Genomic DNA, 113768 nt, shown 5'->3' with positions numbered 1-113768 from the left:
AGGATCGACTGCCTCGCGGAGGGCGGGCTGCCGCGCAACACGGTCAGCGGCAAGGTCAAGAACGTCATCGACCGCCGGCTGGAAGGGGTGCGGTGATGCTCAGGAACGACCGGGTCGCGCGCACCATGCTGGGCGTGATCACCCTCTCCAGCGTCGGTGTCGGCATCCACACGCTCGCCATGGGGCAGCTGCTGTACAGCCGTACCGGCAGCCCGGCCGCCTTCGCGTTCGTGCTGACCCTCCAGGGCGTGGCGGCCCTGTGCGTCCTGCCGGTGTGCGGTCCGCTGGTCGACGCCCTCGACTCCAAGCGGGTGTACGCGCTCTGCGGGCTGGGCCGGGCGGGCACCGTCGCGCTGATCGTCGGCGTCGCGGCCCTGATGCCGGGCACCGGCGCGGTGCCCTGGATCGTGGCGGCGTCGGCGCTGCTGGCCGTCTTCGACAACGTCGAGCGGTCGGCGCTGTTCAAGCTGACCGCGCACCACGTGGATCCGGACCACGCCACCCGCTTCAACAGCATGATCGGTGTGGCCTTCCAGGCCGGGGCGCTGAGCGGGATGGCCCTCCTCGGCCTGATCCTGACCTGGGGCACCGCCGAGCAGGCCCTGACGATCGACGTGCTGATGTCGCTGTGCTGCGCCCTCGCGGTCAGCCGGATGCGTCTGACGGCGGACGAGGGCAATCCGCCCGTCTCCGCGCGCCGGCTGGGCCGGGCCGTGGCGGGCACCGTGGGCGAGTGGCGACGGATGCTGGTCCGCCACCGGGACGACCGGACCGTCTTCCTCATGATCGTGCTGTGCGGCGGGGACTTCGTCTTCGCCCAGGGCCTGAGCACCCTGGTCATCCCCCTGACTGCCGAGTTCCACGGGGGCCGGGGATGGTACGTGGCGGCGCTGGAGGCCACCTTCGCCGCCGGAATGATCGGCGCCTCGTTCCTGACCCGGTACCTCGTCTCGCAGCGCCTGCTGCCCGTGTGGCTGCTCGGCCAGGGCGCGGCGGCCGCCATGCTGGCGCTGAGCGGGTCGGGCGCGGTCCACTTCGCCGCCTTCTTCCTGGCGGGATTCGCCAACCTCAACAGCCTCACCTGGCTGTTGACATCGCTCCAGCAGTACGCGGCCGAGGGTGACAAGGCCAAGATGGCGTCACTGCGGCTGCTCGCCATCGGCCTGGGGACGGCGGCTCTCATGCCGGTCGTGGGCCACTTCGCCGCTGGCTCGCTCGGCGCCGGGTTCTGGAGCGTGGCGGCGACCATGGCGCTCTTCGCGCTGGGCGGCCTGGTGGTGGCGCGCCGCCACCGGCCCCGGAAGACTGCCGCAACGGGGGCGGGACCCGTACGGGGGGAGGCCCGGCCCCCGACTGCGGTCGCGGTGGGCTGACCCGTCCGCCGCGCCGGCAGGCCCAGGTCACCGACCTGGGCCTGCCGCGTTCGTCGCCCCGCGTGGTGGGGGCCGGAACGGCCCCGGCCTCTGCCATGGTTGACGTGCGCTGACGCAGGACCGCGACGACCGGGAGACAGGCATGACGATCAAGGACATCGGGCCGGAACCTCAGAGCTTCGACCTGGAGGGGGCGACGGTCGAGAACACGGACTACCGCGCGGTCGCCTGGTCCGGGAAGTACCTGCAGCTCACCCTGATGTCGATCCCGGTGGGTGAGGACATCGGCCTGGAGGCGCACCCGGAGACCGACCAGTTCCTACGCCTCGACGCGGGCCGGGGCCGGGTCCAGATGGGCAGCGCGAAGGACCGACTCGACTTCGACCGGGAGGTCGAGGACGGCTGGGCGGTCCTCGTACCCGCCGGCACCTGGCACAACGTCACCAACATCGGTGACGTGCCCCTGCAGTTGTACGCCGTGTACGCGCCGGTCCACCACGCGTCGGGCAAGATCCACCAGGCGGCCGCAGACGCGGCGCGCGACGAGGACTCCGGCAACGACGAGCCGCCGAGCTGGTCGGTCCAGCCCACCCGGCAGCCGTCGGACGAGCACGCCTGACCGCCGACTCCGCGTCAGGAGGCCCGCATCCCCCTCGGCGATACTGCCAGGGACAACGCAGCAGGCCACACCTGCGAGACACGGGGGACACACCACTTGAGCACGGCCATGCCCGGACCCGTACCGGCCCCATCGTCCGCTCCCGGCGGCCCGCCCCACCCGGGCCCGCCCCACCCGGGCCCGCCCCACCCGGGCCGGCGCCGCACGGTCCGTGCGGCCGACGCACTCGTCACCGCCGCGGCCGCCCTGGAACTGCTCACCCTCCACGACCAGCTCGACACCACCTCCGCGCTGGTGTGCCCGCCGGCGCTGCTCGCCCTCCTGCTGCGGCGCAGGTTCCCCGTGACGGTTCTGCTGGCCACCCTTCCGTCCATGGCCACCGGCCATCTCTGGCTGGCCCCCATGATCGCCATGTTCACGGTGGCATCCGCCGTCCCCCGCCGCCGCGTGGTCCTGGGCGCCGGGCTGGCCCTCTTCGGGTCGACCATGTGGTCCGGCAACACCGGCGACGCCTCGCCGATGGCGTGGGCCGACCACCTGTTCGTCCTCCAGGTGTCCCTCATGTTCAGTGTCGGCCCCACCGGCCTGGGCCTTTTGGCCCGTACCCGGTCCGAGCTGCGCGCCCGCCTCGCCGACCTTTCCGCGTCACAGGCGCACGGCCGCCGCCTGGAGGCCGAGCGGGCCGTCGCCCAAGAGCGCACGCGCATGGCCCGCGAGATGCACGACACCGTCTCGTACCAGCTCGGGATCATCGCCGCCCAGGCCGGAGCCCTGTGGAGCACCGCGCCCGACGACACGGTCCGCGAGGACGCCGAGACGATACGCCGCCACAGCGCCGACGCCCTGACGGAACTCCGCGACATCGTCGGAGTCCTGCGCCACGCCGCGGGCCGGGCCGACGACGGCGACCCCGCCCGCCTGGCCAACCTGCGCACGCTGGTCCGGGACGCCCGCCTGGGCGCGGTCCTCCACCTCGACCTCGGCCTCCCCGACGGCCGCAGCTGCCTCCCGGCCGTCGAGCGGGCCGCCTACCGCACCGTCCAGGAGGCGCTCACCAACGTCCGCAAGTACGCCCCCGGCGCCCCCATCGACGTCACCGTGGGCCCGTCCGCCACGGGCGCCACCCTCGTCGTCGAGATCCGCAACGGCCCCGGGCCGGAGGCCATGCCCGCCGGCCCCGCCACCGGTACGCCCACCGGCGGCTTCGGCCTGACCGGCCTGAGCGAGCGCATCGCCCTGGTCGACGGCACCTTCCGGGCGGGCGCCACCCCGGAGGGCGGCTTCGTCGTCCGTGCCGAACTGCCGCTGGCTCAGTGCACCTGGGCCCAGGGGGAGTCGGGGTCCAGCTCGTACACCGACACGTGCCGCAGGCTGGACGAGGTGTACGGGGTCCCCGCCCAGTCCTCCGCGCGCTCCACCAGCCGCAGCCCGGACAGCTCGGCCAGCAGGTCGATCTCGAAGGGGAAGGCATAGCGCAGCAGGTGCTCGCGGGTTTCCGGTGCGCCGCCGTCGATGATCGTGTGGGTCGACAGCATGAGCTGCTGGGAGCGGTCCACGGACAGCGTGTCCAGCATGACCGACCGCTCGTCGAGGTGGCGCATCGAGTGGTCCGGTTTCTCCATGTGGTGGTAGGGCGCCGGGTCGAACGCCTCCAGCACGAACCGGCCGCCGGGCGCCAGCTGCTCCCGCACCCGGCGCAGACAGCCGAGCTGCTGCTCCTTGGTGATCGCCACGAAGAACGTGTTCAGCACCAGCGTCACGGTGTCGAAGGTGCGCCCCGTGCCCTCTTCCGTGAAATCGCCGGTCTGCGTGGTCACCAGGCCTTCCGGGTCCCGGGCGCGCAGCTCGGCGAGCATGGGTTCGGAGCCGTCGATGCCGTGCACGGTGAATCCGAGCCCGGCCAGCGGGACGGCGATCCGGCCGGTGCCGACGCCGAGTTCGAGCACGCTGCCGCCGGGCGGGGTGAGCGAAGCGACGAATGCGACGGCCTGCTCCGTGTCGTGGCCGATCGGGTACATGCGGTCGTACACGCTCGCCAGCTTCTGGTCGTACAGCGCGTTGCCGAGGGTCATGCGGGGTGTCACTCCAAACGGGGTGCCATGAGGCACGGTCGGGACAAGGGGTGTTCGGGACAGTGGAGTTAGGGCCCCGCCCCGCCGCCGTCCGGCCTCGGCCCGGTGGACCTCGGCCGTGCCTCAGCGGGTGCCGGCCAGGGTCGGCGGGCGGGGCCGGACCGGAGCGGACGCGGCGCGGTGGGCGACCACGGCGGCCTGCACGCGGTTGGCCAGGCCCAGCTTGGCCAGGATGGCGCTGACGTGCTCTTTGGTCGTGGACGCGCTCAGCAGGAGCCGGCGCCCGATGTCGGCGTTGGTCAGGCCTTCCGCCAGCAGGTCCAACACCTGGTGCTCCCGGTCGGTGAGCGAGTCCAGGCGGGTGTCCGGGCGGTCCGGCCCGTGGTGGTCCGGACCGCTGCCGAGGTAGCCGTCCACCACGATGCGGGCCGCCTGCGGGGACAGCACCGTTCCGCCGGAGTCCAGCACCCTTACGGCGTGCACGAGTTCCTGCGGTGTCGCGTCCTTGAGCAGGAAGCCCTTGGCCCCGGAGCTCAGCGCGGCCGCGATGTCCTCGTCGGCCAGGAACGTCGTCAGGATGGCCACGGCCGGCGGATGCGTCAGGGCGCCGAGGCCGGCCAGGACGGCGAACCCGTTCACCTCCGGCATGCGCAGGTCGAGCAGTACGACATCCGGCCGGTGGGCCTCGATCGCCTCCAGCGCTGCCGGTCCGTCACAGGCGACCGGCACGTCGATGTCCGGTTCGCTCTCCAGAATGCGCTGCATGCACGAGCGCAGCAGGACTTCGTCGTCGACAATCATTACGCGGATCATCACGCCCCCTTAGAGCGGCCACCCCGTTAGGCCGCACCTTGATTCAAGGTATCAACTCGGTAAAGAGAGTTGACGTCCAGGGGTGGACGTGGGGGGAATCCGGGGGACCGCTTGGGAAAGCCGACTCGACCGGTCCGCGCGGGCGTTCAGGACCCCGCGTCGATCGACTCCTTGATGATCGCGACCATCGCGGAATCCCAGGTGAGGACCAGCAGTTCGGCCTTCTCGCCCTCAACGGTGGTGCAGGTCACAGCCGTTCCACCGCGCCCGCCGCCGGTCGCGGCGTCGCACGGTCCGGCCAGCCGCAGCCCCTCCGCGCCGGGCCCGTCCAAGGTCGCTCCGGACCGGAGCAGGGTGATCTTCCCGCGCTGCATCCCGGAGGGCCGGGCGCCCGTACGGTACCGGCAGCGCAGGGTCACCGGCTCACCGCGCCGGAACGCGGCGACGCGGCGCGCGCAGCGGGCCCGGTCGAGGCCCTTGCCCCCTATCCACAGCACCAGGTCCATCAGTGAATGCAGCGCGAGTTCCAGCAGCAGCATGTGAGTGTTCGCTCCTCAACCGGGTTGAATCGTGGACGACTTGTGCGGACTCGGTCCGCCTGCTCGTACGTGCGGGCACGCACGGGGCGGTCACCGGACGCGGGCCGCCGCCCGGTCGCGTACCGCTTCGGCGATGGCCCGTACATCGGCCAGGGCTGCCTCGGGGCCCTCGGTCAGCAGGACCCCCGCACAGCTCAGCGCGATCTCCGTCGCCCCCGCGTCACCGTAACCGGTGATCCGGTCCGCCACCTCCTCAGGTGTCCCGTACGCGAACACACCCCCCTCGACCAGCGCGCCCGCCCCCGCCCAGGGGTCCGACACGTCCACGTCGAGGCCCGCCGACCGCAGCATGGCCGCGTAGTGCTCCCCGCTCAGATGCAGTCCGTGCGCCGCGAACGCCAGCTTCCTGGGGTCACGGCCGGGCCGGCGCACCGCACACGGCACGATCGACGTCACGCCGGGCACCGCCCGCCCGCGGGACGCGGCGCCCCGCGCCAGCGCGGGCACGATCTGCTCCCTCAGATGGGAAGCGGGGGTCAGCAGGGTGATCGCCACGTCGGCGACCTGCCCCGCCGTGTACGCCATGCGCGGGCGCAGCACGCCCACGCCGAGGGACACCTCCGGCCGCGGGCCGGCCGGGTGCGGCCCCGGCAGCGGTCCGCTGTCGAGCCGTGCGTACCGCCCCCGGAAGTCCTCCACCGCCTCGCCGTCCAGCAGCCGCCGCATCACGGTCAGATACTCGGAGACGGCCGTGAGCGGGCTCTCGTACGGCTCCCCGCGCAGTGCCGCCACGAAGTCCGGGTCCCCGGCGCCGATTCCGGCGACCACCGGCCGCCCGGTCAGCAGCGCCAGCGACCGCGCCTGCACGGCCGCGTCCAGGGGATGGCGCAGCGCGGTGAGGGCGACGCTGGTCCCGGGGGAGACCCGGATGCCCCGCCCGGCGAGGTGGGCGAACGCCTGGTGGGTGTCGACGATCAGCGACTGCCCCATGTACAGGCGCTCCAGATCCAGGTCCTGGACCGTCCTGCCGAAGGCGGCCAGCTCGTCGAGGTCGGATGCCATCAACGGATACATCAGGGACAGGGCCGGCGGGGTGCTCGTGGTCATGGGCGTCTTTCGTGGAAGCGGCGGGTGGGGGGCGGGGCGGGTCACACCGGGCTCTGTGCGGGCTCGGTCCCCAGGGGCGTCACATACGCGTCGGCCTGCAGCCGGAAGAGCCGGGCGTACGTTCCGCCGAGCGCCAGGAGGTCCTCGTGGGTGCCCTCCTCGATGAGCGAGCCCCCGTCCATCACGAGGATCTTGTCGGCGATCCGGACGGTCGAGAACCGGTGCGAGACCACCAGGGACGTGGCCCGGGAGCAGATGGTGCGCAGGCGGCCGAAGATGTCGGCCTCCGCCTCCGGGTCGATCGCGGCGGTCGGCTCGTCCAGGATCGCGATCGGCGCGTCCCGCAGGAACGCCCGCGCCAGGGCGATCTTCTGCCACTGCCCGCCGGAGAGCTGGTGGCCGCCCTCGAAGTGCCGGCCCAGCACGGTGTCGTAGGCGGCGTCGAGCCGTTCGACGAACGGTGCGGCACCGCTCGCGCCGGCGGCCGCGCGAATGCGGTCGGTGTCGTCGAGCTGCGCGACGCGCCCGAAGCCGATGTTGTGGCGGACCGGCATCTCGTAGCGGATGAAGTCCTGGAAGACGACGCCGATGTTCCGCTGGAGGTCGGCCGTTTCGTACTCCTCGATGGGCACACCGTCGATGAGGATGCGGCCCGCGGTGGGCTCGTAGAGCCGGGTCAGCAGCTTGACGATCGTGCTCTTGCCGGCGCCGTTCGCGCCGACGAGCGCGCAGCAGGTGCCGGCGGGTATGAAGCAGCTGAAGCGGTTCAGGGCGACGGTCTCGGTACCCGGGTAGTGGAAGGTCACGTCCTGGAACTCGATGCCGTGGGTGAGGCGGGACGGGAAGGGCCGGGTGCCGCCCGTGATGCGCTCCTCCGGCAGGGACAGGTAGTCGAAGAGGTTCCCGGTGAAGAGGGTGTTCTGGTACAGGGTGGCCACGCCGAGCAGCAGCCCGGTGGCCGCCACGTGCACGGCGCCGAGAGCCTGCAGGTACCCGGCCAGCTCGCCGAGGCGCCCCGTCGAGACGGTCGAGTGGAGCGCGAAGACCAGCGCTCCGGCCGAGCCGGCCACGCTGACCAGTCCCAGTACCGCCGACCAGCCGTGGCGCCGGCGCGCCAGCCCCCGGTCCACGCGGAAGAACTCCTGGACCAGCGCCCGGTAGCGGTCCACCAGGTAGGGGCCGAGCTGGTACAGCTTGACCTCCTTGTAGGACGAGTCCGTCGTCGTCAGGTCCTGGTAGTAGAAGGCACGGCGGCGGTCCTGGGCCCGGTGGTACTCGACGGCGTAGGCCTCCTTGCTGAACACGATGTGGGCGGCGAGCGCGGGCACCGGGGCGAGCAGGATGAGGACCGCGAGCCAGGCGTTCCAGGAGAACAGCACCGAGCTGACCATCACGAGCGACGCCAGCGAGGTGAGCGTGCGCAGCATCTCCTCGAAGACCTCGAAGGCGGTGCCGCCGCCGCTCTCGCGCAGGGCGCGCTGCAGCCGGTCGTACGCCTCGGGGTCCTCGTAGGAGCTGAGGTCCATGCGGGTGCCCTTGACCATGACCTGCTCGCCGATCTTGGCGCTGAACTCCAGCTGCAGCAGGGAGTTCAGGTACTGCGCCACCGACGACAGGACGTGCTCGGCGACCGCCACCGCGACCATCCCGGCGGCCGCCCGGGTGAGCCGGTCCCCCGCCCCGGGAACGCCCTCGACGGCGTCGGCGACGGCCTGCACCGCGTCGGCGGTGAGCCAGATTCCGGCGGCGGGAACGGCGCTGGTCAGCAGGGTGAGCACAGCCAGGGCAGTCACCCGCAGGGGGCTGAGCCCCCAGAACGAGCGCAGCACCAGCCACCAGTAGCCCAGGTCCCGGGAGAGCAGCCGGGGCGCCCGCGACGCGGCACCCCCGTCCCCGTCCCGGTCCTGGTCCTGGACCCCGGTCGTCGTGGATCCACCGTTCACTGGGGCCTCCCCCGCAGGCAGTTCAGGACGTGCGCCCACACCAGGTAGCAGCGGTTCTCGGCGGGCCGGTCGATCGGCAGCAGGCGGTTCACCTGCATGTGCGCCAGGCTGGCCAGGATCGCGTCCCGCGTGCCCCACAGCGTCCCGGCGGCCTCCGCCTCGGCGACGGCCGCGGCGGCGCGGCGTACGGCCGCGGCCTGCGCGTCGAGGACGGCGGCCAGCCGCTCGTGGTGGGCGCGGCCGAGCGGGTGCGGGCGGCGTTCCCAGGGCTGGAGCAGCTCGCACAGGTAGTCGCGGTCCTTCCGGTACCGCTCGCGGGCCTCCGCGTCCTGCGCCGGCCGGGGCATGGCGTCCAGCCGCTCGCGGATACCGAGCCCCCACTGCGCGTACAGCGCGTCCACGGCGGCGATGGCGACGGCCTCGGGCTCCAGGCCGGGCTCCTTGTCCCAGACCAGGCGCAGCAGCCGGCAGGAGACGGCCGAGTTCGCGGCGAAGAGTTCTTCGAGGTGGTCGTACACGGCCGGGCCGCCGTAGCGGCTGATCTCCGGGTGGTACGTGGCCACTTCGAAGCGCTCGGCGAGGCCGCGCCGTACGAGCCCCTCGCCCCAGGCGAACAGCGCGGGCAGCGCCGGACCGGGCGCCGTACGGGTCCGGATGCGCAGGTGGGCGTCGGGATCGGCGTACCGGATGTAGAACCACCGGTCGGGTTCGGCGTCCGCGTCACGCATCTGTTCCACCAGGGAGGGGAGTTCGGTGGCGGCGATCTCGTCGTGGAGTTCCCGGGCCGCGTACAGCTTCAGGTACGACCATGCGGAGCCGGGCAGATGGGCGGGGTGCGCCGAGGGCGCGGCCTTGCGCCGGATCTGCTCCGCGGTGCTGCGCGCACGGTCCTGCGGCGGCGCCTCTCCCGGGGATGCGATGAGCGGGACCACGACCTCGGAGAGGTGGCCGCGCCCCGAGCCGTCCCTCAGCCACGCCGCGTCGGGGCCGGGCAGGGCCTCCTGGAGGGTGACCCGGCCGGTGGCGGTGCGCAGGTCGGCGAGGAGTTCCTCGACGCAGACCGGGTGTTCGAGGTCGAGGAGCAGCCGGTTGTCGTCGTCGGCGAGGTAGACGTGGCGGGGCACCCCCCAGGAACGGCGCCAGCGGTCCACGTCGTCCGCCGAGCGCGGCGCGGGGACCGGCCCCGCCGTCGCGGGGGACGACTGCGCCGCACCGGCCGGGTACAGGTTCCACTCGGCGGGGCGCACGACGACCCGGCCGCGCACGACGCGCGGCAGGTGCGGGGCGCCCTCCACGGGGCCCCAGCCGAAGCCGGAGGGGGTGGCGTACCGGCTGCGGGAGACCTCCAGGAGGAAGCGGCAGACGTTGGGTGCGCCGTACGGGCTGAGCATGTGGTTCTGGACCACGACCAGTTCGCGCCCGAGCCGGGCCGAGTAGAGGCGCAGGCCCTCGTCGGTGGCGCCCACGTGGATGTCGGCGAGGCCGATGACGTGGTCGGGAGCGGCCGTGGGCGCGACGTTGAGGGGGATCTCGTAGGCGTGGACCGCGGGCCGGATCGCCACGTTCGCGCCGCGGCCGTTGGCGGGCAGGTACGCCAGCTCGGCGACGACGACGTCCGGCTCCAGGGCCTCGCGGGCGCGGGCGTAGGCGCGTAGGCGGTCGGTGGCGTCCGCTCCGAGGAGGTGGAAGAACCGGCCGAAGGTACGGCCGCCCTCGCCGAGGCCGTCGCTGTTGAGGACGGCCCGCCAGTCGCCCCGGTCGATGGCCTCGGGGCTGTCGGCGGCGATCTGGACGTACGCGTCGATGCCCGGGCAGGCGGGGCGGCCGGGATGGCCGGCCTCCTGGCCCTGCGGGGGCAGCAGCCTGCTGAGCACCTCGTCGGTCAGCTCGACCTCGTCGCTGCCGCGGCGCCACGCTTCGGCGGCGAGGGCGACGAGCGCCCGGCTCGTGTGCGGATCGTCCTCCGCACCGTGCTGGTTCATGACCATGGCGCGCGGCGGCGTGAGGTAGCCGTTGGGGGCGTCCAGGCCGCGTTCGGCGCCGAGCAGGTCGAGGACCGGGACGAGGGCGTCGGTGCCGTACCGCTCCATGAAGGCCAGGTGGTAGGCGGCGAGGTGGTCGTAGCCGCCGGGTGCGGCACGGCCCAGCCGGGCCAGGCAGCCGACGGCTTCGGCGACCTCGGCCGCGACCCGGCGGTTCAGGGCGCCCTCGGTGAGGTCGAGGGCGGAGTCGACCTGCAGGGGCTGGGCCTTGTGGCCGGGGACGAGGGCGCGCTGGGCGGTGCGCAGCCGCTGCAGGGCGGCGGTGTCGCCGTACGGGGCCCGGCCGGTCAGGTCGACGATCTCCCGGAGTGCGGCCACCGCGGGGTGGTCGGCGCCGGCGGCGGTGAGGCGGTCCAGAACGTATGCCTCGGGGCGCGGTTCGGTGACGGGCGGTCGCAGGTCGGTGACGAGCAGCCCCAGTCCGAGCAGTTCGCCGACGAACGCGCTGATCCGCTCGCGGCCGGCCTCGGGGAAGGCCGAGACCAGCTCCGTGACCAGGGCGGCGTAGGGGACGGGGGCGGCGGGCGGGGCGAGGCTTCGGATCCGGTCGACGGGAGCGGTGTGGCGAATGCGCACCGCCCGGCGGTCGGAGGGGTCGCCGTGCACTCCGGAGGAGGGCAGGACGAGCCGGTCGCCCACCCGGTGGGCCATGGCGTTCATGGAGACACCGAGCCGGTTCAGGACCTCCGGGTCAGCCTCCAGGTGTTGGACCAGGGCGAGCAGCCAGGCCATGTCGGTCCGCACGTGCGCGTCGCCGAGAGCGGTGGCGCCGAGGCGGGCGGTGGTGGTGTCGCCGAACGTGCCCAGGGCGACACCGGAGAAGGCGCCGAAGGGGGTGGGACGGGTGCTCATCCGGGTGAGGTAGCGCAGGGCGCGCGAGTGGACCCGCCGGGCCTCCTTGCCGCCGGTGTCCGCGCCTGCGCCGCGGCCGGACCCGTCGAGTTTCGCCAGTCCGTCGAGCAGCCCGCTTCCGGCGGCGACGAGCCCGTGCCGGACGCGGGGGTCGTCGGTGAGGGCGCTCAGCCGGCCGCGGGTGCGGTCGCGGTCGCCGCCGTCGAGGGCGTCCCGCCAGACGTCGACGGGCAGAGCCGGTGCGCGCAGGAGGTGGAAGTCGAGTGCGTGGTACTGCAGCATGGGCGGGTCGGGTCCTTGTGGGTCGCGGTCACGGCCGGTTCAACGCACGGTCGGTCACTGGGGGAGCAGCACGCTCCACCAGCCGGGCCGGTGGCCGGTGGCGAGGGCGCGGAGGGTGAGCGCGACGCCGGCGGCGCCGGTGAGGAGGCCGGGGTTGTCGACGATGTGCCCGGTGGTCTCGTGGTCGCGGTAGAGGAGCGGCAGGTCGGGGTCGGCGGAGTCCACCAGCCGGCGGGCGAGGTCCGGGAGGGCGCGGGCAGCCCCGCCGCTTCCGTGGGCGGCGAATTCGTGGGCCAGTACCGCCAGGCCGGCGAGGCCGTGGCACACGGTCGGCGACCGCGGCACGTCCCCGGCGAAGACCCGGTCGAGCAACCCGTCCAGCGCGGCGAACGCCTGTTCCTCCAGGCCCCGGTCGCCGGTCGCCCGGGACACGGCCAGCAGCCCGGCGGCGACGCCCCCGGTGCCGTGGCACCAGGCGGGTGCGGCTTCGCCGTCGTCGGTCGGTACGGTCCGGGTCCACCGCAGACCGCGTCCGCCGCCGCTGCCGGCGTCCAGCAGCCACGTGGCCAGCTCGTCCAGGGCGGCGCGCTGCCCCGGCACCCGGCGGCCTCGGCGCCAGGCGGTGGCGAGGGCGGCGGTGATCCCGGCGGCGCCGTGGGACATGCCGGTGTCGAGTCGGCCGTCCACGGCCCAGTGCCCGTCGGTGGCGACCCACACGAGGTGGCGCAGGCACCGGTCGAGGGCCTCTTCGACGACCGGCGTCACGGGTGAGGCGGAACACAGCTGGACGGCGATCCCGGCGGCTCCGTACACCAGGTCGTAGTGGTGATCGGCGACGGCGCCGGGCAGCCTGGGCCAGTCGGTGGCGATCACCTGCCGGGCGAGCTGGTCGTGCAGCCTGCCGAGACTGGGAAGAAAGCGCGGCTCGTCGCGGGCAACGTCCTGCAGGGCGAATGCGAGCCCGGCGGTCCCGTCGAACAGGCCGGGATGTTCCATCGGGATTTCCCGGGTGGCGGAAAAAGCGGCCCGCACGAATGCGGAGGCGCGATCGAATTCCTTTTTCCCCGTGCCGGATCCGTTCGCCGCCGCGCTGCGGGCGGCCTGCAGGTGCAGGAGGGCGAGCCCTGCGTGCCCCTCGCTGAGGGAGGCGTCGGCCCAGAAGGACATGTCGGTCTGCCGGGCGGCGCGCACGGCCGCGGCGGCGGCGAGCGCCGGTGTGTGCAGACGCTCCCCGATCAGGTCGGCCACGGCGCCGGCGCGCGCGGCGAGGGCGGCCGGAAGAACTGCTACGTCGGACATGTACGGCCCAGGTTTCGGGGTCGGCCCCCGTCCGACTGCGGACGGGGGACCTACCACTCGATGTGAACGGACGGTGTGGTCAGCACTTGCCGTTCGTGCGGACGGCGGCGCAGGCCGCGGTCATCTTGATCGTCTGCTTGATCGTCTGCTTGACGACCGCCTTGCTGACGATGCGCGAGGCGATGCTCGCGGCCGGGGACAGCTGCGTCTCGGCCGGGTCGGCGGAAACGGTCACGCGGGCGTCGATGTGGAACTCGTCCATGGGTACTGCACCTTTCATCTCACACAAGGAGCCACCCCCGTGACGGAACACCGGGAGGCGTTCCGGTGGCGGCCCGGAAATGAAATTACCGACGGGTAGGAGGCGGAGGAACCCGCCGAATTTCCTTTTCTTTCCCGGCCGTTCGGCGGGGAGGGGTCCGCCGGTCCGCGGGTCAGCGCGACTGGAGGGCGTCCAGCCCCACGGCCATGCACACGGCGAGGACCCGGTCGAGGGAGGGATCCTGGACGCGGATGACGTAGCGGTCCCGGATGCCCCACTTCCGTTCGACGGACAGGACGGGCCGTCCCTCCCGCACGAAGTCGAAGTGGTAGACGAACGGCACGGGCGGTACGGGGATCACCGGGACGACGAGGTCGAGGACCTCCCACCCGCGCCGGGCGAGGGCGACACCGAGACGCCGCTCCTTGCCGACCGCGGCAGCCTCGTCCCCCTGGGTCAGGTGCCAGGTGGACCGTATGAGAGAGGCTTTGAAGTCTTTGCGGAAGGCCCCGACCACCTCGCCGTCGGGCCCGGTGACGTCGTACGAGGCCCCGAGGTCGACGGCCTGCCGCGCCTTGAACCCCCCGAGCTTCCGGGTCCGGTCCTCACCGTTCCAGAGGGTCAGTTCCTCCTTGAACGCGAGCCGTTTCTGCTCGGCGAACGCGAGGACCTCCGCCCCGTCCGGCGCCGTGACCACGTATCGGTTGACCAGCGGGGTGATCTTCTGCGTCATCAGGTACTCGCTCAACTGCTCCATACGGGAACACTAGGCAGCCCTGTGATCCCCCCTCCTACACCTGAGGGGGGATTGCGAGGCCCCGCACCCCTGCCGATCGGCGGGTCCGACCCCCCACTCGGGGCATGCTCACCCGGCGCCATCGGCGGAGCCGAAGAGGTCTGGGGGCTCACAGCCGCCCGCTGCTCCTCGCAGGAAGGCAGGTCCGGTGCCCAGCCCGCCGGTCGTGCGACGGTAGCCGCGTCCTGCCGGCTGCTGAAGGCGATCATGGGGACGGCCGCGGACGACGGGCTGATCCGTCGCCACCCGTGCCGCATCCGGGGTGCGGGCAGTGAGCGGGCCGAGGAGCTGATGGTCTCCTGCTGGGCCCACGGGCCGACGCACCCGGAGGAGCCGGCGGCTCTGCGCCGGACCTCGGTCACCCTCGATCCCGCGCGGGACGGATCGACGGGACCGCCCCGGGAGCTGAACACCGGCCGCCGGGTCGAGCGCGACACCGAGTCGGCGGCGGGCGTCCGCACCGGTCACCTGCCGTCGGCACGCTCGCCTCAGGCCGGCGCCGGCGGGTCGGACGATTCGGCGGCGCGGCGGTATTCCGCGTTGATGCGCTGGGCTTCCTCGAGCTGGTCCTCGAGGATGATGATGCGGCAGGCGGCCTCGATGGGGGTGCCCTGGTCGACGAGTTCCCGGGCCCGGGCCGCGATGCGCAGCTGGTAGCGGGAGTAGCGGCGATGTCCGCCCGCCGAGCGCAGCGGCGTGATGAGGCGGGCTTCGCCGATCGCGCGGAGGAAGCCCTGGGTGGTGCCGAGCATTTCGGCGGCCCGGCCCATCGTGTAGGCGGGGTAATCGTCGTCGTCGAGACGGCCGAACGAATCGTCTGCTGTCATTGAACCTCTCTCATGGAACGCGTGGAGGGGCCCTGGTGCCTATAGCACCAGGGCCCCGAAGGAACTACTACACCATCTGCCGGCCTCAGTCCTGCGCCGGCCTTCTGTTTCCGCCGACCCGGCCACAATGCTGCCGGGAATACGGGGATCGCGGTTGCTTGACCGGAGACCACCTCGCTATCGATGTCCTGCGGTACCCGGGCTCAGGCTTCAGCCCGGGCGATCCCTGATGGTGCTGCACTCCTCCGTTCTTCCCTCGGTGATCAACTGCTTCACTGCTGTACTGCTTGCACTGCTGGTGGCCCGTGTCGGCGCCACCCTCCGGCAGCCAGCCCCGTTGCCCGTCCTGCATCTGCTCCGGCTTGGAACCCCACTGCCGAACCTCCCGGTGCGCGCGCCCGCAGCCGACGCCTTCACCGAGGTACTGCTCCCTACTCCGCTGCTGGGTACTGCTCAAGGCGGCCCCTGATCACTGCGGGCCACCCGGTCCGGTCGTCAGCCCCGTCACCGTCCTGCACAAACCTGGCTTCGAAACTCCACCACCGGACCGTCCTGCGTACTGCAACTGCGGATACCGCTGCCCGGCAGTTCGTCTCTGCCGGGCCCACTGTCTCTCTGGGCTACGAGAGAAACCATAACCACGACGCATCCCAATGTCTACTCCGGCTGGCATAGATTTTCGCGTGGCGGGCGGTGAGGTAATCGGCTCCGGGTACGCAGCAGGGCCCGACCGGCAGGTGCAGGTCGGGCCCTCGTGGCTGTGTACGGGTCGGCTCGCGCCGAGCCCGTCGATCGAACGGTCAGACGCTCAGGGGATGCCCGAGCATGTGGGATGCCTTCTGGAGCGGGCTGAGGCCGCGCGTGGGGTCCGTGGCCGTGGGCAGGCCGCGGCAGGTGAACCCGAGCTGGGTCATGGCCCGGACGACTTCACCGGCGCTGAAGTCACGGCGGTCCTGGCGGGTGATCACCTGGCCGACCTGTTTGACGGGGTAGGTGCGGCGCCCGATGATCACGGACACACCGGCGGTCTGCTCGGGCTTGATGCCCTTCATCGCTTCCAGGACACCGCTTTTGGTCAGGTCGAACGGGAAGCGGGCGATGACGCAGCGCATGATGCCTCACAGGGAGAAGGGGTGAATGGTCCGACCGCGCGGTGAGGCCGTTCAGCGGGCAAGGGCGAGGACGCCGAGAGCGGCGCCCTGGTCATCGACGACGGGCAGGGCGTCGAGCCGGCGGTAGCGCATCGCGTGCTCGGCCTCGGTCACCATGGTCAGGGGCGAGGCGAACGGCCCGCGGTCGCCGAGGACGTCACGCAGCCGGACCCGGTCCGTATACGCGTCACCGTCGCGGACGGCGGCGAGCCGGGCCTGGGTGACCAGCCCGGTGCACAGGCCGTCGTTGTCACAGACGAGCAGATGTCCGATGCGGGCACTGGCCATGACGGACAGGGCCACCTCGACCGTCATGTCATCACAGACCTGCGGCCCGGGCGCCACCATGGCGTTCTCCACGGTCGGGGCCGCAGGCCCGGCACCTGCCGAGCGGGGCTGCATCCGGACCAGCGTCACAATGTGCCTCCTGCAGAGATGGGTCAGTCTTCTGATCAAGGGGTGGTCAGGCCGCCGCACCGAGGGACGCATGCCGCCCGCTGCCGCGCCGGGCAGCCGATCCGGGGCTGCGCCGACCGCGTGAGGCCGCGCTGCGCCTGGGCTGCTCGGACACCGGCGCCGTGATGGTCACGGGGACACCGGAAGGGGCCTGGGCCCCGGTGATGCGGTGCAGTGCTGCATCGCCGGAACGGACCTGGGTGGTCTGCGGGACGATGCCGGCGGCGGCCATGAGGCGCGTCATGTCGCGGCGCTGGTTGCTGGTGACCAGGGTGACGACGCTGCCGGACTCGCCCGCGCGGGCGGTCCGCCCGCCACGGTGGAGGTAGTCCTTGTGGTCGGTCGGCGGGTCCACGTTCACGACGAGGTCGAGGTTGTCGACATGGATGCCGCGGGCGGCGACGTTGGTGGCGACCAGGACGGTGACGTGGCCGGTCTTGAACTGGGCCAGGGTGCGGGTCCGCTGCGGCTGGGACTTGCCCCCGTGGAGGGCGGCGGCGCGGACCCCGCTGTTGAGGAGGTCCTGGGTGAGGCGGTCCACGGCGTGCTTGGTGTCCAGGAACATCATCACCCGGCCCTCACGCGCCGCGATCTCCGTCGTCATCCGCTGCTTGTCGGCGCCGTGGACGTGCAGGACGTGGTGTTCCATCGAGGTCACCGCACCCGCCGACGGGTCCACCGAGTGCACGACCGGGTCGGTCAGGTAGCGGCGCACCAGCAGGTCGACGTTGCGGTCCAGGGTGGCGGAGAACAGCATCCGCTGGCCCTCGGGACGTACCTGCTCCAGGAGCGCGGTGACCTGTGGCATGAAGCCCATGTCCGTCATCTGGTCGGCTTCGTCGAGGACGGTGATGGCCACCTGGTTGAGCCGGCAGTCCCCGCGGTCGATCAGGTCCTTGAGCCGTCCCGGCGTGGCGACGACGACCTCGGCCCCGCCGCGCAGCGCGCCGGCCTGCCGCCCGATGGGCATGCCGCCGACGACCGTGGCCAGCCGCAGCTTGACCGAGCGGGCGTAGGGGGTGAGGGCGTCGGTGACCTGCTGGGCCAGCTCACGGGTCGGTACGAGGACCAGCGCGAGCGGCTGACGGGGCTCGGCACGCTGCCCGGCGGTGCGGGCCAGCAGCGCGAGACCGAAGGCGAGGGTCTTGCCGGAGCCGGTGCGTCCGCGGCCGAGGACGTCGCGACCGGCGAGGGTGTTGGGCAGGGTGGCGCCCTGGATCGGGAAGGGTACGGCCACGCCCTGCACGCCGAGGGCGGCCAGCAGTTCGGCCGGCATGTCGAGGTCGCCGAAGGTCTCGACGGAGGGCAGTGCGGGAGTGATGGTCTTCGGCAGGGCGAACTCGCCCTGTACCGCCGAGGGCCGTCGGCCGGAGCCGCCCGAGCGCCGCGAACCGCCCGAGCGGCTGGGCGCGGACGATCCGAAGCGGCTGCCCCGCTCCGTACCGCCGGCAGCGCCGAATACGGGCCCGCCGTTACGGCTGCGGGCGCGGGAGGAACGGGTGTTCGTACGTGTGCGGTTCATTCAGAACCCTCCTTGATACGGCACGTATCAAGGAATTCCCGCAGCGAATACTGGGCGCAGGGAATCGCAAGAACGAACCGAATGGAATGCGAAAGCGAATCTGCCCCGCAGGGATTTCTGTGGGGGGCGAGGTCGCGTCAGTCGGGCGCGGGCGCGGAAAACGACTGGGTGTGGACATCAAGGTCTTGGAACCCTGCATGCTGCGTCCCGCAGGTGGCATCACTGCGGGAAAGACGTGCAGCTGGGGCCCGCACCCCGAGGGATGCGGGCCCCAGCTACGAAATGCGCGTCAGTGTCAGGCGGGAACGATGTTCTCGGCCGTCGGACCCTTCTGGCCCTGCGCGATGTCGAAGGTGACCTTCTGGCCTTCCACCAGCTCGCGGAAGCCTTGGGCGGCGATGTTCGAGAAGTGGGCGAACACGTCCGCGCCGCCACCGTCCTGCTCGATGAAGCCGAATCCCTTGGCTGCGTTGAACCACTTCACGGTGCCAGATGCCATGTTGAATCTCCCTTGGGGCAGTACGCCGGAATCCGTACTGTACGGATACCGTGTCGCCGCGATGATGCCCCGCCGGAAAATAGCCCGGAAATATGAAGCGCGTGAAGGCGGCGCGGAGGCCGACTGGGCGCTTGAAGTTTTTGGGTACCAAAACTGCAACCGGGATCGACAGTAGCACGCCGCAGTGTTTTGTGCGCGTTAATGTGTCCATCGCGTGCGCTGAGGCAAAAACTCTCCCTGCGGGGGCCGTTAAATTCTCTGACCGCGGGGACAGGTATTGATTCCCCCGTGTGCCGCGTTTTTTCGGAATAGGGCGTCCCGTCAGCGGCGATGTGAGCGCCCGATGGTGCGGCCGCCGATCGTCTGCCGGCCGGGAAGGTGACTGACCGGACCCGCCGCGGACCTCGGTCGACCACGGTCGCCTCCGACGAACCGCCCCTCCGGGAAGGCGAATTCGCGCGGCAGGGGTACTGCCGGGGCGCAGGACATCGGGAACGGGACGCCCGATCCGGCATCGGCAGGGCGAGTTGGGCACGCAGAAGAAGGCCCTCGCTGACCTGGGCCTTCTTCGAAGAGCGGATGACGGGAATCGAACCCGCGCCATAAGCTGGGGAATCACCCGGCACTGGCGGTTGGGCACAGCTACTGACCTGTGGAAACAGGCGTGAGAGTGGGTGCTGGGCCGGCATCGCGGTGAGCGCCGACCTCACCGACCCTGGCGCCGTCCAGACGATGGTCGACCTCGTCCGTGCGGAGATCGGCCCCTCCGCCTCGTTCATCACTGGCCAATCCGTCCACGTCGACGGCGGCTGGCTGCACTGAGAGGCCAACAAGCAAGGAGACAGACCGAAATGAAGGAACGAGTCCGTGCCGTCCTCGTCACCGCCGACGACACGATGCTGGTCATTCGCCGCACCAAGCCCGACATCCCCGAGTACTGGGTCCTGCCCGGCGGCGGCGTCGAGCCCGGCGACGCGTCCCGGGAGGCCGCCCTCCACCGGGAGATCCACGAGGAGATCGCCGGGAAGGCCGACATCGTGCGCCTCCTCCACACCATGGAGTCCGACGACGAGCGCCAGCTCTTCTACCTCGCCCGCATCGCGACCTGGTCCTTCGAGGACCGCACCGGTCCGGAGTTCAGCGCCGAGGGCCGCGGCGAATACGCGCTGGAGCAGATCCCGTTGACCGTGGAAGGGCTTGACGGCATCGACCTCAAGCCCGACGAGATCGCCCACGTCCTGCGGGGCGCCATCAGCGCCGGAAGCCTCGGGTGCGAGGCAACGCACTGACTCTTCGGCACTCGACAATCACTGGGGCCGGCACCGAGATGCGCCGGCCCGGTTGGCTGCGCTCCGCGATCTTGGGGTACCCCGAAGGGAAGCGCAGTGAATCCACCTGCACCCCGGCGCCGTCCAGAACCGTGAAGAGCGCTTGAGGGTGGTGCTCGCGGCGTGTCCCCCCTTACGGCAGGTGTCTACGCGGCATGGCCACCGACTGTTTGCCGAGCGAAGACACAACGGCGAAGGCCCAGGTCGCTGACCTGGGCCTTCTTTAAGAGCGGATGACGGGAATCGAACCCGCGCTATAAGCTTGGGAAGCTCATGTTCTACCATTAAACTACATCCGCACAGTGGGCCAGTTGCCTGGATCCCTACCGTTGCACACTCTACCTCATGATCGACCCCCGGTGAATTTGCCGCGGGGTCGTCGTTGTTCGTGGCGTGCACGGGGGCGTGTGGGTGCGGGAGTTGGGGCGTACCGTGTGGTGCGGAGCGGCGGCTGGAGCGGGTGCCGATCATCCCCTAATGTGGCGATTCGTCGCAGTACGGCTCGTTGGGGAAAGGGACTCGATGGAGCACACCGTCGTCCGTTGTGCCGAAGGGCACGTTTTCAGTACCGCCTCCTTCCCGCTGCAGCACCTCGGTGCCGGCCGGATCGGGCCCGGGCGGCTGTTGCGGTGTCCGCGGTGCGCGCGCCTGCGGCAGGCCGTACCCGTCGGCGGTGCGCCCAAGCGCTGAGCACTGAGCGCTGAGCGCACGACGTACGGCCGGGCGCGCGGGCGGTCCCTCTCGATTGGGGGTGGCCCGCGCGCTCTGCGTATCCTCGGGACGTGCTTCTCTCTGACAAAGACATCCGGGCCGAGATCGACAGCGGACGGGTTCGCATCGACCCGTTCGACGAGGCGATGGTGCAGCCCTCCAGCATCGATGTGCGTCTCGACCGGTACTTCCGGGTGTTCGAGAATCACCGCTACGCCCACATCGATCCCGCGGTCGAGCAGCCGGACCTGACGCGGATGGTCGAGCCCGAAGGGGACGAGGCGTTCATCCTGCACCCCGGTGAGTTCGTCCTGGCGTCGACCTACGAGGTCATCTCGCTGCCCGACGACATCGCCTCCCGGCTGGAGGGCAAGTCCAGCCTGGGCCGCCTCGGCCTCGTGACGCACTCGACCGCCGGGTTCATCGACCCCGGCTTCTCGGGTCACGTGACCCTTGAGCTGTCGAACCTGGCCACGCTGCCGATCAAGCTCTGGCCGGGCATGAAGATCGGCCAGCTGTGCATGTTCCGGCTCAGCTCGCCCGCGGAGTTCCCGTACGGCAGCGAACGCTACGGCTCCCGGTACCAGGGGCAGCGCGGGCCGACCGCCTCGCGCTCCTTCCAGAACTTCCACCGCACCCAGGTGAGGCACGACGCATGAGCAACGCAGTACGCGAGAACCTGACCTACGAGGGCTTCGGCGCGGCCGTGCGCGAGCTGGCGCAGACCATCGCCGACGACGGCTACGAGCCCGACATCATCCTGAGCATCGCCCGCGGCGGCGTGTTCGTCGCCGGCGGTCTGGCGTACGCCCTGGACTGCAAGAACATCCACCTGGTGAACGTGGAGTTCTACACCGGCGTCGGCACCACGCTGGAGATGCCGGTCATGCTGGCGCCCGTACCCGAGGCGATCGACTTCACCGACAAGAAGGTCCTGATCGCCGACGACGTCGCCGACACCGGCAAGACGCTGAAGCTGGTGCACGACTTCTGCCTCGGCCACGTCGCCGAGGTGCGCTCCGCCGTCATCTACGAGAAGTCCCACTCCCTCGTGAAGTGCGAGTACGTGTGGAAGAAGACCGACGAGTGGATCAACTTCCCGTGGTCGGTCGAGCCGCCGGTGGTGAAGCGCGAGGGCCAGGTCCTCGACGCCTGACCGTCGCGTTCAGCGGATCGTGCGCGAGGGGCCCCCGGCTGCTGCCGGGGGCCCCTCGCGTTCGCGCGTGCGCTAGATGGTGCCCAGCTTGATGATCGACAGCAGGGCGATCAGCTGGATCGCGGAGGCGCCCAGCGCCTTCGGCCACGGCAGGTCGTGCGACTTGCTGACCAGCGAGGTGAAGAGCGCGCCCGCGGCGACCCAGGTGGCCCAGCCCAGCACCTGGACGATCATGTTGTCGCCGCCGAGGAACACGGCGAAGAGCAGGCGCGGGGCGTCCGTGATGGACATGACCAGCATCGACAGGCCCACGGTGGGCTGCCAGCTGCCGTCGCCGCCCATCTGGCGGGCCAGGGTGTGCGTGACCGCGCCCAGGAGCAGACCGCAGATGACGAAGGCCACGCCGGCGGACAGCACGATCGGGACGGCCTGCGACAGCGTCGCGTTGATCACGTCCTTGCGGGCGTCGTCGAGGCCGAAGACCGCGAGGAGGCCGTAGAGGAAGGTCACGACCAGCGCCGGACCCCAGACGGGGTAGTCCCGCATCTGGAGGAAGGTCTGGCCGGGCCGCGTCACGATGCCGCGGAGCAGTTCCTTCCACGGCAGCCGCGGCCCGGACGGCGCCGCCGCGGCAGCGCCCGCCTGGTAGGTCGCGCCCTGGTTGTACGGGTCCTCGCCGACGGCGAAGACCTGCGTGTGCCCGGGGTTGTCGTTCGTGTAGTTGCCGCCGCCTCCGTGGCCGTACGGAGGCTGCTGCCCGTGCGGGTGCTGCTGCCCGTACGGGTCGAAGTACTCCGGCTCGCCGTGGCCCCCGGCGTTCGGCTGCGGCCACTGCTGCTGCGGTGGCGGTCCGCCGACGGGAGGGTAGGGCGGCTGGCCGTACGGCGGCGGTTGCTGCTGACCGTACGACTGCTGCTGCTGCGGGGGTTGTTGCGGGCGGCGGTTGTCGTTACGGCCGCGCCCGATCCTGAATCCAGCCACGTGATCGAACGTACCTGGTCCGGCGGGCGTCGGTGACCGGGCAGCCGGAACAAGCACCCTTTGCGGCTGACCTGTGACATCCCTTAGGGGATCCCCGGGGGGTTTTCCCCACCCCTGGATCACCCTCGCCGTGTGTCCGGTTTACGAGGTTGCGTAGCGTTCTGCGGCTCTTCGTTACGTTCTCTACGGGATACCCACATATCGGGCCCGTAGCTTCGTGTCCGTCGCCTCCACGCAGGACGAACGAGAACGCACGAGAACGAACGAGCACGAGCACGAGCACGAGGAAGAGTCCCATCATGCGCAGCACCAGCCGCACCACCTTCCGTACCGCCGCCGTCGTCGCCGGCGCGGCCACCGTCCTGGCCCTCCCGGTCGGGTCCGCGTTCGCGGACTCCCCGGCGGTGCCCCGGCCGGAGGTGCTGCCCGGCGTCGAGCAGCCGTCGGTCAGGCCCTCCGTGGGCCCGGAGCACGGGCCGGCGCCTCAAGTCCGTGCCTTCGTCACCGCCGTGAAGCTGGCGGACGGGTGCGTCGCCAAGATCTACAAGATCGGCAAGAGCCACTTCGAGGCCGACATCCTCGCGGGCTCCACCAAGCTGGACACGCTGGTCAGCCGGGGCGGGGCCGCGTCGTACGGGCAGAGCAACGGACTGCACGTCGTGCTCCAGCCGAACGGCACCGTGACGTCGTGGCTCGACGGGGCGCCGAAGCCGAAGCCGGCGCCCAGGCCGGCGCCTGACGTGGACCAGCACGTCAAGGTGGTGAGCTCCGTGCGGGTCGCCCTGCCGGACGGGCGGATCGCCAAGTTGGTGGACGGCCCGCGCGGCAAGTACGTCGTGATCTCCACGCCGAACGGCCACGTACTCGGCACCGTCGACCTGAAGCGTCCGAGCGCGCAGAACGACGGCTGGACCTACAGGCTCGTCCGGGACGGCAAGCGCGTGAAGTTCGTCGTCATCGACGGCAAGAGCGGCGGGAACAGCTGGGTGTACGGCTTCGACGGCAGGCTGATCGAGAGGTACACGGTCGACGCGCCGCAGCCGAGGAAGGACCGCGTCCGGGTCGCTGCGGGCACCGGCGGCATGGCCGCGTCGGGTCCGGCCGGGCTCGGCTTCGCCGTGGTGCCGGCCCAGGGCTGACCGAACGCCGGAACGGCCGGCCCCCGAGCGGGGACCGGCCGTTCCTGTGTGCTGCCGGGCTGACCGGCCGACTGGCCAGCGCCTACTTGGCGTCCTCGGCCTTCGGCTCGGCCTTGGCCTCGTCCTTGGCCGGGGCTTCCTTCTCCGGCTCCGCCTCGGCTGCCGGCTCCGCGTCCGCCTTCGCCTCCGCGGCGTCGGCCTCCTCGGCCTTCGCTTCGGTCGCGTCGGCCTCGGCCTCGGCGGCGTCCGCTTCCGCGGCCTTGGCCTCGGCTTCCGCCTTGGCCTTGGCCGCCGCTTCCGCCTCCGCCGCAGCGGCTGCCGCGGCGGCCTCCGCCTCGGCCTCCGCCGCCAGCGCGGCCAGTTCCTCCTCGGTCGGCCCCGGGGCCTTGACCGACTCCAGCAGCAGCTGGGCCACGTCCACGACCTGGACGGACTCCTTCGCCTGGCCCTCGTTCTTCTTGCCGTTGACCGAGTCGGTCAGCATGACCAGGCAGAACGGGCAGGCGGTGGAGACGATGTCGGGGTTCAGGGACAGGGCCTCGTCGACGCGCTCGTTGTTGATGCGCTTGCCGATCCGCTCCTCCATCCACATCCGCGCGCCACCGGCGCCACAGCAGAAGCCCCGCTCCTTGTGGCGGTGCATCTCCTGCTGGCGCAGGCCCGGAACGGCCGACATGATCTCGCGCGGCGGCGTGTAGACCTTGTTGTGCCGGCCCAGGTAGCACGGGTCGTGGTACGTGATCAGACCGTCGACCGGCGTCACCGGCGTCAGCCGGCCCTCGTCGATCAGGTGCTGGAGCAGCTGCGTGTGGTGGATGACCTCGTACTCGCCGCCCAGCTGCGGGTACTCGTTCGCGATGGTGTTGAAGCAGTGCGGGCAGGTGGAGACGATCCGCTTCGCCGACTTCGGCTTCTTCGTCTCCGGGTCGTCGTCGTCCTCGCCGAACGCCATGTTCAGCATGGCCACGTTCTCCTGGCCCAGCTGCTGGAACAGCGGCTCGTTGCCCAGGCGGCGCGGCGAGTCACCGGTGCACTTCTCGTCGCCGCCCATGATCGCGAACTTGACGCCCGCGATGTTCAGCAGCTCCGCGAAGGCCTTCGTGGTCTTCTTGGCCCGGTCCTCCAGGGCGCCGGCGCAGCCGACCCAGTAGAGGTAGTCGAACTCGGAGAGGTCCTCCGCGTCCTTGCCGATGATCGGGACCTCGAAGTCCACCTCCTTGGTCCACTCGACGCGCTGCTTCTTCGCCAGGCCCCAGGGGTTGCCCTTCTTCTCCAGGTTCTTGAGCATCGTGCCCGCCTCGGACGGGAACGCGGACTCGATCATCACCTGGTAGCGGCGCATGTCGACGATGTGGTCGATGTGCTCGATGTCGACCGGGCACTGCTCCACGCACGCACCGCAGGTCGTGCAGGACCACAGCACGTCCGGGTCGATGACGCCGTTCTCCTCGGCCGTGCCGATCAGCGGGCGCTCGGCCTCGGCGAGCGCGCTCGCCGGCACGCCGGCCAGCTGCTCGGCCGACGCCTTCTCCTCGCCCTCCATCGTCTTGCCGCCGCCGGCCAGCAGGTACGGAGCCTTGGCGTGCGCGTGGTCGCGCAGCGACATGATCAGCAGCTTCGGGGACAGGGGCTTGCCCGTGTTCCAGGCGGGGCACTGCGACTGGCAGCGGCCGCACTCGGTGCACGTGGAGAAGTCGAGGATGCCCTTCCAGGAGAACTGCTCGACCTGCGAGACGCCGAAGACGTCGTCCTCGCCCGGGTCCTCGAAGTCGATCTCCTTGCCGCCGCTGGTCATCGGCTGGAGCGCGCCCAGCGCGGTCTCACCGTCGGCGTTCCGCTTGAACCAGATGTTCGGGAAGCCGAGGAAGCGGTGCCACGCGACACCCATGTTGGTGTTCAGGGAGACCACGATCATCCAGATCAGCGAGGTGCCGATCTTGATCATCGCGGTGAAGTAGATGGCGTTCTGCAGTGCGCTCGGCGACAGCCCCTCGAAGGCCATGACCAGCGGGTACGAGATGAAGTACGCCGGCTCCCAGCCGTCCACGTGGTGGATGGCGCCCTCGAGGCCGCGCAGGCACAGGATCGCGAGGCCGATGGTGAGGATGATGTATTCGACGAAGTACGCCTGCCAGGCCTTCGAGCCGGCGAAGCGCGACTTGCGGCCGGCCCGCGAGGGCAGGCTGAGCAGGCGGATCGCGATCAGCACCAGGATGCCGAGGACGGTCATCAGGCCGATGAACTCGATGTACAGCTCGAACGGCAGGAAGCCGCCCAGGACCGGAAGCGTCCAGTCGGCCTGGAAGAGCTGGCCATAGGCCTGCGCCAGGGTCGGCGGGAGGGTCAGGAAGCCGATCGCGACGAACCAGTGCGCGAAGCCGACGATGCCCCAGCGGTTCATCCGGCTGTGGCCGAGGAACTCCCGGACGAGGGTCAGCGTTCGGGCCTTCGGGTCGTCCGTGCGGCTGCCGGCCGGTACGGGCTGACCGATCTTCACGAAGCGGTAGATCTGCGCCACGGCTCGTGCGAGCAGCGCGACGCCGACCACCGTCAGGACCAGCGACACGATGATCGCGGCGAGTTGCATGGGAGGGCTCCTCGGGCGGCACTTACTAAGCGGTAACTTATGAAGTCAAGGCTTGAGGTTACCCATTCCCGACGCCGCAATGTAGCTGAGCGTGCGGTGATCTGTGTCGCTCAGGCGAGCCTTTGTCGGTAGGCCGCCCGCGGGGTCTGAGCAAGGATCACGAGGTCCATCCCGAGCCAGTGGTTCTCCACATAATGCCGGTCGAGCAGGGCCATCTCCTCCCAGGGGAGGTCGGAGCGCGCGCTCACCTGCCACAACCCGGTCATTCCCGGACGTACGAGCAGCCGGTCCGGGCGGTCCGTGCGGGCCTCGGGGCGCGGGCCGACCAGCGACATCTCGCCGCGGACCACGTTCAGCAGCTGGGGGAGTACGTCCAGTGCGCAGTGCTCCAGGAGCGCGCTCGTCCGCCCCGGGGCCGCCGTGTCGAAGCGCCATGTCCGGAAGGGCCGCCCGCCCAGGCCGGCCGCGGGCTGCCGTGCGAAGGGCCGCCCGCCCCGGATCGCGTACAGCAGTGCGGTGACGGCCGCGAGCGGCAGGGCGAGCGCGGTGAGCAGCATCACCGCCCCGACGAGGTCGAACACCCGCTTGGCCGGCGGGGCCGCGGGTACCCGTACCCGTGGCCGGGGGGCGGTGAGTGTGAGGGGCATGGCCAGCACGCTGCCGCACGGCCCCGTCCGCGGTGCGGTGGCGCGCGGCCGGGGTGCCCCGTTCGGCCGTCCCGCCGCAAGGTTGCGCGTAAGCGGCAGCTAAAGGTTGAGCCGACCCGACTCAGTTCTGTTGACGCATGCGCGGCGATGCGGCATGGTTGAGTCTGTTCCACTCAAGTCAGCTGGAGGAATCGAAATGGCACGTGCGGTCGGCATCGACCTGGGCACCACTAACTCCGTCGTCAGCGTTCTGGAAGGCGGCGAGCCCACCGTCATCACCAACGCCGAGGGCGCCAGGACCACGCCGTCCGTCGTCGCCTTCGCCAAGAACGGCGAGGTCCTCGTCGGCGAGGTGGCCAAGCGCCAGGCGGTCACGAACGTGGACCGGACCATCCGCTCCGTCAAGCGCCACATGGGCACTGACTGGAAGATCAACCTGGATGGCAAGGACTTCAACCCGCAGCAGATGAGCGCCTTCATCCTGCAGAAGCTGAAGCGCGACGCCGAGGCCTACCTGGGTGAGAAGGTCACGGACGCGGTCATCACCGTCCCGGCCTACTTCAACGACTCCGAGCGTCAGGCGACCAAGGAGGCCGGCGAGATCGCGGGCCTGAACGTCCTGCGCATCGTCAACGAGCCGACGGCCGCCGCCCTGGCCTATGGTCTCGACAAGGACGACCAGACCATTCTCGTCTTCGACCTCGGTGGCGGCACCTTCGACGTGTCGCTCCTGGAGATCGGCGACGGCGTCGTCGAGGTGAAGGCCACCAACGGTGACAACCACCTCGGTGGTGACGACTGGGACCAGCGCGTCGTCGACTACCTGGTGAAGCAGTTCGCCAACGGCCACGGCGTCGACCTGTCCAAGGACAAGATGGCCCTGCAGCGTCTGCGCGAGGCCGCCGAGAAGGCGAAGATCGAGCTGTCCTCCTCCACGGAGACCTCGATCAACCTGCCCTACATCACGGCTTCCGCCGAGGGCCCGCTGCACCTGGACGAGAAGCTCACGCGCTCCCAGTTCCAGCAGCTGACCGCGGACCTCCTCGACCGCTGCAAGACCCCGTTCCACAACGTCATCAAGGACGCCGGCATCCAGCTGTCCGAGATCGACCACGTGGTCCTGGTCGGCGGCTCCACCCGTATGCCGGCCGTCGCCGAGCTCGTCAAGGAGCTCACCGGCGGTCAGGACGCCAACAAGGGCGTCAACCCGGACGAGGTCGTCGCCATCGGCGCCACCCTCCAGGCCGGTGTCCTCAAGGGTGAGGTCAAGGACGTCCTGCTCCTCGACGTGACCCCGCTGTCCCTCGGCATCGAGACCAAGGGCGGCATCATGACCAAGCTCATCGAGCGCAACACCACGATCCCGACCAAGCGGTCCGAGATCTTCACGACGGCCGAGGACAACCAGCCGTCCGTGCAGATCCAGGTCTACCAGGGCGAGCGCGAGATCGCGGCGTACAACAAGAAGCTCGGCATGTTCGAGCTGACCGGCCTGCCGCCGGCCCCGCGTGGCGTCCCGCAGATCGAGGTCTCCTTCGACATCGACGCGAACGGCATCATGCACGTGACCGCGAAGGACCTCGGCACGGGCAAGGAGCAGAAGATGACCGTCACCGGCGGCTCCTCGCTCGGCAAGGACGAGGTCGACCGCATGCGCCAGGAGGCGGAGCAGTACGCGGACGAGGACCTGCGCCGCAAGGAGGCCGCCGAGTCCCGCAACCAGGGCGAGCAGCTCGTCTACCAGACGGAGAAGTTCGTCAAGGACAACGAGGACAAGGTCCCGGCCGAGGTCAAGACCGAGGTCGAGTCCGCCGTCGCCGAGCTGAAGGAGAAGCTCAAGGGCGAGGACACCGGCGAGATCCGCAGCGCGACCGAGAAGCTCGCCGCGGTCAGCCAGAAGCTCGGCCAGGCGATCTACGCCGACGCGCAGGCCGCCCAGGGCGCCGCGGGTGCCGCTGCCGGTGACGCGGGCCAGGCCAAGGCCGACGACGACGTCGTCGACGCCGAGATCGTCGACGACGAGAAGCCGAAGGGCGGCGCTGCCTGATGTCGGAGGAGACCCCGGGCTTCGACGAGAAGCCCGAAGTCCCCGCCGACGCCGCTCAGGACGACGCCGAGCCGAAGGCCGCCGACTCCGCCGACACGGCGGAGGAGGCGGCCCCGGCCGGGGACAGCGCACAGGATGTGGCCCTGCTGGCGCAGTTGGACCAGGCCCGTACCGCGCTCGGCGAGCGCACCGCGGACCTCCAGCGGCTGCAGGCGGAGTACCAGAACTACCGCCGCCGGGTGGAGCGGGACCGGATCACCGTCAAGGAGATCGCGGTCGCGTCCCTCCTGACGGAGCTCCTGCCGACGCTCGACGACATCGGCCGGGCGCGGGAGCACGGCGAGCTGGTCGGCGGCTTCAAGTCGGTGGCCGAATCGCTGGAGACGGTCGCCGCCAAGATGGGCCTGCAGCAGTTCGGCAAGGAGGGCGAGCCCTTCGACCCGACGGTCCACGAGGCCCTGATGCACTCGTACGCGCCGGACGTCACCGAGACGACCTGCGTGGCGATCCTGCAGCCGGGGTACCGGATCGGCGAGCGTACGATCCGTCCCGCACGGGTCGCGGTGGCCGAGCCCCAGCCGGGCGCAGCCCCCAAGTCCGAGTCCGCGGAGGGCGACAAGCCGTCCGGCGAGGACACGGATGCAGCCGACCAGGGCTGACGCAGTACACGTAGAGGCACGGGAGGAGGGACACCGGGGATGAGCACGAAGGACTTCGTCGAGAAGGACTACTACAAGGTCCTCGGTGTCCCGAAGGACGCCACCGAGGCCGAGATCAAGAAGGCGTACCGGAAGCTCGCCCGCGAGTTCCACCCGGACGCCAACAAGGGCGACGCCTCCGCCGAGGAGCGCTTCAAGGAGATCTCCGAGGCGAACGACATCCTCGGGGACGCCAAGAAGCGCAAGGAGTACGACGAGGCGCGCGCCCTGTTCGGCAACGGCGGCTTCCGCCCCGGGCCGGGCGGCGGCGGTTCGTTCAACTTCGACCTGGGCGACCTCTTCGGCGGCACCCAGCAGGGCGGTCAGGCCGGCGGCTTCGGCGGCGGCCTGGGCGACGTCTTCGGGGGCCTCTTCAACCGCGGCGCGGGCCCGGGTGCGGGCACCCGCACCCAGCCGCGCCGCGGCCAGGACGTCGAGTCGGAGGTCACCCTCTCCTTCACGGAGGCAGTGGACGGGGCCACGGTCCCGCTCCGGATGTCCTCGCAGGCGCCCTGCAAGGCCTGTTCGGGCACCGGCGACAAGAACGGCACCCCCCGGGTGTGCCCGACCTGCGTCGGCACCGGCCAGGTCTCGCGGGGCAGCGGCGGCGGCTTCTCGCTGACCGACCCCTGCGCGGACTGCAAGGGCCGCGGCCTGATCGCGGAGACCCCCTGCGAGGTATGCAAGGGCAGCGGCCGGGCCCGCAGCTCCCGCACCATGCAGGTCAGGATCCCGGCGGGCGTCTCCGACGGCCAGCGGATCCGGCTGCGCGGCAAGGGCGCTCCGGGCGAGCGGGGCGGTCCCGCCGGCGACCTCTACGTGGTCGTGCACGTCGGGACCCACCCGGTGTTCGGCCGCAAGGACGACAACCTCACGGTGACCGTCCCGGTGACGTTCGCGGAGGCGGCGCTGGGCGCCGACATCAAGGTTCCGACCTTGAACGGGCCGTCGGTGACGCTGAAACTGCCCCCGGGCACCCCGAACGGGCGTACGATGCGGGCCCGCGGCAAGGGGGCGGTCCGCAAGGACGGCACCCGCGGGGACCTTCTGGTCACCGTGGAAGTGGCCGTTCCGACCGAGCTGTCGGACAAGGCCCGCGAGGCGCTGGAGATGTACCGCGAGGCGACGGAGTCGCAGGACCCGCGCTCCGCGCTGTTCGAGTCCGCGAAGGGAGCATGACATGGACGGCCGCCGACGACAGTCTTCCCGTCTGGGAAGCGGTTACCAACTCACCGACGAGACCCCCGTCTACGTGATCTCGGTGGCCGCCCAGCTCTCGGGGCTGCACCCGCAGACCCTCCGCCAGTACGACCGCCTCGGCCTGGTCTCCCCGGACCGCACGGCCGGCCGCGGCCGGCGCTACTCGGCCCGCGACATCGAGCTGCTCCGCACGGTGCAGACGCTGTCCCAGGACGAGGGCATCAACCTGGCGGGCATCAAGCGGATCATCGAGCTGGAGAACCAGGTGGCCGCGCTCCAGCAGCGCGTCGCCGAGCTCTCGGCCGCGGTGGACGGCGCCGCCGCCACCCTGCGGGCCCGCGAGGCCCAGGTGCACGCCTCCTACCGGCGCGACCTGGTCCCGTACCAGCCCCCGCAGCCGGGCAGCGCCCTGGTCGTCTGGCGCCCCAGCCCCAAGCGCCCGCTGGACTGACCGGCAGGTCGTCCGGGCTCTCGGAAGCACATGCACGCCTTCAGGCCCCGCCCCCTCCAGGGCGGGGCCTGAAGGCTTTCCAGAGGCCTTCTAGAGGTCTGCCGGATCCTGGTGCGGGTCACGGCCCGGATCGACGTCCTCGCACTCCTGCGGGGCGGAGGGGCGGCCCAGGATGCCGGACTGGGCGATGAGGTAGCCGAGCTGGGCCCGGCTGCCGCTGCCGAGGGTGGTGGCGAGTTTGGCGATGTGGGCGCGGCAGGTGCGCACGTTCATCCCCAGGCGCCGGGCGATGGCCTCGTCGACGTGCCCCTCGATGAGGAGCTGGGCGATGGTGCGCTGCACGCCGGTGACGCCGCCGGGGGTGCTGCGGTACGTCACCTCCTCCGTGAGGGGCACGGCGCGGTGCCACAGCTGCTCGAACACCTTGATGAGGTAGTCGACGAGGCCGGGGTGGCGCAGCTCCAGCGCGACGCGCCGGTCGTCGCTCACGGGGATGAAGGCCACGGTGCGGTCGAAGATGATGAGGCGCTCTATCAGTTCTTCGAGCGTTCGGATCTCGACCTTGCCCATGGAGATGCGGTCCACGTAGGCGAGGGTGCCCTGGCTGTGCCGCGCGGTGTGCTGGTAGAGGGTCCGTATGCTGACCCCGCGGTCGATCAACGGCTGGTCGCGCTCCAGAGCCTGTGTGAGAGCCTCGGAGGGGCGAGCTCCGCCCGGCTGGACCGTCAGTACCTCGGTGTGGCATTCGGCCGTCGCGAGGTTCAGTGCGGCGTTGATCCTTTCGAAACCCTCCAGCACCGTGATGGCATGGGTGTCGGCCGGACTCTGTGCGCTGATGGCGAGGAAAGGCTCGAAAGTGTCGGTGAGATCTACAGCGCTGCGTCTGCGGTCCTGGATCTCGCGTTCAATCGGATGGAGCCGTTGCGCCAAAGCCACGGACGGGGGAACCGGCCGGAGCTGGTTCGCGTCATCCGGGTCGGGCTGCAGAAGGGCGAGTTCCAGCAGGCAGGGGGCGTTCTGGATCTCTCCCCGGGCGATCCGGCCGGTGCTCAGGGCAGCCGCGTAGAGCCGGGTTCCCTCGGCGCACATGGACGTGACGGGGTGGGGATGTGTCGCCAATGTCTCGTTTCGCGTCAAATCTCCACCCCCCAGGGTCCTGAACATGCAAGAACATGATGCATCGTCCCTGTGGCATTGACGTGCCTGAATGAGCCATCGTCTGACACGCGGGGGAGAGGATTCCATCAAGTGAGGACGAAGCCGACCATGTACAAGAGAATGCTTCGCTCGGTGCTTGCCATAGGTTTCTCCGCCGTTGCGGTATTTGGGGCAGTCAGCGCCGTCGAAAGTGACGCGGGGAGCGCTAGGGACGGTCAGGGAACGAGCCTGACGAGCACGGAGTTCGACACCGGCTGGACCACGGCGCCCGTGGGCAAGTACGCCGACACCGGCTGGACCGCCGCCGAGCTGGGCGGCAAGGACGACACCGGCTGGACCGAGGCTCCCGCAGGAGTGTCCGCATGACCCCCGACGACCGCGGCTTCCGCCGCGAGATGGCGTCCGCCTACCGATCGGGCTGGCAGTTCATCGACCTCGCCACGGCCATCCCCCACCCCGGCGACTCGTTGATGGTCACCCTGTTCGGCCAACCCATCGTCATCGTGCGCGAGGAGGACGAGGACGTACGTGCCTACCGGTGCCTGCGCCGCCCGCGCGGCGCGCCGCAGCCCGTCCGCTGCGAGGTGCGCTACGGAATGGTCTTCGTCAATCTCGACCAGCGGGACCACCAGCTCTTCGAACCCGACATCACCACCGCCACCCCCCGCAGTGCCTGAAGCGATTCCCCCGTCGTTGCAGATCGCTCAGGCGCTACCCCCACACAACGGCGCCATCGTGGACCTGACCACGATGGCGCCGTTGTGATGCCTCCGTCCAGTGCGCGAACCGGACAAGATGAAGCATCAACGGCTCATGCGCGACCCATGGCCCGGTCCAGGGTGATCTCCACGACCACCCGGTCGGGATTGGGCGACGGCGTCCGCCCGTACCGCTCCGCGTAGCGCGCCACCGCGTCGGCGACCGACGCCTCGTCGTTACGGACCACCGCGCGGCCCTCCAGCGTGGCCCAGCGGCGCCCTTCCATCTGGCAGACCGCCACCCGCGCCCCGCCCTCCTGCGCGCCCTGCGCCGCCAGGACGTTGCGGACCTTCTTGCTGTGCTTGTTGCTGATCACCCGGGCCAAGCCGGCCTCGGGGTCGTACGTGACGCCCACCGGCACCACGTGCGGGGTCCCGTCGGGGCGCGGGGTGGTCAGCGTGCAGACGTGCCGCTCCCGCCAGAAGGCGAGGTACTCGGGCGTCGGGTTGAGTACGTCATGGGACATGGCCCGAAGGGTACGGGCAAGCTGTCCCCTCAACTGCCTTGAGTGGAATAGACTCAACTTTGCATACGCTGACTCTGTCAGACCTTTTGCATCTCTCGGAGAGGAGAAGACGCTGTGGACGCCGAGCTGACCAACAAGAGCCGGGACGCGCTGAACGCGGCCACCGGCAGGGCCGTCAAGGAAGGCCACGCGGACCTGACCCCCGCGCACCTGCTGCTGGCCCTGCTCGCCGGCGAGGACAACGAGAACGTGGTCGACCTGCTGATCGCCACGGAGGCCGACCAGGCCGCCGTGCGCAGCGGCGCCGAAAGCCTCCTCGCCGCGCTGCCCAGCGTCACCGGCTCCACGGTCGCGCCCCCGCAGCCCACCCGCGATCTGCTCGCCGTACTCGCCGAGGCCGACAGCGAGGCGGGCAAGCTCGGCGACGAGTACCTCTCCACCGAACACCTGCTCATCGCCATCGCCGCCAAGGGCGGCGCGGCCGGTGAGGTCCTTTCCGCCCAGGGCGCGACGGCGAAGAAGCTGCTGGACGCCTTCCAGAACGCACGAGGAGCACGGCGGGTGACCACCCCCGACCCCGAGGGCCAGTACAAGGCCCTGGAGAAGTTCGGCACCGACTTCACGGCGGCCGCGCGCGACGGCAAGCTCGACCCGGTCATCGGCCGCGACCACGAGATCCGGCGCGTCGTGCAGGTGCTCTCGCGCCGCACGAAGAACAACCCGGTGCTCATCGGCGAGCCCGGCGTCGGCAAGACGGCCGTCGTCGAGGGCCTGGCCCAGCGCATCGTCAAGGGCGACGTGCCCGAGTCGCTGAAGAACAAGCGGCTCGTCTCCCTCGACCTCGGCGCCATGGTCGCCGGCGCCAAGTACCGGGGCGAGTTCGAGGAGCGGCTCAAGACCGTCCTCGCGGAGATCAAGTCCAGCGAGGGCCAGATCATCACCTTCATCGACGAGCTGCACACGGTCGTCGGCGCGGGCGCCGGAGGCGACTCCGCGATGGACGCCGGCAACATGCTCAAGCCCATGCTGGCCCGCGGCGAGCTCCGCATGGTCGGCGCGACCACCCTCGACGAGTACCGCGAGCGCATCGAGAAGGACCCGGCGCTGGAGCGGCGCTTCCAGCAGGTGCTGGTCGCCGAGCCGTCCGTCGAGGACACCATCGCGATCCTGCGCGGGCTCAAGGGCCGCTACGAGGCCCATCACAAGGTCGTCATCAACGACAGCGCGCTCGTCGCCGCCGCGACCCTGTCCGACCGGTACATCACCTCCCGCTTCCTGCCGGACAAGGCCATCGACCTCGTCGACGAGGCCGCGTCCCGGCTGCGCATGGAGATCGACTCCTCGCCCGTCGAGATCGACGAGCTCCAGCGCTCGGTGGACCGCCTGCGGATGGAGGAGCTGGCGCTGAACAACGAGTCCGACCCGGCCTCGCGCGAGCGCCTCGACAAGATCCGCAAGGACCTCGCCGACCGCGAGGAGGAGCTGCGCGGCCTGACCGCCCGCTGGGAGAAGGAGAAGCAGTCCCTCAACCGGGTCGGCGAGCTCAAGGAGCGCCTGGACGACCTGCGCGGCCAGGCCGAGCGGGCCCAGCGCGACGGTGACTTCGACGCCGCGTCCAAGCTGCTCTACGGGGAGATCCCGGCCCTGGAGCGCGAGCTGGCCGAGGCCACCGAGGAGGAGGCCGAGGCCTCCAAGGCCGGTGCGTCGAAGAACACTATGGTCAAGGACGAGGTCGGCCCCGACGACATCGCCGACGTGGTGGGCGCCTGGACGGGCATCCCCGCGGGCCGCCTGCTGGAGGGCGAGACCCAGAAGCTGCTCCGCATGGAGGACGAGCTGGGCCGCCGCCTGATCGGCCAGACCGAGGCCGTACGGGCCGTCTCCGACGCCGTGCGCCGCACCCGTGCCGGCATCGCCGACCCGGACCGGCCGACCGGCTCCTTCCTCTTCCTCGGCCCGACGGGCGTGGGCAAGACGGAGCTGGCCAAGGCGCTCGCCGACTTCCTCTTCGACGACGAGCGGGCCATGATCCGCATCGACATGTCGGAGTACGGCGAGAAGCACAGCGTGGCCCGGCTCGTCGGCGCCCCGCCCGGCTACGTCGGTTACGAGGAGGGCGGCCAGCTCACCGAGGCCGTCCGCCGCCGCCCGTACAGCGTGGTGCTCCTCGACGAGGTGGAGAAGGCCCACCCCGAGGTCTTCGACATCCTGCTCCAGGTCCTCGACGACGGCCGGCTCACGGACGGACAGGGCCGCACCGTCGACTTCCGCAACACCATCCTGATCCTGACCTCGAACCTGGGCAGCCAGTTCCTGATGGACCCGGCCACCCCGGCCGAGCAGAAGAAGCAGCAGGTCCTGGACGTGGTCCGGGCGAGCTTCAAGCCGGAGTTCCTCAACCGCCTGGACGACCTGGTGGTCTTCTCCGCGCTGGGCCGGGACGAGCTGGCGCACATCGCCGAGCTGCAGATCCGCCGCCTCGCCAAGCGCCTGGCCGACCGGCGCCTCACCCTGGACGTCACCCCCGAGGCCCTGGCCTGGGTGGCGGACAGGGGCAACGACCCCGCCTACGGCGCGCGGCCCCTGCGCCGCCTGATCCAGACGGCGATCGGCGACCGCCTGGCGAAGGAGATCCTCTCCGGCGAGGTGCGCGACGGCGACACCGTACGGGTCGACGTGGCGGGCGAGGACCTGCTGGTGGGCAAGGCGCTCTGACCGCTATGTGCCCGTGCACCCCGCGTACAGGAACGTGCGCGGGGTGCACTCCTGTCCGCCCGCAGCGGATCCGTGACCGTCGGGCTGGACATGGGGTGGGCGGGATGGGGGAGGATGCAAGTATCCGCACGAAGGGAAGTACACGGTGAGCATCGACCCGGCCTCGATTCCGAACTTCGGAGGGCAGCAGCCCGATCCGCAGGCCACAGGACCGGCGGGCCCCGTCGTCCCCGACCAGGAACTGGTCAAGCAGCTGCTGGAGCAGATGGAGCTCAAGTACGTCGTCGACGACGAGGGTGACCTCGCGGCGCCGTGGGAGGAGTTCCGTACGTACTTCATGTTCCGCGGCGAAGCGGAGCAGCAGGTCTTCTCGGTGCGGACCTTCTACGACCGTCCGCACAAGATCGACGAGAAGCCGCAGCTCCTCGAGTCGATCGACGACTGGAACCGTCGCACCCTGTGGCCGAAGGTCTACAGCCACACGCACGACGACGGCTCCGTCCGCCTGATCGGCGAGGCGCAGATGCTGATCGGCACCGGCGTCAACCTGGAGCACTTCGTGTCCTCCACGGTCAGCTGGGTCCGCGCCTCCATCGAGTTCGACAAGTGGCTCACGGAGCAGCTCGGACTGGAGAAGGACATCGACTCCGCCGACGGCGAGGACGAGGACGGCGGGGACAACTGACCCCCCGCTCTCACAGGGGCATCTTGGCGAACACCAGGAGGTAGACCCCGTAGGCGTAACCGAGCCCGGCCAGCCCCGCGGTCACCACGACCGCGGAGCGCGGCCGGGCTCGTGCCATGAGGGCGGCCAGCGGCAGCAGCAGTGGGAACGCCGGCAGCAGGAACCGCGGCTTGGACTCGAAGTAGCCGGCCCCGCCCACGGCGATCACCAGCAGGACCGCGGTGTAGACGAGCAGCGGCAGCGGCGGCCGGTCGAAGAGCAGCAGCACCGCCAGCAGCAGGGCCGTGCCCAGCAGGAGTGCCGACACGGCGGTGGCGAGCGCCACGGGTCCGCCGCCGAGCACCTCCCAGACCTTGGACAGGGTGGCCCGGCCCCCGTCGAAGCGGGAGCCCCACTGCCGCTGTACGGCGAAGTACCCGGCCACGTCGTCCCTGGCCACCCCGACGGCCACCACGTACGCCAGCCAGCCCGCCGGCGCCAGCAGCCCGGCAGCCCACACCCCGGGCGCCCGGGATCTTCGTACGAGCAGCGCGTGCAGGGCCGTGACGGACACGGCCGCGGCGACGGCGATCCCGGTGGGCCGGGTCAGCCCCGCGACCAGCGCCAGCGACGCGGCGAGCAGCCAGCGCTCGCGCAGCAGCGCGTACAGCGACCAGGAGGCGAGGGCGACCAGCAGCGGCTCGGTGTAGGCGAGGGTGAGCACCACCGCGTGCGGGCCCGCCGCCCACAGCGCGACCAGCAGCAGAGCGACGCGCCGCCCGGCAACCAGCTCACCGACCCGGTAGACGCCGACGGCGGCCACCGCGGCCGCGGTCCAGGAGACGAGCAGCCCGCCCCACTCGCCGCCGCCGGCCAGCCGGACGAGCGCCGGATAGAGCGGGAAGAAGGCGTAGTCGCTCTGCACCAGCCCGGTGACGGGCCAGATCTGGGTGCGGCCGTAGCCGTGCCGGGCGATGGCGAGGTACCAGACGGAGTCCCAGGAGTGCCCGAGCACCCGTACGGGGCTGCGCCCCGCCCACCAGGCGGCGAGGGCCAGCACGGCGGCCCCGGCCACGCGGATCGTGGCGAACACGCCGAGCGCGAGCGCGGCCGTGGGCACGCCGACGGCCCTGACGTCCCGCGGCCGCACGAAAACAGACGTACTGCCCGTCGCCGTCATCTACCCCGACTTCCTGCGCGCGCGTGAGGACGCCCATCCGGACCAGGAGGAGCCTCGGGCACACTAAGCGCCCCCGCCCCGCGCCGGGGGTGAATGGCTTCGGAAGCTCCGGTGAAATCGCGCACCCCGCGGTGCGCGGGCCCGCCGCGGGGTGGTGCGGCGGCGGGCCGTCCGGCTCAGAGCCGCCGCAGCCGGTCCGCGGCCTCCTGGAGGACCTCGGCCTTCTTGCAGAACGCCCAGCGGACCTGGGTGGCGCCGGCGGACCTGTCGTCGTAGAAGACCTGGTTCGGGATGGCGACGACCCCGCAGCGCTCGGGCAGGGCGCGGCAGAAGGCGAGGCCGTCCTTCTCGCCGAGGGGGGTGATGTCGGTGGTGATGAAGTAGGTGCCGCGCGGGCGGAAGACCTGGAAGCCGGCCGCCGCGAGGCCGTCGGCGAGGATGTCGCGCTTGGCGGCGAGGTCGGCGCGGAAGGCGTCGTAGTAGGCGTCCGGCAGCTGCAGGGCCTCCGCGATGGCGTACTGGAAGGGCCCCGAGGAGACGTAGGTGAGGAACTGCTTCGCCGAGCGGACCGCGGAGACGAGCCCCGGCGGTGCGGTGATCCAGCCGACCTTCCAGCCCGTGAACGAATACGTCTTGCCCGCGCTGCTGATGGTGACCGTGCGCTCGCGCATGCCGGGGAAGCCCGCCAGGGGGGTGTGGGAGCCCTCGAAGACCAGGTGTTCGTACACCTCGTCGGTGACGACCAGCAGGTCGCGCTCGACCGCCAGCGCGGCGATCGCCGCGAGCTCGCCGGCCGTCAGGACGGTGCCCGTCGGGTTGTGCGGGGTGTTCAGCAGGAGCAGCCGGGTGCGCGGGGTGACGGCGGCGCGCAGCTCGTCCAGGTCGAGGGCGAAGGCGTCGCCGTGCGGGCGCAGGGTGACGGGGACGCGGGTGGCGCCGGCCATCGCGATGCAGGCCGCGTAGGAGTCGTAGAAGGGTTCGAGGGCGATGACCTCGTCGCCGGGCTCCAGGAGCGCGAGGAGGGAGGCCGCGATGGCCTCGGTCGCGCCCGCGGTGACCAGGACCTCGGTGTCGGGGTCGTAGCCGAGGCCGTAGAAGCGCTGCTGGTGCGAGGCGATCGCGGTGCGCAGCTCCGGGACGCCGGGCCCGGGCGGGTACTGGTTGCCCAGGCCCGTGAGGACCGCGCGGGCGGCCGCCTCGGCGATCTCCGCCGGACCGTCGGTGTCGGGGAAGCCCTGGCCGAGGTTGATCGACCCGGTGCGTGCGGCCAGTGCCGACATCTCCGCGAAGATCGTCGTGCCGAAGGCCGCCAGCCGGCGGTTCAGGAAGGGGCGGTCGCTGCCCACGGGTGCGCTCATGGGCGCCATCCTGCGTGCAACCTCTGGACTTGCTCAAGTGTGCTTTGGGCCGTGCGGGCCGTGGGAATTCCCCCTTCACGCGGGACGCGGGGATCCCGCTCCCCGGGAGGACCGGGGCGTGAGAGAGGGGCGGACATGGAGTTCGTCTTCGTAGTGCTCGGGGTCTGTGCGTTGCTCGTGCTCTTCATGAGCCGGATCGTCCGGAAGCTGGCGGGGCACGGTTCCCGTCCGCGCCGGCCGCGCCGGGGCAGGCGCAGCTGGTGGGCCGGTGACTCCGGCTCGTCGGGTTGCGGGTCGTCGTCCTCGTGCGGTTCTTCGTCCTCCTGCGGGGGCGGGGGGTGTGGCGGCGGCAGCTGACACGGGGCAGCCGACGCCGTCCTGACGTGGGCGTCCGAGGGTTCGTTTCCCCTCGGGCGCCCCGCGCGTTGTCCATGCATCCCGACGCGCGGGACGCAACCTGTTGAACACGTGAACTGCCGAGCCCCCGGGGGGATGTAAACCCCTTCAAGTTGGGTAAAAACGCTGTGAGTGCCGTGCCTTTCATGATTCCCTCGGTTGAGTAGACCAGTCCTCGGACCTCCCTGGACTTCCTGTGGACCCGTGCCGGTGTCCCCCCACCCGTGCTTGCTACCGCTGGCGGGCCCCGGCCCATCTCCCTCGCGCGTTTGCGGAGCCGACTCATGCTCACGACCCTCCAGACCTCCTACACCGACACGCGTGCCGCCGACCTCGCCTGGGCCCTGGGTCGTGACCGGCTGCCCGCCCTGGCCGTACTGAACCTCGAACTTTCGGGTGCGAAGGTCGAGTTGCGCCTGCTCGGGGCCTCCCATCAGGTTCTGCTGGAGGAGCGGGACGTGCTCTGTTCGGAGACGGTCGCCTGCATGCCCGGGAGCAGTACGCCGCTGCCGCTCGGCGTGGCGAAGCGGGTGGGCGACTGGGAGTACGAGTTCGCCGCGCGGGTCGAGACCCTGTCCCGGGGATCCTTCGCGGGGCGTGCGCAGGAGCTGCTCGCGCTGGTGGCCGACCACCCGAACGGGCTAGCGGGGACGTTCCCGGGAAGCCCGCACGCCTTCACCGCCATGCTCGCCCAGCGGTACGAGGGCCAGGTGCGGTGGCGCACCTGGCACGCGTACCCGCAGGAAGGGCAGTTGGTGGCGACCCGCACGCGGGTCGGGGTGCGGACGGGCGCCGTGGCGCCGGCCCTGGAATCGCCGGCTCTGCTCTAGGCCGTGCGGGGGACGCGCCGTTCGGGCGGTGCGTGGCCGGACGGCGCTCCGCGGTGCGGGGCGTGTGGTGTGGTTACGCCAACTGGCCGGATCAGTGCGCCACTTGCACCCATGTGGGTGACCGGATGCGAGTGGGCGGTGACGTACGGTTCGCTTCATGATCGACCGTTCCGTCCCGCGCCGGGTCCTCCCGGCTCCGGAGCCGGGAGGCGCCGCGACCGTTTCGGCCGCCCTGCCCGTACGGCCCCGGACGGGCCGACTCCTGGTCCTGGCCACCGTGTTCGTATGCGCAGCCTGCGGGCTCGTGTACGAGCTGGAGCTCCTCGCCCTGGGCACCTACCTCATCGGCGACTCCGTCACCCAGGCGTCGGTCGTGCTGTCCGTCATGGTCTTCGCCATGGGCGTCGGCTCCCTGCTCGCCAAACGCCTGCGGCACCGGCCCGCCCTCGGCTTCGCCGCCATCGAGGCCGGGCTCGCCCTTCTGGGCGGCCTCTCCGCCATAGCGCTGTACGCGAGTTTCGCCTGGCTGGGGGAGTCCCGCCCGGCGCTCGTCGCGTTCTCCTTCGCCATCGGCATGCTCATCGGCGCGGAGATCCCGCTGCTGATGGTCCTCATCCAGCGCATCCGCAGACAGGACGCGGGCGGCGCCGTCGCCGACCTGTTCGCCGCCGACTACGTGGGCGCCCTCGTCGGAGGCCTCGCCTTCCCGTTCCTGCTGCTGCCGATGCTCGGACAGCTCACCGGCGCCATGCTCACCGGAACCGTCAACGCCGTCGTCGGAGGCGGGCTGGTCCTGTGGCTCTTCCGACACGACCTGAGCCGGCGCAGCCGCTGGCTGCTCATCGCCGCGAACCTGACCGTCCTCGTCGTGCTGGCCTCCGCGACCGTCCTCGCCGACGACTTCGAGAGGCTCGCCCGGCGCGCCGTCTACGGCTCCGAGGTGCGGGTCGCCGTCCAGACCGGGGTGCAGGAGCTGGTGCTCACCGGCCCCGCGACGGGCTCCCCGCGCTCCCTCGACCTGTACCTCGACGGACGGCTGCGGGTCAGCGGCTACGACGAGTACCGCTACCACGAGGCCCTGGTCCACCCCGCGATGACCGGCCCGCACGCCCGCGTCCTGGTCCTCGGCGGCGGCGACGGGCTCGCCGCCCGCGAGGTGCTCCGCTACCGGGACGTCGCCTCCGTCACCGTCGTCGAGCTCGACCCCGGCGTGGTCCGCCTCGCCCGCACCGACCCCATGCTCTCCGCGCTCAACGCCCAGGTGTACGCCGACCCCCGCCTGTCCGTCGTCACCCAGGACGCCTTCCGCTGGCTGCGCGGGCCCGCCGCGAACGACCGCTTCGACGTGATCGTCTCCGACCTCCCCGACCCCGGCATCACCCCCAGCACGAAGCTGTACTCGCAGGAGTTCTACGGACTGGCCGTGCGGGCCCTGGCCCCCGGCGGCCGGATGGCCGTGCACGCCGGGCCGCTGGCCACGCGCCCCCGTACGTACTGGACCGTCGACTCCACGCTCCGCGCGGCCGGCCTGCGCACCGCCCCCTACAGTGCGGGCGGCCGCCTCACGGGCTTCGCCGCCGGCCCCGACCGCACCCCGCTCGGGGGTGCCGGTGCGCCGCCGCAGGACTGGGGGTTCGTCCTGGCCGCCCGCGACCAGCAGCCCCGCCTGCACGTGGACCACGAGACGCCCGCGCTGCGCTCGCTGTCGACCGGCTCCCTCCAGGACGCGTCGCGGGACGCCGAACGCACCCGGGTGAACGGACTTCCGCCCTCGACGCTGCCGCATCCGCGGTATTCGTGACCCGGTGCGGTCCAGGCCGTAGGCTCGACCGCATGGAGCATCAGGTGTTCGTCCCGGTACCGGCAGACGACCTCCGCGCCGTGCTGCGCGACCCCGCCAGGGTGGCCCGGTGCGTACCGGGACTCCAGCAGGACGCCGACACGGGCGTCGGCCCGCTCGCCGGACGGCTCAAGGTGCGGGCCGGCGGCAGCACCGTCACCTACCGGGGGTCCGCGACCGTGGTCGAGCAGGACGCCGACCGCTTCACCTTCGAGGGTGAGGGCACGGAGGTGCGGGGCAGCGGCACCGTGAAGTTCTCCCTCGGCCTGCGCCTGACCCCGGCCCCGGGCGGGACCCGGATCGACTTCACCGCGCACGCCACCGCCGACGGGCGTGCCGCCTCCTTCGCCCCCGAGGCCGCGGCCACGGCCCTGCGCAGGCTGTTCGACCGGGCCGCCGCCCAGCTGGCCGCGGGATCCGCGATCAGCGACCCGGTCGCCGAGGCGGAGGACGCCGACGGGCCGGCCGGGCCGGAGGACGAGGTCACCGAGGTCACTGCCACGGTCTTCGAGACCGAGGTGCCGCCCCCGTCCCTGGACCCCGCCCTGGACCCGTTCCTGGCCGGCGGGTTCGAAGACCTCGACGCGGCCGGAGCCCCGCGGCCCCCGGCCGAGGCCGCCCACGCCCGCCGCACCATGATCGGCCGCAGTGCCGAGGAGGTGGACCACGCGCCCCCGCGCGGCCGGTACGCCCCGGTGCCCGCGCCGACCGCCACCGCGACCGGCGACAGCCTGCGCTGGATCGCCCCTGCCGCGGCGCTCGCGCTCGCCTCGGCCGTCGTGATCGGCCGGGCCCTGCGCCGCCGCCGCTGACCTGCGGCCTCGGCCGCGTCGACCCGCGGGGGGACACCCCCTAGGGTCGACCGCATGAGTACGCAACTGAGTGCCGGCGGCACCGAGGTGACTGTCGACCAGGAGAACGGCTGCCGGATCAGCAGTCTGCGCATTGACGGGACCGAGCTGCTGCGCCAGGGCTCCCACTACGGGTCCTTCCCGATGGTGCCGTGGTGCGGCCGCATGAAGGACGGCCGGTTCCACAACGGTGCGACCCTGCACCAGATGCCCCTCGACCATCCGCCGCACGCCCTCCACGGCTTCGGCCGTGACGCGTCGTGGCGGCAGGCCGGCGCCACCGCCACCGAGGCCGCCTTCACCTACGACCTCGTCGACCCGTGGCCGACCTCCGGCCGGGTCACCCAGGTCGTCACGCTCGCCGAGGACTCGCTGACCCTCACCATGGGCGTCGAGACGTACGGGGACTCCTTCCCGGCCCAGGCGGGCTGGCACCCCTGGTTCCTGCGCAACCTCGGCGGACAGGACGTCGAGATCGCCTTCGACCCCGCCTGGCAGGAGGAGCGCGGCGCCGACCACCTCCCCACCGGCAACCGCATCGACCGGAAGCCCGGCCCCTGGGACGACTGCTTCGGCATGCCCGACGGGGTCGACGTCACCCTCACCTGGCCCGGCGCACTGGAGCTGCGCATCACCAGCAGGTCCGAATGGGTGGTCGTCTACGACGAGCAGGCCGAGGCCGTCTGCGTCGAGCCGCAGTCCGGCCCGCCGAACGGGATCAACACCGCTCCGCGCCTGGTCACCCCCGTGGACCCGCTGGAGGTTTCCACGACCTGGACGTGGCGCCGGCTCGGCTAGCCCGCAACTAAGCTCGTCGGCATGAGTGACGTACGCGATGCGCTTCTGCAGCAGATCAAGGACAAGGCCGTCGTGCACGGCAAGGTGATCCTGTCCTCCGGCCGGGAGGCCGACTACTACATCGACCTCCGCCGGATCACCCTCGACGGCGAGGCGGCCCCGCTGGTCGGCCAGGTCATGCTCGACCTCACCGCCGAGCTCGACTTCGACTGCGTCGGCGGCCTCACCCTCGGCGCCGACCCGGTCGCCACCTCGATGCTGCACGCCTCCGCCGCGCGCGGTCAGCGCCTGGACGCCTTCGTGGTCCGCAAGGCGCAGAAGGCGCACGGCATGCAGCGCCGCATCGAGGGCACCGATGTGAAGGGCAAGCGCTGCCTGGTGGTCGAGGACACCTCGACCACCGGCGGATCCCCGCTGACCGCCGTCGAGGCCGTCCGCGAGGCCGGCGGCGAGGTCGTCGCCGTCGCCACGATCGTCGACCGCGGCGCTGCCGACGCGATCGCCGAGGCGGGCCTGCCGTACCTCACCGGCTACCGCCTCGAGGACCTCGGCCTGTCCTGACCGGCCACTGCGACAACTGGTGGCAAAGGTCCCCGGCTGCCCTTGAGGCAGTCCTGACCTGGTCTTTCCCCGCGGCCCGGGATGTTTCACGTGAAACATCCCGGGCCGTTCGCCCATCACGTGAGACCGGCGGGCTGGACCCTTGCGCGGAGTCTGGAAAGATAGGCGCGACGATGACGTCGCCCCCAGGTCAGGGCCCGCAACAAGCACACTCCCCGCACACCCAAGGAGCCGGCAGATGCCCATCGCAACCCCCGAGGTCTACAACGAGATGCTCGACCGGGCGAAGGCAGGCAAGTTCGCCTACCCGGCCATCAACGTGACCTCGTCCCAGACCCTGCACGCTGCGCTGCGGGGCTTCGCGGAGGCCGAGAGCGACGGCATCATCCAGATCTCCACCGGTGGTGCGGAGTTCCTGGGTGGCCAGCACAACAAGGACATGGTCACCGGCGCGGTCGCCCTGGCGGAGTTCGCGCACATCGTCGCCGCCAAGTACGACATCACCGTCGCGCTGCACACGGACCACTGCCCGAAGGACAAGCTGGACGGCTACGTACGTCCGCTCCTGGACATCTCCGCCGAGCGCGTCGCCCGCGGTCTGAACCCGCTCTTCCAGTCGCACATGTGGGACGGCTCCGCCGAGACCCTGGCCGACAACCTGGCCATCGGCCAGGAGCTGCTCGCCAAGGCCGTCGCGGCAAAGATCATCCTCGAGGTCGAGATCACCCCGACCGGCGGCGAGGAGGACGGCGTCAGCCACGAGATCAACGACGAGCTCTACACCACCGTCGAGGACGCGATCCGTACCGCCGAGGCCCTGGGCCTGGGCGAGAAGGGCCGCTACCTGCTGGCCGCCTCCTTCGGCAACGTCCACGGCGTCTACAAGCCGGGCAACGTCGTCCTGCGCCCCGAGCTCCTCAAGGACCTCCAGGCCGGTGTCGCCGAGAAGTTCGGCAAGGCCTCGCCGTTCGACTTCGTCTTCCACGGCGGTTCGGGCTCCTCGGCCGAGGAGATCGCCACCGCGCTGGAGAACGGCGTCGTGAAGATGAACCTGGACACCGACACCCAGTACGCCTTCACCCGCCCGGTCGTGGACCACATGTTCAGCAACTACGCCGGCGTCCTGAAGGTCGACGGCGAGGTCGGCACCAAGTCGAAGTACGACCCGCGCACCTGGGGCAAGGCCGCCGAGGCGGGCATGGCGGCGCGTGTCGTCGAGGCGTGCGCGAACCTGCGCTCCGCCGGCACCAAGATCAAGTAGTCGGCCGCCGCGGCCGCGGCAGCAGTCGCACAGGAGGGCCCGGCCCCCGTCCCAGGACGGAGGCCGGGCCCTCCGGCGTTCCCGTGCGGGGAGGCCGGTGGACGGTGACTCCTCGATGGTGTGAACTGCATGCTGCGTCGGGGGCGTGGAGGGGGACAGGGGCACATGAGGGCTGGACGACCGCAGGTGAAGCAGGACCGTGCGGTGCGGACCCGCCGGGCGATCCTGGAGGCCGCCGCGGTGGTGTTCGAGGACCGCGGGTACGACGCGGCCAAGCTGACGGACATCGTCAGCCTGGCCAAGGTCACCAAGGGCGCGCTCTACTTCCACTTCGAGTCGAAGGAGCACCTGGCGCAGGCCGTGATCGAGGCCCAGGTGAACCTGCACGCGCCGTTCGCACCGCAGGAGTTCAAGGCGCAGGAGTTCGTCGATGTCGGCATGGTGTTCTCACACCGCCTCCGGTACGACGTGCTGATGCGCGGCAGCGCGCGGCTCACCCTGGAGCACAACGGGCGGGAGCTGGACCGGGCGGCGCCGTATCTGGGGTGGATCGAGCTGCACACCGCCCTGATGGCGGAGGCGAAGGAGCGCGGCGAACTGCTCCCGCACGTGGACCCGTCGGCGGCCGCGCGGCTGGTGGTCGGGGCCTTCGCCGGGCTCAACGTCATGTCGCAGACGCTCGGCCTCGAACTGGACCGGGAGGTCTCGGCGCTCTACGCGAGCGTGATGCCGGGCCTGGTGATCCCGGCCGTCGCGGAGCGGCTCGACACCGCGCCCGGCCGCGGCGCCAGGGCACTGCACGACCCGAACGAGGCCTGCCGATGCGATCGCCCCCCGCCGCCGCGCCTCCCCGCCCCACCCCTCCCCCCAACCTGACCCCACCCCTCCCCCCAACCTGACCCCACCACCCCCTCAATCCCCGCGCCCCACCCCCCGCCCCACCCTGCGGCCCGGCCTGCGGCCCGGCCTGCGGCCCGGCCTGCGGCCCGGCCTGCGGCCCGGCCGCAGCGCCCCCGGGCCTGCTGGCCCCCCGGGCCTGGTGGGATGTCCGGGCTGGGCCCACAGCCTGGCGGTGTGGCCGGTCCGGGGCCGCGGTTGTGCCGCCGGTTTTGCGGACCACCGCACCCGGCAGACTGGGGGCATGTCCATTCACCAGAACCTGCTCGGGGGCCCCGCCCCCACCCACCTCCCCGACGAGCCCGGCCGTGCCGCCATCGCCGCCGGCACGCCGGCCGTCGAGGTGGCCGCCGCGCACCCCACCTCCTCCCTCGCCTGGGCGGTCCTCGCCGACGAGGCGTTCGCCGCCGGCAGCACGGTGGAGTCGTACGCCTACGCCCGTACGGGCTACCACCGCGGCCTCGACGCGCTGCGCCGCGCCGGGTGGAAGGGCCACGGCCCGGTCCCGTGGGAGCACGAGCCGAACCGCGGTTTCCTGCGCGCCCTGCACGCCCTGGCCCGCGCGGCCGGCGAGATCGGCGAGAAGGAGGAGTACGAGCGCTGCACGACCTTCCTGCGCGACTCGTCCCCGACCGCGGCGGACACGCTGAGCGCCTGAGGCCGTACGGCGGGGAGTGACGCGCGGACATCTCATGTGGTCTGCGTCACTCCCCGCTGGAGCGCCGGCGCGACGGCGTCCTATGATGCGGGCAGGGGACCGGGGCTCCACTCACCTCACGGAAGGAGCGGACCGCTACCCGGAAGCACGTGTCGAGGAGACAGCGATGTCGAACACCCTTGATGCCTCCGGAGTCGGCGGGGAAACCCCGAACCTCGACTTCGACGGCACGACCCCGTACGAGGACTACGTCCAGGCGGACGTCCTCACCCACCTCCAGCACCTCCGCTCGGACGACCCCGGCGAGATGGTCTTCCTGGTCACGACCCAGGTCATGGAGCTGTGGTTCACGGTCATCGTCCACGAGTGGGAAACCGCGGCGAAGGCCCTGCGCGAGGACCGCATCCCGGTCGCGATGGATGCGCTGAAACGTTCCCTCCGTGAACTGGAGGCCCTCAACGCCTCCTGGCGCCCGCTCGCCCAGCTCACCCCGGCGCAGTTCAACGCCTACCGCGGTGCCCTCGGCGAAGGTTCCGGTTTCCAGTCGGCGATGTACCGCCGGATGGAGTTCCTGCTCGGCGAGAAGTCCTCCTCCATGCTCGTCCCGCACCGGGGCGCTCCGCGCGTCCACGCGGAGCTGGAGAAGGCCCTCCAGGAGCCCAGCCTCTACGACGAGGTGCTGCGCCTCCTGGCCCGCCGCGGCCTGCCGGTCCCGGAGTCCGTCCTGCACCGCGACCTCTCGGTGCGCTACGAGGCCTCTCCCGAGGTCGAGGCCGTCTGGACCGGCCTGTACGCCGCCCCCGACGAGAACCCGGACCTCCACCGGCTCGGCGAGGTCCTCACCGATGTCGCCGAGCTCGTCTGGCGCTGGCGCAACGACCACCTGGTGGCCACCCGCCGTGCGATGGGCGCGAAGACCGGCACGGGCGGCTCGGCCGGTGTGACCTGGCTGGAGAAGCGCGCCACGAAGAACGTCTTCCCGGAGCTCTGGACGGCGCGCAGCTATGTCTGACACCCCCGAGGTCATAGAGGGCACGGAAGGCACGGAAGGCGCGGAGGACATGGCGGTGGACCTCCGCAGCCGCGCCGCCGCCCTGGACGCCGCCGACGAGCTGGCGAAGCTGCGCGAGCGCTTCACCCTCCCCGAAGGCGTCGTCTACCTGGACGGCAACTCGCTCGGCGCGCTTCCGGCCGGCGTGGCCGCGACCACGGCCGATGTCGTGGCCCGGCAGTGGGGCGAGCTCCTCATCCGCTCGTGGGACGAGAGCGGCTGGTGGACCGCGCCGGAGCGGATCGGCGACAAGATCGCCCCGCTCATCGGAGCCGCCCCCGGCCAGGTGGTCGTCGGCGACTCCACCAGCGTCAACCTCTTCAAGGCGCTGGTCGGCGGCGCCCGCCTCGCGGCTCCCGGCCGGACGAAGCTGCTCGTCGACTCCGCGACGTTCCCCACCGACGGCTACATCGCGCAGTCGGCGGCCCGGCTGGCCGGCCTGACCGTCGTCCCGGTGGACCCCTCGCAGGCGGCGGAGGCGATCGACGCGGACACCGCCGTGGTCCTCCTCAACCACGTCGACTACCGCAGCGGCCGGCTGCACGACCTGCCGGCCCTCACGGCGGCGGCCCGCGCCGCCGGGGCGGTCGTGGTCTGGGACCTGTGCCACTCCGCGGGCGCCCTGCCCGTGGGGCTCGACGCCCACGACGTCGACCTGGCGGTCGGCTGCACGTACAAGTACCTCAACGGAGGCCCCGGCGCCCCCGCGTACCTGTACATCGCCGCCCGCCACCAGGACACCTTCGACTCCCCCCTCCCCGGCTGGAACGGTCACGCGGACCCCTTCGCGATGACCCCTGCCTACGAGGCGGCGCGGGGCGCGACCCGCGGCCGCGTCGGCACCCCGGACATCCTGTCCATGCTGGCGCTGGAGGCGGCGCTCGACGCCTGGGACGGCGTCGCCGTCGAGGCGGTGCGCGCCAAGTCCCTCGCCCTGACCGACTTCTTCCTCGAATGCGTGGCGGCGTACGTCCCGCAGGGCCTGGTCGAGTCGGTCACCCCGGCCGAGCACGAGCGCCGCGGCAGCCAGGTCTCGCTGCGGACCGAGAACGCCCGTGAGGTCATGGGTGAGCTCATCGCCCGGGGGGTCATCGGCGACTTCCGCGCACCCGACGTCCTGCGCTTCGGCTTCACCCCGCTCTACGTCGGTTTCGCCGACGCGGAGCGCGCAGCGCGCACGCTGGGTCACATTTTCGGGTGACGCGGTAGCGAAACGTCACATCACTGGGCGGGCGGGGCTACGGCTCCGTCCGCCCGGTCATATTCCGGGCCCAGCACGGAACAGCCCGTTCCGGACTGATACGGTCCCGCTCTGCCGGAACACCGGAACATCTGTCCCCGCTGTCCCACGCGTTACCGAGAGGTTGAGCCGATGACGGACCCCGCCGCCGTGGAACGGGACGCCGCCGAGGCCGCCTCGGCCTTCGCCCATCCGGCGGTCGCACCGGACGTGACGGCCGCTTACGGGGAACACCCCGACCACGTCGTCGACTTCTACGCCCCGCGCGGGGAGACCACGGGCCCGGTCCCGCTGGTGGTGGTCCTGCACGGCGGGGCGTGGCGGGCCCCCTACGACAGGCAACACATCACCCCCTTCGCGGACTTCCTGGCCCGGCGCGGTTTCGCCGTCGCCAACGTCGAGTACCGGCGCGGCAGTTCCCTGCCGCGCCAGAACGCGGAGGGGCCGGTCGCCGGGCGCTGGCCGGAGACCTTCGACGACGTCGCCGCCGCGATGGACGCCCTCCCGGGCCTGGCCGCGACCGCCCTGCCGCAGGCCGATATCCGCCGTGTGGTCGTCACGGGGCACTCGGCGGGCGGCCACCTCGCGCTGTGGGCCGCGGCCCGGCACGTGCTTCCGTACGGCTCGCCGTGGCGGCTGCCCGTCCCGCCGATGCTGCGCGGGGTGGTGGCGCTGGCTCCGATCGCGGACTTCACGGTGGCGGAGGAGCTGGGCGTGTGCGGCGGGGCGAGCGCGCAGCTCCTGGGCGGTGCGGAGCACTGGGACGAGCGGCTGCCGTCGGCCGACCCGGCGTCGCTGCTGCCGACGGGCATCGCCACGGCGGTGGTCCAGGGCCGGGACGACATCGTGGTCCCGCAAGCGGTGGCCGAGGCGTACGTGGCGGAGGCGGCGAAGGCGGGGGAGATGGTGGGGCTGACCCTGCTCGACGGGGTCGGGCACTTCCCGCTGATCGACCCGGCGGCGGACGCCTGCGCGGTGGTCGCGGAGGAGATCTCCCAGCTGGCCTGGTAGCGGACTCCGGTCCTCCGCCGCACCGCCGGTGACCTGCGCGGAAACCCGTGGCGGGAGTCGCCGGCACGCTGGGTACTCTGGTCAAGCTTTGATCAGTTTGCGCCAAAGGACCAACAAAATGGGGGGGCCGGTGCGTAATCACCGACTCGTAATGACCGCTGCCCTCGTGGCGGCGGGTCTCGGGCTCAGCCCGAGCGCGGCCTCGGCCACCGAAGGGCCGACCAAGGCCGTAGCGCCGAGCCCGGCGAAGGCCGGGGAGGCCGCCGCCAAGACGTTCCGCAGCCCTGCCGACCGAACGGTCAGCACGGCGCTGCCGGGCAGCCGCAGCAAGGCCGCCGTGGACCACCCGGGGATCGCGGTGGCGATCGAGGGCCGCAGCTTCAGCGCGTACGGACTCGAGCTCGAGACCAGGATCACGGGTCCGGACGGCGTCACGCTCGACGTGGTCGTCGACTGGGGCGACGGCAAGACGGAGAAGACGACCCTCAAGGGGTCCGGCGAGCTGGCCCACGGCCACACGTACGCCGAGGTCGGCAGCTACACCGTGAAGGTCACCGCGACCGACACCGCAGGCGCCGTCCAGGGTGCCAACGAGATCGCGTTCGTGACCCCGGGCTCCAAGTTCACCCCGCACGCCCCGACCCGGCTGCTGGACACCCGTGACGGCACGGGCACGAAGGCCGGCAAGGTCGCCGCGCGGGGCGCGACCCGCGTGAAGGTGGCCGGCAACTCCGGCATTCCCGCGGGAGTCGAGGCGGTCGCCCTCAACGTCACCGTCACCAACACCACCGCCGGCGGTCACATCACGGTGTGGCCCGGGGACAAGGGCTCCGAGCGGCCCGGCACATCGAACCTCAACTACACGGCCGGCCAGTCCGTTCCGAACCTGGTCATCGTCCCGGTGGGCGCCGACGGCCACGTGGAGCTCTTCAACGGCGGCTGGGAGTCGGTCGACCTGGTCGCCGACGTCACGGGCTACTTCACCCGTACCGCGGCCAGCGGCTACACCTCGATGACCCCTGCGCGGTTCGTCGACACCCGCGAGGGTCTGGGCACGGCCAAGGGCCAGCTCGCCGGGCGGGCTGCCTTCACCACCCAGATCGGCGATCTGCGCGGCGTGCCCAAGGGCATCACGGCCGTCGCGCTGAACGTGACGGTGACCAACCCGAAGGAGGCCGGGCACCTGTCCGTCTTCCCGGGTGGCGGGCAGACTCCCACCGCGTCGAACCTGAACTTCTCCGCCGGTCAGACGGTGGCGAACTCGGTGATCGTGCCGGTCGGTCCCGACGGCAGGATCAGCGTCTTCAACGGCGGCTGGGCGGGCACCGATGTCGTCGTGGACGTCGTGGGCCACTACAGCAAGGACGGCAAGGCCGCATACCGGCCCATCGGCCCGTGGCGGACCCTGGACACCCGCGACCCGGAAAGCAGTTGGTGGGGTGGCCGTCTGCCGGCCCGCGGGTACATCCCGCAGTGGTACTCGCCCGACGACCACGAGGGTGACGAGGCCCTCGTGCTGAACACGACGGTGACCAACACCGTCGATTCCGGCTTCCTCTCCGTGGCCCCGAGCCCCTTCCCGTGGCTGATCAACGACCAGCCCGGGGCGCCTGTCCCGCCCCGTCCCGACTCCTCCAGCCTGAACTGGACGAAGGGCGCCACCGTCGCGAACCTGGTGCAGGCCGGTGACGGCGAGCACGGCATCGTCCACTTCTGGAACCAGGGCTGGAAGGACGCCGACCTGATCGTCGACCTCTTCGGCGTCTACGAGACCGACTGATCCACCGCCGAGCGCCCCGGGGACTGCCTCCCCGGGGCGTTCAGCGTTCGGGCGGTCTGCCGCCCGGCGCCAGGTGCTCCACCAGTTCGGCCAGGTCCTCGCAGACCTGCTCGATCCGCAGCCGTACGTTGTTCTGCTCGGTGACCAGCGCGGACAGCAGCAGTCCGGTCAGGGCGGCCGCTCCGTTGAGGGCCTGCAGGTTGACCATGAGTTCCAGCAGGCTGTACTCGGTGAACGGCCCGACGTGATCGTGCGCCGCCGAGATCGCCAGGATCGAGATCAGCAGGGCGCACGGCGCGCTCCCGGCGAACTGGAAGCGTACGGCCGCCCAGATCAGCAGCGGGAAGACGAGGAAGAGCACGGACAGGTGGCTGCGGGTGGCCACCAGGGTGACGATCACGGACGTGACCGCCAGCGCCGACACCTCGACCAGCCGGTAGTCGTCCCGGGGCAGCCGGGCCCGGCGCAGGACCAGCAGCAGCGGGGTCAGTACGAGCACCCCCATGGCGTCCCCGACCCACCAGGCCGCCCACACCGGCCAGAATCCGCCCCGGGGCAGATCGCCGGTGAGGACGAGGGTCCAGGTCCCGGCCGTCGCGCTGATCAGCATCGGTAACAGGCCGCCCAGGAAGACGAGCGCCAGCGCGTCCCGCAGCCGGTCCATCTCCGTGCGGAAGTCCACCCGGCGCAGCATCAGGTACGCGCACACGGGGGCGATGGTGTTCCCCGCGAGGATGCCGAGGTCGCTGAGATCGAATTCGCTGATGCGCTCGATCGCGAAGTAGGTGCCGAGGGAGATCCCCGGCCAGACCCGCAGGCCCAGCCAGAGCAGGGCGGCCAGTGCGATGCCGGTGGGCAGCCACAGCGGGGTGACCTGGGCACCGTCGACGGTCACGCTCTGGCGCAGGCCGATCCGCCCGCCGATGTAGTAGGCGACGGAGACGGCGAGGATCAGTAGGAGCAGTTCGGCCGGACGTCGCCATCCCTCGGTGCGCACCGCTTCATCAGACAACAGCCCGCGGGCCGGGCGGGGCGTGACACGCGCTACGCCGTCCCACGGGGTTCCGGGCCGCAGTCCTCGCCCGGGCCGGTTTCCGGGGCGGGTCCGGCCGCGTCGTGGCTGAGGACGAGCACCGCGGCGTCGTCCGCGTGGCCCGTCGAATCGGCCACCTTCATCACCTCTGCGGCCAGCTCGGCGGGGTCGGTGCCCGCCGCCTCCCGGACGACCTTGACCACGCGTTCGAGCCCCACTTCGAGCGGGAACCGGGGGCCCTCGACCACGCCGTCGGTGAGCAGGACGATCGATCCCGCCTCCGTCAGCCGCCGCCGGGTCACCGCGTACGCCGATCCGGGCACCAGGTTCAGCGGCAGTCCGCCGTTGTCCTCGGCTATGCCGTACTGGCCGTCGACGGTGGCCCAGACCGCGGGGACGTGACCGGCCCGGGCGCTCTCCAGTTCCCAGGTCTCCGGGTCGAAGCGGAGCAGGCTGCAGGTGGCGAAGAGGTCCCGGTTCATGGAGAGCAGCACTTCGTTGGCCCGGCTCAGCACCTCGCCGGGATCGACGACCACGGCCGCCACGGCCCGCAGGCAGATCCTGACCTGCCCCATGAAGGCGGCCGCGTCGACGTCGTGCCCCTGGACGTCACCGATGCAGAAGGCGAGGGCGCCCTCCGGCAGCCGGAAGCCGTCGTACCAGTCGCCGCCGATGTCCAGGCCGTGCCGGGCGGGCGAGTACCGGGCCGCGGTGCGCAGGCCCGGCAGGCAGGGGAGCGAGGTGGGCAGCATCTCGCGCTGCAGGGCCTCGGCCAGTTCCACGCGGGCCTGCTGGAGCTCCACGCCCTGCCGCGCCTGCGCGGTCAGCCGGCCGAGCATGCTCAGCAGGTCGGCGCTGGCCACCCTGGGGGGACGGCGCCGGCTCATCGAAGGCTCCGACGATGGTGCATCCGTCCCTGCTTCCGCCGCGGAAAAGACGTGCCCATCATATTTCCGCCCACCCGGACCGCGCCTTCCGAGATCGCCACGCCGGGGCCGCACGCGGGCCCGGTCCCCTTGTCGGCCCGGGAATCGAGGGGCTTCTCACGATCTTGCAACCGGACCGGACTCGCACTCGTGTTCAAGGGAGACCATGTTCGACCGTTGAAGATGTAAATGGGGGGATCGGTGCGCAATCGCCGACTCGTGGTTTCCGCTGTCCTGGTGGCGGCGGGTGCAGGTCTCATGCCCGGGATCGCCCAGGCGGCGCCCGGCGTGCCGGCGGGTCCCGCCGGCCAGGGGGTGGCCGCGCCCGGGACCGGTCCGGACGCGACGCGGGGGACCGGGGGCAGGACGTACAGCAGCCCCGCCGAGCGTACGGTCGTCACCTCGCGGCCCGGCGCCGAGGCCGGGGAGAAGAACGCGCGGGCCAAGGGCGCCCAAGGGGTGCAGGGGGTGCAGGATCCCTCCACGTCCATCTACCTGACCGCGCACACCGCCATGGCGCGGTCGATCGAGATGCGGGCCCACATCATCGACTACGACGCCCCCGCCCTCGACGTCGTCGTCTCCTGGGGCGACGGCACCACGGACACGTACTCCCTGCCCGCCGGCGGTTCCTCCGACGCGCGGGACCTCAAGCACACGTACACCGATCTCGGCACCTACGACGTCAAGGTGACGGCGAAGGACGCGGCCAAGGGCACCGAGGCGGTGAACGAGCTCAAGTTCACCACCAAGGGCGCCGCGTTCACCGCGCACGAGCCGACCCGGCTGCTCGACACCCGTGCGGGCGTCGGCGCCGCGAAGGCCAAGGTCGGTCCGCGCAGCTCGGTGGCCCTGAAGGTCGCGGGCACGGCCAAGGTTCCCGCGGGGGCCACCGCGGTCGCCCTCAACGTCACCGCCACCAACACCTCGGGACCGGGTCACGTCTCGGTCGCGTCCAGGAAGGACTGGGCCGAGGGCGGTGAGACGTCGAACCTGAACTTCGCCGCCGGGCAGACCGTCCCGAACCTGGTGATCGAGGCGATCGGAGAGGACGGGTACATCCACCTGTTCAACGGCGGCTGGGAGCCGGTCGACCTCATCGCCGACGTCACCGGCTACTTCGCGCCCTCGCCCGCGGACGGCTGGGGCGCGCTGAGCCCGACCCGCGTCGTGGACACCCGTGAGGGCCTCGGCACGGCGAAGGGCCAGGTCCCCGGCCAGGGCACCTTCGGCGTCGAGATCGCCGGGCGGGCGGGCGTGCCGAAGGGCGCCGGCGCGGTGGCGGTCAACCTGACCGTGACCAACCCGCGGTCGGCCGGCCACCTGACGGCCTACCCGAGCGGGAAGGCTGCCCCGGCGACCTCGAACGTGAACTTCACCGCCGGGCAGACCGTCGCCAACTCGGCGGTCGTGCCGATCGGGCCCGACGGGAAGATCAACGTGCGCAACGGCGGCTGGGACCCGGCCGACGTGGTGGTCGACGTGGTCGGCTACTACACCCCCGAGAGCCGTTCCGCCCTCGTGGCCCACGGGTTCCCGTACCGGCTCCTGGACACCCGCAAGGACAGCTGGGGCGGCTGGAAGGCCGGCCCGCTGAAGGCCCGTACGCACTTCCCGATGCGGCTCGAGGGCGACACGACCACCCCCGACGTCGACGGCTGGGTGCTGAACACCACCGTCACCAACACCCGCGGAAACGGCTTCCTGTCCGTGACGCCGGACCCGAACTTCTGGTCCGACTACGCGAACGGCACCGCGGTGACGCCGCCGCGGCCCGTCGCCTCGGCCCTGAACTGGACGAAGGGCGCGACCGTCGCGAACGTGGCGCAGACGCCCGGGGGCAAGGGCGGCATGATCGACCTGTGGAACCAGGGCTGGGAGGACACCGACCTGCTCGTCGACCTGCTCGCCTACTACCAGACGAACTGATCCGTCCGCGGGTGCGCGCCCGTACGCGCGGAAGGGGCGGTGCGCCGTACGGCGCACCGCCCCTTCGTGCCGCTGCGGGGCTGCCTAGAGGAAGGAGTTGATCTCGATCGTCTCGGTGCGGCCGGGGCCGACGCCGATCGCGGAGATCGGGGCGCCCGACATCTCCTCCAGGGCCTTCACGTAGGCCCGGGCGTTCGCCGGCAGGTCCTCGAAGGTCTTGGCCTTGGTGATGTCCTCGGACCAGCCGGGAAGGTATTCGTAGATCGGCTTCGCGTGGTGGAAGTCGGTCTGCGAGTAGGGCAGCTCCTCGACGCGCTTGCCGTCGATCTCGTACGCGACGCAGACCGGGATCTGCTCCCAGCCGGTCAGCACGTCCAGCTTGGTGAGGAAGAAGTCGGTGAGACCGTTCACGCGGGTGGCGTAACGTGCGATCGGCGCGTCGAACCAGCCGCAGCGACGGTCGCGGCCGGTGGTCACACCGCGCTCGCCGCCGATGCGGCGCAGGTCCTCGCCGTCCTGGTCGAACAGCTCGGTCGGGAACGGGCCCGCGCCGACGCGGGTGGTGTAGGCCTTGAGGATGCCGATGACACGGCTGATCTTCGTCGGGCCGACGCCGGTACCGGTGCAGGCGCCGCCTGCGGTCGGGTTCGACGAGGTGACGAAGGGGTAGGTGCCGTGGTCGACGTCGAGCAGGGTGCCCTGGCCGCCCTCGAAGAGCACGACCTTGTCCTCGTCCAGCGCGTTGTTGAGGATCAGGGTGGTGTCGGCGACGTAGCCCTTGATCTGGTCCGCGTACTGGAGCATCTCCTCCACGATCGCCCCGGCCTCGATGGCGCGGCGGTTGTAGAGCTTCGCGAGGAGCTGGTTCTTGCCCTCCAGCGCCGCTTCGACCTTCTGGGTGAGGATCGACTCGTCGTAGAGGTCCTGGACCCGGATGCCGACGCGGTTGATCTTGTCGGCGTAGGTCGGGCCGATGCCGCGACCGGTCGTACCGATCTTGCGCTTGCCGAGGAAGCGCTCGCCGACCTTGTCGAGGGTGACGTTGTACGGCGTGATCAGGTGCGCGTTGCCGCTGATGAGCAGCTTGGAGGTGTCGATGCCGCGCTCGTTGAGACCGCGCAGCTCGGAGAGCAGGACGGCCGGGTCGACGACGACGCCGTTACCGATGACCGGGGTGCATCCGGGGGAGAGGATGCCGGAAGGGAGAAGGTGCAGCGCGTACTTCTGGTCGCCGACGACGACCGTGTGGCCGGCGTTGTTGCCACCCTGGTAGCGCACTACATAGTCAACGGATCCACCGAGCAGGTCGGTGGCCTTTCCCTTGCCCTCGTCACCCCACTGAGCTCCGAGCAGCACAAGAGCGGGCACAGGCGTACACCTCTTCCGGATGGGGCATGTCCAAGGTCAGGGGGGCGTACGACGATGTACGCGGGCTGAGCCGTCGGACGGGTTGCCCCGGAATAGACGAAGGCCCTGGCGCAATAGCGCAAGGGCCTCTTGCACAAAGATGCTACCCGAGGAAGGACCGAGGTGTCGGCTCCAGAGCCCACCATGAGCCAAGCGGGCGCGCCGGTAGGCGGTCTGCTGGTGCTCGTCGACCCGGTCGCCCGCCGTCTTGACGGCGAGTCCGTGCGGATCGCGAAAGATGTGTTGTCAGCGGGAGCGGCGGCGAAAATCTGCCTCCCGGATTCGCAGGAGGAGTTTGCGCGGGCGCTCGCCCGCCGGGGTCATCGTCAGCCGGTGATCGTGGGCGACGACCGGGCACTGGTGCGGGCGGTGGGGCTGCTGCACCGGGAGCGGGGGCTCGGCGAGAGCGCTCTTGCGCTCGTTCCGGTGGGACCGGTGGGGTCCCTGGCGCTGGCGAGTTCCCTGGGGGTGCCCCAGTCCGCCGTCGCGGCGGCCCGGGCGGTGCTCGACGGGTCGGTCAAGACGTGCGACCTGCTGGTCGACGACAGCGACGGCGTGGTGCTGGGCGCGCTGCGGATCCCGCCGCTGCGGGGGCCGGAGCGGGTCCCGCGGCCGGCCGGGCCGTCGGTGTGGAGCGCGTACCGCTCCCTGGTGCGCACGCTGGTCCGGCCGGTGGCGGCTGCGGGCGGGGTGGGCGGCGGGCACCACCGGCTGCGGGTGGAGGCCGACGGGGTCCTGCTGGCCGATGTGGACCAGCCGGTGGCGGACGTCTCGGTGCGCACGCGGGGCGACGGCGAACCGGCGGAGGTCTCGGTACGCACGGGCGGCGGCTTCGCCGGTTCGACGGTGACGGCCCGGGCGAAGACGGTGACGGTGTCCGGCGCGGACTTCCGCTACCGGGCCGACGGCGCGATGGCCGGTCCCGTCCGCCGCCGTACGTGGACGCTGCGCCCCGGGGCATGGATGCTCACCCTGCCCCGGTGACGGAGCCGGCGCGGGCGGCGTCGGCGGCGCGGGAGGCGCTGGGCGACTGGCGGCGGGACGCGCTGCTGCTCTGTCTGCTGCCGGTGTTCTGCTGGCCCGCGGTGGTCGCTGCGGTGCTCACGCGCCCCGTGATGCTGGTGGTGCTGCTGGGCCCGGTGGCGCTCGGGGTGCGCGAGCTGCACGCCGTCCGCCGGGTGCGCCGGGTCCTGCGGGACCCGGCGGTGCACTGGGTCCCCTACGAGGCCGAGGTGGTGCGGCTGCGGTGGCGGGCGCCGGTGCTGGTCCTGGGGGAAGGTGCGCGGGTGCTGACCCTGGGGGTGCTGGGCCGGCGGGTCCTGCCGCCGCGTCCGTGGCCCCGCAGGGAGTCGGCACCGTCCGTGCGGGTGGTGCTGCTGGCGGGGGATCCGGCGCGGGGCGGGGTCCTGTGGGTCCCGGACGCCCGCCGGCTGGGCCTGGCCCGGCCCGCCCGAGTCCCGCGCGGCCGGTCGCGGGCCGGGGGCTGCCCGGTGGGCGCCGTCCGGCCGGGGCCGGCCGCGCGCGGAGCCCCTGTCGTGGACCCCGCTCCCGGCCCCCACCGCCGGGGCGACACCACGGCCTGAAACCCGGATGGGGCGACGACGGCAGGGCCTAGAACTCCACGAGCAGGCTCTTCAGCCCGCGGATGACGTAGCCGTCCTGCCACTGAGGCTCCTCGACGAGCCGCAGGGGCGGCACGCCGTCCGCAAGCAGCGCCCCGAACGAGGCCTCCAGCTCGCGTCGCGCCAGCGGCGCCCCCAGGCAGTAGTGGATCCCCGCCCCGAAGGTCAGGTGCGGATTGTCGGCCCGTGCGAGGTCCAGGACGTCGGGGTCCGCGAAGCGCGCGGGATCACGGTTCGCGGATCCGAAGAGCAGTGCCACCTCGGCCCCGCGCGGGATGTCGGTGTCGCCGACGCGGATGTCGTCGAGCACCCAGCGCTCGAACATCTGCAGGGGAGTGTCGTACCGCATGAGTTCATCCACAGCTGTGGACAACTTTTCGGGATCGCGGCCGGCGCGGAGCGCGGCGAGCTGGTCGGGGTTGCGCAGCAGCGCCCACCAGCCGTTGACCGTGGTGTTGACGGTGGCCTCGTGCCCGGCGTTCAGCAGGAGGACGCAAGTGGAGATCATCTCCTGCTCGCTGAGCCGCCCCTCGTCGTCGTGGGCGGCGATCAGCCCGGAGATCAGGTCCTCGCCGGGGCGCGTGCGCCGCTCGGCGATCAGCTCCCGCAGATACGCGCTGAAGTCGACGCTCGCCCGCACCGCCCGCCGTGCCGTCTCCTCGTCGGGCCGCAGCTCGAACATCCCGCAGATGTCCGCCGACCAGGGCCTCAGTAACCCCCGGTCCGACTCCGGCACGCCCAGCAGCTCCGCGATCACGGCCACCGGCAGCGGCTCGGCGACCGTGGCGAGCAGGTCCCCGCCCCCGTCCGCGAGCAGCCGTCCCACCAGTTCCCCGGCCATCCGCCGCACGGCCGGCACCAGCTGCTCCACCGTCCGCGGGGTGAACGCCTTCGCCACCAGCCTGCGCACCCGGGCGTGCGCAGGATCCTCCAGGTCCAGCAGGCCGTTGCCGTTGAGCACGTGGAAGGGCTCGTGCTCCGGCGGCGGCGCCTGGCGCCCGAACTCCTCGTGCGAGAACCGGTGGAGGTAGGTCCGGCCCAGCCGCCGGTCCCGCAGCAGCGCGCTCACATCGGCGTAGTGCGGCACCAGCCACTGCCCGGTGGCCTCCCACCAGATGGCCCGCCCCCGTTCCCGCAACTCCCGGTAGGCCGGGTACGGATCGGCGACGAACGCGGCATCCCACGGATCAAAGCCCATCCCCGCAGACTAAGCGCTCTGCCCGGCTCACCCTCCGGATCAGGCCGGTGTCACCAGCCGGGTCTCATAGGCGAACACGGCCGCCTGCGTCCGGTCCCGCAGGCCCAGCTTCACCAGGATCCGGCTCACATGGGTCTTGATCGTGGACTCCGCGACGATCAACCGGTCGGCTATCTCCGCGTTGGACAGTCCCTGCGCGATCAGGATCAGCACCTCCGTCTCCCGCTCCGTCAGCTCGCCCACCCCCGCCGGATCCGCGAGCCGGCGCGCCTCGGAGATCTTCGAGAACTCCGCTATCAGCCGCTTGGTCACCGACGGCGCCAGCAGGGCCTCGCCGGCCGCCACCACCCGCACTCCGTCCGCCAGTTGACGGGCCGAGGCGTCCTTCAGCAGGAACCCGGAGGCCCCGGCCCGCAGCGCCTGGTACACGTACTCGTCGAGGTCGAAGGTCGTCAGGACCAGTACCTTCGCGTCCGTGTCCGAGGCCACGATCTCCCGCGTCGCCTCCAGGCCGTTCATCTGGGGCATCCGGATGTCCATCAGCACCACGTCCGGCCGCAGCGCCGCCACCTGCGCGATGGCCTCCCGGCCGTCGACCGCCTCGCCCACCACCTCGATGCCGTCCATGGCGTTCAGCAGAACGGAGAACCCCTCACGGACCATCATCTGGTCGTCGACGATCAGCACCCTGATCGTCATGCCGTCCCCTCCTGCGGCTCGGGCACCGGCTCGGGACGGTTGCGCACCGGAATGAACACCGCGACCTCGTACCCGCCGGACTCCGTCCGCGCGGCCGTCATCTCCCCCTCCAGCATGGCCACCCGCTCCCGCATCCCGGTGATCCCGTGGCCGGCCCCGGGCGAGGGCCGCACATCCCCGGTCGGCGCCTCGTTGACGACCCGTATGCCCAGGCCGCCCAGCACGTACGACACCTCCACCCCGGCCGACGCGCCCGGTGCGTGCCGCAGGGTGTTGCTCAGGGCCTCCTGGATGATCCGGTACGCCGACAGCTCCACGCCCTGCGGCAGCTCCCGCACCGCACCCGTGATCGTCTTCTCCACACTCAGCCCGGCCTCGCGCACATTGGCCAGCAGCCCGTCCAGCGAGGCCAGCGTCGGCTGCGGGGCGTCCGGCGCCTCGTAGTCCGCGGAGCGCACCACACCCAGCACCCGCCGCAGCTCCGTCAGGGCCGCCACCGCGTTCTCCCGGATGGTGACGAACGCCGCCTCCAGCTCCGGCGGCGGGTTCTTCACCCGGTATGGAGCGGCCTCCGCCTGGATCGCCACCACCGACATGTGGTGCGCCACCACGTCGTGCAGCTCCCGCGCGATCGTGGTCCGCTCCTCCAGCAGCGTCCGCTTGTCCCGCTCGACGGCCGTGACCTCCTGCTGCGCGCTCACCTCCGCCTTGGCGTGCCGGCGTATCTGGATGCTCCCGGCGATCACCAGGGCGAACGCCGAGGTCACAGCCATCTCCGGTGCGTTCGACCCCCACTCGCCGGTGAACACCACGGAGATCGCGGCGCCCAGCGCGAGGGTCAGCGCCCACATCCACGCCGCCACCCGGGGCCCGGTCCGCAGCGTGACGACGACCATCACCACGATGTAGGAGAAGAACGCGCCCGGGGTCCAGGGCCAGCTGACGCCCTCGCCGAGGGCGGCCAGCACCACCGTCATCGCGACGGCCGCCCACCACGCGCCGACCGGCCGCACCAGCGTCATCAGGACGGGAACCGCGGCTATCAGCCCCATGACGAGCAGGCCCAGATCGCCCAGGTAGCTCGACTGCCCCTCCATGGTGAAGAGCACGGCGACGAAGGCCAGCGCCCCCACCGCCGCGTGCCGCCGCCACGGCGCATGCCGTCGTACCCCCTTGGGGAGCCGTCGCGAGAAGCGCCCCGGACCCTCCGCCGGAGGCAGCGGCCGGTAGGCGAAGGCATCGGCGACGAGGTCCTGGCGCAGGGTCGCGATCACCTCCGATGCCAGTCGGAATTCAGGCGTCCGGGCTGTCCCCCCGGTGGTCGTCTCGGTCATACGCACAACCGTAGGTCCGTACCGCCTTCGTCCGCGTCGCCGCTGATGGGGATTTCTCCGGGTCCCTCTCAAGTACTACACAGGTCCCTCAGTAGCCCGCCGGACGGATCAGACCGCTCTCGTACGCGAACACCGCCGCCTGCGTGCGGTCCCGCAGGCCGAGCTTCACCAGGATCCGGCCCACATGGGTCTTCACGGTCTGCTCGGCCAGGACCAGGTGCTCGGAGATCTCCGCGTTCGACAGGCCCTGGGCGATCAGCGACAGCACCTCGGTCTCCCGCTCGGTCAGCACGTCGATCCGGGCCCGCGACGGCGCGCGCAGCGCCCCCAGTCGGGAGAACTCCGTGATCAGCCGCTTCGTGATGTTCGGGGACAGCAGCGCCTCACCGGCCGCCACCACCCGCACCGCCTCCGCGAGCTGATCGGCGGAGGCGTCCTTCAGCAGGAACCCGGAGGCCCCGGCCCGCAGCGCCTCGTACACGTACTCGTCGAGGTCGAAGGTGGTGAGCACGAGCACCTTCACCAGGGTGTCGGGAACGCGGGTGATCACGGACGTGGCCTCGATGCCGCCCATGCCGGGCATGCGGATGTCCATCAGCACGACGTCCGGGGCCAGCTCGGCGACCTTCGCGACGGCGTCCGCGCCGTCCACCGCCTGCCCCACGACCTCTATGTCGGGCTGGGCGTTGAGGAGCACGGTGAAGCCCTGCCGCACCATCATCTGGTCGTCGGCGATCATCACCTTGATCGGGGTGCTCATGGTGCCTTCTTCGTCTCGTTGCCGGCGCCGGTGCCGGCGGGCGGGTTCTGCGGATCCATCGGGAGCACTGCGCTGACCTCGTACCCGCCGTCGGGGCGTGGGCCCGCGGCCAGTTCGCCACCCAGCATGCCCGCCCGCTCCCGCATCCCCAGCAGCCCGTGCCCCGCTCCCTGCGACGGCGGGGCCGGCCGGGTCGGCGCGCTGTTGGCGACACACAGGTGCAGCTCGCGCGGCCCGTAGGCGACGCCGACCTCCACCTGCGAACCGGGAGCATGGCGCAGGCAGTTGCTCAGTGCCTCCTGCACGATCCGGTACGCGGTGAGCTCCACGCCGGGGGCCAGCGGCCGCCGGACGCCCGCGACCTCGGTGGTGACGTCCAGGCCCGCCCCCCGCACGTTGTCCACGAGGCCGTCCAACTCGGCGAGGGTCGGCTGCGGGTGCTGCGGGGCCGCAGGATCACCGGGCTGCTCGGAGCGCAGCACGCCCAGCACCCGGCGCAGCTCCGTGAGGGCCTCCAGCGCGTTCTCCCGGATGCCCGCCAGATTCTCCTTGAGTTCGTCGGACGGATTGTCCACGAGGTGCGGGGCGACCTGCGCCTGGATGGAGATCACGGACATGTGGTGCGCAACGACGTCGTGCAGCTCGCGGGCGATGCGGCTGCGCTCTTCCAACAGGGTGCGCCGGGCCCGTTCCTCCGCGGTGAGGGTCTCCTGCTCGACCAGTTCGCCGCGGGCCAGCCGCAGGGCGCGCAGCGCGTACCCGAGGAGGGCGACGAAGCCGAAGAGGACAGCGGCCCAAGGGGAGGAGACCTGGCCACCGTCCGGATGGAAGGTCACCTCGGCCGCCCCGGTGAGGGCGACGGAGATGCCGACGACCCATATGGTCACCCGCGGCGGCACTCGGAGGGCGACGAGCAGCAGCACGGGGGCGAACGCGAAGGTCCCGCCGGGCGTCCAGGGCCAGGTCTGGCCCTGCCCCACGTTGTCGTGGATTATCCAGGCGATCCAGCCCGCGGAGAGCAGCCCCAGCCACCAGGCGGCGATCGGGCGGAACATCGCGAGCCAGATGGACAGCGCCGTCAGGAGCGCGACGGCCAGCGGCGGGCCGCCTTTCACGTGGTAGTGGTCCATGAGCTGCTCGGTGGTGAGGAACCCGAAGAACAGTGCCGCGTAGGCGACGAGTGCGTGCGGCAGCCGGGCGAGCCATCGCGGCCGGCCCAACGGGGGGAGGGGATCGCGCCGCAGTGTGAGCAGGTTCAGGGCCAACGCCACCCTCGGGGAGGCCCCCTTGACGGGATCGGAGGGCGCCGGCTCGGGCGGGGGTACGCGCTGCTCGTTCACGTCGGTCAGCCTAGGCATGGGTGATCTCCCTGACGGAAGTGCCGGAAACGGAGCGGGCGGCCGTGACCGTGGCCGGCCGGGAAAGCCGGGCCTGTTCGTGGGTGCGGAACGCTGCCCAGCACAGTCCCAGCGCGGCCGCGAACACCGGCAGCCACAACACCCGGGCCGCTATCCAGCCCACCGAGTCGGGCGCGGTGTGCAGCCCGGGCAGGCGGGCCGGGACCAGCAGGCCGAGGGCGGTGACGGCCATCATGGCGGTCTGGTGCCACAGGAAGACCGTCATGGCGGAGAGGTTTACCAGCGCCACCTTCGCCCAGGCCGACGGCCGGAGCATGAGCCGGGCCAGCCGGTCGCGGGCCAGCAGGGCCAGCCCGCACTGAGCCAGAGCGAACGCGACCGCGGCGAGCGTCGGCGGGTTGAGGTTCGAGACGGCCGCCCCCGGCACCCCCACCATGGACGCGGGATACCCGCCCCACAGGACCAGCCCGGCGGTGGCCGGTGCGGCGCAGCCGACCAGGAGCAGCAGCCGGCCGCGCCGGGCGAGGGCCCCGCGCGACCACGCCGCGCCCAGCGTGAAGGGGACCAGCCAGCCCGCGGCCACATTGACCCACCCGATCCACTCGGGCCCGTCCAGCCCGAAGCGCCACAGGTCGACGCCCGCCACCACGGCGGTCGGCCACACCGGGCCGAGCCGGGCCACCAGCGGAGTCGCGGCGGTCAGCGCGGCGAACACCAGCAGGAACCACAGCGGCGACAGGACCAGCTTCACCAGCGTCCGTACGGTGTCGAGCTCCGCCCCGCCGACCAGCATCCCGCCCGCCACGACCGTCCAGAGGACGAGCACAGCGGCGACCGGGCGGAACAGCCGGCCCAGCCGCTGCCCGACCCAGGCTCCGTACCCGATGCCCCGCTCGCACGCCGAGGCGTACCCGAGGGCGGCGACACGGCCGCCGACGAGGAAGAAGACGGCCAGCGTCTGGAACACCCAGGACACCGGGGCCAGCCAGGACATGTGCACCAGCGGGCTGGTGCCGTGCAGACCGCCGTCGGCGGCGGTCAGGGACGTCACCAGCCAGTGGCCGAGGACCACGCCGAGGATCGCGAGAGCCCGGAGCGCGTCCACGGCCCGGTCCCGTCCGGCCGGGGTGGCCGCGTCGATCCCCGCCGCCAGCGCGGACCAGCGGGCGCGCAGCTCACGCATGGCCGGCCTCCTGGGCGGGAGCGCTGCCGAGGACGATGGCGGCCAGGGCGTCGAGGGACCGGGTGCCCGGCTTGAGGTAGTCGCTGTGGCCGCCGGATCCGGCGGCGAAGGGCAGCGCCCCGAAGGCGGGGTCGACCGGGTCGGTGCCGAAGCCGAGCCCGCCGAGCCGGACGTGCGGCACGTCGGCTATCCAGTCGGCGCCGCCCCGGCCGGCCCAGACCCGGGCCGAGGTCGGCAGCTCCCGGGCGGATCCCGCCCCCGTGCCCGGACTGCCGAAGAGGACCACGTCGCCGACGGCGGCTCCCGTCACCGTCCGCGCGCAGACGACGGAGCCGTAGGAGTGGCAGAGCAGCGAGAGCCGCGCGCCCGGCGCGGCCATGTCCCGCAACCGGTCCAGGAACGGCCCCAGTTCGCCCGCGGCCCCCTCGGCCCGGCTGGCGGTCAGCACGGTCGTGCTGACCGTGCCCGGGGTGTCGTACCCGAGCCAGGCGACCACGGCGGTGCGCGCATGCCCGGCCCGGAGGCGCTGCTGGAGTGCGACCGCTCCGGACCGGAACCTCTCGTACGTGTCGAGGGTGGTGTCCGAGCCGGGCACCAGGACGGCGATCCGGTCGGCTGTCTCCAGCTCGCCGAACACCTCGACGGCCCGGCCCCGGCCGCGGCCGTCGAAGGCGAGGAACTGCGCGGTACCGGTCGTCGCCATGGCCCGCAGTCGGCCGGCCCGGCCGGAGCGGTCGGCGTCCTGGGCCATCCGGACCGCCTCGGCGATGTTGTCGCGGTTGGCGGCATAGCGGCTCTGGGGCGAGGCGTCCTCGGTGAACACGGCGGGCGCCGGGGCGGGGGCCTCGGCGGAGGCGGCAGCGGACACGGGGACGATCACGGCCGCGGCGACCAGCGAGGCCAGCAGCGTGCGGCGCAGCCGCCCGCCACGCGCGCCGCCCGCCCTCCCGGATCCGAACCCGGATTCGAACCCGGCCCCGCCCGAGCCGACTTGCTCCGGCGCCTCCGCCGCCTCCGTCGCATCCGTCGCTCGTGCCGTCCCCGTCGCCATGGTGTGTTCCTTCGGTCTCCCGGAAAGGGCGTCAGTGCCCTTCTCTGCTACCGAAGTTAGAAATCCGCGCCCCTGGTCGGCGTCCCGCCACGGAGCCGTGTTCGTACGTAGCTCTTAGGTATGACGGGCAATACTCCAGAGGCACGGGAGGCCCACTGGTGCACACCGGCGGGGCGCGCAACCCCCTGCCGAACCGGCCCACTTGGAGTTCTCATGACAGCGAGCGACTGGCGTCTCGACCGCATCGGCAGCGCGCACCGCGGGGTGAACCCGACCGTCGTACGCCGCCTCGACGCCGGATTCGCCGTCATCGGGGACCGGCAGTTCCTCCCCGGATACTCGGTACTGCTGACCGACGACCCGGCCGTCACCCGGCTCTCGGACCTGTCCCGGCCCCGCAGGGCGGCGTACCTCTGCGACCTGGAGCGGCTGGCCGAGGCGGTCGAGCGGGCCTGCGCCGGCCTCGACCCCGCCTTCCGCCGGGTGAACATCGAGATCCTCGGCAACACCGACCCGTACCTCCACGCCCACATCTGGCCCCGCTACGACTGGGAACCCGACGACCGCGTCAGGCTGCCCGTGTGGCTGTACGAGGAGGAGTGCTGGCGCGGCGAGCGGCACGCGCTGGCTCCGCGCCACGACGCCCTGCGGTCGGCGATCGGCCAGGAGCTGGACCGGCTCGGAGCGGACGGGGCGGCTGCCTGACCGGGTGCGGGAAGCCGGGGACAGGCGCGGCGAAGGCGAGCGCGGGACTCAGTCCGCCGCCAGGGGCTCGACGAATCCCGCCCGCCAGCGCGGGGCGGGGTCCTGGCCGGGACTGGTCCAGTACTCCCTCGCCCCCACGATCTCCCCGCCGCGTACGGTCCACAGGGAGACGGCCCGGTAGAGGACGTGGCCCTGGGGCACCTCCACCTCGGTGACGACGTGGTCCCCGTCGGCCAGGATCCGCAGCACTCGCACGGGCTTCTCGTCGGCGTCGCCGTCGTCGCTGTTCACGGCGATGAAGTTGGCGCGCCCCACGATGCGCTCGGCGCTCACGGGCCATTCGATGACGGCGTCCTCGGCGATGAGCGCGGCCACGCCTTCCCAGTCGCGTGCCTCGATCCGCTCCCACAGTCGTGCCACTACCCTCAACGGCTCCATGTGCCGCAGTGTCCGACAGTGCCGCGCGGCACAACAGGCCTTGCCTGCAGGCTTATTGACCTCGACACAAACGGGTCCGGGTCACTGCCTGCGGTAGTCGAGCGGGGGACTGTCACTGCTCGCGAGTTCTCTGCGCAGGGCGCCGTCGGGCAGGAGCCGCAGCAGGCTCCGGCCGCCCGCCGTACAGGTCGGCGGGGCGCCGGAGGTGACGGTGGAGGCGTCCAGCTCCACGGAGTCGGAGCCGGCGCCGGAGCCGACTCCGGAGCCGGGGGCGCCGCGCAGGGCCGCGGTCCAGGAACAGACGAATCCGGGGTCCCGGACGTCCAGGGACATCACCTGTTCGCCGACTCCGCCGCGCGTGAGCGTGAGGCGCCAGGTCTGGCTGCCGCGGACGGCCTGCCAGGTGCCGACGTAGGCCTCGGGCAGGAAACCGGCTCCGTGCGCGGACCCCGAAGCCGAACCCAGGGCCGAAGCGGAGGCCGAAGCCGAGGCCGATCCGGAAACCGATCCGGAATCCGGTCCGGAAACCGGTCCGGCGCCCGTCGTCACCTGGGTGCGCGGGCCCGTGACGGGCGGCCGCGGATCCTCGGCCCCGCTCATCACCGCGTACACCGTGCCGGCGGACAGGACCGCGACGACCGCGGCGATCGCGAGGAGCAGGGCCGTGGACGCCGTCCAGGGCCTTGGCGGAGGTTCCGGTTCCAGCGGCGGGTATGCGGAGTAGGAGGGCGGCAGCGGCGGCGGAGCCGGCACCGCGCGGTCCGGCCCGGCGTCCTCGCGGTCCAGCAGTTCTACGGCGTGCCGCCCGAGCCGGGCCACCAGCAGGGTCGGCAGCCACGGCTCCAGGACCCTCCCGTCGGCCACGGTGTCGTCGGCGCCGACCCGCGCGAGTACCTCGGCCGGCCCGGGCCGCGCGCCCGGATCCGTGTGCAGGCAGTCCCGGACGAGGTCGAGCAGCTCCACCGGTACGCCTGCCAGGTCGGGTTCCGCTTCGGTGCTGCGCAGCAGGAGCGCCGCCAGGCCGCCGGGCTGCTCCGCGTCGCCGAAGGGCAGGCGTCCGGTGGCCGCGTACGCCAGGACCGCGCCGAGGCAGAAGACGTCGCACGCGGCGGTCACCTGCTCGCCCCGGATCTGTTCGGGGGCCATGAACCCGGGGGAGCCGATCACTTCGCCGGCCCGGGTCGGACCGGCGTCGTACCCGGTGGGGACGCGGGCGATGCCGAAGTCGATGACGCGGGGCCCGTCGAGGGTGATCAGGACGTTCGAGGGCTTCAGGTCGCGGTGGACGATGCCGGCCCGGTGGATGTCCTGGAGGGCGTGCGCGAGGCCCGCGGCCAGGATCCTTACGGAGCGGTCCGGCAGCGGGCCGAAGTCGTGGGCGACGACCCGGCGCAGGCTCGGCCCGGCGACGTAGCCGGTGGCGAACCAGGGGGTCGCGGCCTCGGTGTCGGCGTCCAGGACCGGGGCGGTCCATTCGCCGCCGACCCGGCGGGCCGCGGCGACCTCCTGGCGGAAGCGGATGCGGAACTCCTCACGGGCGGCGAGCCCGGGATGGACCAGCTTGACCGCGACGGTGCGGCCGCGGTCGGAGCGGGCGAGGTAGACCTGGCCCATGCCGCCGGCGCCGAGCCGGGACAACAGGCGGTAGGGGCCGATGCGGTGCGGGTCGTGCGGATGCAGTTGTTCCATGGCCGGGTGGTCCTTCCCCTGCTGGCCGAACAGCTCCGCCGGGAAAGACGGTTGGCGGCTCCCGCCGGTTGCCTCCCGGTCGACCTCACCGCACTCGAACACCCGATCGGACCCGAACCCCAACCGGGCCCGGACCGGACCCGGACCGGGCCCGGACCGCGAAGGTTCGGGCCCGGCGAACTCAGGCCGATGGCTCCGATGGCTCCGACGGCTCCGACGGCTCGTACGGGCCAGACGGGCCAGACGGCTCCGATGACTCGGACGGCTCCGACGGGTCGCGCGGTGCGGGCAGCGTGTCCAGCGCCGCGGCGAGCCGCTCCAGGACGCGGACCGTCTCCGCGAAGGCGGTGTCCCCCAACTCCGCCGCGAGACGGGCGGCCATGGCCGAGTGGCCTGGACCGATCCGGTCCACCGCCGCGCGGCCCTCCTCCGTCGGGCGCAGCAGCTTGGCCCGCCGGTGCGCCGGGTTCGGCGCGTACTCCGCGAGGCCCTTGGCGACGAGCAGGTCCGCGATGCGCTGGACGCTCTGCCGGGTGATTCCCATGTTCCGGGCGATCCCCGCGACGGGCAGCGGCTCCCGCAGCACCGCCCCCAGTACCTGCCACCAGGCGGCGGTCAGCCCGGCGGGCCGCGCCAGTTCCTCGGAGAGGGAGAGGAACTGGCCGTTCAGCCGGAACACCCCGAGTGCGGTGCGGCTCAGCAGGTCCTGCCGGGTCCGGGGGGACCCGAGCGGCGGCGGCTCAAGCATCGCCCGCCGCCGATGCCGCCATCAGGACCGGGTACGCGCTCTCGTCCGAGTGGTGGAAGAGCCCGTACCAGGCGTCCAGGACGTCCGGCTTGTAGACGTCCAGGCGGGCGAAGACCTCGCGGGCGAAGGCGACGGGCTCCGTCGGGCCCGCCGTGATCAGGTCCCCGTCGGTCACCGCGTCGGCCTCGACGTAGTTCCCGGCGCCTCCGTAGCCCGGCTGTTCCGCCAGGTAGAAGGAGACCGCGCTGGTGTGGGCGCGGTCGTCCAGCAGGCCTTCACGGGCGAGGCCGGCGGTGGCTCCGCAGATCGCCGCCACCGGAACGCCGGCGGCCAGGAACTCCCGCGCCTTCGCCGCGAAGGGCGCCAGCTCGTCGCCCGTGTCCCACAGGGAGGCCCCGGTGAGGATCAGCAGCGAGGAGTCCTCCGGTCGCAGATCGGCCAGGCCCAGGTCAGGCTGGATGCGGATGCCGCCCATGGTGGTGACCGGCGCTCCGGCGGCGGGGCCGACCGTCCGCACGACGTGGCCGCGCTGGGTGAGGTGCGCGGTGGTGTGGCCGGTCTCCCAGTCGGCGTAGGTGTCGTAGACCGCGAGGTGTACGGGCTTGCGAGCGGTCTCGTTCATGGTGTTTCGCCTCCAGCGTCGGGTGGTGCCAGGTGCCTGCGGCGCTCACGTGGCCGAGGTGCCGCGGTGCAAACGATGCACGTGGTGCCTGCGATGCCGACGGTGCTCGTGGCGCGTGCCGCACAAGCCGTCCGTACCGGCTTCCGCAGTGCTTTCCACGAAAAGCGCCTATGACAAGAGACTGTCATAACGACAGGATGCTGTCAATACTTTGGACGGGTGCTCCGGGGGCGCAGACAGACTGCCGAGGTCGGCCCGCCACCCCCATACAGTCCGCCGATATCCCTCCCCACCTGCGCACTTCTAGCGTGACGTCATGACCCCTCATGCCACCCCGCACACCCTTGCCGCCGTGAAGGACGCAGATCGGAAGCATGTCTTCCACTCCTGGTCCGCCCAGGCCCTGATCGACCCGCTCGCGGTCGCGGGGGCCGAGGGCTCCTACTTCTGGGACTACGAGGGCAACCGCTACCTCGACTTCTCCTCCCAGCTGGTCAACACCAACATCGGCCACCAGCACCCCAAGGTCGTCGCCGCGATCCAGGAGCAGGCCGCCCGGCTCTGCACCCTCGCGCCCGGTTTCGCCGTGGACGTCCGCTCCGAGGCCGCACGCCTCATCGCCGAGCGGACCCCCGGCGACCTGGACAAGATCTTCTTCACCAACGGCGGCGCCGAGGCCGTCGAGAACGCCGTCCGCATGGCCCGTCTGCACACGGGCCGCGCCAAGGTGCTCTCCACCTACCGCTCGTACCACGGGGCCACCGCCGCCGCGATCAACCTGACCGGCGACCCGCGCCGCTGGCCGTCCGACACGGCCGCCGCCGGCGTCGTGCACTTCTGGGGCCCGTACCTCTACCGCTCCGCCTTCCACGCGACCACCGAGGCCGAGGAGTGCGAGCGCGCCCTCGCCCACCTCGCCGACACCATCGCCTTCGAGGGTCCGCAGTCGATCGCGGCGATCATCCTGGAGAGCGTGCCGGGCACCGCGGGCATCATGGTCCCGCCCGCCGGCTACCTCGCGGGCGTCCGCGAGCTCTGCGACCGCCACGGCATCGTCTTCATCCTCGACGAGGTCATGGCCGGCTTCGGGCGCACCGGCAAGTGGTTCGCCGCCGACCACTGGGACGTCGCCCCCGACCTGATCACCTTCGCCAAGGGCGTCAACAGCGGCTACGTGCCGCTCGGCGGCGTGGCCATCTCGGCCGCCATCGCCGAGACCTTCGCCACCCGCCCCTACCCGGGCGGACTGACGTACTCCGGCCACCCCCTGGCCTGCGCCGCCGCCGTCGCGACGATCAACGCGATGGAGGAGGAGGGTGTCGTCGAGCACGCCGCCCACCTCGGCGAGAACGTCATCGGCCCGGCGCTCGCGGAGCTCGCCGAGCGGCACCCCTCCGTCGGCGAGGTGCGCGGCCTCGGCGCCTTCTGGGCCCTGGAGCTCGTACGGGACAAGGAGACGCGCGAGCCGCTCGTCCCGTACAACGCGGCCGGTGCGGACAACGCCCCGATGGCCGAGTTCGCGGCGGCCTGCAAGGCGTCCGGCCTGTGGCCCTTCGTCAACATGAACCGCACCCACGTCGTCCCCGCCTGCACCATCACGGAGGCGGAGGCCAAGGAGGGCCTGGCCCTGCTGGACGAGGCGCTGACGGTCGCCGACCGCCACACCACCGCCTGAGCGGAACGACGGCCGGTCGGCGCCGGTGTGATTCTCGTCCTCGCAGGGATCGGATCCGCACATAACCCCCACCAACCGTCCGGTTTCGGCCTCGCTGTCTGGCCTATGGTGTCCGGAGCTCTACGACAGGAGACGGACCCCTATGCCAGGCAGCGGAGCTGTCACCCGCAACACACTTCGCCAGCAGATCGCGGACGCGCTGCGTGACGAGGTGCTCGCGGGACGCCTGCCTCCGGGGACCGAGTTCACCGTGAAGCAGATAGCCGAGCAGTACGAGGTCTCCGCGACCCCGGTCCGCGAGGCGCTCGTGGACCTCTCGGCCCAGGGGCTGCTGGAACTGGTCCAGCACCGCGGCTTCCGCGTGCGGATCTTCTCGGTCGACGACTTCCGCGGCATGATCGAGGCCCGTTCGCTCGTCGTGGACGGCATCTTCCGCCGACTCGCCGAGCGGGGCGCCACCCCCGGCTCCGGCGAGATGCTGGTGTCGGTGCGCCGCCGGGGCGAGGAGGCGCGCAGGGCGGCCCAGAGCGGCTCCCTGGAGGTGCTGATCGGCTACGACCTGCGCTTCTGGCGGGAACTGAGCGGGCTGGTCGCCAACTCCTACATCACCGAGTTCCTGCACCGCATCCGGGTGCAGTGCTGGGTCTTCGCCGTCCCCCACCTCCAGCGCGAGCCGCAGCTGCGGGAAGCCCTCTGGGACGGGCACGGCGATCTGGTGGACGCCGTGACCCTGGCGGACGCCGACGCGGTACGCCGCATCGTGCACGGCTACAACGAGCACGCGCTCGCCTGGGCCGCGCGCCTCTGAGGCCTTGCGGGCCCCCACTTCTGCGCACCCCTTCGCGGAGGGTGTCCGGCGCACTACGCTGGCCTGATCGGCGACAACGACTGATCGGAGGCCGTGTGGCCTGTGACCTGTGGCTGGTTCCTCTTGTCGATGTGCTGTGCCACAGCCCCGACAACCCCTTCGCGGAAGAGATCGCCTCGTACGACAAGGCGCTGGGTGAGGCCGGGCTCCCGTCCGTGCCCGTGTTCGCGTACATGCCGGGTCTGAGCGGGGACGTCGCCCCGGTCGCCGGTTTCGACTACGACGCCCTGCATTTCCTGAGACGGGCCTACCTGCTCCAGCTGTGCGGCCTGCCGGTGACCCCGGTGGACGAGCTGGGCGGGGACTACGAGCAGCTCCTGGAGATGTTCGAGCCCACCGCGCAGCAGTCGCACCTGGTGTGGCACTACGACCACGCGGGCGCGTACGTGCCCGTCGACTTCGCGGCGCCCCTGGCGAACGAGGAGCTGCTGGCCGGAGGCGGACCGCTGGGGTCCGCGCAGGGGCTCCTGCGGGAGCTGGTGTTCGTCGCCCCCGCCATCGGGATAGACCCGGGCAACCCGCCCGCTGCGCCCGCGCCGCCGGGGCGGCCGACGTCGCTGGAGGAGCCGGCGGGACCGATCCCGTACGACGGCAGCCCCTTCGCCCGGGAGCGGCACGTCTGGCTGGGACTGCACGCGGCGGCGACGCGCAGTCTCGGACAGGGCTCGATGATCATCTTCAGCTGAGCCGGTGAAGGCACGGGCTCGATCACAGGCCCGGGCACGGGCCCGGGCCCCCGGAGCAGCCCCGCTCCACAGGTTCAGCGGGGCTGCTCCGGGGGCCGCTGCCGCGGCATGTTCGGTCGGGTGCCCGGCGGCAGCGGGAAGCGGGCCGGCGGGATGTACGCGTCCGCGCGTCCCCCGGAGGCCCCCAGCGACTGCATCACCAGCGGCGCGGGCCCGGCCCGGAACTCCACCATCCAGTCCGCCGTCTCCGACCGCACCAGCTCCGTGATGTCCTCGGAGAAGCGGCGCAGCACGGTCAGGCACCGCTCGGCGGCCTCGCTGGCGGTGCCCTCGGTGGGCCCGAGCACCTCGCGGACGTTCTCCGAGGCCCAGTCGAACTGGAGGGTCTGGAGCCTGCGCTGCACCGCCTGGGCCGTGGCCACGTCCCGCATCCATCCCGACGTCAGCCCGAAGAACCGGTCGCAGGCCAGCGCGGCCGCGCCCAGCAGCAGCGCCAGGTACCCGTACGTCGATCCGCCCGGCGCCGAGCCCGTCAGCTCCAGCACCGGCATCGCGGCGCCCGTGACGGCGCCCAGGGCCGCGCCGACGCGCAGGACGCGCGCCCCGCGGCGCTTCCACGCCCGGTCGGACAGGTACCACTCGGCCGTGCGCAGCGCGTCCGCCTCGACCCGCCGGTAGAGCTCGTCGAGCCGCTCGGCGGGCTCCCCCCAGTCCCCGAGGGGGAAGGGCCGGCCGGTGAGATCGCCCGCCGCCATCGCCCCGCCGCCCTCCTCCCGGGGATCCCGGGGTGGCCCCTCGGGCTGCATCTCCGGCTGGCTCACCCGGCACTCCCTCTGCCTGCGCTGACGTGTGGTGGTGCGCGTGTGCGCAATGATGCGCATGCTCTTCCTACCTTCGAATGACGGGCGATGGACAACGAATCCCGGGTTTTCCGCTCGCAAGGAGGTCTCCAGCAGGTACGCGTACGCCCCGACTCTCACTCGAAAGAGTTGGTCCTCACGGCGTAGGGCGCGGCGCCCGGGGAGCACGTAGGCTCGGATTGACCAAGCGTTCCGAAGGTCTCGGGGTCGCAAAGGTCCCGACGGTACCGACGTACGGAAGTGAGTGCCCTGTGATTCCCGGTGGTGGCCAGCCCAACATGCAGCAGCTGCTCCAGCAGGCCCAGAAGATGCAGCAGGACCTCGCTGCGGCGCAGGAGGAGCTGGCGCGGACCGAGGTCGAGGGCCAGGCCGGCGGCGGCCTGGTCAAGGCGACCGTCACCGGCTCCGGTGAGCTGCGCGCGCTGGTGATCGACCCGAAGGCCGTGGACCCGGAGGACACGGAGACGCTCGCCGACCTGGTGGTCGCGGCGGTCCAGGCCGCCAACGAGAACGCCCAGGCGCTCCAGCAGCAGAAGCTGGGCCCGCTCGCGCAGGGTCTGGGCGGCGGCAGCGGGATTCCCGGGCTGCCGTTCTAAGCAGTACCCTCCCCCGGTCCTCTCCCATCCGATCCCATCCGACCCCGTCCGGTTCCATCCGACGGAAGCGAAAGAAGGCAGTCCGTTGTACGAAGGCGTGGTCCAGGACCTGATCGACGAACTGGGCAGGCTGCCCGGCGTCGGGCCCAAGAGCGCGCAGCGGATCGCCTTCCACATCCTGCAGGCCGAGCCCACCGATGTCCGCCGCCTCGCGCACGCGCTGCTGGAGGTCAAGGACAAGGTCCGGTTCTGTGCCGTGTGCGGGAATGTGGCGCAGGAGGAGCGGTGCGGCATCTGCCGCGACCCGCGCCGGGACACGACGGTCATCTGCGTCGTCGAGGAGCCGAAGGACGTGGTCGCGATCGAGCGGACCCGCGAGTTCCGGGGCAAGTACCACGTCCTCGGCGGCGCGATCAGCCCGATCGAGGGCGTCGGCCCGGACGACCTGCGCATCCGCGAGCTGCTGGCGCGCCTGGCGGACGGCGAGGTGACCGAGCTGATCCTCGCCACCGACCCGAACCTGGAGGGCGAGGCGACCGCCACCTACCTCGCCCGCATGATCAAGCCCATGGGCCTGAAGGTCACCCGCCTGGCCAGCGGGCTCCCCGTCGGGGGAGATCTGGAGTATGCGGACGAGGTCACGCTGGGGCGGGCCTTTGAAGGAAGGCGACTTCTCGATGTCTGACGCAACGCTGCACGCTCTCGGCCAGGATCCGGACGACTTCGCCGCCTCGATCGCGGACCAGATCGAGTCGTTCATCGTCGCGGTCACCGAGGTAGCCAAGGGCGAGGACCCGGACAGCGCGGTGCCGTTCCTCCTCCTGGAGGTGTCCCAGCTGCTGCTGGCGGGCGGCCGGCTGGGCGCGTACCAGGACGTGCTGCCCGACGAGCGCTACGAGCCCGACCTGGGCCCGGAGCCGGACGTCGACGACCTGCGCGAGCGGTTCGCGATCATGCTGGAGCCGGTCGACGTCTACTCCGAGGTCTTCGACCCGTACGAACCGCGCAAGGCCCCCGTCGCCCACCGGATCTCCGACGACCTGGCCGACGTCGTCGCCGACCTGCGGCACGGCCTCATCCACCACCAGGCGGGCCGCATCACGGAGGCGCTGTGGTGGTGGCAGTTCTCGTACTTCACCAACTGGGGACCGACGGCCTCGGCGACGCTGCGCGCCCTCCAGTCCCTGATCTCGCACGTGCGCCTGAACCAGCCCCTGGCGGCCCTGGACGGCCTCGACACGGACGAGGACCTGACCGAGGACGACCTCGCGGAGCAGGCCGGAGCGGTGATGGCGGAGGAGCTCGGCGGCCTGGGCCGCAAGTGATCCTCCGGAGCGGGAACCCGGAGTTTGATCTGTTCGTCTCATGATGTGGTACGAGGCGGTCGGATCCCGGTCGCTCGTTAGACTGCACCAGCAATGAGACGGACTGAGCGAGGAGCGCACGTGGGCCTTGTCGTGCAGAAGTACGGAGGCTCCTCCGTAGCCGATGCCGAGGGCATCAAGCGCGTCGCCAAGCGGATCGTGGACGCCAAGAAGAACGGCCACCAAGTGGTCGTCGTGGTGTCCGCGATGGGCGACACGACGGACGAGCTGATCGATCTCGCCGAGCAGGTTTCCCCGATGCCTGCCGGGCGCGAATTCGACATGCTGCTGACCGCCGGAGAGCGGATCTCCATGGCCCTGCTGGCCATGGCGATCAAAAACCTGGGCCACGAGGCCCAGTCGTTCACCGGTAGCCAGGCAGGCGTCATCACCGACTCGGTCCACAACAAAGCGCGCATCATCGATGTCACGCCGGGCCGTATCCGCACCGCGCTGGACGAGGGCAACATCGCCATCGTCGCCGGCTTCCAGGGCGTGTCCGCGGACTCCAAGGACATCACCACCCTGGGCCGAGGCGGTTCGGACACCACCGCCGTGGCGCTCGCCGCGGCGCTGGACGCCGAGGTCTGCGAGATCTACACCGATGTCGACGGCGTCTTCACCGCGGACCCCCGCGTCGTGAAGAAGGCCCGGAAGATCGACTGGATCTCCTCCGAGGACATGCTGGAGCTGGCGGCTTCCGGTTCCAAGGTGCTGCTGCACCGCTGTGTCGAGTACGCACGCCGATACAACATCCCGATCCACGTCCGGTCGTCCTTCTCGGGACTTCCGGGCACCTGGGTCAGCAACGAGAATCCGCAAGGGGACGAGCAGGTGGAGCACGCCATCATCTCCGGAGTCGCTCACGACGTCTCCGAAGCCAAGATCACGGTCGTCGGCGTCCCGGACAAGCCGGGCGAGGCCGCGGCGATCTTCCGCGCCATCGCGGACGCCGAGATCAACATCGACATGATCGTGCAGAACGTCTCCGCGGCCTCGACGGGCCTCACCGACATCTCCTTCACGCTCCCCAAGGCCGAGGGCCACAAGGCCATCGACGCCCTGGAGAAGGCGAAGGGCGCGATCGGCTTCGACTCCCTGCGCTACGACGACCAGATCGGCAAGATCTCCCTGGTCGGCGCCGGCATGAAGACGAACCCGGGCGTCACCGCCTCGTTCTTCCAGGCGCTGTCCGACGCGGGCGTCAACATCGAGCTGATCTCCACCTCGGAGATCCGGATCTCTGTCGTGACCCGCCAGGACGACGTCAACGAGGCCGTCCGCGCCGTGCACACGGCCTTCGGCCTCGACTCCGACAGCGACGAGGCCGTCGTCTACGGAGGCACCGGCCGATGACCGCCCCCCGGTCGACCCCGGCTCCGGCACTCGCCGTCGTCGGGGCGACCGGAGCAGTCGGTTCGGTCCTGCTCCGGATGCTGTCCCAGCGGGCGGACGTCTGGGGCGACATACGCCTGATCGCCTCCGGGCGCTCGGCCGGCCGCATGCTGTCCGTCCGCGGGCAGGAGTGCGAGGTGCTCGCCCTGACCGAGGACGCCTTCGACGGCCTCGGGCCGGGCGACGTCGCGCTCTTCCTGACCCCGGCCGAGGTCTCGGCCCGGTGGGCGCCCGTCGTCACCGCACGCGGCGCGGTCGTCGTCGACCAGTCCGCCGCCTTCCGGGACGACCCCGAGGTGCCGCTCGTGGTGCCCGAGATCAACGCCCACGCGGCGCGGATCCGCCCGCGCGGGATCGTCGCCGCCCCGGACACCGTCACCGCCGCGATGATCGCCTCCCTGGGCGCGCTGCACGCCGAGTACGGACTGACCGAGCTGGCCGTCTCCACGTACGAGGCGGCGAGCGCGGCCGGACGGGCCGGCTCCGAGACGCTGCGGCGCCAGCTGTCGCTGGTCGCCGGGACCTCCCTGGGCGAGCAGCCCGGCGACGTGCGCCGTGCCGTGGGCGAGGACACCGGCCCCTTCGCGGCCCCCCTGGCGCTCAACGTGGTCCCGTGGTGCGGCGAGCTGAACGAGGACGGCTGGTCCTCGCACGAGCTGGCCGTACGGGCACAGACGCGCCGGATCCTCCAGCTGGAGACGCTCCCGGTGTCGGTGACCTGCGTCCGGGTGCCGGTGCTGACCGGTGACTCGCTGACGGTGCGGGCCGGCTTCGAGAACGAGGTGAAGGCCGCGCACGCCCGGGAGATCCTGGAGGCCGCGCCCGGCGTGGTCCTCGTGGACGACCCCGGGGCGGGGGAGTTCCCCACCCCCGTGGACGCCGCCGGAACGGATCCGGCCTGGGTGGGGCGGGTGCGGGCCTCGCTCGACGACCCCTACGCCCTGGAGTTCTTCGTGTGCGCGGACAATCTCCGCCAGGGTGCGGCGCTGAATGCCACGCGGATCGCGGAACTGATCGCAGGTGAATTTGCGTAATTCGCTTTGTAGGATCGGTGCCGATCCCTTGATCAAGGTGATGGCCCGACTGCCGTTTCGCTGGACGGGGCAATCGGGAAGAGCGGGTACGCATGAGCGCAATACGGATTTCTCCGGTGAGGCTTCCACGCGCGTACAACCCTGACGGGGGGACGCGTGTCCTACAGGCGTGGCAGAGGCACTGCTCGAACTGGCTGTCCTACCGGCACGCACGGGGATCCTCCCGCCGCGCCGGGATCTCCGCACGCCCGGCGGCGGTCTCCCCGTGATCCGTCCCGTCCCGCCGGCGGGGACCCCCGAGGCCCCCGCACGGTCCGCCGCACCGGTCCCGGGCGGCCTCGTGCCCGCGCAGCGCGACAGCGCCGAGGCTGAGGCGAGCGGCAAGGACGAGACGGCCGAGGTGGTGGCCGGCACCACCGTCGACCACCTCACGGCGACCTACCAGGCGCACTACCGCTCGCTCCTCGGCCTCGCCGCGCTGCTCCTGGACGACACCGCCTCCTGCGAGGACGTGGTGCAGGAGGCGTTCATCCGCGTGCACTCGGCACGCAACCGGGTCCGCGACCGCGAGAAGACCCTGGCGTACCTGCGCCAGACCGTCGTGAACCTCTCGCGTTCCGCCCTGCGCCGGCGCATCCTCGGCCTCAAGCTGCTGTCGAAGCCCATGCCGGACATGGCGAGCGCCGAAGAGGGCGCGTACGACCAGCTGGAACGGGACGACCTGATCAAGGCGATGCGGGGACTCCAGCGCCGCCAGCGCGAGGTGCTGGTGCTGCGCTACTTCGCGGACATGACGGAATCCCAGGTCGCCGAGACGCTGGGGATATCGCTCGGCTCGGTCAAGGCGTACGGATCGCGGGGCATTGCCGCGCTGCGGGTGGCGATGGAGGCTGCGCAGTCATGATGGACGACCACACGTCGCCGGCCGGCTCGGACGGCGAGGACGAGCTGCGGATCCTCCTGCGCGGGGCCGTCGAGGGCCTCCAGCCCTCCCAGGACGCGCTGGACCGGATCCTGACCGGCGTCCCCGCGCGGCGCCGGTCCCGCAGGCGCCGGGCCGTCGTCGGCGCGGCCGCGGCCGCGCTGCTCGCGGGGACCGCGATCCCGGCCGCCCTGCACCTGGCGGGCGGCGAGGGAACGGCCGCGGACCGCCATGCCATGGCCGGGCACGAGGCGCACGCCGGCGACCAGCAGGGCGGCGCGTCCGACCCGCACCAGAACGGATACGGGGCCTACCCGAAGGCCGGCGGCTCCCGCAGCGGCTCCCCGGACGCGGGCGGCGCCACCGGGCAGCCGGACCCCTCGCAGGGCGGCGCCACGGCCGGCGGCTCGACGTCGGGCCCGGCGGGCACCGGCGCCTCGGGCGGACCGGCCGGTTCCGCGGCCGGTCCTGCGGCGGGCACGGGCCCGCTGCCGCCGGTGGCCGCCCCGGGCGTGCCCGGATGCGGCGCCGAGCAGCTGGGCGTCGTGGGCTTCGTGCGCAACCCGGAGGGCGACGGCCGGGTGGCCGGCGGCTTCCGGGTCACCAACGTCTCCTCGCAGGGCTGTGCCGTCACCGGCCGGGACACCGTGGCCGCGGCCTCCGCGCCCGTGGCGACGCTCGTTCCGGGCTCGGGGGTCGCCGTGGTCGGCCACACCGCGGGCGGCCCGGGCAGCGGGCTGCTGCCCGACCCGTCGTCGGAGGCATCCGTGGTGGTGCTCCCGCCGAACAAGTCCTACGAGGTCCGCTTCGCGTGGGTGCCGCCGGGCGAGCCCTGCGCGGCGAACGGCTCGGACGGGAGCGTCAAGCCGCCGCCGACCGGCTCGGCGGGCACGTCGGGCGATCCCGGCAGCGGGGCGGCGTCCGAGCCCCAGACGGGCACGCCCCAGGCGCCGAGCGTCGTCGAGGTGTCCCACACCCCCCCGACGAGCGGTGCCCAGACGACGCGGACGTCGATCCCCGACGCCTGCGGCGGCACGGTCTACCGGACGGGTGCGATCCCGATCGACGACTGATCCTGCGCGGCGGGGTCGGCGGGGTCGGCCGGGTCGACCAGGCCCGCCTCCGCGTCGCGCAGCGTCTCCACCTCGCGGCGGTAGAGCCGGAACCACATGAAGAGCACGAAGGCGACGAAGACGAACCACTCGCCCGTGTAGCCGAGGTTCTGGAAGGCCTTGAGGTCGAGCCCGGTGTTCGTCGGCGCCTGCGCGGGCACCGCAAGCATCCCGTCCACGGGGGTCTGCACGGTCAGCCAGGCGTCGTACAGCTCGTGCGGGACGATGTTGACCAGTGTGGCAGCGGCGATCACGCCGAGCTGCCCGGCGGGCAGGCCGCCCTGCGCGTGGACCCCCTTCGTGCCCGAGTTCTCCGAGGCCTGCAGGGCCCCGGTCACCTCGACCCGGCCCGTCGGCGCGGCCGGCGCCCTGGCTGCATCCGCCGCGCCCGGCAGCCAGCCCCGGACCACCGGGAGGGTCTTGCCGGAGTCGGTCTTCAGAAGCGTCAGGACGTAGAAGCCGGACGCGCCGTCGAGCCGCCGCTCGGGCACCAGCATCTGCTCGGCGTACTCACCGGACGCGGAAGCCAGCCGTCCGGAGGTCTCCGTGTCGACCGGCAGCAGCGAGTCCAGCGGGGCGGCCACCTGGTCGACGGGCCGCTCCGCGGTCGCTTCCCGGTGGCTGTCGACACGCGCCTCGAACCGGCCGAGCTGCCAGGACCCCATGAACAGGCAGAAGGGGACCGCGAGCGCGACGAAGACGTTGATCCCCCACCAGCGCGGGGTCAGGAGAAACCGGTGCACCCCACCACGGTACGGGGGGTGCACCGGCCACCGGTCCTCAGGGTCGGGCGGGCAGGTGCTTCAGCGCGAACTCCAGCTCCATCCGGACCTGCTTGATCCGTTCCTCCACGACCAGCGAACCGTGCCCCGCGTCGTACCGGTACACCTCGTGCACAGCCCCGCGCGCCGCGAGCCGGTCCACGTAGTTGTCGATCTGCCGGATCGGGCAGCGCGGGTCGTTCACGCCGGCCGCGATGTGGACCGGGGCCTTCACCTCGTCCACGTACGTCAGCGGAGAGGACACCTCGAACCGGTCCGGGACCTCCTCCGGCGTACCGCCGAAGAGGGTGCGGTCCAGGGCCTTCAGCGCCTCCATCTCGTCGTGGTAGGCGGTCACGTAGTCCGCGACCGGTACGGCGGCCAGGCCCACCGCCCAGGCCTCGGGCTGCGTGCCCAGGCCCAGCAGCACCAGGTAGCCGCCCCAGGAGCCGCCCGACAGCACGAGCCGCTCCGGGTCCGCGAGGCCCGACGAGACCGCCCACGCGCGGACCGCGCCGATGTCCTCCAGCTCGATCAGGCCGACCCGGTGCTTGAGGGCGTCGGTCCACTCCCGGCCGTAGCCCGTCGAGCCCCGGTAGTTGACCCGGACCACCGCGAAGCCGTGGTCCAGCCAGGCCGCCGGGGTCGCGGCGAAGGCGTCGCTGTCGTGCCAGGTCGGCCCGCCGTGGATCTCGAAGATCGTCGGGAAGGGGCCGTCGCCGTGGCCCGTAGGGCGCTGCACGAGCGCGTGGATCCGGCCGCCCGGACCCTCCACCCAGGCGTCCTCCACGGCCACCGAGCCCGGCGGCCGCAGGCCCGGCGGGTCCAGGACGACGCCGCCCGCGGTGGACCGCACCGCCGAGGGCTCGGCGGCCGAGGACCAGAGGTACTCCACCGTCCCGTCGGGCCGCGCGGTGGCCCCCGACACCGTCCCCGGCGGCGTGTCCACGCGTACGAGCTCCCCGGCGGCCAGGTCGTAGCGCCACAGCTCGCTGCGCGCCTCGAAGCTGTGCGCGACCAGCAGCGCGGAGCCGTCCGGGTACCACTCGGCGCTGACGTCGCCCGGCAGGTCGATCGCGAGCTCCTGCTCGGCGCCGGTGGCCACGTCCCACACCAGCGGCTCCCAGCGGCCGCGCCGCTGGTGGCCGATGAGCAGCCGCGTGTCGCCCGCGACCGGGGCGAAGCCGAGCACCTCCAGGCCGAGCTCCTCCGTCCCGCCGCGGGAGTCGTCCAGCTCGGCGACGGTGGTCCCGTCGAGGGTGAGGACGCGCAGGGCGGAGTGCATGGCGTCGCCGTGCTCGGTGTGCTCGACGGCCAGCAGGGTGCCGTCGTGCGACAGGTCGCCGACGCCGGCGGACTCCCGGTGCCGGTAGACCACCGTGGGCTCGGAGCCGTCCGGGCGGACCACGTGGACGGTCGAGCCGTCCTCGTCCGTGGAGCGCCCGACGACGGCGGTGCCGTCGCGCCCGATGGCGAGCCCCGCCGGGTACGAGGGCTCAAGGCCGGGGGTGGCCGGTTCGTCGGGGCCGCCCGCGAAGGGCTGGCGCACCCACGTGCCGAACTCGTCGCCGTCGGTGTCGGAGAACCACCAGATCCACTCGCCGTCGGGGGAGAGGGTGCCGTCGGTGGTGCCGTTGGGGCGGTCGGTGGCCTGCCGCTGCAGGCCGGTGGCGCGGTCCCAGGCGTAGATCTCGAAGGTGCCGGTCGCGTTGGAGACGAAGAGCGAACGGTCCGGGGCGTCCTCGGCCCAGTCGGGCAGCCCGACGCGCGGCGCACGGAACCTCTTCTCCCAGTCGGGCGTCTCGGGGGTGATCTCGCTGTCGCTGGTCATGCGCCCATTGTGGCCGCAGCCGCCCCCGGGATGCCGACTGCTCCGAACGGGCGCACAGTGGAACCCGTACTCCAAGGAGGAACGATCATGGCCAAGAAGGCCCGCACCGGCCACCACATGCACCAGGACTCCGAACGCGCGATGGCGAAGAACACGGCCGCCGAGGCCCGTGCGAAGGCTGCGGTCAAGGACCCGCACTCCACGGCGGCGAAGACGCGCGGCATGCAGCAGAAGGCCCAGGCCAAGCGCGGCTGAACCAGCGCGGCCGACCGCCTTCGTCCGTACGCTGGCGCCATGCGGATGATCGTCCGGGGCGCCCGGCTGCTCCACACACCAGGCCTGTCCGACGTCGAGGTCGGGGAGGACGGCCGCATCGCGCGGGTCGTCCCCTACGACGACCAGAAGGAACCGCCGGCCACCGGCCTCCTCATCGAGGCGCACGGCGGCCTGCTCACCGCACCTTTCGTCGAACCGCACATCCACCTGGACACGGCGCTGACCGCCGGCGAGCCCCGGCCCAACACCTCCGGCACCCTGTGGGAGGGCATCGCCTGCTGGAGCGAGCGCAAGCGCACCCTGACCCGCGAGGACGTGATCGGGCGGGCCACCGAGGTGCTGCGCTGGCAGGCCGCCAACGGCGTACTGCACGTCCGTACGCACTGCGACGTCACCGACCCCTCCCTCACCGCGCTCGACGCGCTGGCGGAGGTGCGCGACCGGGTGCGGGACGTCGTGAACCTGCAGATCGTCGCCTTCCCGCAGGAGGGCATCGTCTCCTTCCCCGACGGGGAGGCGCTGCTGCGCGAGGCCGTCGCGCGCGGGGCGGACGTCGTCGGCGCGATCCCGCACTTCGAGGACACCCGCGAGGACGGCGTCGCCTCGCTGCGGACCGCCTTCGCGCTGGCGGAGGAGCACGGCCTGCGGGTGGACGCCCACTGCGACGAGATCGACGACGAGCAGTCCCGCTTCGTGGAGGTGCTGGCCACCCTGGCCCTGCGCTCGGGCCTGCGCGAGCGGGCCACCGCCTCCCACACGACGGCCATGGGCTCCTACAACGGCGCTTACAGCTTCAAACTCCAGCGGCTGCTGTCCCGTTCGGGCATCAACCTGGTCGCCAACCCCTTCGCCAACCTCAACCTCCAGGGCCGCTTCGACGCCTACCCCAAGCGGCGCGGCCTCACCCAGGTCCGGGAGATGCTGGCGGCAGGGGTCAATGTGGCCTTCGGCCACGACGACGTGATGGACCCCTGGAACGCCCTCGGCACCGCCAACCCGCTCCAGACCGCGCTGGTCGGCCTGTACGCCGCCCAGCTCACCGGCGCCGACGACATCCCGGTGGCCTTCTCGATGGTGACGGACCGTGCGGCGCGCGTCCTCGGCCTCGGCGCCGACGAGTACGGCATCACGGCCGGCGCCCCCGCCTCTTTCGTCCTGCTGCCCGCGCCCTCGCCCGAAGAGGCGATCCGCCGCCAGGTGCGCCCGCGGTACGTGGTCTCGCGCGGCTCCGTCCTCGCCGAGACCCCGCCCGCCCCCACCCGGCTGTCCTGGCCCGGCGAGCCCCCGTCGGACGTCGACTTCACCCGCCGCCTACGCTGACGTGCCATGACGTGGACGCTTGACACCAACTCAGCCCGGGCCGCCCTGGAGATCGCGTCGGAGTACGCGGACACGGCGCTCCTGAACCACTCCGTGCGCTCCTACGCCTTCGGCGAGCGGTACGCGCAGGACCACGGCCTGGAGTACGACCGTGAGCTCTTCTACGTGGCGGCCCTCCTGCACGACCTGGGCCTGACCGCCCCGTTCGACAGCCACACCCTGCCCTTCGAGGAGGCGGGCGGCCACGTGGCCCGCGTCCTGACGGCGGGCCTGGGCTGGCCAGCGGACCGCCGGGCCCGCGCCGAGGAGATCATCGTCCTGCACATGCGGGACGACGTGGGCGCGGCCGAGGACACAGAGAGCCACCTCCTGCAGGTGGGCACCAGCGCCGACGTCTCCGGCCTGCGCCTCGCCGAGTTCGACCCGGCCTTCACGGCCCGCCTCCTCGCCGCCCACCCGCGCGCCGGCTTCGGCCCCGTCTTCACCGCCCTCGTCGAGGACCAGGCGGAGCGCAAGCCGGACTGCGCGGCCGCCGCCTACGTCGCGGGCGGCGCAGCCGCCCGCATCGCCGCCAACCCCCTGGACGCGTGACGCGGGCGCCCGCCGCGCAGGTCACGTGGATCGGTCACCGCTTCGGATAGCGTGCCCGCATGTCGTGGGACGAGGACGGAACACCGCACCCGCTCGCACAGCGCCGTACCGGCCGCAGCGAACTGGAGGCCGACCAGCTGCCGGAGGTGCGGGAGCTGGAAGTGCTCGGCTGGGAGCCGGCCCCCGAGGACCTGCGCTGGGTCTTCCTCCCCTACGTCTGGCCCCCGGCGGCCCGCACCTGGATCCCCGACCGCTCCACCCACTGGGCCGTGGACACCGCACTCGACGGCCACGGCCACATCACCGGCGTGGAATGCGCCCCGCTCCCCGAGCCCGACCTGCAGGGCCTCGACCGCGAGGCCGACGCGGCCCTCGCCGCCCTGGGCCTCCCGCCACGCCCCCGCGGCCGCCTCTGGCTGCTCCGCCCGGTCGGCCCCTTCACGACCGTCGCCGCGGTCCTCGACCACCTCGACGCCCTGGCCGCGGCAGCCCCCTCCCCGGACCTCCCGTCCCTGGCCCGCACGGAACTGGCCGCGCTCCACGAGAGCTCCTAGGGAGTGTTGGCTACCCTGGACGTGGGGGCGCAGCGGCGGGAGGCGGTCTCATGAGGCGGCGGCATCACTTCCACATCGACCACGCGGGCCACTCGGTCAGTGCCACGGTCCAGACCGGCCGCACCGCGGTCGTCGAGGTCCTGGTCGACGGCAAGGAGACGGGCCACGCGACGACGCATCACGACCACCCCGTGACGGTCCGCGTCGAGCTCCCGACGAACCCCCCGACGAAGGTCTCCGTCCGTGCCACCCCCGGCCCGGGCATCCCCCGCTGCGTCTTCGAGGCCCCGGCCACGGAGCCCCACATCATGTCGCCCCGTCTCTTCTGATTCTGACGAGCCCGGAAAACGACGCAAGGGCCTGATCCGATCTCTCGGATCAGGCCCTTGCCCGGTCCTGCTCTGCCGGATTTCAGCGGGCGGCCCCGGGGTCGTACGCGGACAGGGAGGCCTTGACCTCGCGCGCGTACGGGCCTTCCCACCAGGGGATCGTCTCCACCAGGACCGGTTTGCTGCCCGAGGCCAGGACGAGGGCGCGGCCCGGGGGCATCGAGCCCAGGTCGGAGACCTGCAGAACGCGTTCGCGGCGGACGGACTCGTTCACCGTCCGGTTGCCGGACCAGCCGCCGAACTTGGCCTCCTGCGTCGCGGAGTACTCGCGGAGCTCGTACTCGCCCGCCAGCTCCGAGAGGTCGCCGAGGAAGCGGGTGTCGGAGACGCCGCCGCCGTAGACCCGGATGTTCGCGGCGGACCAGAGCTTCTCCATGCCCCGGTCGCCCCACACCTCGACGCCCTGGGCCCAGGACTGGAGGATCGTCATCAGGACGATGCCGCGCGATCCGTAGTGCGAGTAGAGGTCGGGCAGGGCGCGCCAGCGGCAGACGTTCGCCGCCTCGTCGAGGACGCCGACCATCGGGAGCGAGAGCCGGCCGCCGCGCTGGGTGGTGGCGTACTCCTCGGCCGCCTCGACGACGGCCACGGTCAGCGCCGTCACCAGCGGGCCCGCGGAATCACTGCCCTCGCGGGAGAGCGAGTAGAGGGTCGAGCCGGTGCGGACGAACTCGTGCGGGTCGAACTCGGGGCGGTCGTCGGTCGGACCGATCGGGGTCACCCACTTGTTGACCTCGGGATTGATCAGGCAGGAGGCCATCTGCTGGGCGACGCCGTAGATGCCGCTGCGCTGCTTGTCGGGAGCCGTGATCACACCCGCCAGGGAGTCGGCGGGCATGACGTGCCCGGCGCTGCGCAGGATGCGCTCGGGGGTGTCGTCCTTCGGATTGGACAGCCAGGTGTAGATCTGCGTGACGGACGCCTTCGCGGTCGCCGCCGCGAGCAGCAGGTTGGCGAGCAGGTCCTGGCCCGCAGGGTCGAAGAACGCGTCGGTGGAGGCATCGGCGTCGCGCGATCCCGAGGCGAAATGGTCGGCCAGCTTGCGGGCCTTGGCCACGTCGGTGACGTACGAGAGGGGGTTCCACCACCAGGCCGGCGGCTCCTGCGCCACCTGCTGCGGGTCGAAGACCCACACCTGTCCGCGGGCCTGGCGCGGCCCGCGCGTGCCGTCGACGATGTCCCGCTTGTTGGAGGTGACGAGGACAGCCCCGGGGGCGTCCAGGATCGCCGGGATGGCGCGCCGGGTCGTCTTGCCGGTACGCGGGCCCCAGATGTCGACGTGCATGTCCTCGAAGGAGCCGAACAGCGGCTGCCTGCCCTTCACCGACCGGCCGATGAACACACCGGGGACCTGGGCCTGTACGCCGAGGCGCTCGGCGGTGGCGGCCGCTCCCTTCATGGTGAGCTTGCCGAGGTCCGTGCCGTCCACCATGTGTCGGGCGGCGCGGTCCACGTCCGGTCTGTCGCGCAGCCGCTGCCGTATCCGGTAGCCGGCGGTGACCAGCCCGGCGGCCAGCAGGGCCTCGGCGGCCGCGATGGCGTTGGCCGCGCCGCCCGGCCAGGCGTAGTCGCCCGTGGCCAGGGCCACGGCGAAGGACAAGGGGTTGCCGGGCGGATCCGGCTCGCCGGCGAACGACGCGCCGAGGCGGGCGGCTAGCCAGGCGGCGGACAGGAGGGCCAGGACGCCGACCACGAGCAGGACGATCTCGATCGTCCAGTCGTCTTCGGCGCGCGGCTTCTTCTGTGGTTCGGTGGCCATCGTCAGGGCGTTCCTTCCGCCGGTCCTGTGGCGGACACCGGCATTTCCTTCTTCTGGTGGTTTCGGGCGCGGGTCCTGCCCACCGGGTGGGGGGAACGTTCCGTCAGGGGAACGTTCCTCCGGTCGGCACCCGGTAGACGCCCGTGATCTGCCCCTGCCACTCCCAGTTGCTGAATTCGACGTTCTTGCCCGGCCTGGGGGCGTGCAGGATCGTGTGCTTGGCCGGGTCCCAGACGATGCCGACATGTTCGGAACCCGCCGAGCTGGGCTGGAAGAAGATCACGTCGCCCGGCTTGGTCTGGCTCAGGTCGACCTTGTAGGGCTTGAGGTTGGGCTGTTGGTCGTAGGTGGTGTAGCCGATGTTGATCTTTCCGTCGCTGGCTTGGTAGTAGATCCACTGCGTGAAGCTGGAGCAGTCGAAGGACGTGGGGTTGTCGCCCTGCAGACGGCCGGCCGCCCATACGTAGGGCTTGCCGATGCCCCGCTGGGCCCAGCCGAGCGCCGCCCGCACCACCTGGTCGTCGACGTCGGGGATGGGCCCGGTCGAGCCGAGGCCGTCCGGCGGGACGGCGGTGCCCTTGCCGTTCTTGGCACAGTCGCGGTAGTCGGCGTCCTTGCCCTTGCCGTCGCCGCCGCCGGGCACGCCACCGTAGTCCGGGCTCGCCGTGATCTTGCCGGCCAGCCACGCCTGGGGGTCGATCTGGCCGGGGCCGTTGTCCTGGCCGCTGCGGAAGGGGTCGTCGACACCTGGCATCAGCACCTCCCAGTGGAGGTGGGCGCCGGTGGTGTTGCCGGTGTCCCCGACCGCTCCGATCTGGTCGCCGCGCTTGACGGTGTCGCCCATTTTCACCGCGACCGTGCTCTGGTGGGCGTACAGGGTGATCATGCCGCTCGCGTGCTCCAGGCGTGTCTCGTTGCCGTACGCCCCGCCGCTGCCGAGCTTGACGACCTTGCCGTCGGCCGGGGCGTAGATCGGGGTGCCGATGGGAGACTCCAGGTCGAGCCCGGTGTGGTAGCCGAGGCGCCAGTGCGGGCCCTCCGCGTGGTACTTGGTGCCGACCTTGTACGTGCCCTCCTTGAGCGGCCACTGCCAGTTCTTGCCGTCGGCCGTCGCGGGCGGGTCGTCCGGGCGGAACGGGGCCGCGAGCGGGCGGGAGAACGCGACCGGTGCCATGGCCGTCGTCGTGCCCTGTCCGCCGCCGCCGAGGGGCGGGGTGGACCAGCTGCGGGGGCCGGAGGAGCGGATGCTCAGCGCCTCGCTCGGCTGGGCGTTGTTGTTGACCGGCTCGGGGATGTCCGCGTCCTTCCCGAGGACGGGGAAGCCGGGGTTCTGCTCGACGGTGGCCTTCAGGTGCGCGTACCAGCGGTTGATCAGGTCCTTGTCGCCGGTGAGGGTGCCGCGGTAGCGGGCGGCCTGGGTGAGGACCACGCGGGGGTAGACGGTGTTGTTCTTGTTCGAGCCGGAGTACGTGAGCAGCGCGTCCCAGGCGTTGGTCTCCACCTTCAGCGCGTGGATGAAGTTGGCCGCGCCGAAGGCCGCGTCGTCGATGTTGTAGCGGTCCTTCTGGCGGTCGCCGTTGCCGTCGTCGCCATAGTCGTGCCAGGCGTCGTCACCGAACTGGAGCAGGCCCTTGTAGCCCATGCCGTTGTCGCCGCCGGAGGCCGCGGACTTGTCCTGGCCGTACTTGGTCTCCTGGTACATCTGCCCGGCGATGATCGTCCAGTCGAGGCCGTCGTAGCGCGCGGCTGCGCGCATCGAGGCGAGGATCATCTTCGGGGGTATCTCGTCGCGGGCGGTGTCGCTCGGCAGGTACATCTTGCCGGCGGGCATGATCGGGTTCGTCGCCGCCTTGTCGCCGGTGTTGCCCGCAGCCGCGTTCTCCCCGTAGTTGCCGCAGGCGGCCTGGGCCGCGCCCCCGCCCAGGCCGCCGACGAGGGCGCTGACCAGGATGACGATGATGAGCAGGATGCCGAGGGCCGGCATCGCGCCGGCGCCGGCGAACAGCAGCAGCCACTTGCGGTTGTTCTTCTTCTTTCCGCCTCCGCCGCCTTGCCCCGAGGCGACCTGGGCCGCGCTCTTGGCGGCCTTCGCCACCTTGGCGGCCTTCGACGCGGCCGCCAGTACGGCAGGAGCCACCACGGGTGCCTCACCCTCCCTGGGGCTCGGGCGCGCCCACGTTGCCCAGGCCGTATATGTCGAAGCCGTTCACCTGCCACTTGCCGCCGCTCTTGCGCGCGCTCACCAGCCAGGTGTTGGTCTCGGTCTCGGCCTTGGTGCCGTCGTTCGATCGGGTCGCGGTCACTTCCACCACGCTCGAGATCGTCTGACCGCTGCCGCGCGTGAGTTCGTCGGCGATCAGCGCGTCCCGGCGTACGAAGGCCTGCCCCTCGGAGGAGCACTTGGACTGCTGGCACACGGCCCAGGCCTTGCCGGTCGGCAGTACGGTCAGCTTCTTCATCCGCTCGCCGCCCTCGGTGAGGGCCAGCAGGCGGGGCGCCCAAGAGGCGGTGTCGTCGCTGTACTTGAAGGTGTTCAGGCCCGCCATGTACTCGGCCATCGCACGGTGGGCCTCGCCCAGGTCGTCGGGCTGGACGATGGGGGGCACCCCGGAGGCCGCCCCGGACTGCGGCGCGGCAGCCCCGGCGCCGGAAGCTGCACCCGTCCCCGTACCCGTACCGGTACCCGCGCCTCGTGTGGCCGTCGTCGCCTCGGGCTTGGCGTCGGCCTCGGCGCCGTCCTCGCCGTCGAAGACGACGAGCACGACCAGGCTGCCGACCAGCAGGGCACCCAGTAGTGCCAGCGCCAGTACCGCACTTCGCTTGTTCTCGGCAGGTGAGTCCACCGTCCCGGCCCTCCCTCAGTCAGGTCGCCGAGACACGGTAGGCGGCGGGACGGCCTGCCGGACGTGCGCTTTCCTCGCGGGGAAAGGCGAGGAAAGCGGTGCGGAGGGGGGAGGAAAACGCCTGGTGGGCGGGGGAGATGGGGAGGGGGACGCCGTCACCGAGCTCTTACAAGGGCTGGGCCTCGGGGTCGTACTCCTCCAGCGGGAGCGCGTCGAAGGGGTACGCGGTGTGCCCGCCCTCCTTGGGCGAACAGGCCGCGAACGGGCCCAGGTCGGTGTCCATCAACACGCGCAGATGCGGATCGGCGTGGTGCAGCCACCACGTCGACAGGCCGAGGGTCGGTTCCAGGCGCAGTTGCTCCCAGGCGAGCCACAGCGCGGACAGCCGCGCGCCGGCCTCGGGGTGCTCCCACCAGCGGGGGCACCAGGTGGCGGAGGACCCGTTCAGTCGCCGGCGCACCGTCGGGGCGAGGAACTCCTTGACGAAGGCGAAGACGTCCGAGAAGTAGAGCTCGACCTCCTCGCCGGGGGGCGGTATCTCTTCGCGATCGGTCACTGTTCGACCCCGGGGGACTTGGGGGCGGCCTCGATCACCGGGTTGATCGCGCCGTGCGTGCTGGCGACGGGTTTGGGGCGCGGCGGCACGACCACACGGGTGGGAACGCCCCCGCCGTGTATGAAGGAGTGCCCCAGCGGGGGTTGCTTGGGCTCGGGCTGAGCAGGTGCAGGCGGTGTGGGCGCCGGCTGTTTGGGCTCGGGCTCTTTGGTCTCCGGCTGCGAGGGCGCGGGTTCCTGCAACTCGGGTTGCTTCGGACCGGGCTGTGGGGGCTCGGCCTTGGCCGGTTCGGCTTGAGCCGGCTCGCTCGGGGCGATCCCGGCCTCTGTGGGCTCCACCGGGGGCGCGGTCAGCTCGGAGTAGTCCTTGGCGGCACCCAGCCGGGCGACCGCTTCGGTGTGCGCCTGCTTCAGGTGCTCGGGGACCTCGATGGCGGCGAGCTTGGCGGCGAACTGCTGGGGGGTTGTTTCCTCCAGGTCGTAGTGCTCCCTGCGCAGTACGGTCCTCGTAGCGGGGTGCGCCAGCAATTCGTGCATGTCCGTCGGCAGATGCGCCTGGTGGGGGAACTCGATCGGGAACTCCAGTCCCTCCCTGCGGACGTGCTCGTTGGCCATGGCCCGCGGCAGCTCCGTCTTGCCCAGGACGGAGTTCTCCCCGACCTCGGCTGCGAAGACGAGGACTTTTCCTTCAGCAGCCTCGATGTAGCGTGCCGAGACGTCGTCCCAGATCTTGGCGACGGTGTCATCAACAGCTTTGCTTTTAATGTTGTAGGACTGCACGAGCGTGTCATGCACGATCTTTTCCCCGAGCCAGTAGCCGTCCAGCTGCTGTCCGGCCGGGGAGTCCTCCAGTACCTGGTACCCCCGCGTCTGGCCACAGGCCTGGGCCAGGTACCGGTGGGGTATCTCCCGGTCCGCGCCCTCGGGCTGGGACTTCCAGGTCCAGAGCGCCCGGACCTCTCCGCGATCCTCGTTCGTGACGTCCGCCGATTTGCTGACCTCTTTCACGTACGACAGCAGATCCTTGGCCGGCTCCTTCGCGCCTTTGCCCGCCTGCCAGTCCGCGTAGATCCCACGGATGACCTGTCGGGCCTCCTTGCTCGTCCGCGGCCTTCGTTCCTCGTGTTCCGCCTGAAGCTGTTTCGCCAGCTCGATCTCTTCCAGGGTGGGGCGTATCGCCTCGCTCACCTGTCACCCGACAGGAACTCAGTCGGTGCGAACACGTCCAGGGCGATGGCCGAACCACCGGGCTCGGCAGTCGTCCAGGCCTGGAACGACAGGGACTGGTGAAGCACGATGAACGGCTGTCCGGGAACTCGCTCGTCGGGCGCCCAGAAGGCGAACCGGTACGGGCTGCGGGTCTCCATCCGGTCTTCCCTGTCGGACCAGTAGTCGGGCCGGGGAGGCTCCGGGAAATCGGCCGAGTCCCAGTTTCCCGACCAGGAGGGTGCGCCCAGAACTTCTTCGGCGGCCTTCAGATAAGCGGGCCACACCTCGGCTGCGGCAGCGTGCACCGCACCGTTCTCGTCACCGGAACCTGCCGACACCTGCCAGGTGTAGTGGCCGAGCGCACGGAGCGGAGTCCAGGAGCCGCCCACCTCCGCGAAGAAGGTCCACTCCCCGCCGCTGCGCGTACGGAGCTGCAGGGTGCGGTCGATCGTTTTGGGTTCCCACCCGTACCGTGCGCACCAGTCGTAGAACTGCCGGGTCCCGCCCTCCGGCGGGCCCGACCACACCGAGGGCCAGTCGTCGACAGCCTTGAGGCCCGTCAGTTCGGCGGCAAGGTCCTGGGGTGTCCGGCCGGTTGTTTCCGTCAGCATGTGTGGCTCCTTCGTCCGTGGTGGGTTTGACCGTATCCCGTCAGGAAAGCAAGATCCCGAACGCGAACACGGCGAGGACGATCGCGCCCATGACGAGGCGGGCCTTCGGGTCCTCCCGCTCCCACAGCTCGTGGACCACGGCCCAGCCGGTCAAGCGCGCCGCGCGGCCGGTGTGCAGGCTCGCGGCCTCTGCCGGCCCGTCAGGCTGCGCGTCGTCCTCGGCCCCGTCGGCGTCGGGGTCGTACAGGGCGTCCGCACCCGTCACCCCCTGCTGCTCCTGCGCGACGACCACCAGGCCCTCCAGCAGGTCGGGCATGGTGTGGGGCGTCAGGGGATACGCGACCGTGCCGAGCGGGGTGCGCAGGCAGAGCTTCGCCTGCCAGGGATTGCCCGGCTCGTAGCCGTCGATCCAGGCGTGTTCGGCGTCCGCGACCGGCGCTTCGGGGGTCTCGGCGTCGGTGCCCGCGTCCTGCCACGGGTGGACCTTCAGCTCGCTCAACTCTCGTCCTTCGGGTGGTCGGGGACGGCTCCGTGCCCGCAACCCGGGCACAACCCGGCATTGTGACGGAGCCGCGGCCGGCCGCCTCGCCGTCGGCCCGCGGCTTTCCCCACAGGGATTCCTTATTTTTTCCTCACTTCTCCCCGCGAGGAAAAGCGGGAGGGGAACACCGGCTCGATTTGCCACACTGCCGACCGCACCTGGTCTCACCAGGCCCGCCGCACGCCCTACCGGCGGACGGGGATCACACGCGGGGGGAGAACCGAGTCGATGACGGACCACAGCAGTTCTGCTGACGGGGCCGGCGAGGGATGGCCTTCCCAGCAGCCCGCACCGTCCGGGGCGGCACAGCCCGGGCCCGCACAGTCCGGGGCGGCCCAGCCCGCCGGGCGGATGCCGGGTCCGTACGAGACCCCCGCCCCGCCCCAGCTCTCCGCTGAGGCGGCCCGCAGCCAAGTGGCGGCAGCCTGGGTGCGCGTGGCCCCACAGTCCAACACTCCGCCGGGCCAGATGGCGGTCCCGAGCCTTCCGCCGCGCGCGGCGCAACCTGCCGCCGAGTCGAAGAAGGACAAGCGGGAGCAGGCGAAGGCCGAGCGCAAGGCCGAGTACGAACGCAAGAGGGCGGCACGCAAGGCCGAGTACGAGAGCAAGAAGGCCGCGCGCGCGAGCCGCAAGGACGCCGGGACGGCTCCCGCCCCCGCGGCCTCCGCCGGCACCACCGCACCCACCGCCGGTGCGGACCGGTCCGCCGCCCAGGGCGTCCCCGCCCCCGCGCCCGAACGCAGCGGCGCCAAGGGGCCGGACGCCCGGTTCGATGTGCCGCGCCCCGGTGGCCGCCTCCCCTCGAACGGCCGGAGCACGCACGTCGCCCTGCGCGCCACCCTGCTGATCACCACCTGCGTCTTCGCGTTGGGGTCCTGCGGCGTGACGGGCCTGGTCATCGGCCGGTCCTCCGTCTCGGTGAAGCCCGCAGCCCTGGCCGGTGAGGACCTGGACCGCTACCGCCTCACCGACTTCCCGGTCCAGTCGGCGGCGGTCTTCGCCGAGGAGTACGCCTCCCTCTGCATGACGTACGCGCCGGAGAACACCGACAAGCGCCGCGAAGCCCTCGCCCGCTACACCTCGTTGGGAGTCGACCGCGACTGCGGCTGGAACGGCAAGGGCAAGCAGCAGGTCAAGCAGGCCAGCTGGGACGGGACCGTCGAAGAGCTCCCCGAGTACGGGAAGAACGGCCGGTACCTCAACATCCAGGTCACCTTCGCGGGCGGCCGCACCACCACCCTCTCCGTACCGGTGTACGTCAAGGACCTCGCCGGAGCGTCGGGGCTGCGGGTCGTCGGCAACGTCGGCGAGATGCCGCTGCCGATCCGCGATACCGCGCCCGCATTGGAGAAGCGGGAAGAGGTCATCGACCAGGAGCTCTCCGCCCAGCTCAGGGACCAGGTCCTGGCCGGCTACTTCAAGGCGTGGGCCGCGTCCGACACCACCGCCCTGACCCGCTTCACCACCCCCGACGCCACCACGGCGGCGGTCTCGGGCCTCGCCGGCGCTCTGACCGCCCCGGTGGTCCAAGAGGTCCAGGCGCTGGCCCCCGAGGGCACCGAGACCGGCAAGAAGGCCACGTACACCCAGGGCCAGGCGGTGCCGGCCCGGGTGACGGTCGTCTGGGGCGGTGGAGGCGGGGAGGACGCGAAGGCGGAAGTCGCGCTGAAGCGCTCGTACCGGGTCACCGTCGTGAACACGGCACAGGGCTGGTTCATCAAGGACATCCGCGGCGGTGTCATGGACCCGACGGGTGGACGGGCGGACACGCCGACCGCGGCCTCCCCGACCGCCACCCCGGCCTCCGGAGCGAGCGCCCCGTCCGCCCCGTCCGGCTCGGCCTCCCCCGGCCTCCCCGCTGCGCCCAAACCGGCCGCTTCCCAGCCGGCCCCCTGAGACGGCATCGCGTGAGGCGGCGTACCGGCCGCCCTGCACGACGCAACACCCATCCGTACCCCTCACAACGAAGGACACCGCGTGATCCTGGCAGCAACGACCCTCGACAGCATGTTCGGCAAGATCCAGGACATCCTGGGCGGCCTGGGCATCACGATCGCCTCCTGCGCCCTCCTCATCCTCGGCATCCGGATGCTGCTGTCGATGAAGCGCGGCGAAGGCATGCGTGAGGCCTTCCAGGGCTTCGGCATGATCGCGCTGGCCGCCTTCATCATCGGTGGCGCCGCCGGCCTCGCCGGAATGCTCATCAGCCTCGGCGAGCAGATCGGCGGCAAGGGCTGATCCCGGGTCCGGGCCGCGGCGAAAGGGACGTGGCCCGCGACCGTGGACGCGCCGCCCGCGACCACGACCAGCGGCACGCAACCACGCCAGAGAGGGGGACCGACTGATGACGCAGGAAGCGCCGGATGCACCGGCGCCCATGGTCGCCTACGACCACACGGACCTGCTGAACCGCCCCAAGCGCATCTGGAACTGGGGCAACATTCCGCTGCCCGGTCTGCTCCTGCCCGCCCTGGGCGCCGCTTTCGGCTTCGGCGTGCTGTGGATCGTGGTCCTGCTCTCGGTGTCGGCCTTCGTGCCCTTCCTGGGCCTGTCGCTCATCACGTCGGTCCTGTACCTCGGGCCGCCGGTCGGCGTCTACTTCGTCTGGGGCCGCCCGCTGCCCTCGGCCCTCACCCTCAGCCAGCAGGTGGTGGTCTGGGCCGACTACTGGGTGCAGCCCAAACGCCTCCAGGGCCTGGCCGCGGACCGCGAACCGGAGGAGCTGCACTGGCAGGTCATCCTGTGGCAGCCGCAGGCGCGCCGCTGGCACAAGCGCTACGACGCGGCACTCGCGACGGCGGCCCGGCACGGCTCCTCGTACGCCGCCTCCGCCCCGTACCCGAGCGCGTCCTCACCGAGCGCGTCCTCACCGAGCGCGTCCTCACCGATCCCACCCGCCGAGACCGCACACTCCGAGACCGCAGGATGACTCCTCCATGTTCATGCTGATCATTTTTGGCGGGGCGGTCGCCTTCTTCCTCATCGCCATGCTCCTCGCGTCCACTTCCGCCAAGAAGAACGCCGGCTCCAAGAACGGCGCTTCCAAGAACGGCGGCTCCAAGAGCGGCGGCTCCTCGCGAAGCCAGGCGCCGGCCAAGCGGCGCGAGGAGATGCGGCTGCCCTACCGGTACGCTGACGACACGATCTTCGTCCACGGGGACTCCGTCTGGACGGGCATCGCCCTGCCCACGGCCATCGACGAGTACCTCAACGCCGTCGAGCTCCAGGCCATGGCGGAGGCCCCGGCCCGCGCGCTGCTGAACCTCGCCCGCGGTGACCGCAACGTCGAGTGCCACTACCGCAAGGTGTACCGGCCGATCACCGCCCAGGACTGGGCCGAGCAGCTCAATGCCGTGGCCTGGGACCCCACGGAGAACTACAAGGCGTACAACTTCCGCAAGGCCGAGTACCAGGAGCGCATCGGCGCGCTGCGCGAACGCAACATCCTGCTCGTCAAGCTGGGGTCGATGAAGCGGAAGTCCGGCGGCGAGAGCGGTGTGCTCTCCGGCGGCGACGACCCGGTCGAGGAGACCGGCCTGGCCCAGTCGGTGCGCGGTGCCGCCGACACGGCGGCCGCCGGTGCCACGGGCGTGCACGACGAGTACCTGTCGCCCGAACTCCTGGGCCGGTGGACCCAGGTCGCGCGCGAGGTCCACGAGAGCCTCGACGGCCTCGGCGGCACTCCGCTGAGCCGCGAGGAACTGGTCTGGCTGATCCGCAAGCCGCTCCACGGTGACCTGCCGATTCCCGCCGAGCCGGTGCTCGGCAGCCGTTCCTGGGGGCCCGACCAGTTCGACCTGGTGGTCGACTTCTCCGGCGAGAACCACAAGACGCACATCGTGCTGCACCAGTACGACGAGATGACCGGCGAGCGGCACACCAGCTACACGACGACCCTCGTCGCCGCGAGCTGGCCCACCGAGACCCGTTTCCGGCAGTCCACCGCGTGGGCGCGCTACGCGGCGCAGCACGTCGACTTCCCCGTGGAGATCGACATGCGCTTCACCCTCATCCCGTACCTGAAGTTCCAGGACCGGGCGAAGAAGATCAGCGGCAACCTCGTCGACGAGATGAACGACATGGCCAACTCGGGACGTGCCCCCGGCACCCAGCTCGCGGCCCAGGTCACCCGTGCCCAGAACCTCCTCGACGACGTGGAGGAGCACAAGATGCCGGGCATGGAGGCGCAGATCCGCTTCACCATCTCGGCCCCCGACCTCACCGAGCTGGAGCGCCGCCGCCGCGTCCTGGAGATGCAGTTCAAGCAGGATCTGAAGGTCACGCTGCTGCGCCCGAGCCGCCAGCAGTGGCGGCTGCTGCAGTCCCAGCTGCCGGGCGACGCGCCCAAGCTGCCCATCGCGCCGTACCTGCGCCTCCAGGAGGTCGAGCAGCTCGGCGCCGGGCTGCCCACCGCGGGCACCGAGCTCGGCGACAACCCCGAGCGCCGCTCCGGCAAGCAGCTCGGCTGGGTCGGCAACCTCGTCGGCTGGGCGGGCAAGACCCCGGTCCACTACTCCCTGCACGTCGGCCCCGCGCGCAACGACGGCGGTGGCGTCGCCATCGTCGGCGCATCGGGCGGCGGCAAGTCCTCGCTGGCCCTGCAGAAGTTCTACGAGGAGTCGGAGGCGGGCGTGCGCTGCCTCGTCATCGACCCGAAGACCGACTTCGCCCAGCTCTGCTACTACCTGGCCTTCGGGTCCCAGGTGAACGACCCCGAGTTCCCGCTCGATGCCGAGGCGGGCCTCCTCGGGACCGCGCAGAGCCGCTTCCAGCCGGTCAACCCGGAGTTCTGGGCCGAGACCGAGGTCGTCGACCTCCTCAAGGGGCAGGCCGGCGTGCTCGACCCCTGGGTGGTCGCCCGTGACGTCCCCTCCGGCCGACTGCTCGCCGAGACCATGCTGAGGGGCTTCCTCGGAGACGAGGACTACCAGCGGGTGCGCCTCCCCGTCATCGAGGCGATGGCCACCGTGGTCGGCTGGTACAACTCCGCGATCAGGCAGGCCACCGAGCAGGGCCTGACCGCCCGCGACGCCGAGCGCCAGGTGCCCAGGCCGACCCTGTGGCAGGTGGTCGACGAGGTCATCCGGGCGTACGACGAAGCGGTGGCCTCCGGAGACCGCGAGGCCGTCAAGGACCTCAAGCTCGCCCAGATGCTGCTCACCGAGCTGCGCACCCTGCCGTACGCGCGCCTCGCCTTCTCCGAGAACCCGCAGACCCTGTCCGCCATGCGCAAGCGCCGCACGGTCATCACGCTGCGCGGTTTCCAGACGCCCGCCTCCTCCGACCCGCGCAGCTGGAACCCTGCCGAGCGGCTGGCCGCCACCGCCCTCATGGCGGTTGTGGAACTGGGCAGCCAGATGCTCGACGTCGGCTACGAGAAGAACCCCGTGACGGGCGAGGTCGGGCTGCGGCCCAAGGCGCTGTTCGTCGACGAGGCGTACGTCGTCACCGCGACCGAGAGCGGCCGCGACCTGATGCGGCGCGCGCTCAAGCAGGGCCGTTCGTACCTCGCAGCGATCGTCCTGATCACCCAGCAGGCCATTGACCTGGTGCAGATCGAGGACTCCGAGGCGCGCAGCGGCGGCGCCAACCAGATCCACACCGTTTTCGCGTTCAAGCAGAAGTCCGCCCAGGAGGCCTCGCTGGTGGCGCCGCTGCTCGGCCGGCCCGAGAGCGACACCAAGGTGTCCAACTCCCTTCAGGAGCTGCGAACGGGTGTCTGCCTGCAGCGGGACGTCGACAAGCGGGTCGGCACGGTCGCGGTGGACCTCGTCTTCCAGGAGATCCTCGCCGCCACGGACACCAACGGCACCACCCGTCCGGGCCGCCAGGCCACGGACCCGCCGCTCAGCGTGTGGGACTGGACCTTCATGCAGGAGGCCGCCCGCGAGGAGCGGCCGACCGAGGCCGTGGCCGCCCGATAGCGGTGCCCCCGCACCACGATGCATCCGAACGCGTTACCCAAGGAGACTCCATGCGCCTGTCCAAGACCCTCACCGCAATGACCGCGGCCGTCGCGCTGACGACCCTGACCGGTTGTGGTGGTGAGGGGGACAGCGGGCCGCTGGCCACGCTCGGCCTGCCCAGGGCGGACAACATGGCTGCGGTCGAGAAGCTGATCAACGGCCACGTCATGTGCCGCGAGCTGGAAGGTGGCACCAAGCACCTCAACGAGGCCACGACCAAGAAGGTCAACGACCCGGCCTTCGCCATCAAGGAAAGCGCGCGCTGCAAGGACGCGGACGGCAAGAGGATCTACCTGCTGCTCGTGTCCGACATGAAGAAGTTCCAGGAAGCGAACAAGAAGGCGCAGGAGACCGACGAGGACTTCGACTCGTCCTACCTGATCGGCCAGAACATCGCCATCGTCCCCGAGCGCGACGACACGGTTCGCGGTCTCATGCAGGCCAAGTTCGCCCTCATGAGCTGCGATCCCAAGCACAAGGAAGACATCCCCAGCGGCTACAAGAAGGACGAACCCTTGGTCAAGGGCTGCATCGTGACCGACTACATCCCCAGCTAGTCGGCGCGCCGGCCACTGCACCCTTGTCCGTTGCGGAACCTCCGAAGGAAGCCGATGTTCGTGCGCCCCAGCACCAGACCACGCCGAACCGCCCGTGATGCCCCGTCGCTCCTCGACCGGGTGAGGGGCGCCGGGAGGGCGGCCAGGGCCGGGGCATTCGTGATCCTCGCGCTGATCGCGCTGACCCTGGCGGCTCCCGGCACGGCGGCCGCGGACTTCTCGTGCAGCTTCACCGGGGACGATGCCTACGAACTGGACCAACCCGGCGCCAACGGCGAGTCCATCTTCCCCGCCGTCAACCAGTGGGAGAACGAGGCCCAGCGCGCCAAGAACCTCAACGACACCACCGGGATGATCACCGGGGCGGTGAACATGCCCCAGGCCGGCGCCGAGTACACCATGTACGAGCTGGCCGCCATGCGAGGCCTGAACTGGTCCGGTACGCAGCGGGACATCGGCGACGCCTCCCAGACCGACAGCTCCACGGACTTCAGTGGCGCCGACAACTGCGAGATCATGGACTATGTCAACAACGGCATCGCCAACATGGTCTTCGACGGCACGAAGATCCTGACGCGCGTCTCCATATCCATCAAGGAGTTCGCCTCCAACCCGCGTCCCCTGAGCGGGCTGTACACAGGTCGCGACAGCGTTGTGGAGACCCTGCAGACCAAGGTCTTCATCCCCGCCGTCCCTGTCATGATCACCCTCACCGGCATCTGGGTCTTCACGAAGTGGCGCAAGGGCGACATGCGCGAAGCCTGGTCCGGCGTCAGCTGGGCCGCTCTGACCACGATCGCCGTCGTGGCCCTCTTGACGGGCGGGAACTTCAAGGCGGTCATCGACGAGGCGGACTCAGGTATCGCCAGTGCCAACAGCTATCTGAGCGAAGCGGTGCTCGGCGGCATGGCGGACGAGGTGCAGGTGCCCTGCGATCTGCCCAAGGACGCACCCAACCGCGGTCTGCGCGTGTCGAGCTGTGCCATGTACGACACGCTCGCTTTCCGGCCCTGGGCGCTGGGCCAGTTCGGAGAAGGCGGCACGAGCTGCATCTTCAAGCGCAATGGCGGCGGAAAGGTGGACAAGGGCACCTGCCTTCCGGCCGACCCCTCTGAAACGTGCGACTACGGCATGGGCGCGCGCTGCGAAGACCTGCGTGTTCGGCAGTTGGTCAGCCAGTCCATGACGAACAAGGACGTCTCCAATGGCGAGGTGACCGAGAAGAGCAAGTACAAGGAGGACTGGTACGGCATCCGGCAGGACATGGCCGGCGGCAAGGGCTCCAACCAGGAGGAAGAAGACCCCAAGAAGCGGGTCTATCCCGTCGCCTTCGGCGAATGGGCCGGGCACGGCGCAGGCAACCGGATCGGGCTCGCCTTCTACTCCCTCGTGGCCGCGCTGATCGTCGGCATCATGGTGATCGTGCTCAGCGCACTGACCCTGCTCTGGCACGCGGTCACCCTCATCATGATCATCATGCTGCCGCTGATCGCCACGCTGGGCATCCATCCGTCCCAGCAGAAGCTGCTCAAGGGCTGGCTGCAGACGTTCATCCACAGCTTCGTCCTGCGGGCGGGTTTCGGCGTCATCCTGACCGTGCTCCTGATGCTCTACCAGATGATCCTGCCCGCCAAGATCTCTCTCGGTATGCAGCTGCTCATGCTGCTCCTGGTCACGGTCGCCGTCGTGATGATGCTGAAGAAGCTGCTCGCGGGGAACTTCAGCCCGCAGATCGCCGGAGCGCAGGACGCCCTGGGCGTGGGGGACATGGCGAACACCGTGGGCGGCAAGCTCGCCCAGTACGCCCCCGGTGCCGCAGCCGGCGTCGCGAAGACGACGGGCCGGGTCGCCGGAAAGACCGCGACCGGAACGGCGAAGGCCGCGGGGGGCGTGGTGAAGACAACGGGGAAGCTCACCGGAAAGGGAGCCTTGGCCGCCGCGCGGGCCTACGACAACAAGAAGAACGACAGCCGTTGGCAGAAGGAGGGCAAGCTCCCCGCCCGCAACTCCAAGCGCGACCAGCGCAGGCGTGCGTACGAGGCCAACGAGGTCCAGAAGGACGCGTACCAGACCGTGCTCGACCGGCGGGCGCAGCCGTCCGCGGCGGGCAAGGAGCCGGCGGCCGAGCCGGCGCGCCAGAGCGGCCGCGTCAGCCCGGGGACCTCGACTCCCCCGGCCCCTGTCGTCGCCCCGCAGCAGGGTCCCCGGCCCTCCGCCGGCCGGGTGAACGCCCCGGAGGCCGGCCCCGCACGGCAGCAGCCGCGACCGTCGGCGCCCGACCTCCGGAACGCGCCGGTACCGCCGAACCAGCCTTCGCCGCCCGCACCGCGGGACGGCGACGGCAGGGTGTCGGGCTAGGAAGGCCTGAACATGGCACGTGTCATCGCCGACCACCCGCCGCAGGAGCTCGCCGCCGAGCTGAGCGGGCTCCTGCGCGTGGACTGGCGCACCGTATGGCCCGGGGTGCCCGACGGTGAGGCCGAGCGCGCCGAGTGGTGCGCGGCCTTCGGCTGGCAGCCGCTGTGGCTCCAGTCGGGCCTGTGGGTGCGTACTCCGGGGGGCGGCCGCCTGCACCTGGCCTCCGCGCCGGGTCCCGGTCGGCCCGTGACCCGGGCGACCTACACCGTCTGGCAGGCCACTGCGGCCGAGGAGTCCGAGGGCGAGGCGGTCCTGGCGGTCGCTCTCGACCGCTACGCGGCCCACCTCGCACGGATGACGGCCGCGTTGGGGGCACCGGACTGGACCGGCGCCTGGAACAGTCCGGACTTCCCGGAACCGCCTGCTCCGGGCCGGTGGGGCGACGCCGCGGAGCGGCTGGAGAGCCGTGCCCCGTACCGGTTGACGCAGTGGCGGTACGCCCATCCGCTGGCCCCGGTGATCGTTCTCGATCTGGACCACCGGGCCGGCGGGTACGCGGGGGGTGCGACGATCTCTCTCGCCTTCCACGGGCCGGCCGACCCGAACCCGGACACCGGCCCGGGTTGGCTGCTGTGACGTACGCGACGCGAGAAAGAGAGACCACGACATGAGCACGTCCTTCGAACCGCCGGTGGACCGCACCCCGCAGGAACTCGTCACCGAGCTGCGCGGACTGGCCGACGTCCACTGGGAGACCGTCTGGAACGGCCCGCCGCTGCCCAGCCAGGGCCTGGACGAATGGTGCGCCCAGTTCGGCTGGACACCGACCCAGTTCGAGTACGTGCTCAACGTGCGCACGCAGACCGGGGGCGCGTTGACGCTGAACGCGATGGGCGGCAGCTGGGCACCCGTGCAGAGCCTCTCGTACTGGGTGTGGGGCGAGTCGGCATTCGGTGACCGGCGGGACAACGCGCGTGTGCTGGCCGAGGCCGATCGGGTCTGGCCCCTCTACCGGGACGCGGTGTCCTCGGTACTCGGCGCACCGGCATGGGAGGGCGCCTGGGATTCCACCGCTTTCCCGCGGGAGCTCGGCGAGTTCGCAATCCCCCAGGACGCTGACCGGATCGAGGAGAAGGACCCCTACCACATCGCTTACTGGGAGCTCTCCGCTCCAGGAGGTGCCCTCGTCAAGCTGCGCATCACGCCGGCTGTGGGCACCGCCGACGGGTCCGACGCCGGAGTGGTGAACATGGACCTCGAGGTCTATCCCCGCCCGCTGGAGGCTTGACGAGGGTGAGCCCGAAAGCGATACCGCAGGGCATAGAGAAAGGCGCTCTGCGTAGGGCGACCGCCCGGGAGAAGGCGACCCTGGACGCCAAGCGCAATCCGCTGTCCATAGCGCGGCGCATCAAGGCTGCGGCCACGGCCGCAGGGCTGGAGGACAAGCGCGCGGAGGACGGCAAGACTTGGGTGTCCAAGGCGAGGCAGTACATCGACGCCCTCGCCGAGGACAAGGCGAAGCTCACGCCGCCCGACGGGGCGAAGCCGATCAGCGCCTTCTGGACGTACGGCATCGAGCACCCGAAGGCGCCGAAGAACGACCAGGGCGTCCCGTTCCTGTCGCAGCGCTTCATAGCCGAGGAGTGGGCCGCCCGGCAGAACAAGCCCGCCCCCGGCGCCGCACAGACCCTGGAGACAACCCAGGGCGGTCGTGAGCTCGACGATATGTTTCTCTGGGAACCGGAAGTCATCAAGGCCCTCGGTGGTGCAGAGGCGGGCTTCCCGCAGGGCTACGCCAAGGCCACCTGGGCCAAGATCTCCGAAACGTACGCAGGGCTGGCCGAAGGCCGGACGCTCGTGTTCGGGCAGACCGCCGACACCCGGTCGATCCTCCATCAGCAGGAGCTGGGCGAGCTCTGCAAGAACCCGAACGTCGGACTGCACAACATCGACTTCGTTTACGAGGCGCCCCGGTCGTGGCCGGAGGTCACCCGCACGGAAGCCGGTACGAACGCCGTGCGGGCCGTCGCGCAGTTCGACAACAAGGACCTCCCCCACTACATCGACCCGCAGGGCTTCGCGTCCGACACCCCCGAGGCCCGCAAGGCGAAGATCGACAGCCTCCTGGAGAGCGCCCCGGCTCAGGCCCAGCCACAGGCCCAGGCCCAGGCTCAGGCGCAGGACCAGGCTCAGGCCCAGCCCCAGGCCCAGGCCCAGGCCCAGGATCAGGCGCAGGTCCCGCCACAGGCACAAGTACAGGCCCAGGCGCAGGCGCAGTCGCAGGCCCCGGCCGTCAAGGCCGCCGAGCAGCAGGCCACGCCGAAGAGCCCGGCAAGCCCGCTGTGGCAGATGGGTTTCCAGCAGCCGCAGACCGTTACGCGGCCGCAGCGCACCGGTCCGGCCCCCGTCGCAGCCTCCCCGGGGGCTCCGCCCCTCGCTTCCCGCCCCCTCGCAACAGGTATGGACGGTCCGGCATGACCCCTCGCCCCTCCCTCGAACCCGTCCGTCGGCTGCTCCGCCAGGAGCGCGAGGACGCGTGGGCCGTGCGGCTGCTGCGCCGGATCGTCCTCGGGATCGCCGGTGCCTACACCCTCTACACGCTCGCCTCGGTCGGCAGGGCCGCTTTCGTCATGGTGTGCGGGCTGCTGGTCCTGGCCCTGGCCGTCTGGCTGCTGCGCCGCCGTGGCCAGTTGCTGCTCGCGCTGGTCTCGACCGTCGTCACCGCCGCGATGACCGGCTACCTGGCGGCCGTGGGCGACATCGCGCGGGGGTCTGCCGGCGGACTCCTCAGCGGACAGGCGGTCTTGGGCTACTGGGCGCTCGGCGGTATGGCGCTGCTGGGTGCCTGGATGGTCAAGCAGCCCCGGGGCCGCCGCGGCGTCACCGTCGTACTGGCCGACGTACTGCTCGTCGGCGCGTCCGGGGTGGGGATGATGGCCCCCCTCTTCGGCGTCCCTCTCGGATTCCTCTGCGTCGCTGGGGTCCTGACGGCCCGTAGCGGAACTTTCCGCTCCGTGAAGAAGTGTGAACGACCGGTGAAGCGCCCGGAAGTTCGCCGGCTCGTGGCAGCCGCTGATACGGATGGCCGGTGAGGTGGGCTACCTTCGTGTAATAAATGATCGACAAGGTTCGAGACGGCTTTGCCGCTGCCAATTCGCCTGTTCTAGAGTCCCCTTCGGTCACAGAAAACTTCGGGGGACTACTTTCATGGCCAGGACGGCGACGAGAACCCGGCCGGCAGCGACACTGCCGGCCGCCACCACCACACTTCTTCCCTGCCAGCGGCGGCCCGACATCTTCAAGGAGCCGCTCCTGGAGCGTCCGCCCGCGGGTGTGCAGGAACTGCCGTTCCGGACGCGCAGGAGCCAGGCTCTCACCCACGCGGCCCGCGAGCTCTGCTTCTCCTGCCCGCTGAGGGTGCAGTGCTTGCAGGACTCCGTCGTCCGGTCCGATCCGGGCGGCTACGCCGCCGCCACCACCGAGCAGGAGCGGCGCTGGATCCGCATGTGGCTGCACATCGGCGACAGCCAGGGACGTCTGTCTCCCGCCGAGTCCGCCTCCTGCGGACGCGGTGGAGCAGTCGAAGCCGCAGCCGTGCTCGACGCGTTCAGCGCGCTCCAGACGTACCGGGCGCGCCGGGCGTCCGGCGTGGGCCCGGGGCCGATTCCCTCCCAGAGGCAGCGTCCGGCACCGCACTTCCCAGCAGACAGACGACAGCGCGCCGACACAGACGAGGTTTCGAAGATGGCGGCTCCGGCCCTGCCGGGGGAGCGGATCACCTACTCGCTCGATGATCCGGCCCTGGCCATACAGAAGACCGTGCTCGGTCCGCTGGCCCGCGCCACGCTCCTGATGCTCAATGTCGCCGAGCAGCTCGCGGGGATGCTCGCGCTCACGCCGTCCGCGGCGGTGGAGCCCGGGTTCTTCGCCGCGGTGGGACAGACCCGCCTGAGCCTGGAGTCCTGGCGTACGGCAGCCGGTGACGAAGCCGCGTACGAGGTCACGGACAGCGGCCTGACCGGTTCCGTGAGCATCGAGCTGGCCACCAGTGACCCCGTCGCCGCACTGCGGCAGGACATCTTCGAGCCCCTGCTGCGCCGCCTGGCGGACTCGCTGCACCGCGTCGAGGCCATCACGGCGGTACTCGTCCCCGCCTCCGGCGCCGCGGCCCCGGCAGCCGTCCCGCACGCCCGGAATCTGGCAGCCGTACGGGAAGCCGTGCGCGAGCTCGGCTCCCACCTGGAGCGGTACCAGGGCCCCACCCTGCGCCAGGACCACGGCGAGGGCCACCCGGGCATGCAGCGCGACGAGCATCCGCACCACTCCGCCACGAGTGCGGGCGGGTCCGGCTCCTGGAGCGTCCCCAGCCTGCGCCGGGCCGTGGAGACGGCGGTGTCCTCCTTCCCCGGTCACTTCACCGGCCGCGACGTGGTCGGGGCGCTGCCCCCGGGTGCGTACCAGGGCGCGGGGAAGTCGGTCAGCAACGCCCTGTCCGCCATGGTCAAGTCGGGCCAACTGCTACGGGTCTCGCGCGGCACCTACACCGCGAACACGCCGTCCACCGGCGAAGCCGTCCCGAACTCCTGAAAGGCAGCCGCTGTGCAGCCCACCCCTCCGGCCGCGGAAGTCCGCGTCTTCTCCTACCACGCGGGCCTGATCGACGGGGTACCCGTGACGGCCCCGCCCTTCGGCACCATCCAGGACGTCGTCATCGGCATCCTCCAGCAGCGCGCCCAGCAGCTCGGCTGCCCGACCCCGGCCGTGATCACCGATGACCGCTACGGCGGCGCGGTCCGCCTCCTGATCCACCCGGACGGCAGCACCGAAACCCTGCCGGACACCGACCGCTGATCGCCGGCCCGGGGCACTCGGCGAACACCCGGATCACGTCACCCGTGATCCGGGCCACCGAGAGGAGCGGCGCAGTCAGTCACCCAGACGCAGAAAGAGCCGGTACAGATTTCTCTGTACCGGCTCTCACCTGGTCTTACGAAGTCGGGGTGGCGGGATTTGAACCCACGACCTCTTCGTCCCGAATGAGGTCCACCCAAGATCCCCACCAGCCCGAACGACATTTCCCCTGGTCAGCGCCTTGGCTTCGAACGGTTTGGGGCAGTCTCAAGGGGTCTCGGGGAGCAGACCGGCTCCCAGCTGGCTCCCAGTGCCGACGTCCTCACGCCCGCGATCGCTCGTAATCCACCCGGACCCCGAGACGTAGACGACGCGCCGACGACTACTTCCTCCCTTCAGGGGGAAGGAGCACCATTTCCTGGCAGGCCGATCTCAAGGGCCCTACCGTCGGCCGCAGTGGCTCACACGGCCGGAGGACCTGAACATGGCAGATCGCGCCGCCGGTATGCACCTACCCGCTACAGCACGCCGACTGCCCGGCCGGGCAAGGCGGCGAACGGACGTCCTGAGCGAGTATGAGGAGTTCAACGCCGATCGTCGCAGGAGGATCCCTTCGGCGCTGTGGCCGTTCTTCGCACCAGACGCGGACCAGTATTACCGCTGGCGGGTGCAGCTCGATTGCGCTTGCATCAAGGAGCTCATGACACCAGGCGACCGGACCCCGCCGAGCGAGAGGCGGTGGCGTGCTCCCGGTGATGGCGAAGCGTTGCCGCCGGGACAGCTGTACTGCCGCCACGAGGACTCCGGTCATGCTCCCTACCGCGACATCGTCGAGTGGGGAGACCGACGAGAGGTGAGCTTCCCCGCCGACCCGGCGGAGCCACCTGAATGGGCAGATGCCGAAGTGTGGGCCCTGCTGCGCCACGACGAACCCCATACCTCGGCGTTCTGGAAGGTCACGCTGGATTGCGGACACGTCGAAGAGGTCGTAGCGCCAACCCTCGACTGGAAGCCGGACCACGGGCCTCGCTTGGCCGATCCATCCAGGGTGAAGCAGATGACCGTGGAATTCGAGCAGCTCTTGACCTCCAACCCGACGCTTGAACCCGAGTACCAACGTGAGCACACCCGCCGCATGTTGGCGTCAGGGTGGCCGGTTCCGAGTCCGGAGCGGCAGTGCTATACCTGCCCTCACGCTCGCGTGATCGTGGCGTACCAGCACGTGGGGTGGTTCACTCCGCGCAACGAGGCACTGAAGCCCGCATGCCCGGCACCGCCGGCCCGCGATGTCTTGGAGCGCCGACTACGCAGGGCTGAGGCCGAGGCTGACCGGCTACGAACGCAGCTGACCAGGTATGACGAGGGCCAAGACGCATAACAGATTCAAACAGCACCTACCATCACGAGGCCCCACAAGATCATCCCGCCTGGTGCCGGGAGATGCTGCGGAATACCGTTTCCGCTGGTCAGAGGCTTGCGACTCCGCTCGGCGTGATGTTTGATCCGCCCTCGTGTTCCCCAGTCCGCTCACGCAGTGCCAGCCTGGTGAGGGCCTACCCGAGCTCACCAAGAAGGTCACCTTGCGACTCCGCGGCCTCTTTCTTGAGCTTTAGATTTCGGGCCCCGAGGAGAAGATCCGTCTCACACGCCTGACTTGGACGCCGATCCGCGAGATCCGGTCTCAGCGTGTCCTCGATCACGCTCGTTCGGAGCGTGGGTGCAGGTCATCGTCTGAAGGTAGCTACTGCCTGCTGTCTCGGACTCCCGAGATGTCAGTGCCCTCCTCCATAATCTAGGTACCGTCTTCAACGAAGGACCTCACCTCTGTGACGATCACCCAGCACGAGCTCGAATCCCGGCTGTGGGACGCCGCAAACGCGCTCCGCGGTCCCGTCGACCCCGCTGACTTCAAGACCTACGTCTTCCCGATGCTGTTCTGGAAGTGGATCAGTGACACCTGGGTCCACGAGCACGACGCGGCGTTCGATGAGTACGGCGACGACCTCGACGACGAGATTGAGGCCGACTTTCACCGGTTCGAGCTGCCCGAGGGCACGCTGTGGAGCGAGGTCACCGAGAAGGTCACCAACCTCGGTGCGGAGATCGCGAAGACTTTCCAGCGAATCGAAATGGCCAACCCCCGCTCGCTCGCCGGCGTCTTCGGCGACGCCTCGTGGGGCAACCAGGAGCGTATCCCGCAGTCGGCCCTGCTGGGGCTCATCCGAGCGTTCAACAAGATCACGCTCGACCCGTCGACGGTCTCGCACGACCTGCTCGGCGCGGGCTATGAGTACTTGCTGAAGAATTTCGCCGACGAGTCGGGCAAGAAGGCAGGCGAGTTCTTCACCCCCCGTGAGGTCGTGAACCTGCTCGTCGGGATCCTCCAGCCTGAGCCGGGCGAGTCCGTCTACGACCCGGCCTGCGGCTCCGGCGGGATGCTTGTCGCAACGATCAACCAGCTGCGCGAGTCCGGCAAGGATCATCGCACGCTCAGGGCGTACGGCCAGGAAATCAACCTGACGACGGCCTCGATCGCCCGGATGAACTTGTTCTTGCACGAGATCGAGGACTTCGACATCAAGCGCGGAGACACCCTTCGTGCTCCAGCCTTCAAGGCCACTAGCGGTGCTGTCCGCCAGTTCGACACCGTGATCGCCAACCCGCCATTTTCTCTGACGAATTGGGGAGCAGACCGTTGGGCTTCGGACCCGCGGGCCATCTGCGGCGTTCCCCCGGCGAAGAACGGCGACTACGCCTTCGTCCAGCACATGGTCTCGTCGATGAAGCCTGGATCCGGCCGCGTCGGCGTGGTGATGCCCCACGGCGTGCTGTTCCGCGGAGGCGCGGAGGCGAATATCCGCCAGGGCCTCATCAAGAAGGACTTTCTGGAAGCCGTCGTCGGGCTGCCATCTAACCTCTTCTACTCGACCCCGATCCCGGCGTGCCTGCTGATCTTCCGTGATCAGAAGCCTGTCGAGCGCAAGGAGCACGTCCTCTTCATCGACGGCTCGGCCCGGTTCGTCAAGGGTAAGAAGCAGAACCGAATGTCCGAGGAGGACGTCAGGGCTCTCATCGAGGCGTACCAGACAGGCGACGACCCAGACGGTGATGGTGGTGCGAACGTCCGGCTAGTGCCGTTCGAGGAGATCGAGCAGAACGGCTTCGACCTGAACATTGGCCGCTACATCAAGGTCGCTGCCGAGGAGACTGCCGATCTGGGTGCAGCGCTCGTCGCGTATGCCGATGCTCGCCAACACCGGATGGATGCCGAGGCTGTCATGTTCGAGCGGCTCGCAGCGGCAGGCGTCGACGTGAGCGTGTTTGGGGTGCCCAGTGAGTGAGTGGGAGCAGGTCCGGCTCGACGAGGTCATCGCGCTGGACGTCGACGCGGTCCCGGTTATGGCGACGACCTCCTATGACATCGTCGGTGTCTTGAACCGCGGTCGGGGCCTGTTGTTCCGGGAACCGATCGCTGGCTATGAGACCTCGTACAAGACGCTGAATCGCATCCGTCCAAACCAGATCGTCTACAGCCGCTTGAAGGCGTTCGAAGGAGCGATCACCGTTGCTCCGAACGACCTGGGCGAAGTTTACGCGTCGCAAGAGTTTCCGACGTTCACTTGCGGTGAGCGGATGCTTCCCGAATACTTCCGACTCCTTACCACCACAAAACGACTGTGGGAGCAACTGCAGGCGTTGTCAACCGGCATGGGCGGCAGGCGCGAACGGGTCAAGCCTGCTGACTTCTTGACGATGGAAGTTGCTCTCCCCTCCTTGGCGGAGCAGTGCCGCATCGTTGACGTCATGGTCGCGATTGATGCGCTGGTCGAGAGGCTGGCGACTGAGTCAGTGGCCGCGGAGATGGCCCTCAACGCAACTCGTGATTCGCTACTCACGGCAATGAATGGCGTTGAAGTCCCGTTGAAGATGTTGACGACCAAGATTGGCAGCGGAGCTACCCCACGTGGAGGCGAAGCCGCGTACGTGATGGAGGGCGTTTCACTGATCCGCTCCCAGAACGTGTACGACGGTCGGTTCGAGTGGAATGGCTTGGCGAAGATCCTTGACGACCAAGCTCGCTTGCTCGACAACGTAGCCGTGGAACCGAGCGATGTCCTCATCAACATCACAGGGGCCTCAGTTAACCGGGTCGCAATGGTGCCGGACGAAGCACTGCCTGCACGGGTGAACCAGCATGTCGCAATCTTGCGATGCAACCGAGATGTCCTCGAGCCGTCGTACCTTGCCCACGTGCTCAGGCGTTCGGATCTGAAGGCTGCCCTCGATGTGATGTCCGGTTCCGGCAGCACTCGGCAGGCTCTTACGAAGGCTCAGTTGGAGACGTTCAGTATCCCTTCCCCGCCGGTCGACGAGCAGCGGACGGTAGCGGCAGTCTTGGACGGCTTCCTTTCCGAGACCGCCGCCGCCCAGTCGGAACTCGCTCGACTGAGAGCATTCCGCTCGACCCTCGCGACCTCCCTCATGAGCCAGGAGATCGAGATTCCGGAGTCTTATGACGCTTTGCTCGAGGGGGTGTCCTGACATGGGTTGGACAGAAGCGAGCACGATCCAGCGTTCACTGCTCGAGTGGGCGGAGGAGGCTGGCTGGGAACGTCTCCAAGGGGACGAGTTGCCGCGCGATGAGCATGACGTCGTTGTCGAGGACTGGGCACGCGAGGCGTTACTTGCCCTGAACCCGGAGCTGGTCC

The 113768-nt window shown here is 71.3% G+C and carries 108 protein-coding genes, 1 tRNA gene and 1 pseudogene (2 of these 110 cut by a window edge); 64 read left to right on the top strand and 46 right to left on the bottom strand.

Annotation, left to right across the window (positions count from 1 at the left end):
- From E6U81_RS17465 to E6U81_RS41925, 4 genes and pseudogenes are all read left to right on the top strand, one after another.
- Window positions 1-96 carry the 3' end of a phenylacetate--CoA ligase family protein gene (locus tag E6U81_RS17465; protein WP_240803864.1) on the top strand. Its footprint begins 1773 nt before the window's first position, so the window shows 96 of its 1869 coding nt (coding positions 1774-1869); its start codon lies beyond the left edge, outside the window; its stop codon occupies window positions 94-96.
- Window positions 96-1373, top strand: coding sequence for an MFS transporter (locus E6U81_RS17460; protein ID WP_136230991.1), 1278 nt, complete (start codon window positions 96-98; stop codon window positions 1371-1373). The genes E6U81_RS17465 and E6U81_RS17460 overlap by 1 nt, the downstream gene beginning before the upstream one ends.
- A gap of 142 nt (window positions 1374-1515) precedes the next feature.
- On the top strand, window positions 1516-1992 hold the full coding sequence (locus tag E6U81_RS17455) for a cupin domain-containing protein (protein ID WP_136230990.1): 477 nt from the start codon (window positions 1516-1518) through the stop codon (window positions 1990-1992).
- Between the two features lie 108 nt (window positions 1993-2100).
- Window positions 2101-3291: pseudogene (locus E6U81_RS41925) on the top strand (histidine kinase); the annotation flags it as partial.
- Window positions 3292-3302: 11 nt separating this feature from the next.
- On the opposite strand, the gene E6U81_RS17445 reads toward E6U81_RS41925, so the two are convergent.
- From E6U81_RS17445 to E6U81_RS17375, 14 genes are all read right to left on the bottom strand, one after another.
- Window positions 3303-4064, bottom strand: a complete 762-nt coding sequence (locus E6U81_RS17445) for a class I SAM-dependent methyltransferase (RefSeq protein ID WP_136230988.1) — start codon at window positions 4062-4064, stop codon at window positions 3303-3305.
- Between the two features lie 123 nt (window positions 4065-4187).
- A complete protein-coding gene (locus tag E6U81_RS17440; RefSeq protein ID WP_346766155.1) occupies window positions 4188-4865 on the bottom strand; it encodes a response regulator transcription factor in 678 nt (225 codons plus the stop codon).
- 158 nt (window positions 4866-5023) lie between these two features.
- Window positions 5024-5416, bottom strand: a complete 393-nt coding sequence (locus E6U81_RS17435; RefSeq protein ID WP_136230986.1) for a hypothetical protein — start codon at window positions 5414-5416, stop codon at window positions 5024-5026.
- Between the two features lie 90 nt (window positions 5417-5506).
- Entirely contained in the window at window positions 5507-6523 is a 1017-nt protein-coding gene (locus tag E6U81_RS17430; RefSeq protein WP_136230985.1) for an LLM class flavin-dependent oxidoreductase, read from the bottom strand.
- 41 nt (window positions 6524-6564) lie between these two features.
- Window positions 6565-8466, bottom strand: coding sequence for an ABC transporter ATP-binding protein (locus tag E6U81_RS17425; RefSeq protein ID WP_240803863.1), 1902 nt, complete (start codon window positions 8464-8466; stop codon window positions 6565-6567).
- The gene (locus tag E6U81_RS17420; protein WP_136230984.1) at window positions 8463-11642 is read right to left on the bottom strand and encodes a lantibiotic dehydratase; all 3180 of its coding nucleotides are present in this window, start codon (window positions 11640-11642) and stop codon (window positions 8463-8465) included. Before E6U81_RS17420 ends, E6U81_RS17425 begins: the two co-directional genes overlap by 4 nt.
- 54 nt (window positions 11643-11696) lie before the next feature.
- Window positions 11697-12941: a lanthionine synthetase C family protein gene (locus E6U81_RS17415; RefSeq protein WP_136230983.1), complete on the bottom strand. Its 1245-nt coding sequence runs from the start codon at window positions 12939-12941 to the stop codon at window positions 11697-11699.
- Between the two features lie 79 nt (window positions 12942-13020).
- Window positions 13021-13203, bottom strand: a complete 183-nt coding sequence (locus tag E6U81_RS17410; RefSeq protein ID WP_136230982.1) for a hypothetical protein — start codon at window positions 13201-13203, stop codon at window positions 13021-13023.
- A 172-nt stretch (window positions 13204-13375) separates the two neighbouring features.
- Complete coding sequence (locus E6U81_RS17405) at window positions 13376-13960, bottom strand: hypothetical protein (protein ID WP_136230981.1); 585 nt, start codon at window positions 13958-13960, stop codon at window positions 13376-13378.
- Between the two features lie 527 nt (window positions 13961-14487).
- The gene (locus E6U81_RS17395; RefSeq protein ID WP_136230980.1) at window positions 14488-14826 is read right to left on the bottom strand and encodes a MerR family transcriptional regulator; all 339 of its coding nucleotides are present in this window, start codon (window positions 14824-14826) and stop codon (window positions 14488-14490) included.
- 800 nt (window positions 14827-15626) lie between these two features.
- On the bottom strand, window positions 15627-15938 hold the full coding sequence (locus tag E6U81_RS17390; protein ID WP_136230979.1) for an SCO5918 family protein: 312 nt from the start codon (window positions 15936-15938) through the stop codon (window positions 15627-15629).
- A 51-nt stretch (window positions 15939-15989) separates the two neighbouring features.
- On the bottom strand, window positions 15990-16394 hold the full coding sequence (locus E6U81_RS17385) for a CBS domain-containing protein (protein WP_136230978.1): 405 nt from the start codon (window positions 16392-16394) through the stop codon (window positions 15990-15992).
- Window positions 16395-16440: 46 nt separating this feature from the next.
- The gene (locus E6U81_RS17380) at window positions 16441-17955 is read right to left on the bottom strand and encodes a DEAD/DEAH box helicase (RefSeq protein WP_136230977.1); all 1515 of its coding nucleotides are present in this window, start codon (window positions 17953-17955) and stop codon (window positions 16441-16443) included.
- A gap of 295 nt (window positions 17956-18250) precedes the next feature.
- Window positions 18251-18454 carry a cold-shock protein gene (locus E6U81_RS17375; protein ID WP_136230976.1) on the bottom strand — a complete coding sequence of 68 codons (204 nt, stop codon included), beginning with the start codon at window positions 18452-18454 and terminating at the stop codon, window positions 18251-18253.
- Window positions 18455-19147: 693 nt separating this feature from the next.
- On the opposite strand from E6U81_RS17375, the gene E6U81_RS41720 reads away from it, so the two are divergent.
- Window positions 19148-19276, top strand: coding sequence for a hypothetical protein (locus E6U81_RS41720; protein WP_276615809.1), 129 nt, complete (start codon window positions 19148-19150; stop codon window positions 19274-19276).
- 29 nt (window positions 19277-19305) lie between these two features.
- Window positions 19306-19743 (top strand): NUDIX domain-containing protein, encoded by a 438-nt coding sequence (locus E6U81_RS17370; RefSeq protein WP_136230975.1) that lies wholly within the window; start codon window positions 19306-19308, stop codon window positions 19741-19743.
- Window positions 19744-20010: 267 nt separating this feature from the next.
- Here E6U81_RS17370 and E6U81_RS17365 read toward each other — a convergent pair.
- Window positions 20011-20081, bottom strand: a tRNA-Gly gene (locus tag E6U81_RS17365).
- Between the two features lie 178 nt (window positions 20082-20259).
- Here E6U81_RS17365 and E6U81_RS41065 point away from each other — a divergent pair.
- The 3 genes from E6U81_RS41065 to E6U81_RS17350 all read left to right on the top strand — a co-directional run bounded on the left by E6U81_RS41065 (window position 20260) and on the right by E6U81_RS17350 (window position 21649).
- A complete protein-coding gene (locus E6U81_RS41065; RefSeq protein ID WP_136230974.1) occupies window positions 20260-20472 on the top strand; it encodes a hypothetical protein in 213 nt (70 codons plus the stop codon).
- Window positions 20473-20564: 92 nt separating this feature from the next.
- Window positions 20565-21152 (top strand): dCTP deaminase, encoded by a 588-nt coding sequence (gene dcd, locus E6U81_RS17355; protein ID WP_136230973.1) that lies wholly within the window; start codon window positions 20565-20567, stop codon window positions 21150-21152.
- Entirely contained in the window at window positions 21149-21649 is a 501-nt protein-coding gene (locus E6U81_RS17350) for a phosphoribosyltransferase (protein WP_031155112.1), read from the top strand. Before dcd ends, E6U81_RS17350 begins: the two co-directional genes overlap by 4 nt.
- A gap of 72 nt (window positions 21650-21721) precedes the next feature.
- Here E6U81_RS17350 and E6U81_RS17345 read toward each other — a convergent pair whose 3' ends face one another.
- Window positions 21722-22630, bottom strand: coding sequence for a Yip1 family protein (locus E6U81_RS17345; protein ID WP_136230972.1), 909 nt, complete (start codon window positions 22628-22630; stop codon window positions 21722-21724).
- Window positions 22631-22929: 299 nt separating this feature from the next.
- Between E6U81_RS17345 and E6U81_RS17340 the strand changes: the two genes are divergently transcribed.
- Window positions 22930-23769: a hypothetical protein gene (locus tag E6U81_RS17340; protein ID WP_136230971.1), complete on the top strand. Its 840-nt coding sequence runs from the start codon at window positions 22930-22932 to the stop codon at window positions 23767-23769.
- 82 nt (window positions 23770-23851) lie between these two features.
- Here E6U81_RS17340 and E6U81_RS17335 read toward each other — a convergent pair whose 3' ends face one another.
- Window positions 23852-26356: a (Fe-S)-binding protein gene (locus E6U81_RS17335; protein ID WP_240803862.1), complete on the bottom strand. Its 2505-nt coding sequence runs from the start codon at window positions 26354-26356 to the stop codon at window positions 23852-23854.
- A 110-nt stretch (window positions 26357-26466) separates the two neighbouring features.
- Complete coding sequence (locus E6U81_RS17330) at window positions 26467-27003, bottom strand: sugar transferase (RefSeq protein WP_136230970.1); 537 nt, start codon at window positions 27001-27003, stop codon at window positions 26467-26469.
- 196 nt (window positions 27004-27199) lie between these two features.
- On the opposite strand from E6U81_RS17330, the gene dnaK reads away from it, so the two are divergent.
- The 4 genes from dnaK to E6U81_RS17310 are packed head-to-tail and all read left to right on the top strand — an operon-like array spanning window position 27200 to window position 31399.
- The gene (gene dnaK / locus E6U81_RS17325; protein WP_136230969.1) at window positions 27200-29050 is read left to right on the top strand and encodes a molecular chaperone DnaK; all 1851 of its coding nucleotides are present in this window, start codon (window positions 27200-27202) and stop codon (window positions 29048-29050) included.
- Entirely contained in the window at window positions 29050-29709 is a 660-nt protein-coding gene (gene grpE, locus E6U81_RS17320; protein WP_136230968.1) for a nucleotide exchange factor GrpE, read from the top strand. Before dnaK ends, grpE begins: the two co-directional genes overlap by 1 nt.
- Window positions 29710-29748: 39 nt before the next feature.
- The gene (gene dnaJ / locus E6U81_RS17315) at window positions 29749-30927 is read left to right on the top strand and encodes a molecular chaperone DnaJ (RefSeq protein WP_136230967.1); all 1179 of its coding nucleotides are present in this window, start codon (window positions 29749-29751) and stop codon (window positions 30925-30927) included.
- Window position 30928: 1 nt separating this feature from the next.
- Window positions 30929-31399, top strand: a complete 471-nt coding sequence (locus E6U81_RS17310) for a helix-turn-helix domain-containing protein (RefSeq protein ID WP_136230966.1) — start codon at window positions 30929-30931, stop codon at window positions 31397-31399.
- A 90-nt stretch (window positions 31400-31489) separates the two neighbouring features.
- Here the strand turns inward: E6U81_RS17310 and E6U81_RS17305 are convergent, their stop codons facing one another.
- Window positions 31490-32563 carry a helix-turn-helix transcriptional regulator gene (locus E6U81_RS17305; protein ID WP_136230965.1) on the bottom strand — a complete coding sequence of 358 codons (1074 nt, stop codon included), beginning with the start codon at window positions 32561-32563 and terminating at the stop codon, window positions 31490-31492.
- Between the two features lie 356 nt (window positions 32564-32919).
- Here E6U81_RS17305 and E6U81_RS17295 point away from each other — a divergent pair, with 356 nt between their 5' ends.
- A complete protein-coding gene (locus E6U81_RS17295; protein ID WP_030026718.1) occupies window positions 32920-33234 on the top strand; it encodes a hypothetical protein in 315 nt (104 codons plus the stop codon).
- Window positions 33235-33368: 134 nt separating this feature from the next.
- Here the strand turns inward: E6U81_RS17295 and E6U81_RS17290 are convergent, their stop codons facing one another.
- Complete coding sequence (locus tag E6U81_RS17290; RefSeq protein ID WP_136230964.1) at window positions 33369-33782, bottom strand: TIGR03618 family F420-dependent PPOX class oxidoreductase; 414 nt, start codon at window positions 33780-33782, stop codon at window positions 33369-33371.
- A 114-nt stretch (window positions 33783-33896) separates the two neighbouring features.
- Between E6U81_RS17290 and clpB the strand changes: the two genes are divergently transcribed.
- Together clpB and E6U81_RS17280 are read left to right on the top strand one after the other, a co-directional pair.
- Window positions 33897-36497: an ATP-dependent chaperone ClpB gene (gene clpB / locus E6U81_RS17285; RefSeq protein WP_136230963.1), complete on the top strand. Its 2601-nt coding sequence runs from the start codon at window positions 33897-33899 to the stop codon at window positions 36495-36497.
- Between the two features lie 145 nt (window positions 36498-36642).
- On the top strand, window positions 36643-37182 hold the full coding sequence (locus tag E6U81_RS17280; protein ID WP_136230962.1) for a YbjN domain-containing protein: 540 nt from the start codon (window positions 36643-36645) through the stop codon (window positions 37180-37182).
- 10 nt (window positions 37183-37192) lie between these two features.
- Here E6U81_RS17280 and E6U81_RS17275 read toward each other — a convergent pair whose 3' ends face one another.
- A complete protein-coding gene (locus tag E6U81_RS17275; RefSeq protein ID WP_240803861.1) occupies window positions 37193-38311 on the bottom strand; it encodes a hypothetical protein in 1119 nt (372 codons plus the stop codon).
- Window positions 38312-38517: 206 nt separating this feature from the next.
- A complete protein-coding gene (locus tag E6U81_RS17270; RefSeq protein WP_136230960.1) occupies window positions 38518-39708 on the bottom strand; it encodes a pyridoxal phosphate-dependent aminotransferase in 1191 nt (396 codons plus the stop codon).
- Window positions 39709-40379: 671 nt separating this feature from the next.
- Here E6U81_RS17270 and E6U81_RS17260 point away from each other — a divergent pair.
- From E6U81_RS17260 to E6U81_RS17205, 12 genes are all read left to right on the top strand, one after another.
- Window positions 40380-40925, top strand: a complete 546-nt coding sequence (locus E6U81_RS17260) for a DUF2617 family protein (protein ID WP_136230958.1) — start codon at window positions 40380-40382, stop codon at window positions 40923-40925.
- 157 nt (window positions 40926-41082) lie between these two features.
- Window positions 41083-42726: a polyamine aminopropyltransferase gene (locus E6U81_RS17255; protein WP_136230957.1), complete on the top strand. Its 1644-nt coding sequence runs from the start codon at window positions 41083-41085 to the stop codon at window positions 42724-42726.
- Window positions 42727-42758: 32 nt separating this feature from the next.
- A complete protein-coding gene (locus tag E6U81_RS17250; RefSeq protein WP_136230956.1) occupies window positions 42759-43577 on the top strand; it encodes an SRPBCC domain-containing protein in 819 nt (272 codons plus the stop codon).
- A gap of 54 nt (window positions 43578-43631) precedes the next feature.
- Window positions 43632-44414, top strand: coding sequence for an aldose 1-epimerase (locus tag E6U81_RS17245; RefSeq protein ID WP_136230955.1), 783 nt, complete (start codon window positions 43632-43634; stop codon window positions 44412-44414).
- A 21-nt stretch (window positions 44415-44435) separates the two neighbouring features.
- Window positions 44436-44975 carry an orotate phosphoribosyltransferase gene (gene pyrE / locus E6U81_RS17240; RefSeq protein ID WP_030817422.1) on the top strand — a complete coding sequence of 180 codons (540 nt, stop codon included), beginning with the start codon at window positions 44436-44438 and terminating at the stop codon, window positions 44973-44975.
- Window positions 44976-45213: 238 nt separating this feature from the next.
- Window positions 45214-46236, top strand: a complete 1023-nt coding sequence (gene fbaA / locus E6U81_RS17235) for a class II fructose-bisphosphate aldolase (protein ID WP_136230954.1) — start codon at window positions 45214-45216, stop codon at window positions 46234-46236.
- A 165-nt stretch (window positions 46237-46401) separates the two neighbouring features.
- Window positions 46402-47112, top strand: coding sequence for a ScbR family autoregulator-binding transcription factor (locus E6U81_RS41715; RefSeq protein WP_276615808.1), 711 nt, complete (start codon window positions 46402-46404; stop codon window positions 47110-47112).
- A 265-nt stretch (window positions 47113-47377) separates the two neighbouring features.
- Window positions 47378-47791 carry a DUF3151 domain-containing protein gene (locus E6U81_RS17225; RefSeq protein WP_136230953.1) on the top strand — a complete coding sequence of 138 codons (414 nt, stop codon included), beginning with the start codon at window positions 47378-47380 and terminating at the stop codon, window positions 47789-47791.
- Window positions 47792-47957: 166 nt separating this feature from the next.
- Window positions 47958-48803 carry a tryptophan 2,3-dioxygenase family protein gene (locus E6U81_RS17220; protein ID WP_136230952.1) on the top strand — a complete coding sequence of 282 codons (846 nt, stop codon included), beginning with the start codon at window positions 47958-47960 and terminating at the stop codon, window positions 48801-48803.
- A 49-nt stretch (window positions 48804-48852) separates the two neighbouring features.
- Window positions 48853-50043 (top strand): kynureninase, encoded by a 1191-nt coding sequence (kynU, locus tag E6U81_RS17215; protein ID WP_136231023.1) that lies wholly within the window; start codon window positions 48853-48855, stop codon window positions 50041-50043.
- A 171-nt stretch (window positions 50044-50214) separates the two neighbouring features.
- Complete coding sequence (locus E6U81_RS17210; protein WP_136230951.1) at window positions 50215-51093, top strand: alpha/beta hydrolase; 879 nt, start codon at window positions 50215-50217, stop codon at window positions 51091-51093.
- 151 nt (window positions 51094-51244) lie between these two features.
- Window positions 51245-52873: a PKD domain-containing protein gene (locus tag E6U81_RS17205; RefSeq protein WP_136230950.1), complete on the top strand. Its 1629-nt coding sequence runs from the start codon at window positions 51245-51247 to the stop codon at window positions 52871-52873.
- Window positions 52874-52913: 40 nt separating this feature from the next.
- On the opposite strand, the gene E6U81_RS17200 is transcribed toward E6U81_RS17205, so the two are convergent.
- Together E6U81_RS17200 and E6U81_RS17195 are read right to left on the bottom strand one after the other, a co-directional pair.
- The gene (locus E6U81_RS17200) at window positions 52914-53870 is read right to left on the bottom strand and encodes an MASE1 domain-containing protein (protein WP_136230949.1); all 957 of its coding nucleotides are present in this window, start codon (window positions 53868-53870) and stop codon (window positions 52914-52916) included.
- A 47-nt stretch (window positions 53871-53917) separates the two neighbouring features.
- Window positions 53918-54793: a PP2C family protein-serine/threonine phosphatase gene (locus tag E6U81_RS17195; protein ID WP_136230948.1), complete on the bottom strand. Its 876-nt coding sequence runs from the start codon at window positions 54791-54793 to the stop codon at window positions 53918-53920.
- Window positions 54794-55090: 297 nt separating this feature from the next.
- Here E6U81_RS17195 and E6U81_RS17190 point away from each other — a divergent pair, with 297 nt between their 5' ends.
- Window positions 55091-56761 (top strand): hypothetical protein, encoded by a 1671-nt coding sequence (locus E6U81_RS17190; protein ID WP_136230947.1) that lies wholly within the window; start codon window positions 55091-55093, stop codon window positions 56759-56761.
- 84 nt (window positions 56762-56845) lie between these two features.
- Here the strand turns inward: E6U81_RS17190 and E6U81_RS17185 are convergent, their stop codons facing one another.
- On the bottom strand, window positions 56846-58129 hold the full coding sequence (locus E6U81_RS17185; RefSeq protein WP_031147513.1) for an adenylosuccinate synthase: 1284 nt from the start codon (window positions 58127-58129) through the stop codon (window positions 56846-56848).
- 183 nt (window positions 58130-58312) lie between these two features.
- On the opposite strand from E6U81_RS17185, the gene E6U81_RS17180 reads away from it, so the two are divergent.
- A complete protein-coding gene (locus E6U81_RS17180; protein ID WP_136230946.1) occupies window positions 58313-59152 on the top strand; it encodes a diacylglycerol kinase in 840 nt (279 codons plus the stop codon).
- A complete protein-coding gene (locus E6U81_RS17175) occupies window positions 59149-59751 on the top strand; it encodes a hypothetical protein (protein WP_136230945.1) in 603 nt (200 codons plus the stop codon). Before E6U81_RS17180 ends, E6U81_RS17175 begins: the two co-directional genes overlap by 4 nt.
- A 28-nt stretch (window positions 59752-59779) precedes the next feature.
- Here the strand turns inward: E6U81_RS17175 and E6U81_RS17170 are convergent, their stop codons facing one another.
- The 7 genes from E6U81_RS17170 to E6U81_RS17140 all read right to left on the bottom strand — a co-directional run bounded on the left by E6U81_RS17170 (window position 59780) and on the right by E6U81_RS17140 (window position 67373).
- Entirely contained in the window at window positions 59780-60988 is a 1209-nt protein-coding gene (locus E6U81_RS17170) for a cytochrome P450 (RefSeq protein ID WP_136230944.1), read from the bottom strand.
- Window positions 60989-61027: 39 nt separating this feature from the next.
- The gene (locus E6U81_RS17165) at window positions 61028-61687 is read right to left on the bottom strand and encodes a response regulator transcription factor (RefSeq protein WP_136230943.1); all 660 of its coding nucleotides are present in this window, start codon (window positions 61685-61687) and stop codon (window positions 61028-61030) included.
- Complete coding sequence (locus E6U81_RS17160) at window positions 61684-63021, bottom strand: histidine kinase (protein ID WP_136230942.1); 1338 nt, start codon at window positions 63019-63021, stop codon at window positions 61684-61686. Before E6U81_RS17160 ends, E6U81_RS17165 begins: the two co-directional genes overlap by 4 nt.
- An 88-nt stretch (window positions 63022-63109) precedes the next feature.
- The gene (locus E6U81_RS17155; RefSeq protein ID WP_136230941.1) at window positions 63110-63781 is read right to left on the bottom strand and encodes a response regulator transcription factor; all 672 of its coding nucleotides are present in this window, start codon (window positions 63779-63781) and stop codon (window positions 63110-63112) included.
- Complete coding sequence (locus E6U81_RS17150) at window positions 63778-65139, bottom strand: sensor histidine kinase (RefSeq protein WP_136230940.1); 1362 nt, start codon at window positions 65137-65139, stop codon at window positions 63778-63780. The genes E6U81_RS17155 and E6U81_RS17150 overlap by 4 nt, the downstream gene beginning before the upstream one ends.
- Window positions 65132-66322 (bottom strand): acyltransferase, encoded by a 1191-nt coding sequence (locus tag E6U81_RS17145; protein WP_136230939.1) that lies wholly within the window; start codon window positions 66320-66322, stop codon window positions 65132-65134. Before E6U81_RS17145 ends, E6U81_RS17150 begins: the two co-directional genes overlap by 8 nt.
- Complete coding sequence (locus E6U81_RS17140; RefSeq protein ID WP_136230938.1) at window positions 66315-67373, bottom strand: alpha/beta hydrolase; 1059 nt, start codon at window positions 67371-67373, stop codon at window positions 66315-66317. Before E6U81_RS17140 ends, E6U81_RS17145 begins: the two co-directional genes overlap by 8 nt.
- A gap of 213 nt (window positions 67374-67586) precedes the next feature.
- Between E6U81_RS17140 and E6U81_RS17135 the strand changes: the two genes are divergently transcribed.
- A complete protein-coding gene (locus E6U81_RS17135) occupies window positions 67587-68078 on the top strand; it encodes a diadenosine tetraphosphate hydrolase (RefSeq protein WP_136230937.1) in 492 nt (163 codons plus the stop codon).
- A gap of 48 nt (window positions 68079-68126) precedes the next feature.
- Here E6U81_RS17135 and E6U81_RS17130 read toward each other — a convergent pair whose 3' ends face one another.
- The 4 genes from E6U81_RS17130 to E6U81_RS17115 all read right to left on the bottom strand — a co-directional run bounded on the left by E6U81_RS17130 (window position 68127) and on the right by E6U81_RS17115 (window position 71575).
- Window positions 68127-68516 carry a nuclear transport factor 2 family protein gene (locus E6U81_RS17130; RefSeq protein ID WP_136230936.1) on the bottom strand — a complete coding sequence of 130 codons (390 nt, stop codon included), beginning with the start codon at window positions 68514-68516 and terminating at the stop codon, window positions 68127-68129.
- Window positions 68517-68597: 81 nt separating this feature from the next.
- Window positions 68598-70205 (bottom strand): serine/threonine-protein kinase, encoded by a 1608-nt coding sequence (locus tag E6U81_RS17125; protein WP_136230935.1) that lies wholly within the window; start codon window positions 70203-70205, stop codon window positions 68598-68600.
- A gap of 181 nt (window positions 70206-70386) precedes the next feature.
- Window positions 70387-70953, bottom strand: coding sequence for a MarR family transcriptional regulator (locus tag E6U81_RS17120; protein WP_136230934.1), 567 nt, complete (start codon window positions 70951-70953; stop codon window positions 70387-70389).
- A complete protein-coding gene (locus E6U81_RS17115) occupies window positions 70946-71575 on the bottom strand; it encodes a DJ-1/PfpI family protein (RefSeq protein ID WP_136230933.1) in 630 nt (209 codons plus the stop codon). The genes E6U81_RS17120 and E6U81_RS17115 overlap by 8 nt, the downstream gene beginning before the upstream one ends.
- 316 nt (window positions 71576-71891) lie before the next feature.
- Here E6U81_RS17115 and E6U81_RS17110 point away from each other — a divergent pair, with 316 nt between their 5' ends.
- The 3 genes from E6U81_RS17110 (at window position 71892) to E6U81_RS17100 (ending at window position 74804) form a co-directional block, all read left to right on the top strand.
- A complete protein-coding gene (locus E6U81_RS17110; RefSeq protein ID WP_136230932.1) occupies window positions 71892-73250 on the top strand; it encodes an aspartate aminotransferase family protein in 1359 nt (452 codons plus the stop codon).
- Between the two features lie 142 nt (window positions 73251-73392).
- A complete protein-coding gene (locus E6U81_RS17105) occupies window positions 73393-74058 on the top strand; it encodes a GntR family transcriptional regulator (RefSeq protein WP_136230931.1) in 666 nt (221 codons plus the stop codon).
- A 95-nt stretch (window positions 74059-74153) separates the two neighbouring features.
- Window positions 74154-74804, top strand: coding sequence for a hypothetical protein (locus tag E6U81_RS17100; protein WP_030957868.1), 651 nt, complete (start codon window positions 74154-74156; stop codon window positions 74802-74804).
- Window positions 74805-74878: 74 nt separating this feature from the next.
- Here E6U81_RS17100 and E6U81_RS17095 read toward each other — a convergent pair whose 3' ends face one another.
- The gene (locus E6U81_RS17095; RefSeq protein ID WP_206309955.1) at window positions 74879-75625 is read right to left on the bottom strand and encodes an SLATT domain-containing protein; all 747 of its coding nucleotides are present in this window, start codon (window positions 75623-75625) and stop codon (window positions 74879-74881) included.
- 290 nt (window positions 75626-75915) lie between these two features.
- Between E6U81_RS17095 and E6U81_RS17090 the strand changes: the two genes are divergently transcribed.
- The 7 genes from E6U81_RS17090 to E6U81_RS17060 all read left to right on the top strand — a co-directional run bounded on the left by E6U81_RS17090 (window position 75916) and on the right by E6U81_RS17060 (window position 82048).
- Window positions 75916-76260 carry a YbaB/EbfC family nucleoid-associated protein gene (locus E6U81_RS17090; protein WP_076044258.1) on the top strand — a complete coding sequence of 115 codons (345 nt, stop codon included), beginning with the start codon at window positions 75916-75918 and terminating at the stop codon, window positions 76258-76260.
- Window positions 76261-76345: 85 nt separating this feature from the next.
- Window positions 76346-76945, top strand: a complete 600-nt coding sequence (recR, locus tag E6U81_RS17085; protein WP_030010802.1) for a recombination mediator RecR — start codon at window positions 76346-76348, stop codon at window positions 76943-76945.
- Window positions 76938-77585, top strand: coding sequence for a DUF5063 domain-containing protein (locus E6U81_RS17080; RefSeq protein ID WP_136230930.1), 648 nt, complete (start codon window positions 76938-76940; stop codon window positions 77583-77585). Before recR ends, E6U81_RS17080 begins: the two co-directional genes overlap by 8 nt.
- A 120-nt stretch (window positions 77586-77705) precedes the next feature.
- Entirely contained in the window at window positions 77706-78980 is a 1275-nt protein-coding gene (locus E6U81_RS17075) for an aspartate kinase (protein WP_031147550.1), read from the top strand.
- Window positions 78977-80053, top strand: coding sequence for an aspartate-semialdehyde dehydrogenase (locus E6U81_RS17070; protein WP_136230929.1), 1077 nt, complete (start codon window positions 78977-78979; stop codon window positions 80051-80053). The genes E6U81_RS17075 and E6U81_RS17070 overlap by 4 nt, the downstream gene beginning before the upstream one ends.
- A 190-nt stretch (window positions 80054-80243) precedes the next feature.
- The gene (locus tag E6U81_RS17065) at window positions 80244-80957 is read left to right on the top strand and encodes a SigE family RNA polymerase sigma factor (RefSeq protein WP_240803871.1); all 714 of its coding nucleotides are present in this window, start codon (window positions 80244-80246) and stop codon (window positions 80955-80957) included.
- The gene (locus E6U81_RS17060; protein ID WP_136230928.1) at window positions 80954-82048 is read left to right on the top strand and encodes a hypothetical protein; all 1095 of its coding nucleotides are present in this window, start codon (window positions 80954-80956) and stop codon (window positions 82046-82048) included. The genes E6U81_RS17065 and E6U81_RS17060 overlap by 4 nt, the downstream gene beginning before the upstream one ends.
- Here E6U81_RS17060 and E6U81_RS17055 read toward each other — a convergent pair.
- Together E6U81_RS17055 and E6U81_RS17050 are read right to left on the bottom strand one after the other, a co-directional pair.
- Window positions 82015-82830, bottom strand: a complete 816-nt coding sequence (locus tag E6U81_RS17055; RefSeq protein WP_136230927.1) for an SURF1 family protein — start codon at window positions 82828-82830, stop codon at window positions 82015-82017. The two genes, E6U81_RS17060 and E6U81_RS17055, sit on opposite strands and share 34 nt — an antisense overlap.
- Before the next feature lie 37 nt (window positions 82831-82867).
- Complete coding sequence (locus E6U81_RS17050; protein WP_136230926.1) at window positions 82868-84679, bottom strand: prolyl oligopeptidase family serine peptidase; 1812 nt, start codon at window positions 84677-84679, stop codon at window positions 82868-82870.
- Between the two features lie 87 nt (window positions 84680-84766).
- Here E6U81_RS17050 and E6U81_RS39855 point away from each other — a divergent pair, with 87 nt between their 5' ends.
- From E6U81_RS39855 to E6U81_RS17030, 5 genes are read left to right on the top strand one after another with little or no spacing between them, the layout of a single operon-like run.
- A complete protein-coding gene (locus E6U81_RS39855) occupies window positions 84767-84934 on the top strand; it encodes a hypothetical protein (protein WP_158714733.1) in 168 nt (55 codons plus the stop codon).
- Window positions 84935-84973: 39 nt separating this feature from the next.
- A complete protein-coding gene (gene codA / locus E6U81_RS17045) occupies window positions 84974-86275 on the top strand; it encodes a cytosine deaminase (RefSeq protein WP_276615807.1) in 1302 nt (433 codons plus the stop codon).
- 6 nt (window positions 86276-86281) lie between these two features.
- Complete coding sequence (locus tag E6U81_RS17040; protein WP_136230925.1) at window positions 86282-86866, top strand: HD domain-containing protein; 585 nt, start codon at window positions 86282-86284, stop codon at window positions 86864-86866.
- Between the two features lie 59 nt (window positions 86867-86925).
- A complete protein-coding gene (locus tag E6U81_RS17035) occupies window positions 86926-87420 on the top strand; it encodes a DUF5956 family protein (RefSeq protein ID WP_206309954.1) in 495 nt (164 codons plus the stop codon).
- A 50-nt stretch (window positions 87421-87470) separates the two neighbouring features.
- Window positions 87471-87749, top strand: coding sequence for a hypothetical protein (locus E6U81_RS17030; protein ID WP_136230924.1), 279 nt, complete (start codon window positions 87471-87473; stop codon window positions 87747-87749).
- An 82-nt stretch (window positions 87750-87831) separates the two neighbouring features.
- On the opposite strand, the gene E6U81_RS17025 is transcribed toward E6U81_RS17030, so the two are convergent.
- From E6U81_RS17025 to E6U81_RS16995, 7 genes are all read right to left on the bottom strand, one after another.
- Entirely contained in the window at window positions 87832-89568 is a 1737-nt protein-coding gene (locus E6U81_RS17025) for a type IV secretory system conjugative DNA transfer family protein (RefSeq protein WP_136230923.1), read from the bottom strand.
- A 103-nt stretch (window positions 89569-89671) separates the two neighbouring features.
- Window positions 89672-91708, bottom strand: coding sequence for a peptidoglycan DD-metalloendopeptidase family protein (locus E6U81_RS17020; protein ID WP_136230922.1), 2037 nt, complete (start codon window positions 91706-91708; stop codon window positions 89672-89674).
- Between the two features lie 7 nt (window positions 91709-91715).
- A complete protein-coding gene (locus E6U81_RS17015; RefSeq protein WP_136230921.1) occupies window positions 91716-92411 on the bottom strand; it encodes a hypothetical protein in 696 nt (231 codons plus the stop codon).
- Between the two features lie 166 nt (window positions 92412-92577).
- The gene (locus E6U81_RS17010; protein WP_240803860.1) at window positions 92578-92967 is read right to left on the bottom strand and encodes a DUF4913 domain-containing protein; all 390 of its coding nucleotides are present in this window, start codon (window positions 92965-92967) and stop codon (window positions 92578-92580) included.
- On the bottom strand, window positions 92964-94154 hold the full coding sequence (locus E6U81_RS17005; RefSeq protein ID WP_136230920.1) for a hypothetical protein: 1191 nt from the start codon (window positions 94152-94154) through the stop codon (window positions 92964-92966). The genes E6U81_RS17010 and E6U81_RS17005 overlap by 4 nt, the downstream gene beginning before the upstream one ends.
- On the bottom strand, window positions 94151-94786 hold the full coding sequence (locus E6U81_RS17000; RefSeq protein ID WP_136230919.1) for a hypothetical protein: 636 nt from the start codon (window positions 94784-94786) through the stop codon (window positions 94151-94153). The genes E6U81_RS17005 and E6U81_RS17000 overlap by 4 nt, the downstream gene beginning before the upstream one ends.
- A 40-nt stretch (window positions 94787-94826) precedes the next feature.
- Window positions 94827-95285 (bottom strand): hypothetical protein, encoded by a 459-nt coding sequence (locus tag E6U81_RS16995; RefSeq protein WP_136230918.1) that lies wholly within the window; start codon window positions 95283-95285, stop codon window positions 94827-94829.
- A 477-nt stretch (window positions 95286-95762) separates the two neighbouring features.
- Between E6U81_RS16995 and E6U81_RS16990 the strand changes: the two genes are divergently transcribed.
- From E6U81_RS16990 to E6U81_RS16915, 16 genes are all read left to right on the top strand, one after another.
- On the top strand, window positions 95763-97223 hold the full coding sequence (locus E6U81_RS16990) for a conjugal transfer protein (RefSeq protein WP_240803859.1): 1461 nt from the start codon (window positions 95763-95765) through the stop codon (window positions 97221-97223).
- An 81-nt stretch (window positions 97224-97304) separates the two neighbouring features.
- Window positions 97305-97565, top strand: a complete 261-nt coding sequence (locus tag E6U81_RS16985; protein ID WP_031147587.1) for a hypothetical protein — start codon at window positions 97305-97307, stop codon at window positions 97563-97565.
- 106 nt (window positions 97566-97671) lie between these two features.
- Window positions 97672-98256, top strand: coding sequence for a hypothetical protein (locus E6U81_RS16980; protein ID WP_240803858.1), 585 nt, complete (start codon window positions 97672-97674; stop codon window positions 98254-98256).
- 7 nt (window positions 98257-98263) lie between these two features.
- Complete coding sequence (locus E6U81_RS16975; RefSeq protein ID WP_136230917.1) at window positions 98264-101251, top strand: ATP-binding protein; 2988 nt, start codon at window positions 98264-98266, stop codon at window positions 101249-101251.
- Window positions 101252-101301: 50 nt separating this feature from the next.
- Window positions 101302-101850, top strand: a complete 549-nt coding sequence (locus E6U81_RS16970) for a hypothetical protein (protein ID WP_136230916.1) — start codon at window positions 101302-101304, stop codon at window positions 101848-101850.
- Window positions 101851-102009: 159 nt separating this feature from the next.
- On the top strand, window positions 102010-104208 hold the full coding sequence (locus E6U81_RS16965) for a hypothetical protein (protein ID WP_136230915.1): 2199 nt from the start codon (window positions 102010-102012) through the stop codon (window positions 104206-104208).
- Between the two features lie 12 nt (window positions 104209-104220).
- On the top strand, window positions 104221-104844 hold the full coding sequence (locus E6U81_RS16960) for a hypothetical protein (RefSeq protein ID WP_136230914.1): 624 nt from the start codon (window positions 104221-104223) through the stop codon (window positions 104842-104844).
- Window positions 104845-104875: 31 nt separating this feature from the next.
- A complete protein-coding gene (locus E6U81_RS16955) occupies window positions 104876-105496 on the top strand; it encodes a hypothetical protein (protein WP_136230913.1) in 621 nt (206 codons plus the stop codon).
- A gap of 5 nt (window positions 105497-105501) precedes the next feature.
- On the top strand, window positions 105502-106686 hold the full coding sequence (locus E6U81_RS39850; RefSeq protein ID WP_168714648.1) for a hypothetical protein: 1185 nt from the start codon (window positions 105502-105504) through the stop codon (window positions 106684-106686).
- Window positions 106683-107300 carry a hypothetical protein gene (locus E6U81_RS16945; RefSeq protein ID WP_136230912.1) on the top strand — a complete coding sequence of 206 codons (618 nt, stop codon included), beginning with the start codon at window positions 106683-106685 and terminating at the stop codon, window positions 107298-107300. The genes E6U81_RS39850 and E6U81_RS16945 overlap by 4 nt, the downstream gene beginning before the upstream one ends.
- A 115-nt stretch (window positions 107301-107415) precedes the next feature.
- Complete coding sequence (locus tag E6U81_RS16940; RefSeq protein WP_168714647.1) at window positions 107416-108795, top strand: WhiB family transcriptional regulator; 1380 nt, start codon at window positions 107416-107418, stop codon at window positions 108793-108795.
- Window positions 108796-108807: 12 nt separating this feature from the next.
- Window positions 108808-109059: a hypothetical protein gene (locus E6U81_RS16935; protein ID WP_136230910.1), complete on the top strand. Its 252-nt coding sequence runs from the start codon at window positions 108808-108810 to the stop codon at window positions 109057-109059.
- A 484-nt stretch (window positions 109060-109543) separates the two neighbouring features.
- Complete coding sequence (locus tag E6U81_RS16930; protein ID WP_136230909.1) at window positions 109544-110437, top strand: hypothetical protein; 894 nt, start codon at window positions 109544-109546, stop codon at window positions 110435-110437.
- Window positions 110438-110885: 448 nt separating this feature from the next.
- Window positions 110886-112400, top strand: coding sequence for a class I SAM-dependent DNA methyltransferase (locus E6U81_RS16925; RefSeq protein ID WP_136230908.1), 1515 nt, complete (start codon window positions 110886-110888; stop codon window positions 112398-112400).
- Window positions 112393-113601, top strand: a complete 1209-nt coding sequence (locus E6U81_RS16920) for a restriction endonuclease subunit S (RefSeq protein WP_136230907.1) — start codon at window positions 112393-112395, stop codon at window positions 113599-113601. Before E6U81_RS16925 ends, E6U81_RS16920 begins: the two co-directional genes overlap by 8 nt.
- 1 nt (window position 113602) lies before the next feature.
- Window positions 113603-113768, top strand: the 5' portion of a protein-coding gene (locus E6U81_RS16915) for an HsdR family type I site-specific deoxyribonuclease (RefSeq protein WP_136230906.1). The gene runs 2906 nt beyond the window's last position; only the first 166 of its 3072 coding nucleotides appear in the window; its start codon is at window positions 113603-113605; its stop codon lies beyond the right edge, outside the window.

The organism is Streptomyces sp. A0592 (assembly GCF_004795115.1).
Classification (GTDB): Bacteria; Actinomycetota; Actinomycetes; order Streptomycetales; family Streptomycetaceae; genus Streptomyces; species Streptomyces erythrochromogenes.
Note: the sequence above shows the minus strand (reverse complement) of the source record. Positions and strands in the feature narration are given on the sequence as shown.

Bases quoted from the DNA above. Each gene is read 5' to 3' on its own strand.
- E6U81_RS17460 (WP_136230991.1), top strand. From the start codon at position 96: ATGCTCAGGAACGACCGGGTCGCGCGCACCATGCTGGGCGTGATCACC.
- E6U81_RS17455 (WP_136230990.1), top strand. From the start codon at position 1,516: ATGACGATCAAGGACATCGGGCCGGAACCTCAGAGCTTCGACCTGGAG.
- E6U81_RS17445 (WP_136230988.1), bottom strand. From the start codon at position 4,064: ATGACCCTCGGCAACGCGCTGTACGACCAGAAGCTGGCGAGCGTGTAC.
- E6U81_RS17440 (WP_346766155.1), bottom strand. From the start codon at position 4,865: ATGATTGTCGACGACGAAGTCCTGCTGCGCTCGTGCATGCAGCGCATT.
- E6U81_RS17435 (WP_136230986.1), bottom strand. From the start codon at position 5,416: ATGCTGCTGCTGGAACTCGCGCTGCATTCACTGATGGACCTGGTGCTG.
- E6U81_RS17430 (WP_136230985.1), bottom strand. From the start codon at position 6,523: ATGACCACGAGCACCCCGCCGGCCCTGTCCCTGATGTATCCGTTGATG.
- E6U81_RS17420 (WP_136230984.1), bottom strand. From the start codon at position 11,642: ATGCTGCAGTACCACGCACTCGACTTCCACCTCCTGCGCGCACCGGCT.
- E6U81_RS17415 (WP_136230983.1), bottom strand. From the start codon at position 12,941: ATGTCCGACGTAGCAGTTCTTCCGGCCGCCCTCGCCGCGCGCGCCGGC.
- E6U81_RS17410 (WP_136230982.1), bottom strand. From the start codon at position 13,203: ATGGACGAGTTCCACATCGACGCCCGCGTGACCGTTTCCGCCGACCCG.
- E6U81_RS17405 (WP_136230981.1), bottom strand. From the start codon at position 13,960: ATGGAGCAGTTGAGCGAGTACCTGATGACGCAGAAGATCACCCCGCTG.
- E6U81_RS17395 (WP_136230980.1), bottom strand. From the start codon at position 14,826: ATGACAGCAGACGATTCGTTCGGCCGTCTCGACGACGACGATTACCCC.
- E6U81_RS17390 (WP_136230979.1), bottom strand. From the start codon at position 15,938: ATGCGCTGCGTCATCGCCCGCTTCCCGTTCGACCTGACCAAAAGCGGT.
- E6U81_RS17380 (WP_136230977.1), bottom strand. From the start codon at position 17,955: ATGAACCGCACACGTACGAACACCCGTTCCTCCCGCGCCCGCAGCCGT.
- E6U81_RS17375 (WP_136230976.1), bottom strand. From the start codon at position 18,454: ATGGCATCTGGCACCGTGAAGTGGTTCAACGCAGCCAAGGGATTCGGC.
- E6U81_RS17370 (WP_136230975.1), top strand. From the start codon at position 19,306: ATGAAGGAACGAGTCCGTGCCGTCCTCGTCACCGCCGACGACACGATG.
- E6U81_RS41065 (WP_136230974.1), top strand. From the start codon at position 20,260: ATGTGGCGATTCGTCGCAGTACGGCTCGTTGGGGAAAGGGACTCGATG.
- E6U81_RS17350 (WP_031155112.1), top strand. From the start codon at position 21,149: ATGAGCAACGCAGTACGCGAGAACCTGACCTACGAGGGCTTCGGCGCG.
- E6U81_RS17340 (WP_136230971.1), top strand. From the start codon at position 22,930: ATGCGCAGCACCAGCCGCACCACCTTCCGTACCGCCGCCGTCGTCGCC.
- E6U81_RS17335 (WP_240803862.1), bottom strand. From the start codon at position 26,356: ATGCAACTCGCCGCGATCATCGTGTCGCTGGTCCTGACGGTGGTCGGC.
- E6U81_RS17330 (WP_136230970.1), bottom strand. From the start codon at position 27,003: ATGCCCCTCACACTCACCGCCCCCCGGCCACGGGTACGGGTACCCGCG.
- dnaK (WP_136230969.1), top strand. From the start codon at position 27,200: ATGGCACGTGCGGTCGGCATCGACCTGGGCACCACTAACTCCGTCGTC.
- grpE (WP_136230968.1), top strand. From the start codon at position 29,050: ATGTCGGAGGAGACCCCGGGCTTCGACGAGAAGCCCGAAGTCCCCGCC.
- dnaJ (WP_136230967.1), top strand. From the start codon at position 29,749: ATGAGCACGAAGGACTTCGTCGAGAAGGACTACTACAAGGTCCTCGGT.
- E6U81_RS17310 (WP_136230966.1), top strand. From the start codon at position 30,929: ATGGACGGCCGCCGACGACAGTCTTCCCGTCTGGGAAGCGGTTACCAA.
- E6U81_RS17305 (WP_136230965.1), bottom strand. From the start codon at position 32,563: ATGTTCAGGACCCTGGGGGGTGGAGATTTGACGCGAAACGAGACATTG.
- E6U81_RS17295 (WP_030026718.1), top strand. From the start codon at position 32,920: ATGACCCCCGACGACCGCGGCTTCCGCCGCGAGATGGCGTCCGCCTAC.
- E6U81_RS17290 (WP_136230964.1), bottom strand. From the start codon at position 33,782: ATGTCCCATGACGTACTCAACCCGACGCCCGAGTACCTCGCCTTCTGG.
- E6U81_RS17270 (WP_136230960.1), bottom strand. From the start codon at position 39,708: ATGGCGCCCATGAGCGCACCCGTGGGCAGCGACCGCCCCTTCCTGAAC.
- E6U81_RS17260 (WP_136230958.1), top strand. From the start codon at position 40,380: ATGCTCACGACCCTCCAGACCTCCTACACCGACACGCGTGCCGCCGAC.
- E6U81_RS17255 (WP_136230957.1), top strand. From the start codon at position 41,083: ATGATCGACCGTTCCGTCCCGCGCCGGGTCCTCCCGGCTCCGGAGCCG.
- E6U81_RS17250 (WP_136230956.1), top strand. From the start codon at position 42,759: ATGGAGCATCAGGTGTTCGTCCCGGTACCGGCAGACGACCTCCGCGCC.
- E6U81_RS17245 (WP_136230955.1), top strand. From the start codon at position 43,632: ATGAGTACGCAACTGAGTGCCGGCGGCACCGAGGTGACTGTCGACCAG.
- pyrE (WP_030817422.1), top strand. From the start codon at position 44,436: ATGAGTGACGTACGCGATGCGCTTCTGCAGCAGATCAAGGACAAGGCC.
- fbaA (WP_136230954.1), top strand. From the start codon at position 45,214: ATGCCCATCGCAACCCCCGAGGTCTACAACGAGATGCTCGACCGGGCG.
- E6U81_RS41715 (WP_276615808.1), top strand. From the start codon at position 46,402: ATGAGGGCTGGACGACCGCAGGTGAAGCAGGACCGTGCGGTGCGGACC.
- E6U81_RS17225 (WP_136230953.1), top strand. From the start codon at position 47,378: ATGTCCATTCACCAGAACCTGCTCGGGGGCCCCGCCCCCACCCACCTC.
- E6U81_RS17220 (WP_136230952.1), top strand. From the start codon at position 47,958: ATGTCGAACACCCTTGATGCCTCCGGAGTCGGCGGGGAAACCCCGAAC.
- kynU (WP_136231023.1), top strand. From the start codon at position 48,853: ATGGCGGTGGACCTCCGCAGCCGCGCCGCCGCCCTGGACGCCGCCGAC.
- E6U81_RS17210 (WP_136230951.1), top strand. From the start codon at position 50,215: ATGACGGACCCCGCCGCCGTGGAACGGGACGCCGCCGAGGCCGCCTCG.
- E6U81_RS17205 (WP_136230950.1), top strand. From the start codon at position 51,245: ATGACCGCTGCCCTCGTGGCGGCGGGTCTCGGGCTCAGCCCGAGCGCG.
- E6U81_RS17195 (WP_136230948.1), bottom strand. From the start codon at position 54,793: ATGAGCCGGCGCCGTCCCCCCAGGGTGGCCAGCGCCGACCTGCTGAGC.
- E6U81_RS17190 (WP_136230947.1), top strand. From the start codon at position 55,091: ATGCCCGGGATCGCCCAGGCGGCGCCCGGCGTGCCGGCGGGTCCCGCC.
- E6U81_RS17180 (WP_136230946.1), top strand. From the start codon at position 58,313: ATGAGCCAAGCGGGCGCGCCGGTAGGCGGTCTGCTGGTGCTCGTCGAC.
- E6U81_RS17170 (WP_136230944.1), bottom strand. From the start codon at position 60,988: ATGGGCTTTGATCCGTGGGATGCCGCGTTCGTCGCCGATCCGTACCCG.
- E6U81_RS17165 (WP_136230943.1), bottom strand. From the start codon at position 61,687: ATGACGATCAGGGTGCTGATCGTCGACGACCAGATGATGGTCCGTGAG.
- E6U81_RS17160 (WP_136230942.1), bottom strand. From the start codon at position 63,021: ATGACCGAGACGACCACCGGGGGGACAGCCCGGACGCCTGAATTCCGA.
- E6U81_RS17155 (WP_136230941.1), bottom strand. From the start codon at position 63,781: ATGAGCACCCCGATCAAGGTGATGATCGCCGACGACCAGATGATGGTG.
- E6U81_RS17150 (WP_136230940.1), bottom strand. From the start codon at position 65,139: ATGCCTAGGCTGACCGACGTGAACGAGCAGCGCGTACCCCCGCCCGAG.
- E6U81_RS17145 (WP_136230939.1), bottom strand. From the start codon at position 66,322: ATGCGTGAGCTGCGCGCCCGCTGGTCCGCGCTGGCGGCGGGGATCGAC.
- E6U81_RS17140 (WP_136230938.1), bottom strand. From the start codon at position 67,373: ATGGCGACGGGGACGGCACGAGCGACGGATGCGACGGAGGCGGCGGAG.
- E6U81_RS17135 (WP_136230937.1), top strand. From the start codon at position 67,587: ATGACAGCGAGCGACTGGCGTCTCGACCGCATCGGCAGCGCGCACCGC.
- E6U81_RS17130 (WP_136230936.1), bottom strand. From the start codon at position 68,516: ATGGAGCCGTTGAGGGTAGTGGCACGACTGTGGGAGCGGATCGAGGCA.
- E6U81_RS17125 (WP_136230935.1), bottom strand. From the start codon at position 70,205: ATGGAACAACTGCATCCGCACGACCCGCACCGCATCGGCCCCTACCGC.
- E6U81_RS17120 (WP_136230934.1), bottom strand. From the start codon at position 70,953: ATGCTTGAGCCGCCGCCGCTCGGGTCCCCCCGGACCCGGCAGGACCTG.
- E6U81_RS17115 (WP_136230933.1), bottom strand. From the start codon at position 71,575: ATGAACGAGACCGCTCGCAAGCCCGTACACCTCGCGGTCTACGACACC.
- E6U81_RS17110 (WP_136230932.1), top strand. From the start codon at position 71,892: ATGACCCCTCATGCCACCCCGCACACCCTTGCCGCCGTGAAGGACGCA.
- E6U81_RS17105 (WP_136230931.1), top strand. From the start codon at position 73,393: ATGCCAGGCAGCGGAGCTGTCACCCGCAACACACTTCGCCAGCAGATC.
- E6U81_RS17080 (WP_136230930.1), top strand. From the start codon at position 76,938: ATGTCTGACGCAACGCTGCACGCTCTCGGCCAGGATCCGGACGACTTC.
- E6U81_RS17070 (WP_136230929.1), top strand. From the start codon at position 78,977: ATGACCGCCCCCCGGTCGACCCCGGCTCCGGCACTCGCCGTCGTCGGG.
- E6U81_RS17060 (WP_136230928.1), top strand. From the start codon at position 80,954: ATGATGGACGACCACACGTCGCCGGCCGGCTCGGACGGCGAGGACGAG.
- E6U81_RS17050 (WP_136230926.1), bottom strand. From the start codon at position 84,679: ATGACCAGCGACAGCGAGATCACCCCCGAGACGCCCGACTGGGAGAAG.
- E6U81_RS39855 (WP_158714733.1), top strand. From the start codon at position 84,767: ATGGCCAAGAAGGCCCGCACCGGCCACCACATGCACCAGGACTCCGAA.
- codA (WP_276615807.1), top strand. From the start codon at position 84,974: ATGCGGATGATCGTCCGGGGCGCCCGGCTGCTCCACACACCAGGCCTG.
- E6U81_RS17040 (WP_136230925.1), top strand. From the start codon at position 86,282: ATGACGTGGACGCTTGACACCAACTCAGCCCGGGCCGCCCTGGAGATC.
- E6U81_RS17035 (WP_206309954.1), top strand. From the start codon at position 86,926: ATGTCGTGGGACGAGGACGGAACACCGCACCCGCTCGCACAGCGCCGT.
- E6U81_RS17030 (WP_136230924.1), top strand. From the start codon at position 87,471: ATGAGGCGGCGGCATCACTTCCACATCGACCACGCGGGCCACTCGGTC.
- E6U81_RS17025 (WP_136230923.1), bottom strand. From the start codon at position 89,568: ATGGCCACCGAACCACAGAAGAAGCCGCGCGCCGAAGACGACTGGACG.
- E6U81_RS17000 (WP_136230919.1), bottom strand. From the start codon at position 94,786: ATGCTGACGGAAACAACCGGCCGGACACCCCAGGACCTTGCCGCCGAA.
- E6U81_RS16980 (WP_240803858.1), top strand. From the start codon at position 97,672: ATGACGCAGGAAGCGCCGGATGCACCGGCGCCCATGGTCGCCTACGAC.
- E6U81_RS16975 (WP_136230917.1), top strand. From the start codon at position 98,264: ATGTTCATGCTGATCATTTTTGGCGGGGCGGTCGCCTTCTTCCTCATC.
- E6U81_RS16970 (WP_136230916.1), top strand. From the start codon at position 101,302: ATGCGCCTGTCCAAGACCCTCACCGCAATGACCGCGGCCGTCGCGCTG.
- E6U81_RS16960 (WP_136230914.1), top strand. From the start codon at position 104,221: ATGGCACGTGTCATCGCCGACCACCCGCCGCAGGAGCTCGCCGCCGAG.
- E6U81_RS16955 (WP_136230913.1), top strand. From the start codon at position 104,876: ATGAGCACGTCCTTCGAACCGCCGGTGGACCGCACCCCGCAGGAACTC.
- E6U81_RS16945 (WP_136230912.1), top strand. From the start codon at position 106,683: ATGACCCCTCGCCCCTCCCTCGAACCCGTCCGTCGGCTGCTCCGCCAG.
- E6U81_RS16940 (WP_168714647.1), top strand. From the start codon at position 107,416: ATGGCCAGGACGGCGACGAGAACCCGGCCGGCAGCGACACTGCCGGCC.
- E6U81_RS16930 (WP_136230909.1), top strand. From the start codon at position 109,544: ATGGCAGATCGCGCCGCCGGTATGCACCTACCCGCTACAGCACGCCGA.